The organism is Rhizobium sp. USDA 4016 (assembly GCF_056279705.1).
On record NZ_JBWCCY010000004.1, the window covers coordinates 2,723,664 to 2,834,450 of the forward strand.

At 61.7% G+C, this 110,787-nt stretch carries 106 protein-coding genes and 3 pseudogenes (2 of these 109 running past the window's edge); 44 read left to right on the forward strand and 65 right to left on the reverse strand.

Annotation, left to right across the window (positions count from 1 at the left end; all coding sequences use genetic code 11):
- On the reverse strand, positions 1 to 440 hold the start of the coding sequence (locus ACZ9DP_RS29140; RefSeq protein WP_194729292.1) for a diacylglycerol/lipid kinase family protein. 505 nt of this gene lie to the left of the window's left edge; only the first 440 of its 945 coding nucleotides appear in the window; the start codon lies at positions 438 to 440; its stop codon lies beyond the left edge, outside the window.
- 312 nt (positions 441 to 752) lie between these two features.
- On the opposite strand from ACZ9DP_RS29140, the gene ACZ9DP_RS29145 reads away from it, so the two are divergent.
- The gene (locus ACZ9DP_RS29145; RefSeq protein ID WP_074067118.1) at positions 753 to 1,970 is read left to right on the forward strand and encodes an MFS transporter; all 1,218 of its coding nucleotides are present in this window, start codon (positions 753 to 755) and stop codon (positions 1,968 to 1,970) included.
- Here the strand turns inward: ACZ9DP_RS29145 and ACZ9DP_RS29150 are convergent.
- Entirely contained in the window at positions 1,941 to 2,333 is a 393-nt protein-coding gene (locus ACZ9DP_RS29150; RefSeq protein WP_074067117.1) for a winged helix-turn-helix transcriptional regulator, read from the reverse strand. The two genes, ACZ9DP_RS29145 and ACZ9DP_RS29150, sit on opposite strands and share 30 nt — an antisense overlap.
- A 104-nt stretch (positions 2,334 to 2,437) precedes the next feature.
- On the opposite strand from ACZ9DP_RS29150, the gene ACZ9DP_RS29155 reads away from it, so the two are divergent.
- Both ACZ9DP_RS29155 and mgtE read left to right on the forward strand, forming a co-directional pair.
- Positions 2,438 to 3,451 (forward strand): zinc-binding alcohol dehydrogenase family protein, encoded by a 1,014-nt coding sequence (locus ACZ9DP_RS29155; protein ID WP_476204356.1) that lies wholly within the window; start codon positions 2,438 to 2,440, stop codon positions 3,449 to 3,451.
- Positions 3,452 to 3,720: 269 nt separating this feature from the next.
- Complete coding sequence (gene mgtE / locus ACZ9DP_RS29160) at positions 3,721 to 5,097, forward strand: magnesium transporter (protein WP_239594870.1); 1,377 nt, start codon at positions 3,721 to 3,723, stop codon at positions 5,095 to 5,097.
- 347 nt (positions 5,098 to 5,444) lie between these two features.
- Here mgtE and ACZ9DP_RS29165 read toward each other — a convergent pair whose 3' ends face one another.
- A complete protein-coding gene (locus ACZ9DP_RS29165; RefSeq protein WP_074067114.1) occupies positions 5,445 to 5,918 on the reverse strand; it encodes an Lrp/AsnC family transcriptional regulator in 474 nt (157 codons plus the stop codon).
- A 145-nt stretch (positions 5,919 to 6,063) separates the two neighbouring features.
- Here ACZ9DP_RS29165 and ACZ9DP_RS29170 point away from each other — a divergent pair, with 145 nt between their 5' ends.
- Positions 6,064 to 6,969, forward strand: a complete 906-nt coding sequence (locus ACZ9DP_RS29170) for a DMT family transporter (RefSeq protein WP_476204357.1) — start codon at positions 6,064 to 6,066, stop codon at positions 6,967 to 6,969.
- 71 nt (positions 6,970 to 7,040) lie between these two features.
- Here the strand turns inward: ACZ9DP_RS29170 and ACZ9DP_RS29175 are convergent, their stop codons facing one another.
- Entirely contained in the window at positions 7,041 to 8,705 is a 1,665-nt protein-coding gene (locus tag ACZ9DP_RS29175; protein WP_476204358.1) for an electron transfer flavoprotein-ubiquinone oxidoreductase, read from the reverse strand.
- 245 nt (positions 8,706 to 8,950) lie between these two features.
- On the opposite strand from ACZ9DP_RS29175, the gene ACZ9DP_RS29180 reads away from it, so the two are divergent.
- The 7 genes from ACZ9DP_RS29180 (at position 8,951) to ACZ9DP_RS29210 (ending at position 17,345) form a co-directional block, all read left to right on the forward strand.
- Entirely contained in the window at positions 8,951 to 9,739 is a 789-nt protein-coding gene (locus ACZ9DP_RS29180) for an SDR family oxidoreductase (protein ID WP_476204359.1), read from the forward strand.
- A gap of 162 nt (positions 9,740 to 9,901) precedes the next feature.
- Positions 9,902 to 11,167, forward strand: a complete 1,266-nt coding sequence (locus ACZ9DP_RS29185; RefSeq protein ID WP_476204360.1) for an efflux RND transporter periplasmic adaptor subunit — start codon at positions 9,902 to 9,904, stop codon at positions 11,165 to 11,167.
- Positions 11,164 to 14,277: an efflux RND transporter permease subunit gene (locus ACZ9DP_RS29190; RefSeq protein ID WP_476204361.1), complete on the forward strand. Its 3,114-nt coding sequence runs from the start codon at positions 11,164 to 11,166 to the stop codon at positions 14,275 to 14,277. Before ACZ9DP_RS29185 ends, ACZ9DP_RS29190 begins: the two co-directional genes overlap by 4 nt.
- Before the next feature lie 320 nt (positions 14,278 to 14,597).
- Entirely contained in the window at positions 14,598 to 15,890 is a 1,293-nt protein-coding gene (locus ACZ9DP_RS29195) for an Hsp70 family protein (protein WP_476204362.1), read from the forward strand.
- A 57-nt stretch (positions 15,891 to 15,947) separates the two neighbouring features.
- Entirely contained in the window at positions 15,948 to 16,823 is an 876-nt protein-coding gene (locus ACZ9DP_RS29200) for a uracil-DNA glycosylase (RefSeq protein ID WP_283071236.1), read from the forward strand.
- Positions 16,824 to 16,957: 134 nt separating this feature from the next.
- Positions 16,958 to 17,149 (forward strand): hypothetical protein, encoded by a 192-nt coding sequence (locus tag ACZ9DP_RS29205; RefSeq protein WP_074067106.1) that lies wholly within the window; start codon positions 16,958 to 16,960, stop codon positions 17,147 to 17,149.
- A gap of 46 nt (positions 17,150 to 17,195) precedes the next feature.
- On the forward strand, positions 17,196 to 17,345 hold the full coding sequence (locus tag ACZ9DP_RS29210; RefSeq protein WP_167377852.1) for a hypothetical protein: 150 nt from the start codon (positions 17,196 to 17,198) through the stop codon (positions 17,343 to 17,345).
- Here the strand turns inward: ACZ9DP_RS29210 and ACZ9DP_RS29215 are convergent.
- Both ACZ9DP_RS29215 and ACZ9DP_RS29220 read right to left on the reverse strand, forming a co-directional pair.
- Positions 17,342 to 18,232 carry a hypothetical protein gene (locus ACZ9DP_RS29215; protein WP_074067105.1) on the reverse strand — a complete coding sequence of 297 codons (891 nt, stop codon included), beginning with the start codon at positions 18,230 to 18,232 and terminating at the stop codon, positions 17,342 to 17,344. The genes ACZ9DP_RS29210 and ACZ9DP_RS29215 overlap by 4 nt on opposite strands.
- A 212-nt stretch (positions 18,233 to 18,444) precedes the next feature.
- On the reverse strand, positions 18,445 to 19,383 hold the full coding sequence (locus tag ACZ9DP_RS29220; protein ID WP_194729281.1) for a DMT family transporter: 939 nt from the start codon (positions 19,381 to 19,383) through the stop codon (positions 18,445 to 18,447).
- 305 nt (positions 19,384 to 19,688) lie between these two features.
- On the opposite strand from ACZ9DP_RS29220, the gene ACZ9DP_RS29225 reads away from it, so the two are divergent.
- From ACZ9DP_RS29225 to ACZ9DP_RS29235, 3 genes are all read left to right on the forward strand, one after another.
- Entirely contained in the window at positions 19,689 to 20,792 is a 1,104-nt protein-coding gene (locus ACZ9DP_RS29225) for a methyl-accepting chemotaxis protein (RefSeq protein ID WP_194729280.1), read from the forward strand.
- Between the two features lie 176 nt (positions 20,793 to 20,968).
- A complete protein-coding gene (gene pepN / locus ACZ9DP_RS29230) occupies positions 20,969 to 23,617 on the forward strand; it encodes an aminopeptidase N (protein ID WP_476204363.1) in 2,649 nt (882 codons plus the stop codon).
- Between the two features lie 182 nt (positions 23,618 to 23,799).
- Positions 23,800 to 26,118 carry a PAS domain-containing sensor histidine kinase gene (locus ACZ9DP_RS29235; RefSeq protein WP_239599589.1) on the forward strand — a complete coding sequence of 773 codons (2,319 nt, stop codon included), beginning with the start codon at positions 23,800 to 23,802 and terminating at the stop codon, positions 26,116 to 26,118.
- On the opposite strand, the gene ACZ9DP_RS29240 is transcribed toward ACZ9DP_RS29235, so the two are convergent.
- From ACZ9DP_RS29240 to ACZ9DP_RS29255, 4 genes are all read right to left on the reverse strand, one after another.
- Positions 26,115 to 29,069: a bifunctional [glutamine synthetase] adenylyltransferase/[glutamine synthetase]-adenylyl-L-tyrosine phosphorylase gene (locus ACZ9DP_RS29240; RefSeq protein ID WP_476205497.1), complete on the reverse strand. Its 2,955-nt coding sequence runs from the start codon at positions 29,067 to 29,069 to the stop codon at positions 26,115 to 26,117. The genes ACZ9DP_RS29235 and ACZ9DP_RS29240 overlap by 4 nt on opposite strands.
- 83 nt (positions 29,070 to 29,152) lie before the next feature.
- Complete coding sequence (locus tag ACZ9DP_RS29245; RefSeq protein ID WP_194729278.1) at positions 29,153 to 30,559, reverse strand: sensor histidine kinase; 1,407 nt, start codon at positions 30,557 to 30,559, stop codon at positions 29,153 to 29,155.
- A complete protein-coding gene (locus ACZ9DP_RS29250; protein ID WP_194730100.1) occupies positions 30,556 to 31,233 on the reverse strand; it encodes a response regulator transcription factor in 678 nt (225 codons plus the stop codon). Before ACZ9DP_RS29250 ends, ACZ9DP_RS29245 begins: the two co-directional genes overlap by 4 nt.
- A 152-nt stretch (positions 31,234 to 31,385) precedes the next feature.
- On the reverse strand, positions 31,386 to 32,948 hold the full coding sequence (locus tag ACZ9DP_RS29255) for a Do family serine endopeptidase (protein ID WP_074067098.1): 1,563 nt from the start codon (positions 32,946 to 32,948) through the stop codon (positions 31,386 to 31,388).
- Positions 32,949 to 33,210: 262 nt separating this feature from the next.
- Between ACZ9DP_RS29255 and ACZ9DP_RS29260 the strand changes: the two genes are divergently transcribed.
- Both ACZ9DP_RS29260 and ACZ9DP_RS29265 read left to right on the forward strand, forming a co-directional pair.
- Complete coding sequence (locus ACZ9DP_RS29260; RefSeq protein ID WP_476204364.1) at positions 33,211 to 33,801, forward strand: ankyrin repeat domain-containing protein; 591 nt, start codon at positions 33,211 to 33,213, stop codon at positions 33,799 to 33,801.
- Between the two features lie 41 nt (positions 33,802 to 33,842).
- Complete coding sequence (locus ACZ9DP_RS29265) at positions 33,843 to 34,364, forward strand: YHS domain-containing (seleno)protein (RefSeq protein ID WP_194729276.1); 522 nt, start codon at positions 33,843 to 33,845, stop codon at positions 34,362 to 34,364.
- 2 nt (positions 34,365 to 34,366) lie between these two features.
- Here ACZ9DP_RS29265 and ACZ9DP_RS29270 read toward each other — a convergent pair whose 3' ends face one another.
- The 9 genes from ACZ9DP_RS29270 to ACZ9DP_RS29310 form a co-directional block, all read right to left on the reverse strand.
- The gene (locus tag ACZ9DP_RS29270) at positions 34,367 to 36,583 is read right to left on the reverse strand and encodes an adenylate/guanylate cyclase domain-containing protein (RefSeq protein ID WP_476204365.1); all 2,217 of its coding nucleotides are present in this window, start codon (positions 36,581 to 36,583) and stop codon (positions 34,367 to 34,369) included.
- 93 nt (positions 36,584 to 36,676) lie between these two features.
- Positions 36,677 to 37,132, reverse strand: coding sequence for a cytochrome c-type biogenesis protein (locus ACZ9DP_RS29275; protein ID WP_074067094.1), 456 nt, complete (start codon positions 37,130 to 37,132; stop codon positions 36,677 to 36,679).
- Complete coding sequence (locus tag ACZ9DP_RS29280; RefSeq protein WP_476204366.1) at positions 37,129 to 39,117, reverse strand: heme lyase CcmF/NrfE family subunit; 1,989 nt, start codon at positions 39,115 to 39,117, stop codon at positions 37,129 to 37,131. The genes ACZ9DP_RS29275 and ACZ9DP_RS29280 overlap by 4 nt, the downstream gene beginning before the upstream one ends.
- A complete protein-coding gene (gene ccmE / locus ACZ9DP_RS29285) occupies positions 39,114 to 39,566 on the reverse strand; it encodes a cytochrome c maturation protein CcmE (RefSeq protein ID WP_074067092.1) in 453 nt (150 codons plus the stop codon). Before ccmE ends, ACZ9DP_RS29280 begins: the two co-directional genes overlap by 4 nt.
- The gene (ccmI, locus tag ACZ9DP_RS29290; RefSeq protein ID WP_476204367.1) at positions 39,563 to 40,699 is read right to left on the reverse strand and encodes a c-type cytochrome biogenesis protein CcmI; all 1,137 of its coding nucleotides are present in this window, start codon (positions 40,697 to 40,699) and stop codon (positions 39,563 to 39,565) included. Before ccmI ends, ccmE begins: the two co-directional genes overlap by 4 nt.
- 115 nt (positions 40,700 to 40,814) lie before the next feature.
- Entirely contained in the window at positions 40,815 to 41,207 is a 393-nt protein-coding gene (locus ACZ9DP_RS29295; protein WP_039844357.1) for a membrane protein, read from the reverse strand.
- Between the two features lie 118 nt (positions 41,208 to 41,325).
- Positions 41,326 to 42,729, reverse strand: a complete 1,404-nt coding sequence (locus tag ACZ9DP_RS29300; protein WP_022714561.1) for a sensor histidine kinase — start codon at positions 42,727 to 42,729, stop codon at positions 41,326 to 41,328.
- A complete protein-coding gene (locus ACZ9DP_RS29305; protein WP_074067089.1) occupies positions 42,719 to 43,390 on the reverse strand; it encodes a response regulator transcription factor in 672 nt (223 codons plus the stop codon). Before ACZ9DP_RS29305 ends, ACZ9DP_RS29300 begins: the two co-directional genes overlap by 11 nt.
- A 52-nt stretch (positions 43,391 to 43,442) precedes the next feature.
- Positions 43,443 to 43,691, reverse strand: coding sequence for a hypothetical protein (locus tag ACZ9DP_RS29310; RefSeq protein ID WP_022714559.1), 249 nt, complete (start codon positions 43,689 to 43,691; stop codon positions 43,443 to 43,445).
- A gap of 617 nt (positions 43,692 to 44,308) precedes the next feature.
- Between ACZ9DP_RS29310 and ACZ9DP_RS29315 the strand changes: the two genes are divergently transcribed.
- Positions 44,309 to 45,556: an MFS transporter gene (locus tag ACZ9DP_RS29315; protein WP_476205498.1), complete on the forward strand. Its 1,248-nt coding sequence runs from the start codon at positions 44,309 to 44,311 to the stop codon at positions 45,554 to 45,556.
- A gap of 516 nt (positions 45,557 to 46,072) precedes the next feature.
- Here ACZ9DP_RS29315 and ACZ9DP_RS29320 read toward each other — a convergent pair.
- Together ACZ9DP_RS29320 and ACZ9DP_RS29325 are read right to left on the reverse strand one after the other, a co-directional pair.
- Entirely contained in the window at positions 46,073 to 46,381 is a 309-nt protein-coding gene (locus ACZ9DP_RS29320) for a Dabb family protein (RefSeq protein ID WP_194729271.1), read from the reverse strand.
- Between the two features lie 17 nt (positions 46,382 to 46,398).
- Positions 46,399 to 47,082: a hypothetical protein gene (locus ACZ9DP_RS29325; protein ID WP_476204368.1), complete on the reverse strand. Its 684-nt coding sequence runs from the start codon at positions 47,080 to 47,082 to the stop codon at positions 46,399 to 46,401.
- Positions 47,083 to 47,211: 129 nt separating this feature from the next.
- On the opposite strand from ACZ9DP_RS29325, the gene ACZ9DP_RS29330 reads away from it, so the two are divergent.
- Positions 47,212 to 47,343, forward strand: a complete 132-nt coding sequence (locus tag ACZ9DP_RS29330; protein WP_257788097.1) for a hypothetical protein — start codon at positions 47,212 to 47,214, stop codon at positions 47,341 to 47,343.
- 134 nt (positions 47,344 to 47,477) lie between these two features.
- Here the strand turns inward: ACZ9DP_RS29330 and ACZ9DP_RS29335 are convergent.
- Positions 47,478 to 47,692: pseudogene (locus ACZ9DP_RS29335) on the reverse strand (short-chain dehydrogenase); the annotation flags it as partial.
- A gap of 43 nt (positions 47,693 to 47,735) precedes the next feature.
- Positions 47,736 to 48,209, reverse strand: a complete 474-nt coding sequence (locus ACZ9DP_RS29340) for a YcgN family cysteine cluster protein (RefSeq protein ID WP_194730098.1) — start codon at positions 48,207 to 48,209, stop codon at positions 47,736 to 47,738.
- A 186-nt stretch (positions 48,210 to 48,395) separates the two neighbouring features.
- On the opposite strand from ACZ9DP_RS29340, the gene ACZ9DP_RS29345 reads away from it, so the two are divergent.
- The 3 genes from ACZ9DP_RS29345 to ACZ9DP_RS29355 all read left to right on the forward strand — a co-directional run bounded on the left by ACZ9DP_RS29345 (position 48,396) and on the right by ACZ9DP_RS29355 (position 52,104).
- Positions 48,396 to 50,534, forward strand: coding sequence for a transglycosylase domain-containing protein (locus ACZ9DP_RS29345; protein WP_476204369.1), 2,139 nt, complete (start codon positions 48,396 to 48,398; stop codon positions 50,532 to 50,534).
- Positions 50,535 to 50,972: 438 nt separating this feature from the next.
- Complete coding sequence (locus ACZ9DP_RS29350; RefSeq protein ID WP_476204371.1) at positions 50,973 to 51,560, forward strand: DUF1214 domain-containing protein; 588 nt, start codon at positions 50,973 to 50,975, stop codon at positions 51,558 to 51,560.
- On the forward strand, positions 51,553 to 52,104 hold the full coding sequence (locus ACZ9DP_RS29355) for a DUF1254 domain-containing protein (RefSeq protein ID WP_074067082.1): 552 nt from the start codon (positions 51,553 to 51,555) through the stop codon (positions 52,102 to 52,104). Before ACZ9DP_RS29350 ends, ACZ9DP_RS29355 begins: the two co-directional genes overlap by 8 nt.
- Before the next feature lie 9 nt (positions 52,105 to 52,113).
- Here ACZ9DP_RS29355 and ACZ9DP_RS29360 read toward each other — a convergent pair whose 3' ends face one another.
- Positions 52,114 to 52,293 (reverse strand): hypothetical protein, encoded by a 180-nt coding sequence (locus tag ACZ9DP_RS29360; RefSeq protein WP_074067081.1) that lies wholly within the window; start codon positions 52,291 to 52,293, stop codon positions 52,114 to 52,116.
- Between the two features lie 522 nt (positions 52,294 to 52,815).
- On the opposite strand from ACZ9DP_RS29360, the gene ACZ9DP_RS29365 reads away from it, so the two are divergent.
- Positions 52,816 to 53,022, forward strand: a complete 207-nt coding sequence (locus ACZ9DP_RS29365) for a hypothetical protein (protein ID WP_028739550.1) — start codon at positions 52,816 to 52,818, stop codon at positions 53,020 to 53,022.
- A gap of 229 nt (positions 53,023 to 53,251) precedes the next feature.
- Positions 53,252 to 54,292 carry a DUF2336 domain-containing protein gene (locus ACZ9DP_RS29370; protein WP_476204372.1) on the forward strand — a complete coding sequence of 347 codons (1,041 nt, stop codon included), beginning with the start codon at positions 53,252 to 53,254 and terminating at the stop codon, positions 54,290 to 54,292.
- A 5-nt stretch (positions 54,293 to 54,297) separates the two neighbouring features.
- Here the strand turns inward: ACZ9DP_RS29370 and ACZ9DP_RS29375 are convergent, their stop codons facing one another.
- From ACZ9DP_RS29375 to ACZ9DP_RS29385, 3 genes are all read right to left on the reverse strand, one after another.
- Complete coding sequence (locus ACZ9DP_RS29375) at positions 54,298 to 54,654, reverse strand: DUF1491 family protein (RefSeq protein WP_476204373.1); 357 nt, start codon at positions 54,652 to 54,654, stop codon at positions 54,298 to 54,300.
- 37 nt (positions 54,655 to 54,691) lie between these two features.
- Entirely contained in the window at positions 54,692 to 56,128 is a 1,437-nt protein-coding gene (locus ACZ9DP_RS29380; RefSeq protein WP_476204374.1) for a methyl-accepting chemotaxis protein, read from the reverse strand.
- Between the two features lie 119 nt (positions 56,129 to 56,247).
- A complete protein-coding gene (locus ACZ9DP_RS29385) occupies positions 56,248 to 56,820 on the reverse strand; it encodes a TetR/AcrR family transcriptional regulator (protein ID WP_194729264.1) in 573 nt (190 codons plus the stop codon).
- A 322-nt stretch (positions 56,821 to 57,142) separates the two neighbouring features.
- On the opposite strand from ACZ9DP_RS29385, the gene ACZ9DP_RS29390 reads away from it, so the two are divergent.
- Positions 57,143 to 57,724 (forward strand): TetR/AcrR family transcriptional regulator, encoded by a 582-nt coding sequence (locus ACZ9DP_RS29390; RefSeq protein ID WP_476204375.1) that lies wholly within the window; start codon positions 57,143 to 57,145, stop codon positions 57,722 to 57,724.
- Positions 57,725 to 57,808: 84 nt separating this feature from the next.
- On the opposite strand, the gene ACZ9DP_RS29395 is transcribed toward ACZ9DP_RS29390, so the two are convergent.
- From ACZ9DP_RS29395 to ACZ9DP_RS29405, 3 genes are all read right to left on the reverse strand, one after another.
- Positions 57,809 to 58,906: a porin gene (locus ACZ9DP_RS29395; protein WP_074067075.1), complete on the reverse strand. Its 1,098-nt coding sequence runs from the start codon at positions 58,904 to 58,906 to the stop codon at positions 57,809 to 57,811.
- A 376-nt stretch (positions 58,907 to 59,282) separates the two neighbouring features.
- A complete protein-coding gene (locus ACZ9DP_RS29400) occupies positions 59,283 to 60,050 on the reverse strand; it encodes a TetR/AcrR family transcriptional regulator C-terminal domain-containing protein (protein ID WP_476204376.1) in 768 nt (255 codons plus the stop codon).
- A gap of 416 nt (positions 60,051 to 60,466) precedes the next feature.
- Complete coding sequence (locus ACZ9DP_RS29405; protein ID WP_476204378.1) at positions 60,467 to 61,105, reverse strand: class I SAM-dependent methyltransferase; 639 nt, start codon at positions 61,103 to 61,105, stop codon at positions 60,467 to 60,469.
- Positions 61,106 to 61,266: 161 nt separating this feature from the next.
- Between ACZ9DP_RS29405 and ACZ9DP_RS29410 the strand changes: the two genes are divergently transcribed.
- Positions 61,267 to 62,607 carry an Ig-like domain-containing protein gene (locus ACZ9DP_RS29410; protein WP_476204380.1) on the forward strand — a complete coding sequence of 447 codons (1,341 nt, stop codon included), beginning with the start codon at positions 61,267 to 61,269 and terminating at the stop codon, positions 62,605 to 62,607.
- Positions 62,608 to 62,850: 243 nt separating this feature from the next.
- Positions 62,851 to 63,813, forward strand: coding sequence for a phytanoyl-CoA dioxygenase family protein (locus tag ACZ9DP_RS29415; RefSeq protein WP_074067071.1), 963 nt, complete (start codon positions 62,851 to 62,853; stop codon positions 63,811 to 63,813).
- A gap of 86 nt (positions 63,814 to 63,899) precedes the next feature.
- Here the strand turns inward: ACZ9DP_RS29415 and ACZ9DP_RS29420 are convergent, their stop codons facing one another.
- The 3 genes from ACZ9DP_RS29420 to ACZ9DP_RS29430 all read right to left on the reverse strand — a co-directional run bounded on the left by ACZ9DP_RS29420 (position 63,900) and on the right by ACZ9DP_RS29430 (position 66,886).
- Positions 63,900 to 64,136 (reverse strand): hypothetical protein, encoded by a 237-nt coding sequence (locus ACZ9DP_RS29420; RefSeq protein ID WP_476205499.1) that lies wholly within the window; start codon positions 64,134 to 64,136, stop codon positions 63,900 to 63,902.
- A gap of 307 nt (positions 64,137 to 64,443) precedes the next feature.
- Positions 64,444 to 65,373, reverse strand: coding sequence for a peptidoglycan-binding protein (locus ACZ9DP_RS29425; RefSeq protein WP_476204381.1), 930 nt, complete (start codon positions 65,371 to 65,373; stop codon positions 64,444 to 64,446).
- On the reverse strand, positions 65,345 to 66,886 hold the full coding sequence (locus tag ACZ9DP_RS29430) for a sensor histidine kinase (protein WP_476204382.1): 1,542 nt from the start codon (positions 66,884 to 66,886) through the stop codon (positions 65,345 to 65,347). The genes ACZ9DP_RS29425 and ACZ9DP_RS29430 overlap by 29 nt, the downstream gene beginning before the upstream one ends.
- Before the next feature lie 453 nt (positions 66,887 to 67,339).
- Here ACZ9DP_RS29430 and ACZ9DP_RS29435 point away from each other — a divergent pair, with 453 nt between their 5' ends.
- The 3 genes from ACZ9DP_RS29435 (at position 67,340) to ACZ9DP_RS29445 (ending at position 68,805) form a co-directional block, all read left to right on the forward strand.
- Positions 67,340 to 67,825: a DUF5330 domain-containing protein gene (locus ACZ9DP_RS29435; RefSeq protein ID WP_476204383.1), complete on the forward strand. Its 486-nt coding sequence runs from the start codon at positions 67,340 to 67,342 to the stop codon at positions 67,823 to 67,825.
- A gap of 303 nt (positions 67,826 to 68,128) precedes the next feature.
- Entirely contained in the window at positions 68,129 to 68,368 is a 240-nt protein-coding gene (locus ACZ9DP_RS29440) for a hypothetical protein (protein WP_194729258.1), read from the forward strand.
- Between the two features lie 14 nt (positions 68,369 to 68,382).
- Positions 68,383 to 68,805, forward strand: a complete 423-nt coding sequence (locus ACZ9DP_RS29445; RefSeq protein WP_022714528.1) for a SufE family protein — start codon at positions 68,383 to 68,385, stop codon at positions 68,803 to 68,805.
- An 8-nt stretch (positions 68,806 to 68,813) separates the two neighbouring features.
- Here ACZ9DP_RS29445 and ACZ9DP_RS29450 read toward each other — a convergent pair whose 3' ends face one another.
- The 4 genes from ACZ9DP_RS29450 to ACZ9DP_RS29465 all read right to left on the reverse strand — a co-directional run bounded on the left by ACZ9DP_RS29450 (position 68,814) and on the right by ACZ9DP_RS29465 (position 70,549).
- Positions 68,814 to 69,170, reverse strand: coding sequence for a hypothetical protein (locus tag ACZ9DP_RS29450; protein WP_194729257.1), 357 nt, complete (start codon positions 69,168 to 69,170; stop codon positions 68,814 to 68,816).
- Positions 69,171 to 69,173: 3 nt separating this feature from the next.
- Positions 69,174 to 69,410: a hypothetical protein gene (locus ACZ9DP_RS29455; RefSeq protein WP_074067064.1), complete on the reverse strand. Its 237-nt coding sequence runs from the start codon at positions 69,408 to 69,410 to the stop codon at positions 69,174 to 69,176.
- A gap of 2 nt (positions 69,411 to 69,412) precedes the next feature.
- Positions 69,413 to 69,718 (reverse strand): hypothetical protein, encoded by a 306-nt coding sequence (locus ACZ9DP_RS29460; RefSeq protein WP_476204384.1) that lies wholly within the window; start codon positions 69,716 to 69,718, stop codon positions 69,413 to 69,415.
- A gap of 372 nt (positions 69,719 to 70,090) precedes the next feature.
- On the reverse strand, positions 70,091 to 70,549 hold the full coding sequence (locus ACZ9DP_RS29465) for an Rrf2 family transcriptional regulator (RefSeq protein ID WP_074067062.1): 459 nt from the start codon (positions 70,547 to 70,549) through the stop codon (positions 70,091 to 70,093).
- Between the two features lie 171 nt (positions 70,550 to 70,720).
- Here ACZ9DP_RS29465 and ACZ9DP_RS29470 point away from each other — a divergent pair, with 171 nt between their 5' ends.
- Positions 70,721 to 71,614 carry an NAD(P)/FAD-dependent oxidoreductase gene (locus ACZ9DP_RS29470; protein ID WP_476204385.1) on the forward strand — a complete coding sequence of 298 codons (894 nt, stop codon included), beginning with the start codon at positions 70,721 to 70,723 and terminating at the stop codon, positions 71,612 to 71,614.
- Between the two features lie 97 nt (positions 71,615 to 71,711).
- Positions 71,712 to 72,365 carry a cysteine hydrolase family protein gene (locus ACZ9DP_RS29475; protein WP_476204386.1) on the forward strand — a complete coding sequence of 218 codons (654 nt, stop codon included), beginning with the start codon at positions 71,712 to 71,714 and terminating at the stop codon, positions 72,363 to 72,365.
- Here the strand turns inward: ACZ9DP_RS29475 and ACZ9DP_RS29480 are convergent.
- The 10 genes from ACZ9DP_RS29480 to ACZ9DP_RS29525 all read right to left on the reverse strand — a co-directional run bounded on the left by ACZ9DP_RS29480 (position 72,266) and on the right by ACZ9DP_RS29525 (position 81,174).
- Positions 72,266 to 73,207 (reverse strand): ornithine cyclodeaminase family protein, encoded by a 942-nt coding sequence (locus tag ACZ9DP_RS29480; RefSeq protein ID WP_476204388.1) that lies wholly within the window; start codon positions 73,205 to 73,207, stop codon positions 72,266 to 72,268. The two genes, ACZ9DP_RS29475 and ACZ9DP_RS29480, sit on opposite strands and share 100 nt — an antisense overlap.
- Positions 73,208 to 73,466: 259 nt before the next feature.
- A complete protein-coding gene (locus ACZ9DP_RS29485) occupies positions 73,467 to 73,898 on the reverse strand; it encodes a Ros/MucR family transcriptional regulator (RefSeq protein ID WP_022714520.1) in 432 nt (143 codons plus the stop codon).
- A gap of 429 nt (positions 73,899 to 74,327) precedes the next feature.
- Positions 74,328 to 74,660, reverse strand: a complete 333-nt coding sequence (gene mnhG / locus ACZ9DP_RS29490; protein WP_074067058.1) for a monovalent cation/H(+) antiporter subunit G — start codon at positions 74,658 to 74,660, stop codon at positions 74,328 to 74,330.
- Positions 74,657 to 75,016: a cation:proton antiporter gene (locus ACZ9DP_RS29495; RefSeq protein WP_283071186.1), complete on the reverse strand. Its 360-nt coding sequence runs from the start codon at positions 75,014 to 75,016 to the stop codon at positions 74,657 to 74,659. Before ACZ9DP_RS29495 ends, mnhG begins: the two co-directional genes overlap by 4 nt.
- Positions 75,013 to 75,486 (reverse strand): Na+/H+ antiporter subunit E, encoded by a 474-nt coding sequence (locus ACZ9DP_RS29500; RefSeq protein ID WP_194729250.1) that lies wholly within the window; start codon positions 75,484 to 75,486, stop codon positions 75,013 to 75,015. Before ACZ9DP_RS29500 ends, ACZ9DP_RS29495 begins: the two co-directional genes overlap by 4 nt.
- Positions 75,483 to 77,033, reverse strand: a complete 1,551-nt coding sequence (locus ACZ9DP_RS29505) for a Na+/H+ antiporter subunit D (protein ID WP_476204389.1) — start codon at positions 77,031 to 77,033, stop codon at positions 75,483 to 75,485. The genes ACZ9DP_RS29500 and ACZ9DP_RS29505 overlap by 4 nt, the downstream gene beginning before the upstream one ends.
- Positions 77,034 to 77,307: 274 nt before the next feature.
- Positions 77,308 to 77,685 (reverse strand): Na+/H+ antiporter subunit C, encoded by a 378-nt coding sequence (locus ACZ9DP_RS29510; protein WP_239594935.1) that lies wholly within the window; start codon positions 77,683 to 77,685, stop codon positions 77,308 to 77,310.
- A complete protein-coding gene (locus ACZ9DP_RS29515) occupies positions 77,685 to 78,104 on the reverse strand; it encodes a Na+/H+ antiporter subunit B (protein ID WP_074067053.1) in 420 nt (139 codons plus the stop codon). Before ACZ9DP_RS29515 ends, ACZ9DP_RS29510 begins: the two co-directional genes overlap by 1 nt.
- Positions 78,105 to 78,492: 388 nt before the next feature.
- Entirely contained in the window at positions 78,493 to 80,859 is a 2,367-nt protein-coding gene (locus ACZ9DP_RS29520; RefSeq protein ID WP_476204390.1) for a putative monovalent cation/H+ antiporter subunit A, read from the reverse strand.
- 111 nt (positions 80,860 to 80,970) lie between these two features.
- On the reverse strand, positions 80,971 to 81,174 hold the full coding sequence (locus ACZ9DP_RS29525) for a hypothetical protein (RefSeq protein ID WP_476204391.1): 204 nt from the start codon (positions 81,172 to 81,174) through the stop codon (positions 80,971 to 80,973).
- A 309-nt stretch (positions 81,175 to 81,483) separates the two neighbouring features.
- Here ACZ9DP_RS29525 and msrB point away from each other — a divergent pair, with 309 nt between their 5' ends.
- Entirely contained in the window at positions 81,484 to 81,894 is a 411-nt protein-coding gene (gene msrB, locus ACZ9DP_RS29530) for a peptide-methionine (R)-S-oxide reductase MsrB (RefSeq protein WP_074067051.1), read from the forward strand.
- 168 nt (positions 81,895 to 82,062) lie between these two features.
- Here msrB and ACZ9DP_RS29535 read toward each other — a convergent pair whose 3' ends face one another.
- The 3 genes from ACZ9DP_RS29535 to ACZ9DP_RS29545 form a co-directional block, all read right to left on the reverse strand.
- Positions 82,063 to 82,569, reverse strand: coding sequence for an N-acetyltransferase family protein (locus ACZ9DP_RS29535; RefSeq protein WP_476204392.1), 507 nt, complete (start codon positions 82,567 to 82,569; stop codon positions 82,063 to 82,065).
- An 87-nt stretch (positions 82,570 to 82,656) separates the two neighbouring features.
- Positions 82,657 to 83,325: a PAQR family membrane homeostasis protein TrhA gene (trhA, locus tag ACZ9DP_RS29540; protein ID WP_022714509.1), complete on the reverse strand. Its 669-nt coding sequence runs from the start codon at positions 83,323 to 83,325 to the stop codon at positions 82,657 to 82,659.
- 107 nt (positions 83,326 to 83,432) lie between these two features.
- Positions 83,433 to 83,843, reverse strand: a complete 411-nt coding sequence (locus ACZ9DP_RS29545) for a universal stress protein (RefSeq protein WP_194729245.1) — start codon at positions 83,841 to 83,843, stop codon at positions 83,433 to 83,435.
- A 275-nt stretch (positions 83,844 to 84,118) separates the two neighbouring features.
- Between ACZ9DP_RS29545 and ACZ9DP_RS29550 the strand changes: the two genes are divergently transcribed.
- A complete protein-coding gene (locus ACZ9DP_RS29550) occupies positions 84,119 to 84,979 on the forward strand; it encodes a VOC family protein (protein ID WP_476204394.1) in 861 nt (286 codons plus the stop codon).
- Positions 84,980 to 85,011: 32 nt separating this feature from the next.
- Here ACZ9DP_RS29550 and ACZ9DP_RS29555 read toward each other — a convergent pair whose 3' ends face one another.
- Positions 85,012 to 86,073 carry a class I SAM-dependent methyltransferase gene (locus tag ACZ9DP_RS29555; protein WP_476204395.1) on the reverse strand — a complete coding sequence of 354 codons (1,062 nt, stop codon included), beginning with the start codon at positions 86,071 to 86,073 and terminating at the stop codon, positions 85,012 to 85,014.
- Positions 86,074 to 86,248: 175 nt separating this feature from the next.
- Between ACZ9DP_RS29555 and ACZ9DP_RS29560 the strand changes: the two genes are divergently transcribed.
- Positions 86,249 to 87,415, forward strand: coding sequence for an AI-2E family transporter (locus ACZ9DP_RS29560; protein ID WP_476204396.1), 1,167 nt, complete (start codon positions 86,249 to 86,251; stop codon positions 87,413 to 87,415).
- Between the two features lie 142 nt (positions 87,416 to 87,557).
- Here ACZ9DP_RS29560 and ACZ9DP_RS29565 read toward each other — a convergent pair whose 3' ends face one another.
- Entirely contained in the window at positions 87,558 to 87,947 is a 390-nt protein-coding gene (locus tag ACZ9DP_RS29565; protein ID WP_476204397.1) for a DUF930 domain-containing protein, read from the reverse strand.
- A gap of 245 nt (positions 87,948 to 88,192) precedes the next feature.
- Here ACZ9DP_RS29565 and ACZ9DP_RS29570 point away from each other — a divergent pair, with 245 nt between their 5' ends.
- Complete coding sequence (locus ACZ9DP_RS29570) at positions 88,193 to 90,301, forward strand: S9 family peptidase (protein ID WP_476204398.1); 2,109 nt, start codon at positions 88,193 to 88,195, stop codon at positions 90,299 to 90,301.
- Positions 90,302 to 90,507: 206 nt separating this feature from the next.
- Positions 90,508 to 91,032 (forward strand): DUF1697 domain-containing protein, encoded by a 525-nt coding sequence (locus ACZ9DP_RS29575; protein ID WP_476205500.1) that lies wholly within the window; start codon positions 90,508 to 90,510, stop codon positions 91,030 to 91,032.
- 400 nt (positions 91,033 to 91,432) lie between these two features.
- On the opposite strand, the gene ACZ9DP_RS29580 is transcribed toward ACZ9DP_RS29575, so the two are convergent.
- A complete protein-coding gene (locus tag ACZ9DP_RS29580; protein WP_194729240.1) occupies positions 91,433 to 92,062 on the reverse strand; it encodes a TetR/AcrR family transcriptional regulator in 630 nt (209 codons plus the stop codon).
- A 209-nt stretch (positions 92,063 to 92,271) separates the two neighbouring features.
- Between ACZ9DP_RS29580 and ACZ9DP_RS29585 the strand changes: the two genes are divergently transcribed.
- The 3 genes from ACZ9DP_RS29585 (at position 92,272) to ACZ9DP_RS29595 (ending at position 95,052) form a co-directional block, all read left to right on the forward strand.
- Complete coding sequence (locus ACZ9DP_RS29585; RefSeq protein ID WP_239594948.1) at positions 92,272 to 93,228, forward strand: homocysteine S-methyltransferase family protein; 957 nt, start codon at positions 92,272 to 92,274, stop codon at positions 93,226 to 93,228.
- Between the two features lie 9 nt (positions 93,229 to 93,237).
- A complete protein-coding gene (locus tag ACZ9DP_RS29590) occupies positions 93,238 to 93,480 on the forward strand; it encodes a hypothetical protein (RefSeq protein ID WP_239594950.1) in 243 nt (80 codons plus the stop codon).
- Between the two features lie 69 nt (positions 93,481 to 93,549).
- Positions 93,550 to 95,052, forward strand: coding sequence for a protein adenylyltransferase SelO (locus ACZ9DP_RS29595; RefSeq protein WP_476204400.1), 1,503 nt, complete (start codon positions 93,550 to 93,552; stop codon positions 95,050 to 95,052).
- Positions 95,053 to 95,074: 22 nt separating this feature from the next.
- Here the strand turns inward: ACZ9DP_RS29595 and ACZ9DP_RS29600 are convergent, their stop codons facing one another.
- Positions 95,075 to 95,578: a GNAT family N-acetyltransferase gene (locus tag ACZ9DP_RS29600; protein ID WP_283071168.1), complete on the reverse strand. Its 504-nt coding sequence runs from the start codon at positions 95,576 to 95,578 to the stop codon at positions 95,075 to 95,077.
- Positions 95,579 to 96,057: 479 nt separating this feature from the next.
- Here ACZ9DP_RS29600 and ACZ9DP_RS29605 point away from each other — a divergent pair, with 479 nt between their 5' ends.
- Together ACZ9DP_RS29605 and ACZ9DP_RS29610 are read left to right on the forward strand one after the other, a co-directional pair.
- A complete protein-coding gene (locus tag ACZ9DP_RS29605; RefSeq protein WP_476204401.1) occupies positions 96,058 to 98,397 on the forward strand; it encodes a glucose/quinate/shikimate family membrane-bound PQQ-dependent dehydrogenase in 2,340 nt (779 codons plus the stop codon).
- A gap of 314 nt (positions 98,398 to 98,711) precedes the next feature.
- Positions 98,712 to 98,873 (forward strand): hypothetical protein, encoded by a 162-nt coding sequence (locus tag ACZ9DP_RS29610; RefSeq protein WP_476204402.1) that lies wholly within the window; start codon positions 98,712 to 98,714, stop codon positions 98,871 to 98,873.
- A gap of 199 nt (positions 98,874 to 99,072) precedes the next feature.
- Here ACZ9DP_RS29610 and bla read toward each other — a convergent pair whose 3' ends face one another.
- The 4 genes from bla to ACZ9DP_RS29630 all read right to left on the reverse strand — a co-directional run bounded on the left by bla (position 99,073) and on the right by ACZ9DP_RS29630 (position 103,613).
- Positions 99,073 to 99,963 carry a class A beta-lactamase gene (gene bla, locus ACZ9DP_RS29615; RefSeq protein WP_476204403.1) on the reverse strand — a complete coding sequence of 297 codons (891 nt, stop codon included), beginning with the start codon at positions 99,961 to 99,963 and terminating at the stop codon, positions 99,073 to 99,075.
- 78 nt (positions 99,964 to 100,041) lie between these two features.
- Positions 100,042 to 101,004 (reverse strand): CDF family Co(II)/Ni(II) efflux transporter DmeF, encoded by a 963-nt coding sequence (gene dmeF, locus ACZ9DP_RS29620; RefSeq protein WP_476204404.1) that lies wholly within the window; start codon positions 101,002 to 101,004, stop codon positions 100,042 to 100,044.
- 20 nt (positions 101,005 to 101,024) lie between these two features.
- Positions 101,025 to 101,297 carry a Ni(II)/Co(II)-sensing transcriptional repressor DmeR gene (dmeR, locus tag ACZ9DP_RS29625; RefSeq protein ID WP_074067034.1) on the reverse strand — a complete coding sequence of 91 codons (273 nt, stop codon included), beginning with the start codon at positions 101,295 to 101,297 and terminating at the stop codon, positions 101,025 to 101,027.
- A gap of 486 nt (positions 101,298 to 101,783) precedes the next feature.
- Entirely contained in the window at positions 101,784 to 103,613 is a 1,830-nt protein-coding gene (locus ACZ9DP_RS29630) for a phospholipase D-like domain-containing protein (protein WP_476204405.1), read from the reverse strand.
- Positions 103,614 to 103,912: 299 nt separating this feature from the next.
- On the opposite strand from ACZ9DP_RS29630, the gene ACZ9DP_RS29635 reads away from it, so the two are divergent.
- Both ACZ9DP_RS29635 and ACZ9DP_RS29640 read left to right on the forward strand, forming a co-directional pair.
- Entirely contained in the window at positions 103,913 to 104,407 is a 495-nt protein-coding gene (locus tag ACZ9DP_RS29635) for an N-acetyltransferase family protein (RefSeq protein WP_476204406.1), read from the forward strand.
- Positions 104,408 to 104,441: 34 nt separating this feature from the next.
- Complete coding sequence (locus ACZ9DP_RS29640; RefSeq protein ID WP_194729230.1) at positions 104,442 to 105,020, forward strand: type 1 glutamine amidotransferase family protein; 579 nt, start codon at positions 104,442 to 104,444, stop codon at positions 105,018 to 105,020.
- Between the two features lie 35 nt (positions 105,021 to 105,055).
- Here ACZ9DP_RS29640 and ACZ9DP_RS29645 read toward each other — a convergent pair.
- From ACZ9DP_RS29645 to ACZ9DP_RS29660, 4 genes and pseudogenes are all read right to left on the reverse strand, one after another.
- Positions 105,056 to 105,220: pseudogene (locus tag ACZ9DP_RS29645) on the reverse strand (toxin-antitoxin system HicB family antitoxin); the annotation flags it as partial.
- Between the two features lie 245 nt (positions 105,221 to 105,465).
- A complete protein-coding gene (locus ACZ9DP_RS29650; protein WP_194729229.1) occupies positions 105,466 to 106,380 on the reverse strand; it encodes a cytochrome c in 915 nt (304 codons plus the stop codon).
- A 102-nt stretch (positions 106,381 to 106,482) separates the two neighbouring features.
- The gene (locus ACZ9DP_RS29655; protein ID WP_476204407.1) at positions 106,483 to 106,929 is read right to left on the reverse strand and encodes a c-type cytochrome; all 447 of its coding nucleotides are present in this window, start codon (positions 106,927 to 106,929) and stop codon (positions 106,483 to 106,485) included.
- Positions 106,930 to 107,242: 313 nt separating this feature from the next.
- Positions 107,243 to 107,881: a LysE family translocator gene (locus tag ACZ9DP_RS29660; protein WP_476204408.1), complete on the reverse strand. Its 639-nt coding sequence runs from the start codon at positions 107,879 to 107,881 to the stop codon at positions 107,243 to 107,245.
- A gap of 128 nt (positions 107,882 to 108,009) precedes the next feature.
- On the opposite strand from ACZ9DP_RS29660, the gene ACZ9DP_RS29665 reads away from it, so the two are divergent.
- Positions 108,010 to 108,711, forward strand: coding sequence for a helix-turn-helix transcriptional regulator (locus ACZ9DP_RS29665; RefSeq protein WP_074067025.1), 702 nt, complete (start codon positions 108,010 to 108,012; stop codon positions 108,709 to 108,711).
- Positions 108,712 to 108,745: 34 nt separating this feature from the next.
- On the opposite strand, the gene ACZ9DP_RS29670 is transcribed toward ACZ9DP_RS29665, so the two are convergent.
- The 3 genes and pseudogenes from ACZ9DP_RS29670 to ACZ9DP_RS29680 all read right to left on the reverse strand — a co-directional run.
- Positions 108,746 to 109,237 (reverse strand): anthrone oxygenase family protein, encoded by a 492-nt coding sequence (locus tag ACZ9DP_RS29670; protein ID WP_476204409.1) that lies wholly within the window; start codon positions 109,235 to 109,237, stop codon positions 108,746 to 108,748.
- A gap of 80 nt (positions 109,238 to 109,317) precedes the next feature.
- Positions 109,318 to 110,164 (reverse strand): annotated as a pseudogene (locus ACZ9DP_RS29675) (metallophosphoesterase).
- Between the two features lie 107 nt (positions 110,165 to 110,271).
- Positions 110,272 to 110,787 carry the 3' portion of a superoxide dismutase gene (locus tag ACZ9DP_RS29680; protein WP_074067023.1) on the reverse strand. 87 nt of this gene lie beyond the right edge of the window, so the window shows 516 of its 603 coding nt (coding positions 88–603); its start codon lies beyond the right edge, outside the window; it ends in the stop codon at positions 110,272 to 110,274.

Consider the following 110,787-nt stretch of genomic DNA (forward strand, 5'->3'; position numbering starts at 1 on the left):
TATCGCACCATGCGCGCATGAAGCCCTGCCGAGAACTGATGGATAAAGGGCCGGCCGTTGGCGCTTGCTATGTCGACATGATCGACCTCGCCGGTGGCCAACACATCCAGCGCCTGCCAGATATCGAGCGGCACTTTCAGCGAGCGGGCGAAGAGGTTCATGGTTCCGGCCGGTACGACACCGAGGGCGACGCCGTTCTTCCAGGCAATCGAGGCGGCTGCCGAAATCGTGCCGTCACCACCGCCCGCGACGATGCCGTCGATATCGTCGCGCCGGGCGGCCCGCTCCATCGCGGGAACGATCTCCTTGCCGGAAAAGACGATGGCCTCGAAGTCATGTCCCGCTTCCCGGAAGGTCGCCTCTGCCCGCTTTTCGTAGGCCTCCATATCGGTGGTGCGGAAGGTACCACCGTCTCTATTGAAAAAACCTACAAGCTTCATCAGGCGTGCCGTTCCTCGCGTCGTGGCGTCTCATCAGTGCCTCTTAAGATGGTTGGACCCTCTTCGTTTTCAAGCGCGGCATGCCTGTGACCGACGTATCTGCGAGGCGTCCAAGCGCAAATATTGCAATGCACGTATGCACATAGCAGGACGCTGCACTGCGAAAAACGCACTCGACCCTGACGGCGCGATCACCCATGATTTCAATGATGGAGACTCTTGATCTCCGTCTCCCGCCATAGAACGGCCGACATCCGCCTCAGCGCCCGCACTTCGGATGGTTTGCCCTGCAGACATGCCTCAGGAGCTCGCGTGAGCCAGATCGCCGTAGACGATTCCATCGATTCCAGTCCGGCTTGCGAAGCCCCCTCGCCGATGGCGATCGCCCTGGTGCAGCTGGCGCTCGCCTGCGGCGGTTTTGGGATCGGCACCGGCGAATTCGCCATCATGGGCCTGCTGCCGAATGTGGCGGACACGTTTTCGGTCACGACCCCGCAGGCGGGTTATGTCATCAGCGCCTATGCGCTCGGCGTCGTCATCGGCGCACCGGTGATCGCGGTCCTCGCCGCCAAGATGACACGCCGCTCACTGCTTCTGCTGTTGATGGGCATTTTCGCGGTCGGCAATATCTTGAGCGCACTGGCCCCAACCTTCGAGAGCTTCACCGTGATGCGCTTCATCACCGGCCTGCCGCACGGCGCCTATTTCGGCGTCGCCGCGATTGTCGCTGCTTCGATGGTGCCGGTGCACAAGCGAGCGCGAACCGTCGGCCGGGTGATGCTGGGTCTGACGATCGCAACCCTGCTCGGCACGCCACTTGCTACCTTCTTCGGCCAGTCGCTCGACTGGCGCGTCGCCTTCACCTCCGTCGGCGTTATCGGCCTCGTGACCGTGGCGCTCATCTGGTACTACGTGCCGCGCGACCAGGTCGCGGACGGTGCCAGCTTCCTGCGCGAGCTCGGCGCCTTCAAGCGTCCGCAGGTGCTCTTGACGCTCGGCATCGCAGCCGTCGGCTATGGCGGGATGTTCGCGATGTTCAGCTATATCGCCGGTACGACCATGAAGGTCGCGATGCTGCCGGAGAGCATGGTTGCCGTTATGATGGTCCTCTTCGGCGTCGGCATGAATGCCGGCAACATCGTCGGCTCATGGCTCGCCGACAAATCGATCATGGGAACGATCGGCGGCTCGCTGGTCTTCAACATCGTCGTGCTGACGCTGTTTTCGCTGACGGCATCAAGCCCCATTATGCTGGCGATCTGCGTGTTCCTCGTCGGCTGCGGCTTTGCGGCCGGTCCTGCGCTGCAGACGCGGCTGATGGACGTCGCCGCCGACGCGCAAACGCTTGCCGCCGCCTCAAACCACTCTGCCTTCAACATCGCCAATGCACTCGGCGCCTGGCTCGGCGGCCTTGTGATCGCCTGGGACTACGGCTTTGCGGCAACGGGTTATGTCGGCGCCGTGCTGTCCTTGTTCGGCCTCTTCGTCTACGCCGCGTCGCTACGCCTGGAGCGCAGCCGGCGCGCATGAAGGATCGCGCAGTTCGTGGCCTTCCGGGCGGCAGAAGACATATTCTTCACCCCAGGCCGCCAGTGCGCGGATGACCGGCTTCAGCGTTTCGCCAAGCGGCGTCAGCGCATATTCCACACGCGGCGGCACGACCGGATAGACCGTGCGCGAGACGAGGCCGGATTCTTCCAGTTCCCGCAGCTGCTTGGTCAGCATGCGCTGCGTCACCGCCGGCAGCTTCCGGCGCAATTCGTTGAAGCGCAACGTTCCGTCCATGAGGTGGAACAGGATGACGCCTTTCCATTTTCCATCAAGATAGCTCAGCGTCGCCTCGACCGGACAGCCGGGGAAATTCTTCGTCAGCTTGGCGCGGGGCAACGACATTATTACAGTATCCTTTTTGGTACTACGTACAGAATTTGTGCATTCTTGCAGTCTTCGAACATAAGACGCATCTAGCCTGCGTGCAACGAACATAGGAGGTTTCCATGCGCGCCGTCGCCTACAAGATCCCGCAGCCCATTTCCGCCGAGACATCGCTGATCGATGTCGACCTGCCCGTTCCGGAGGCGACCGGGCATGACCTGCTCGTCGAAATCAAGGCCGTCTCCGTCAATCCGGTCGATGTGAAAGTGCGGGCACATTCGGCACCACCGGCAGATGAAGTGAAGGTTCTCGGCTGGGACGCAGCCGGCATCGTCAAGGCCGTGGGTCCGGATGTCACGCTCTTCAAGCCCGGAGACGAGGTGTACTATGCCGGTGCGATCAATCGCCCGGGCTCGAACGCAGAATTCCATCTCGTCGACGAGCGTATCGTTGGCCGCAAGCCGAAGAGCCTCGATTTCGCGGCCGCCGCCGCACTGCCGCTGACTTCGATCACCGCCTATGAAGCACTGTTCGACCGATTGAAGGTTCAGGACGCGGTGCCGGGCGCTGCTCGCGCTCTCCTCGTCATCGGCGGTGCCGGCGGCGTCGGCTCGATCGCCATCCAGATCGCCCGGGCGCTGACCGATCTGACAGTCATCGCAACCGCCTCCCGTCCCGAAACACAGGTCTGGGTGAAGGAACTTGGCGCGCACCACGTCGTCGATCACTCGAAGCCGATCGCGCCGCAGGTTGCGGCTCTCGGCATCGGGGCTCCAGGCTTCATCTTCTCGACAACCAACACCGACAGCCACATCCCCGACATCGTCGAGGCGATCGCACCGCAGGGCCGTTTCGCGCTGATCGACGATCCGAAGTTCCTCGACGTCGTGCCCTTCAAGCGCAAGGCGGTTTCGGTGCATTGGGAGCTGATGTTCACACGGCCGCTCTTTTCGACGCCCGATATGATCGAGCAGCATAACCTCCTCAACAAGGTGTCGGAGCTTGTCGATGCCGGCAATATCCGCACGACACTCAGCGAAACCGTCGGCGCGATCAATGCTGCCAATATGAAGAAGGCGCATTCGATGGTCGAGAGCGGCAGAATGAAGGGCAAGGCAGTACTCGCCGGCTTCTGACCAGCATCGATAATCCGCGCATATTGCCGCACCCCGGGTGCGGCATTTGCTCACAAACCACCGCCGCTTGACTTTTCTCGATCGGAGGAGCAGGTCTTACGGCACGCGGATCACAGCGCTTTTCCGCGGAAAATCAACGGAGCCATCAACCCGATGCCAAGCGACAGTAGCAGTCGATTGCCCTTGCCGTACGCGGCCGCCGTGCGCTGACCGACTCCTGTCGGGCTCGCCCGCCGGACGCTGCGGCGGATCGACGGAAAGGCGAGCCAGTGAACATCAATCGCTTCCCCCTGCGGGCAGGCCATGCTGCCCGTTTCTTCACCCACGACAGCCTCGGAGCGGTCACCACCGCAGAGCGCGTCGAGCGTCTCAACATACTCGACATCCCGGAGGCAGCGGCCATCCTCGCCACGCTTCCGCAGCAGAAGGCCGTCCGCATTCTCGGCAGGCCGGAGCTGCACAACGCTGCCGCAATTCTCGCCGAGATGCCGGTCGAGCACGCCGCGCGGCTGCTCAACGCCACCGCAAACGATCGTGTCGCCGATCTCTTCCATGAATTGGACGAGGATTCCCGCGCGACCCTTTTCGCGAAGCTCGACCGCACGACGGCGCTCGCCGTCAAGCACCTGATGGGCTATCCGCCGCGCACGGCCGGCAGCATCATGACGACCGAGTTCGTCAGCGTGCCGGACGCCTGGACCGTTGCCGAGACGCTCGACCATGTTCGCCAGGTCGAGCGCTCGCGCGAGACGGTCTATGCGATCTACGTTCTCGACGCGGCAACGCAGCGGCTGACCAATGTCGTGACACTGCGCCGCCTCATCACCGGCGAACCGCAGGCATCGGTTTTCTCCGTCGCGCACAAGGGCGGCCTCGTTCGCTGCGATCCGCTGATGACGCAGGAGGACGTCGCCCGGCTGATCCGCAAGCACAATCTGCTGGCGCTGCCGGTCGTCAGCGACGACGGCCACATGCTCGGCATCGTCACCGTCGATGACGTCATCGACACGATGATCGCGGATACGACCGAGGACGCCCAGAAGTTCGGCGGTATGGAAGCCCTCGGCAAGCCGTACATGAAGATCGGTTTTTTCGGCATGATCCGCAAACGGGCCGGCTGGCTTTCGGCCCTTTTCCTCGGCGAGATGCTGACGGCAAGCGCCATGCAGTATTTCGAAGGGGAGTTGGAGAAGGCGATCGTGCTGACGCTCTTCGTCCCTCTCATCATGAGCTCGGGCGGCAATTCCGGATCGCAGGCGACGTCGCTCATCATCCGTGCCCTGGCGCTCGGCGAGCTCAAGCTTTCGGATTGGTGGCGCGTGCTCTTGCACGAGTTGCCGACCGGTATCGTGCTTGGCACCATCCTCGGGCTCGTCGGCTTCGGCCGCATCGTGCTGTGGCAGAAAATCGGCCTCTACGACTACGGCGAGCATTGGCTGCTCGTCGGCCTCACCGTCTTCGCCGCGCTGATCGGCATCGTCACCTTCGGCTCGCTCTGCGGCTCGATGCTGCCGTTCCTGCTGCAAAGGCTTCGCCTGGACCCCGCCAGCGCGTCGGCACCGTTCGTCGCGACGCTGGTCGACGTGAGCGGCCTGGTGATCTACTTCTCCGTGGCCCTGCTCATCCTTAGCGGGACGTTGCTTTAGGCAGGCTATTCCCCTTCTTCTGGCGAGAAGGGGGTCTGGGTGGCTCGTCCTCAGAGCGGGTAAGGGTTGAGCGACGAAGGAGCGAGCAAGGAGACGAGCGGCATGCACAACGTTGCTGTGTTGTTGAGTGCCTTCACCCTCCTTCCTCATCCTTGCTTGCCACAGGGATCCAGCAGCGCCATGTCCTGACCTGTTCAATGAAAAGGGTCACGGCGGACGCCCCATGGCTAGATTCCTGTCACAAGGACATGAATGAGAAAATCCAGGGTGAGCTCTCGGCACCACCAAGGCTCGCTCACATGTTGCCCTCCATCTGTTTTACCGGCTGACTTGGCGAGCGTGCAGATCTACCTCCCCTTGGGCAGCTTCAAAGGCCCGTTGGTCTTCATGCTGCGGATGGCGAAGTTCGAGCGGATGTCGCTGACGTTCGGCAGCGTCAGCAACGTATCGGTGAGAAGCCGCTCGTAGGCAGCAAGGTCCTCCACCACGACTTCTGCCAGAAAATCCGCGCTTCCAGAAATCAGGAAACAGGAAACGATCTCCGGGATCGCAAGGAGAGCCGCCTGCTGGGATTCCGAATTTTCGCGGCTGTGATGGGCCACTTTGAACTCGACTAAGACCGTCAGCCCCAGCCCCACTTCCTTTCGGTCGATATCGGCGCGGTAGCCGCGGATCACACCCGCTTTTTCCAGGTTGCGGATCCGCCGCAGGCAGGGCGACGGCGAGAGGTTTACCTTTTCGGCGATTTCGACGTTAGTGGCGCGTGCATCCTCCTGCAGGCATTCGAGGATGGCCAGATCGAATTTATCGAGATTTGGCATATTTTCTAACTTCAGCCCTCATTGTTGGCAGATCATTGCTGCTAGCATGTTTTTGGCGCTACAGATAGCAAGGACATGCCCTGACCATCGGGCCTATCTTTTTCTTGGTCGGACAGCGCACCGAATGACAAGAAAGGATAGACCGATGACCAGCTTCAGCATCGCCAACGAGAAATCCCCATCCCTCATCGCCGGTTACGCGGGCGCAACCGTCACGGTGCTCATCTGGGCGACGTGGCTTCTTGCGACCCGCCACAGCGCAGCAACGCCGCTCGGCTCGATCGATATCGGACTGATCCGCTACGGCATTCCTGCGCTTGCCCTTTCGCCCGTTTGGCTCAAGACCGGCCTGCTGCCGAAGGGCGTTCCGCTGCATCTGCTGGCATTGATGGTGACCGGCGCAGGTGCTGTCTTCTTTCTCGTCACCACACTTGCCATCCATGCGACCCCGGCAGGTTCGTCGGGCATCCTGCTCGGCGGCTCCATGCCGCTTGCGACGGCACTCATCGGCATATTCATCTTCGGGGAGCGGCCGGATATTACCCGCAAGCTCGGCCTCGCCGCGATCGTCTGCGGCGTGCTGATCCTGCTTGTGCAGAGCCTTTCGGATGCATCGCTGCCGTGGACGAGCTTCGTGCTTTTGCCGGCCGGCGCCGTTCTTTGGGCAAGCTATACGCACGCCTTCCGCCACAGCGGGCTCACCGCCATCCAGGCGAGCGCACTGATCGCCATCTGGTCGTTCCTGATCATTGCAGCGCTTGCCACCGGCTTCGGCACCTCGCCGACCCGGGCAAGTGCTGGAGATCTCGGACTACAGGTCCTGAGCCAGGGCATCCTGTCCGGCCTTGTCGCCATGGTTGCCTACGGCACCGCCGTCAAAACGCTGGGCGGCACGCAGGCGGCTGCCTTTACGGCGATCACGCCGGTGTTGGCAACGCTTGGCGGGGGCGTCCTGCTGGGCGAGGAAATCGGCCTGGCGGAAATCGCAGCCGCTGTCATCACAGGGATCGGCGTAGCATTGTCGACGGGCATCGCCGCCCGTCAGCGCTGAATGAGACTCGGACACAAAGGAGCCCAGCGTTTGCCGGGCTCCTTGTGTTTGAAAATCAAGCCTGCTCGACCTCACATATTCGGATAGACCGGCCCCTCGCCGCCCTGGGGCGGGACCCAGTTGATATTCTGATTGGGGTCCTTGATGTCGCAGGTCTTGCAGTGGACGCAGTTCTGGGCGTTGATGACGAAGGTGTCCTTGCCGTCCTTCTCCACCCATTCATAGACGGCGGCCGGACAGTAGCGCGCCGACGGTCCGGCATAGATGTCGTGCTCGGACGATTTCTGCAACGCCATGTCCTTGACTTGCAGGTGGACCGGCTGGTCTTCCTCGTGGTTGGTGTTCGACAGGAACACCGAGGAGAGACGATCGAAGGTCAAGACGCCATCCGGCTTCGGATAGTCGATCTTTGCGTGCTGGGCGGCCGGTTCCAGCGACTGGGCATCGGTCTTGCCGTGGCCGAGCGTGCCGAAGAAGGAGAAGCCGAACAGCGTGTTGGTCCACATGTCGAGGCCGCCGAGCGCCACGCCGAGCGCCGTGCCGAACTTCGACCAGAGCGGCTTGACGTTGCGGACCCTCTTCAAGTCCTTGCCGATATCACTCTTGCGCCAGTCGTTTTCGATCTCGACGACTTCATCGTTGGCGCGGCCCGAAGCGATTGCCGCGGCGATCTTGTCGGCCGCCAGCATGCCTGACAGCACGGCATTGTGGCTGCCCTTGATGCGCGGCACGTTGACGAAGCCCGCCGAACAGCCGATCAGCGCGCCGCCGGGGAAGGAAAGCTTCGGCACCGACTGGTAGCCGCCCTCGGTGATGGCGCGGGCACCGTAGGAGAGCCGCTTGCCCCCCTCGAAGGTGCCGCGGATCGCCGGGTGCGTCTTGAAGCGCTGGAACTCCTCGAACGGATGGAGATAGGGGTTCTTGTAGTTCAGGTGGACGACGAAGCCGACGGCGACGAGGTTGTCCTCCAGATGATAGAGAAACGAGCCGCCGCCGGTCTTGAAGCCGAGCGGCCAGCCGAAGGAATGCTGCACCAGGCCAGGCTTGTGGTGCTCCGGCTTGACCTGCCAGAGCTCCTTGAGGCCGATGCCGAACTTCTGCGGCTCGCGGCCCTTCGAAAGGTCGAACTTGGCGATCAGCTGCTTGGCGAGCGAGCCGCGCACGCCTTCGCCGATCAGCGTGTACTTGCCGATGAGCGCCATGCCGCGGGTATAGTTCGGCCCTGGCTCGCCGCTCTTGTCGATGCCCATGTCGCCGGTGGCGACACCGATGACCGCACCGTCGTCGTTGTAGAGCACCTCGGTTGCCGCAAAACCCGGATAGATCTCGACGCCGAGTGCCTCCGCCTTGGTGGCGAGCCAGCGACAGACGTTTCCAAGCGAGACGATGTAGTTGCCGTGGTTGTTCATCAAGGGCGGCATGGCGAAATTCGGCAGGCGGACGGAACCGGCCGGACCGAGCACCAGGAAATGATCGGCGGTCACCTCGGTCTTGAACGGATGATCGCTTTGGCTGCGCCAATCCGGCAGCAGCCGGTCGATGCCGATCGGATCGACGACGGCGCCGGAGAGGATATGCGCGCCGACTTCCGCCCCCTTTTCCAGAACGACGACGGAAAGCTCCGGATTGACCTGCTTCAGCCGGATGGCTGCCGAAAGACCCGCAGGTCCCCCGCCGACGATCACAACGTCGAATTCCATCGACTCACGTTCCGGCAGCTCAGTCGTCTCGGTCATTCATCCGTCTCCGTTCGGCCGCCCACGCGGCCATAATCCCCTTGTCGGGTCATTGTCTTGTCAAAACCGGAAAGCATTGTCGAGCCGGGAAGCGACAGCCGATCCTCCAATTCGCACAATGAATATCTCCTCCACCGCAAGGTTATATAACGCTTACGTTAACGTCAATTGTTCTTCGATAGAAGCACCCTTCCCTTTTCCGTCGGCTGCGCCTTATACAGAAGCCGAAGCATCTGGAGGACATCATGGATCTCGGAATCAACGGCAAACGCGCACTCGTTCTGGCTTCGTCGCGCGGGCTTGGCCATGGCATTGCGGTCGCACTCGCACGTGAAGGCGCAAACGTACTTCTGTGCGGCCGCAGTGGTGAGCAGTTGGAGGCCAACTGCAAGGCGATCAACGCCGAGGGCAACGGCAAGGCCGACTGGATCTGGGCTGATCTGGCTGACGAGAAATTCGTCGAGACGGTGACTGCCGCCGTCAAGGTAAAGTTCGGTGGCCTGGATATTCTAGTGAACAATACCGGCGGCCCGACGCCCGGAACGACCGAGGACATGACGCCTGAGAAGCTCGAGACTTATTTCTTCTCGATGGTGCTGCGTGTCATTTCACTGACCAACGCCCTGCTTCCGGGCATGAAGGCGCAAGGTTGGGGCCGCATCCTCACCGTCGCCTCGTCCGGCGTCATAGAGCCCATCGCCAATTTGGCGCTTTCCAATACGCTACGCCCTGCCCTTGCCGGCTGGTCGAAGACGCTCGCCTCGGAAGTCGCAAGCCACGGCGTGACGGCCAATTTGCTCTTGCCGGGCAGCATCCTCACCGGACGCCTCGACGAGCTTGACGGCGCGGCCGCCAAGCGCACCGGCAAAAGCATGGAAGACATCCGCAGCGACAAGGAAGCGCGCATTCCGGTTGGCCGCTATGGCAAGGTGGAGGAATTCGCAGCAACCGCCGCTTTCCTCTGCAGCCAGCCGGCGAGTTACATCACCGGCTCACAGATCCGTTGCGACGGCGGTGCGGCGCGTTCGGTTTGACCGCAAGCGCGAGATAGGCGCCACGCCGATCATTACGAAAATTTAAGCCATTATAACCACTTATTGATTGCGGCCGGCGGATTATGTCTTTTTCGCGCCGCAATATGGGCGGCTCAATCGGGACCGGAAACTTCGCGCAACCCGTCAAGACCGGTCTCACACATGAAGAAATTTTGGATCACCTTCGCCATTGTTGCGGTTACTGCCGTCAGCATTTGGCAATTCGGAAACAGGATTCCCTTCGTCGACCAGCTTCCCTACGTCTCGCAGTTGGTCAGGGCGCCTGCGCAACAAGGCGGCAAGGCGCAAGCGGGCCAGCAAGGCGGCGGGCAGCATAACCGGCGGGGAGGCAGCGACCCGACGCTCGTGAAAACGGTCGCCGCCGTGAAGACAGTGCTGCCGCGAGACGTCACGGCATCGGGGTGGGCGGAAGCCGAAAACACCACCACGATCGCCGCGCAGGAACAGGGCCTTGTCACTTCGATCGTCGCGACCGACGGCGCCACGGTCAAGCAGGGCGACCTGATCGTCAAGCTCGACGACCGGCCGGCGCAAGCCGCCGTCGACAAGGACAAAGCGACGATCATCCGAGACACAGCGACGCTCTTGGAAGCCGAAACCGCTCTCACACGCGCAGCCGATCTCCTGGCGCAAAAGGCCGGCACGCAGCAGAGCTACGACCAGGCCAAGGCCGCTCGCGACACGGCTGCCGCCACCGTCGAGGCCGACAAGGCCTCGCTCGCCTCCGATCAGGTTCTGCTCGAACACACGCAAATCCGCGCGCCTTTCGACGGCCGCCTTGGCGACATCGCGGTCAGCCCTGGAGCTTTCGTCGGTGCCGGAACGGCGATCGTGACGATTGCCCAGTATGATCCGATCTATGTGAAGTTCCATCTGCAGGAACGCGATCTGCGCCAGTTGAAGCAATCGCTCGCCACCGGACCCGTCGAGGTCACGACCACACCGGATTCGACGAAGGGCAGCGTGCGCCGCGGGGCGATCAGCTTCTATGACAATACGGTCGACACTGCTTCCGGCACGATCCTCGCGAAGGCGCGCTTCGAAAACGCGACCGGCGCGCTCTGGCCCGGGCAATCCGTCAATCTCGTCGTTCACTTCAACAATAAAGAACAGCAGGTCGTCGTACCGACCGTCGCCGTCAGCCCCGGCGCCAACGGGTTCTTTTCTTATGTCGTGAAGGATGAAAAGGTGCAGATGACGCCCGTCACCGTCGCCCGCGAGAACGGCGGTTTCACCGCCGTTTCCGCCGGGCTCTCGGAAGGCGATCACGTCGTCATCGAGGGACAGGCGCAGCTTGCCGACCAGCAGCATGTCAACGAGCAATTCGATGACAAGGCGCTGAACGTCGCCTCCGCCGACCAGCCGGCTCACCAGACCGAAACCCTGGCGGCGGAGGCAAAACAATGATCCCGAATTTCTGCATCCGGCGGCCGGTTGCGACGACCCTTCTCGCCATCGGCGTGATCCTTGCAGGTCTTGCAGGTTACCGGCTCGTGCCAGTCGCGGCCTTGCCGCAGGTCGACTTCCCGACGATCAACGTCTCGGCCGCGCTCACCGGCGCCTCGCCGCAGACCATGGCGACTTCGGTCGCAACGCCGCTGATCAAGCAGTTCCAGACCATCCCCGGCATCAGCGAAATCAGCGCGACCAATTCGCTCGGCAATACCAGCATCATTCTGCAGTTTGACCTCGACCGCAACATCGATGCGGCCGCGGCCGACGTGCAGGCCGCAATCTCGCATGCGACCCGGCAGTTGCCGGACAACATGACCACGCCGCCGAGCTACCGCAAGACGAACCCGGCCGACGCGCCGGTGATGCTGCTTGCGGTGCAGAGCGATACGATGCCGCGCAGCAAGCTCGACGCCATCGCCGAAGACATCATCTCGCCGTCGCTCTCCACCCTGCCCGGCGTGGCCGAAGTGACCGTGTTCGGCGCACAGACTTATGCCGTCCGCGTCGAGGTCGATCCCAACAAGCTGCTTGCCCGCAACATCGGCATCGATACCGTCAACCAGGCAATCAGCGCCGCCAATAGCCAGGTGCCGGTCGGCACGCTGCAGAACGACGCGCAGAGCATGACGATCAACGCCGACACGCAACGCACCAACGCAGCGGAATTCCGCTCGCTGGTGATCGCAAACCCGAACGGGGCGCCGATTCATCTCGGCGACATCGCCAAGGTGGAAGACAGCGTCGAGAACCAGAATACCGGCAGCTGGTACGACGGTAACCGCAGCATCATCCTCGCCATCCAGCGCCAGCCGGATGCGAACACGGTTGAGGTCGTCGATGCGATCAACGCCAAGCTGCCGACGCTGCATGCCGAGATCCCGTCGTCAGTCACCACCAAGGTCATGAACGATTCCGCCAAGCCGATCCGCGACGCGATTTCCGATGTAAAGTTCACCCTGCTGCTGACGATCGGCCTCGTTGTGCTCGTTATCTACCTCTTCACCGGCCATCTGACCGCAACGGTCATTCCGGGCCTTGCCGTTCCGCTCTCGCTGATCTCGACCTTCGGCATGATGTACGTACTCGGCTACAGCATCGATAACATCTCGCTGCTCGGATTGACGCTCGCAGTCGGCCTCGTGGTGGACGATGCGATCGTGATGCTGGAGAACATTCTTAGGCATGTCGAAGAGGGAATGCCGGTCCTCGATGCGGCGATCAAGGGCGCCGGCGAGGTCAGCTACACAATCATTTCGATGTCGGTGTCGCTGATTGCGGTCTTCATCCCGATCCTGTTGATGGGCGGGGTCGTCGGCCGCATCTTCAACGAATTCGGCATGGTCGTCGCAATGGCGATCGTCGCATCCGCCATCGTCTCGCTGACGGTAACGCCGATGCTCGGATCGCGGCTTTCAAGCGGTAAGGGCACCCCGCCCCTCTTCGTCCGCTGGTTCGATGCGGGCTTTGAACGCACGCTCAGAGGTTACGATCGGGCGGTCGGCTGGTGCCTCGGCCACCGGCCTGCGATCCTTGGCCTGTTCCTCGCTTCGGTCGGCTTGAACGCCTATCTGTTCATGACGCTGCCCTCCAGCTTCTTCCCGACCGAGGACATCGGCCGGCTGAACATCTCCACAAGGGCACGCCAGGACATCTCCTATCCGGCGATGGTAGCCTTGCAGAACCAGGCCGCAGCGATCGTGAAACAGAACCCGGCGGTCAATCACGTCATGTCGATCGTCGGCGGCAACGCGCGGAGCCCGCTCAACAATGGCACGATGTATGTCGAGCTGAAGGACAAGGAGCAGCGTCCGCCGCTTGACCAGACCTTGCGCGAATTGCGGGCCAGCATCGGCAAGGTGCCCGGCCTGCAAGCCTTCATCACGCCGCAGCAGAGCCTGCGCTTCGGCGGCCGTCAGACCGCAAGCCAGTATCAGCTGGTCGTTCAGGCACTCAGCGCCGACCAGACCAATCTCTGGGCCAATAATATCCAGCAGGCAATGCGCGGCGATCCGCGCTTCACCGACGTGACAACCGATGCGCAGAACAACGCGCTACAGGCCAATATCGTCGTCGATTCCGAAAAGGCAGCCGCCTTCGGCATCGACAACAGCCAGCTGCGCACGACCCTGCAGGAAGCGTTCAGCGGTTATACGGCAGCGCAAATCCAATCCACCGGCGACAGCTACGACGTCATCGTCGAATACGACACCAACAAGCCCTGGGACGATCAGAAGCTTCAGTATATCCGGGTCGCCTCAACCAACGGCACGCTGGTCCCGTTGTCGAATTTCGCGAGGGTCGAGCGAAACACCGGGCCGGTGACGATCAACCAGACAGGTCAGCTCGTCTCGACGACGGTTTCGTTCAACCTGCCTGCCGATGAGGCGCTGGGTGACGCAACAGCCGCGATCGACCAGATCAAGAAGGACATCAACATGCCGGCGGACGTCTTCACGTCCTATGGCGGTACGGCGCAGATCTTCGAGCAGTCGCAAGGCAACACGCCGCTTCTGATCCTCGCCGCGGTGCTGACGATCTATGTGGTCCTCGGCGTTCTCTACGAGAGCTTCATCCACCCGCTCACCATTCTGTCGGGCCTTCCGGCCGCCGCTCTGGGCGCACTGCTGGCTCTGAAGGTGATGGGTTTCGACCTCTCGATCATCGCGCTCATCGGCCTCCTGATGCTGATCGGCATCGTGAAGAAGAACGCGATCATGATGATCGACGTGGCGCTGGAGAACCTGCGCTCCACATCGATGTCGCCTATGGAGGCCATTCACGAGGCCTGCGTGCGGCGCTTCCGGCCGATCATGATGACGACCTTCTGTGCGCTTCTCGGCGCTCTTCCGATCGCACTCGGCACCGGTGCCAGCTCCGAGCTGCGCCAGCCTTTGGGTGTCGCCGTCGTCGGCGGCCTCATTGTTTCCCAGGCTCTGACGCTCTTCATCACACCCGTTATCTTCATCGAGATGGGCCGCCTGAACAGCTGGCTTCAGAGGTTTTGGCAGCGAAAGGAAGCGATGCCGGACGAAGAGGGGCCGACGGCGATCGCGGCGGAGTGATCTTTCGGTCGGGCTTTCGCGCATTGCCTCTCACCCTAACCATCTCCCCGCCGGCGGGGAGATGAGGACGCGCCTCACTCGACGTTGGAGAAGTGGGCAAGCCAGCGCGGCATATCCCCTTCGCCGCGTTTACGGGAAGAAGGTGCGGGCAGGCGGATGAGGGGCCTACCACCAGATTGGCACGACGCCCCTCGCCTTCCCTCTTGAATGTGTCGCCCCTCTATGGCATCACGCGCCCTCCTAAATTTTGGGCGCGCGCGCGTCCTTCATGCGGAGCAAGGCTCCGGTCTCAATCACAATCGGCATGAAGAGGTGCGGGCATGGCTCAGGCGCTGGGTTTCGACTTCGGCACGACGAATACGGTTCTCGCCGCGGCCCATGGCGGGACGACGCATTCTGTGGCGTTCACCAGCGCGCAAGGCACGGCCGACAGCATGCGCACGGCGCTTTCCTTCATGAAGGATCCGCAGCTCGGCACATCGGCCCTGAAGGTCGAGGCCGGGCATGCGGCGATCCGCCAGTTCATCGACAATCCCGGCGATTGCCGCTTCCTCCAGTCGATCAAGACCTTTGCGGCAAGCGCCCTCTTCCAGGGCACGCTGATCTTTGCCAAGCGCCACAGCTTCGAAGACCTGATGGAGGTCTTCATCCGGCGGCTGCGCGCCTATGCGGGCGAAAACTGGTCGACGGATGTGACGCGCATCGTCACAGGGCGGCCGGTGCACTTTGCCGGCGCCAATCCCGATCCGGCGCTTGCAACCGAACGCTACAACAAAGCGCTCTTGCGCTTCGGCTTTCGCGAAATCCACTACGTCTACGAACCGGTTGCCGCCGCCTTCTACTTCGCGCAGAACCTGAAGTCGGACGCGACGGTGCTCGTTGCCGATTTCGGTGGCGGCACGACGGACTATTCGCTGATCCGCTTCCAAACCGTTGCCGGCAAGCTGACGGCAACGCCGGTCGGCCATTCGGGCGTCGGCGTCGCGGGCGATCATTTCGACTACCGGATGATCGACAACATCGTCGCGCCGCAGATCGGCAAGGGGAGTCATTTCAAGAGCTTCGACAAGATTCTTGAGGTGCCGTCGAACTATTATTCGAGCTTCGGCCGCTGGAACCAGCTTTCGATCTTCAAGACCTCGCGCGAATTCGAGGATCTGAAGAAACTGGTCCGCACGGCGCTCGAGCCGGAGAAGCTCGAGACCTTCATCGATCTCGTCGATCACGACGAGGGCTATCCGCTCTATCAGGCGATCTCCGCCACCAAGATGGCACTGTCTTCGGCAGACGAAGCACCATTCGATTTCGGCCCGCTCGGCCGCGGCGGCCATCGCATCATTCGCCGGAAGGACTTCGAACGCTGGATCGCGGAGGATCTGGCTCGTATCGAAGGCACGCTCAACGACGTTCTGGAGAAGACAGAAACCAAGCCCGGCGACATCGACAAGGTCTTCCTGACCGGCGGCACATCCTTCGTGCCTGCCGTCCGCCGCATCTTCACCGAACGCTTCGACGCCGGCAAGATCGAGACCGGCGGCGAGCTTCTCTCCATTGCCCACGGGCTTGCCCTGATCGGCGAACGCGACGACATCGCGCAATGGACTGTGCAATAGCCGCAGAGCACGGCACCCGCCCTTTCATTGCTGCTGCCACTTCGCTAAGGTCGCCGTATGGTCTCCGTCAACGAACTTTCCCCGGCCGAGCTTGCCGCGCTTCTGCATTTCCATGCAGAAGCCGGCGTCGAATGGCTGCTGGAGGAGGAGGCAGTCGATCGCTTCGCCGAGTTCGAGGCGATGAAGGTGGCGCGGCGCAACGCCGCCGCTCCCCCGCAAAGCCCGACCCAGCCCGAGCGGCCAGCGGCGGCGCAACGTCAAGCCGCAGCGCCGGCTGAGCGCGCAGCCCCTCGGCCGCAGCCTGCCATTCCTGATGGCGAAGCCGTGCAGCACGCGCGCTTTGCGGCCGAGAGTGCGCGATCGCTCGGAGAGCTCAAGACCGCGATCGAGGCCTTCAACGGCTGCAATCTCAAGCACAGTGCGCGTTCGACGATCTTTGCGACGGGCAACGCTGCAAGCGGCATTATGGTGATCGGGTCGGCACCTGGCGCCGACGACGACCGCGAGGGCACGCCTTTTGCCGGGCGCGGGGGAGAACTTCTCAACAGGATGCTGGCGGCCATTGGGCTCGATCGCGACGGCATTCTTCTGACTCAGGTCATTCCCTGGCGCCCGCCAGGCAACCGTGTCGCCTCTGTCGCCGAGATGGAAATCTGCCGTCCCTTCATCGAACGCCAGATCGCGCTTGCCGAACCGAAGGTAATCCTGCTGTTCGGCAATTTCGCCGCCCGCTTCTTCTTCGGCGAGAACGACACCATTCACGGCCTGCGCGGGCAGTGGAAAGAGATCGGTGCCGGGCCGCTGACGATACCGGCAATCGCGACGCTACACCCGCAGGATCTCCTGACCGCGCCGATCAACAAGCGGCTGGCTTGGAGTGATCTCCTGGCGTTTCAGGCACGCCTTAAGTCGCTCGACCTGATTAGAAAATAGACAAACATTAAGTTTTTATGAAACAACCCATGCATTTCCCGCATGGCTGTATCCTATTTTGGCGCATTGCAGAATCGATGCTGCACTGCAATATATAGTCTTGTCTTGGGAGGAATCTGACAGGAACCAAGGCAATGAACGCAAGTTTTCGTCCTATACACTGCGGGTTTGAAACCCTCCGCCTGGCAAGTGATCCGGCTCGCACCACGCAAGGCTACAGCCGCTTGGGCTTTGCGACCAACGAGCAGATGATCGCCCGCGGGACCGGTATCGGCGGCCGCACGGCGCGGCCCTCAGCAATCTTCGTGGATTTCCAGGAATACTGAGATGAGCGCGCGGCCCGGCATCGGGCGCGCGATCGGAGTCTTTTTGATGTCTGCAGTTCTCGTTTCGCTTCTGAGCAATATCGACACGATCGAGCATATCCGCGCTGCCGTCTGCGCCGCGAAGGAGTATCAGCGCGAGCTTTCCACCGCCAAGCCGGATTCGCTGGTCAAAGAAATCGCGGCGATCGCGCTTTAAGCTTGCGCCAGCACTTTGGCCGGCACGCACTCCAGTTTTGCTCGGGCAACGTGAAAGGCGTCCTCGACATAGGCAAACTTGACGGCCTGCCAGCTGCAATATTCCCTGACGAAATCGCGCGACACCCATAACTGCGTCTTCCTGGGCTCGTCGTACCAGCCAACGCAGCCTTGTTGCACCGCCTTTGCAAAGAGGCGCTGGAGGTGCGTTCGCGACATCATGAAATCGCCGGCCAGATTGCGCGTTTCGACGCGGCCGACGTCGAACCTTTCGGTGTCGGCACCGTTAAGGTCAATTCGAGCCATGAGATGGTCCACTACCAGACCGCCCGCTTCCGTCCAAAGAAAGAGCGCAATGGGCTCCGGCGGCTCCCGCCAGGCCGTATCTTCGAGGCAGCGGCGGGCAACCAGCGGCTGGGCAATCCGAAGGAGCTCCGGATGCGCCTGCAGGCAGCCGGCGCGATCGCCGTGGTCCAACATGTCGAGAGCGGCGAGATTGGCGAGAAGCCAGCCGTACATTGCCTGATTGCTGACTTCGGCCGGTTCGAAATGACGCGGGCGGCGGCGCTCTTCGCCCGGCGCATGGGTGATGAAGCGATAGGTGAAGAGCTCTTCGATGAAGTTCAAAACCGTGTTGCGGCTCGCGACCTTGTGTCGTGTTATCAGCGTCGTCAGCGAAACTGCGGAAAGCCCCGAAGAGGGATCGCCAGGATCGTACTGCATGGCGAGCGCATAGGCCGTCTGGGTGAGGAGCCAGCGCTGGTGGGAGGTGAGCAGACGCGCAAGGCGCGGACCGGCTTGGAACATGCCGCGCAAAGTCCCGGCCAGATGACGGATGCTGAGCAGAAAATCAGGGTGCCGCGCCAGTTCTTCTGCCGTAAATTTCATGGGCGTCCCGCTCGCAAGCCAGCGTTCGGAGCAGCTAAGCACGGGGACCAGGATCCGGCATCAGCGGCCAATCAGACATGCAAGGCTTTGAATAAATGAAGTTTCGTCATATTTAGAAACCACATTTGGGGGCCGATTGGTATCCTTAAATTTCGCCAGTGCATTCCCGGCCGGGTTGGACGATCGGCAGGCGGATTTCTGCCTTGATCCGATCAGGGCTGCGGCGTGCCGGCTTTCCGGGCTTTGCGGCGTTCCAACCCGAGTTGATGCTCGCGGTAGATGATGAATATGCCGGCTGCGATGACGATCGCCGTTCCGACCATCATATGGACGCCCGGGACATCGCCAAACACGAAATAGGCGACAATGCCGCCAAGCAGGATCGACGTGTATTCGAACGGCGCCACTGTCGACACATCAGCGTGACGGTAGCTCTCCGTCAGAAGAATTTGCCCGACGCCGCCGCAAAATCCTGCGCAGACCAGCAGAAACATCGTGTCGAGATCGAGCGAGGCCCAGCCGAACGGCAGCGTCGCGAGCGAGAAGAGCGATGCGATCATCGAGAAATAGAGAACGATCGTCGCCGTCCTTTCCTCTTCGACGAGCTTGCGGACCTGGATCATCGCCATGCCGGCAAGCACGGCGGACATCAGGACGCACAACGCCCCGACCCCCTGTTCTGCCTCCATGCCGCCCTGCCTGAAAAGCGTAAGCTTGGGCCACGAGACGATGGCAACGCCAATGATACCGAAGAAAACCGCACTCCAACGGTATATTCTGACCGTCTCCCCAAGGAAGACTGCCGCGAAAATGACCGCGATCAATGGTGTCGCATAGCCGAGCGCAATCGCCTCCGGCAACGGCAGATGCAGTAGCCCGTAAAACCCGAAGCCCATGGAAAGGATGCCGATCGTGCCCCGCTTTAGATGGCCAATCGGATTTGCCGTACGGAAGGCCGCCCGCAACTGTCCGCGATAAGCAAGATAACCCATGATCGGGAAGAGCGCGAAGAAGGAGCGATAGAAGGTCACCTGCCCCGGCGCGACATCGGAACCGGCGAGCTTGATGAAGGTCTGCATGCCGAGAAAGACCACCACCGATGAGACCTTCATCAGGATACCTCTCATCGGGTTTTCGAAAGCCGACTGCATGTCAGAAACTCGTGCGCCAGTAATTTGAAGCGGGGAAATACGTCAGACTCGACGCAACATGACTGTGGCAGGCGCTGCGCTCGAAGAACAGGCCAAAAGTGAAAAAAAGCGCCGGCGCATTCAGTTCCCTCGCATTACGGCGCATGGCTGCACAAAAAATCAGCACAAAAGAGATGTGCCCAAAAATGTTTGGTCGAACATTTCAACTCTTAATCTTTTGAAAACCATAAACTCGCATTGATTTCAGCAGTATCGCAAGCGTCACTTTCATAACCGCCACTTCAATTGTTGCCAGGATCATCTCCATGATGCCGCTTAAGACAAGCGATCAGACACAGCAGACCGCAACGCCGCGTTCCATGCGCATTGTGACCGAAGGGATCGGTACCGATCTTGAGCATTTCAGTTTAGCCAACACGCATGTGGTGAAGCAGATCAAGCTGCTGGCGATCAACGCACTGATCGAGGCCGCTCGCGCGGGCGAGACCGGCAAGGGCTTTGCCGTCGTTGCAAACGAGGTACAGCGTCTGGCGCAGGTTGCAAGCGATATCGCGGGAAAATTCGAGAGCAACGTCCTTGGCCGCATCGGGCTGTCGCGGACGATGGCGGAATCGCTGGTGAACGAGATGGAAGGCGTGAGGTTGACGGACCTTGCGCAAACCCTCGTCCAGCTTATCGTGCGCAACCTCTTCGAACGGACGGCCGACGTGCGATGGTGGGCAACCGATACCGCATTGTGGCAGGCCCTGCAGGAGCCGGGCAGCGACAAGGCAAGCTTTGCGTTCGAGCGGCTCGGCGTGATAAACCGGTTCTACACGGTCTATCTGGACCTCGTGCTGACCGATCTTTCCGGGCGTATCGTCGCCTCGGCAAATCCCGAGTTCCAGCGCAAAGTCACCAACCGTTCGCTTGCCGGCGACGCCTGGTTCCAGGCGGCGGCGCATTGCAAGTGCGGCGACGACTACATCGTCGACGAGGTCCGCCCCAGCCCGCTGCACGACGGCCGGACCGCGCTTGTCTATGCCACCGGCGTCCGCGAAGGCGGCAAAGTCGACGGGGCGATCGTCGGGACGCTCGGCGTCTATTTCGACTGGCAGAACCAGGGACAGGCGATCGTCGACAAAGAGGCCAACCTGCCGCCGCAGGTCGCGGAAAAGACGACCGTCATGCTACTCGATGGCGCAAGCAGGATCATCGCCGCAAGCAATCCGGCGCTTCTCTTCACCCACTTCGCACTGCAAAATCAGACAGGCCAATCCCGCGGCAGCTACTACGACAACAACGGATCGATCGTCGCATTTGCCAAGACCTTGGGATACGAAGATTATGACGGTCTCGGGTGGCACGGCGTCGTCGTCCAGCGGACAGAAGACGATGCTGCCATAAGGGCCGCGCTCAATCTCAGATAGTGCACGCTCGTCCGCTTGTCATCTAAGCATCTCCGCCAATTGCGGCAATCAAACTTGCACTCCCTCCATTTCGCTTTAAGTTTAGTTCAGACTTTAATGTGATGATGCTGCAAAACCTACGGCAGAGCATTCGCGTCTGTCCCAGCCCATATCGATAAAGGTCTTCAGGGAACACTATGCGTACAGACACGGGCCAGGTCATCAATCTGGCAGACTACCGCCCCACCGATTTCGTTCTGGAACGCGTGGACCTGACCTTCGACCTTGATCCCACAGAAACAAAAGTCGAAGCGCGATTGATCTTCCATCGCCGCGAAGGTGCCGATCCGAAGGCGCCGCTTGTTCTCGACGGCGACGAGCTTTCACTTTCCGGCCTGCTCTTCGACCAGATGGAAATGCCGCCGGAGCAATATACGGCGACAGCCGATAGCCTGGCCGTCTACAACCTTCCCGCAGCCGACCCCTTCGAACTGACGATCTCAACGATCATAAATCCGCAAGCCAATACCCAGCTGATGGGCCTCTACCGCACCGGCGGTATCTACTGCACCCAATGCGAGGCCGAGGGCTTCCGCCGCATCACCTATTTCCCAGACCGTCCGGATGTTCTGGCGCCCTATACTGTCAACATCATCGCCGACAAGGCCGCCAATCCGCTTCTGCTTTCCAACGGCAACTTCCTCGGCGGCGCCGGCTATGGCGAAGGCAAGCATTTCGCGGCCTGGTTCGATCCGCATCCGAAGCCGAGCTATCTCTTCGCGCTCGTCGCCGGCGATCTCGGCGTCATCGAGGACACGTTCACGACGATGTCCGGCCGGGAGGTCGCCCTGAAGATCTACGTCGAGCACGGCAAGGAGCCGCGTGCAGCCTATGCCATGGACGCCCTGAAGCGCTCCATGAAGTGGGACGAGGAGGCCTTCGGACGCGAATACGATCTCGACATCTTCATGATCGTCGCCGTTTCCGACTTCAACATGGGGGCGATGGAGAACAAGGGCCTCAATATCTTCAACGACAAATATGTTCTCGCCGATCCGCAAACCGCAACCGATGCCGACTACGCCAATATCGAAGCGATCATCGCGCATGAATATTTCCACAACTGGACCGGCAACCGCATTACCTGCCGCGACTGGTTCCAGCTCTGCCTCAAGGAAGGCCTGACCGTCTATCGCGACCATGAATTCTCGTCCGATCAGCGCTCGCGTCCGGTCAAGCGCATTGCCGAGGTCCGGCATCTGAAGTCGGAGCAGTTTCCGGAAGACGCCGGCCCTCTCGCCCACCCGGTTCGTCCGACGAAGTATCGGGAAATCAATAACTTCTATACGACAACGGTCTACGAGAAGGGCAGCGAAGTCACCCGCATGATCGCCACCCTGCTCGGCAAGGAGACTTTCAAAAAGGGCATGGACGTCTATTTCGATCGCCATGACGGCCAGGCGGTCACGATCGAGGATTTCGTCAAGTGCTTCGAGGATGCGAGCGGCCGCGACCTTGCGCAGTTCTCGCTTTGGTACCACCAGGCCGGCACGCCGCTCGTCACCGCCTCCGGCAGCTACGATGCGACCGCCAAGACCTTCAGCCTGTCTCTGGAGCAGATGGTTCCGGCGACGCCGGGCCAAACCGACAAGAAGCCGATGCATATCCCGCTCAGCCTCGCCCTCTTCGGCGAAAACGGCGGCAAGATCGAGCCGGCCTCCGTCGAAGGAGCCGAATATACCGGAGAGGTGCTGCATCTCATCGGCAGAACGCAGACTGCTGTTCTCCACGGCATCGGATCGCGGCCGGTCGTTTCGATCAACCGCAGCTTTTCGGCGCCGATCAACCTGCATCTCGACCAAAGCCCCGCCGACCTCGCGCTGCTCGCCCGTCACGAGACGGACCATTTCGCTCGCTGGCAGGCGCTGACCGATCTGGCATTGCCGAACCTGCTGAAGGCAGCGCGCGATGCGCGTGAAGGCAAAGCGATTGCCTGCGAACAGACCTCCATCGATGCACTGCTTCATGCCGCCGCCGACGAGAGCCTTGAGCCCGCCTTCCGCGCCCAGGCGCTCGCCCTGCCGAGCGAATCCGACATCTCCCGCGAACTCGGCAGCAACAACGATCCGGATGCGATCCATGCCGGGCGCCAGGCCGTCATGAAGCAGATTGCAGATCGTGGAATCGCAATCTTTACCGGTCTCTTCGAGAAAATGACCACGCCGGGCGACTTCAGCCCTGACGCAAAGAGCGCCGGCCGCCGGGCGCTCCGTAATGCCGCGCTGACCTACCTTTCCTATGTGGAGAATGGCCCAGCACGCGCCAAGGCTGCGTTCGACGCCGCCAACAACATGACCGAGAGGCTGCACGCGCTGACGGTCCTGGCTCACCGCTTTCCCGAAAGCGGTGAAGCGATCGCCGCTCTTTCAACATTCCGGGACCACTTTGCGGAGAACGCCCTCGTCATCGACAAGTGGTTTTCCGTGCAGGCAACCATCCCTGGCCCCAGCGCGCTCGACCGGGTCCGCAAGCTGATGGAAAGTCCGCTCTTCAAGCGCACCAATCCGAACCGCGTTCGCGCGCTTGTCGGCACGTTTGCCTTCACCAATCCCACCGGCTTCGGCCGGGCCGATGGCGAAGGCTATCGCTTCCTGGCGCGCGAGATCCTCGATATCGACCAGCGTAATCCGCAGCTTGCTGCCCGCATCCTGACATCCATGCGTTCATGGCGGTCGCTGGAGCCGGTGCGCGCCGGTTTGGCCCGCGCTGCTCTGACGGAGATCGAACACGCACCCGCCCTTTCGACGGACGTTCGCGACATCGTCGAGCGCACGCTGAAGGGGTGATTTGCTCGCCACAGGCGCCGCGCGAGCCTGCGGCGCTTCGAAACGTCTCGGCAAAAAAACAGCACTTATAGATAGTTAACAGATTTTTACCTTTCCCTCTGGACACGGCGAATCAGTAATGATTCATTGAGTGAGGTTCGAGCGAGCGGCGCTGCGAATCACACGAGGGATCAAGGCTGGTGATGATGAACGTGCGGCGGGCAACTGCGGCCGGAGGGCGGCTGCGTGTTGATTTTGAGGGGCTTCGTGCCTGGCACGGCAATGCCTCCAACCGCACCGCGGCGATCTCCAAGCCGATAGCAAACCGCCTTCCGCACACCGAAATCATCCTAAAGCGCGCCATCCCGGCACTGATCGTAGCCTTCCTTGCCGTCGTCGCAGCCTCGCATCTTTTCGGGATGATGTCGGAATATACCCGCATGGGCGCAGCCGCCCGGCATGCGACCGCACTTTCGGCGGCGACCGCCGCGGCCGTATTTGCCGATTCCAGCGATCTCTTCGACAACGGCAGAGCCGCCGAAGCCCAAGCAAAACTTGCGAAATTCCTGCCACAGGACCGTCTCGGCAGCGGCTCCTTCATTCTGCTCGTGCAGACGAGCGGCAAAGTCTTCGCCGCATCCACCGCGGGCCTTGCCTATGTCGGATCGAATGCCGGCGATTTCTTTCCCGAGGTTTCCGCCATCCGCCGCTTCGGAGATCGGGCCGGCGTCATTGAAACGACGATCAGCGGCAATCCGCATTACGCCGAAATCACCCTGGTCGGCAGCACCGGCGGCTATATCATCGCAGCAACCTCGCTGGACGAGATCGGCAGGCTCTGGCGCGAAGAGCTGACACTCAACGTGACGCTGTTTGCCGGCATTTCTTCGATCTTGCTGGTAATCCTTTACGCCTACTACATGCAGGTCAAGCGCGCCCGGGACGCCGACGAGATCTTCGTCGAATCGAACCAACGCGTCGAGACAGCACTTTCGCGCGGCCGCTGCGGGCTTTGGGATTTCGATTTCGACAGCCGCGAATTCTTCTGGTCGCGTTCGATGTACGGCATGCTCGGCCTGCCGGCTTCCGACAGATCGATTTCCTTCGGCGACGCGGCGCGGCTGATGCATCCGGAAGACGGTGGGCTGCACGAGATCGCGCGCTCGATCGCCAAGGGCAGTTCCGGCCAGGTCGACCAGATCTTCCGCATGCGCCATGCCGGCGGCCACTATGTGTGGATGCGCGCCCGCGCCCAGATGATCCGCAGCAATTCCGGCCGCGTCCACATGATCGGCATCGCGATGGACGTGACCGAGCAGCATCGCCTCGCGCAGCGTTACGCCGAGGCCGACCAGCGCCTTGCGGACGCGATCGAATGCACGTCGGAAGCCTTCGTTCTCTGGGACAAGAATGACCGCCTGGTGATGTGCAACGCCCACTTCCAGCAGGCCTACGGGCTCCCAGACAGCGTCCTCGTTCCAGGCACCGAGCGCAGCGTGGTCAACGCCGCAGCCGCCCGGCCGGTCATCGAGCGCCGCATGGCGGATGCCGATGGCGCCGGCCATTCGCGCACGACCGAGGTCCAGCTTGCCGACGAGCGCTGGCTGCAGATCAACGAACGCCGCACCCGCGACGGCGGCATGGTTTCGGTCGGCACCGACATTACGCTTCTGAAGCGCAACCAGGAGCGCCTGCGCGAATCCGAGCGGCGTCTCATCGCGACCATCGGCGACCTCAAGGCATCGCGTCAGACGCTCGAAAGTCAGAAAGCTGCTCTTTCGGTCGCAAACGCCAACTACCAGGCCGAGAAGGAACGCGCGGAAGCGGCGAACAAGGCGAAGTCGGAATTCCTTGCCAACATGTCGCATGAGCTGCGCACGCCGCTCAACGCCATCCTCGGCTTCTCCGAAATTCTGCAGAACCAGATGTTCGGCCCGCTCGGTTCGCTGAAATACGACGAATATGCCCGCGACATCCATGACAGCGGCAAGCACCTGCTCAACGTCATCAACGATATCCTGGATATGTCGAAGATCGAGGCGGGGCACATGAAACTGCACCGCGAGAAGATCGATCTTGCGCCGCTGATCGAGGAAAGCCTGCGCTTCACCGCCATTCCGGCCGCCCAGAAGAACATCGTCATCGAGCAGCGCGTTTGTGATGGCATGACGCTGACGGCAGACCGCCGCGCCATGAAGCAGATCCTCCTCAACCTTCTCTCCAATGCGGTGAAGTTCACCAACGACGGCGGCCGTATCGCGCTCCGCACCCGCCGCGATGCGGCAGGCGTCATCGTCACGATCGCCGATACCGGGATCGGCATCCCGCACGAAGCGCTCACGAAGATTGGCCAACCTTTCGAGCAGGTTCAGAGTCAATATGCCAAGAGCAAGGGCGGTTCCGGTCTCGGCCTCGCCATCTCCCGCTCGCTGACGGCGCTTCACGACGGCAAGATGCGTATCCGTTCGCGTGAGGCGATCGGCACCGTCGTCTCGTTCCGCATTCCGGACGGAGCGCGTTAGGAATTCACCGTCGTCTGGAATATCTTCCGGACAGCCTTCGAAAGCCGTTTGATCTCGCCTTCAAGCGTCTTGACGTCCGGGCAGTCCCCTGCCCTGCACACCAGCTCGGTCAGCCCGGACGGCGCCTCGGCGGGATTGAAAGGCCCGTCGATGCAAAGCCGGATCAGCTGCGACAGCTCCGTATAGAGCGTGAACGCCTCCAGGCAGAGGTCGAGGTCGGCCGCCGGCAGGAGCTTCGCCCCGAGCGTCTTCAGCGCCTCGCCGGTATTCATCCCGCCGATCTTCGCCGTTACGCTCCTCGCCGGCGCGATCAGCGCCAGATATTGCGCAATGAATTCGATATCGATTACGCCGCCCGGAATAAGTTTCAGATCCCAGATGCCGTCCGGCGCTTTCTCCTTGTCGATCAGTTCGCGCATCTCAGCGACGTCGCGGCTCACTTTTGCGGCATCGCGTCTCTTTGAGAGAACATCGCGGATGATCCGTTCCGCCTCGCTCATCAGGCTCTGATCACCACAGATCAAACGGGCGCGGCTAAGCGCCATATGCTCCCATGTCCAAGCCTCGTCGCGCTGGTATTTCTCGAAAGACCTGATGCGCGTGGCGACCGGGCCCTTGTTTCCCGAGGGGCGAAGCCGCATGTCAACTTCGTAGAGAACGCCTTCGGCGGTCGGCGCCGAGAACGCCGCGATCAGACGCTGCGTCATGCGGGTAAAGTAACGCACGGCATCCAATGGCTTCCCGCCGTCGGATTCGGAAGCGGCATCGTCATAGTCGTAGAGCAGGATGAGATCGATGTCGGAGCCCGCCGTCAGCTCGAAGCTGCCAAGCTTGCCCATGCCGGCAATGGCGACCTTGCCGCCGGGAAAATCGCCGTGTGCCGCCCGCATTTCCTGCCTGACCGCATCGAGCGCGGCTTCGATCGCAAGGTCGGCCAGATGGGTGAAGGCGCGAGCTGCCATCCGCCCGTTGATCGCGCCGGTCAAGAGCCGGATGCCGATCAGGAAGCGCTGCTCGGCCGCAAAGATGCGCAGCCGGTCCAGCACCTCCTCGTAGTGGCCCGCCTGCGCCAGCGATGCCATCAAACGTTCGCCGAGATAGTCACGCGTCGGCAGCTCCGCCATCAGTCCCGGATCGAGCATGCCGTCGAAGACGTGCGGCTTGGCGGCGATCACCTCGGCAAGCTTTGGCGCCGAAGACATGATGTTGACGATCAGCGAAAGCAGCGCCGGATTGCTGCCGAGCAAGGAGAAAAGCTGAATACCGGCCGGCAGGCCGGAAATGAAGCTGTCGAAGCGCAGCAGCGCCTCGTCAGCCCGCTTACTTTCGCCGAAGACGCGAAGCAGCTCCGGCGCGAGCTCCGTCAGCCGCTCCCGCGCTTCGACGGATTGTGTCGCGCGATAGCGGCCGTAATGCCAAGTGCGGATAATGCGGGAAATATCGGACGTGCGCTTGAAGCCGAGCTTCTTCAGCGTCTCCAGCGTATCCGGATCGTCGGCCTGGCCCGTGAACACCAGATTTCCGGTATCGGTCGACAGCCTGGTCTCCTGCTCGAAGAGCCGCGCATAGCGCCGCTCCACGGTCCGCAGCACCTCCACCAACCGCTCAGCAAAACTCGGCGTATCCGTAAAGCCCATCATGAAGGCGATGCGCTTCAGATCGGCCTCTGTTTCCGGCAGCAAATGCGTCTGCTCGTCGCGCACCATCTGGATGCGGTGTTCCACATCACGGAGAAACCAGTAGGCCTCTGTCAGTTCGTCGCGGGTTTCCGCATCGATCCATTTCGCCTTGGTCAGTTCGGCAAGCGTCTCCTCCGTGCCGCGGCTGCGCAGCGCCGGCATGCGCCCGCCGGCGATCAGCTGTTGCGTCTGCACGAAGAATTCGATCTCGCGGATGCCGCCGCGGCCGAGCTTGACATTGTGCCCCTTGACCGCAATTGCGCCGTGACCCTTGTGCGCGTGGATCTGCCGCTTGATCGAATGAATGTCTGCGATCGCCGCATAGTCCAGATATTTGCGGAAGACGAAGGGCGCAAGCCCGCGCACGAACCCCTCTCCCGCCTTCATATCCCCGGCAACGGGCCGCGCCTTGATGAAGGCTGCCCTCTCCCAATTCTGGCCGCGCCCTTCATAGTAGATCATCGCGGCATCGACCGGGATCGCAAGCGGGGTCGAACCGGGATCGGGACGTAGGCGCAGATCGGTACGGAAGACATATCCGTCGGCCGTGCGCTCCTGAAGGATTCGCACCAGCCGCCGCATCATCCGCGGAAAGATGTCGATCGCATCATCCGGATCAGGCACGATGCCGGCATGCTCGTCGAAGAAAACCACAAGATCGATATCGGATGAATAGTTCAGTTCCGATGCGCCGAGCTTTCCCATCCCGAGCACGACCAGACCGGAACCTTCGCTCGGATTTTCGGCGTCCTTCAATTGCAGGTTGCCGGCCTCATGGGCAGACAGCAGCAGATAGTCGATCGCGGCCTTGACCGAGGCTTCGGCCAGGGCGCTCAGCCAGGCCGTCGTCTGCCGCCCGTCGAAGAGCCCGGCGAGATCGGCGAGAGCGACAAGAAACGCCACTTTCCGCTTGATGGTACGCAACCGGCTCATGACGGCAGATTCGGCAGGCGAAATCCCTTCTTCGGGCTTCCAGCAGTCGCGCGCCTCAGCGATCAGCATTTCGATCTGCGGCTCGACAGGCGATGAAATCGCAGCAGCGAGAACCGCATTGTCTATAGTGGCACTCTCGCGAAGATAGGGCGAAAGCGTCAGTACCGCAGCGATGAAGTCGGATAGCGGTCCACCTGCCTTCAGCAGTGCCGCGACGGCCGGTTCGTGTCTGCCGATATCCTGAAGGTCGGCGAGCGCCAGCTTGAGCTCGGATTGGTTCAGCGGTCGCAATAAACCGCCACCCACGTCCTTCAGGCTGTGTGTCGAATTCGTCAGCATTTCACCTCCCGGTGCCGCCGCGCCCGGAATAAGCGCTGCCATACGAGCCCCTAACCTAGGGTCACAATCCGGGGCGGCCAACCCTAAGCAGGCTTGACGGGGAAAATCACGCTGACGGTAAGGCCACGACCGTCTTCTTTTTCCGGATCTGTATCGGAAAGCTCCAGCGTGCCGCCATGCAGTTCCATCACTGCCTCGACCAGCGAAAGGCCAAGCCCCGTGCCGGGCTTCGACCGGCTCTCGTCAAGCCGCACGAAGCGCTTTATGACATCCTCGCGCTTGTCGGCGGGGATGCCCGGCCCGTGGTCGGCGACCGAAAGGCAAATGCCGTTGGGCCGGCGCAACAGCTTCAGGCTGATTTCACCGCCCTTGGCATCCCCGGAATATTTGATCGCGTTGTCGATCAGATTGAAGATCGCCTGTCCGATCAATTCGCGGTTGCCTTGGATGGATATGCCGGGTTCGATGCTGGATGTCAGCACCAGCCCGGCCTCATCCGCAACCGGCTCGTAAAGTTCGGCGCTGTCGGCAACAATCGTCGAAAGCTCGATTGGCGACATCTCCGCGGCGACAGAACCCGCTTCCACGCGCGAGATCATCAAAAGCGCATCGAAGGTTCGGATCAGTTGATCGGATTCCGAAATGATCCCGTCCAGAGCCAGGCGGCGCTGATCCTCATTGGCCGTGTCAATCGCATCAGCGGCCTTGTTGCGCAGGCGCGTCAGCGGCGTCTTGAGGTCGTGGGCAATGTTGTCGGAAACCTGCCGCAGGCCTTCGTTCAGCTTTTCGATGCGCTCCAGCATCGTGTTCAGCGAAACCGACAGGCGGTCGAACTCGTCGCCCGAACCGCCGACCGGCAGGCGCTGCGAGAGATCGCCCGCCATGATCTTCTTGCTTGCGGCGGACATGCGATCGATCCGCTTCAGCGCGTTGCGGCCGATACCGAACCAGATGATGATGGCGCCGAGGCCCATGATCGCAAGCGCGATCATCAGCGCCTGGCGCACCAGCACGCGGAAGCGCTCGGGCTCGCCGAGATCGCGGCCGACGAGAATGCGCAGGCCGTTGTCGAGCACAAAGATATTGGCGATCGCCATGTGGCGGCGGTCGACCCCGCTGTCGGCGTAGCGTTGATAGAAGAAGGGAACGGAGGTCCAACCGGTTTCCTCAAAGACGCCCGGCTGCACCGAGGCGACGTTGCCCGCAAGGATATCGCCCGACGGGCCGGCGATGACATAGAGATTGGCGCCCGGCTGACGCGTGCGGCGCTCCATCGCGCGCAGCAGCGCGTTCATGCCCCCCAGATCATACGCACGCCTGACCACATCGACTTCTTGCTGGACGGCCTCGCGGATCTGCCCGCTGAGCAGCCGCTGCGACATCGCCGTCACGTAGAAGACGAGCGTTGCGGCGCAGATTGCGAAAAGCAGGATATAAAGGGCCGAAAGGCGGACTGCGGTGGACTTGAAGAGAACCCAAAAACGGCTCATCCCTCGTCCTTGATCATGTATCCCGCACCGCGGATCGTCTTCAGCAGCGGCCGGCTGAAGTCCTTCTCGATCTTCGAGCGCAGGCGCGAGACATGCACGTCGATGACGTTCGTCTGCGGATCAAAATGGTAATCCCAGACATGCTCGAGCAGCATGGTGCGCGTGACGACCTGCCCGGCATTCTTCATCAGATATTCGAGAAGGCGGAATTCGCGCGGCTGCAGCGGAATTTCCTTGCCGCCGCGCCGGACTTCATGGGAAAGCCGATCGAGTTCGAGGTCGCCGACGCGGTAGACCACGTCCTGCTCCGGCGTCCCCTTGCGACGGCCGAGCACTTCGACACGGGCGAGAAGCTCGCTGAACGCATAGGGCTTCGGCAGATAGTCGTCGCCGCCGGCGCGAAGGCCGGTCACGCGGTCATCGACCTGCCCCAGGGCGGAAAGAATGAGAAGCGGCGTATGGACGCCCTTGCGCCGCAACTCGCTGATGACGGAGAGCCCGTCGCGGCGCGGCAGCATGCGGTCGATGACGATCACGTCGTAGCTGTTTTCGGACCCCATGAAGAGCCCGCTTTCGCCGTCGCTTGCATGATCGGCGATGATGCCCGCCTCGCGAAAGGCCTTCGTGAGGTAGGCCGCGGCTTCGAGATCGTCTTCGATGATGAGAATCTTCATCCGGCCGACATTACCTGCCGGTTGCGTTTGGGCAAGGCTCAAAGCGTCATCCTGTTGCAGTGGGGTCATCGCCGTCGTCCTTGAAAAGATGGAGAAGGGGAGCCGCGCGGAGGTCGGATCGCGGCTCCCCTTTTTAGGCCAAGGTGGGAGGATCAGCCTTGGCCGTTGATCGGCAGCGCAACGAAGCGGCTGCCTTCCTGGGACTGGATCTGGAAGAGAGCCCGGGTGCGGCCGTCCTTCTTCGCCTGGTTCAGAACCTTGACGACATCATCGGCGTTCGAGACCTGCTGGTTGTTCACCGAGGTGATCTTTTCGCCTTGCTTGATGCCCTTGTCGGCAGCATCCGAATCCGCGTCGATGCCGGTGATCGTCAAGCCCTTGCCGTCATCAGAGGGGCCGACCGTCAGGCCGAGATCGGCAAGCGCCTTTTCGGATGCCGGTGCCTCAGGCTGCGGTGCCGGACCACCATTGTCGTCGTTGGAAGCGTCCTTCTGGTCAATCGGCAAGGTGCCGAGTTCAACGGTGAGGGATTGAGCCTTGCCGTCGCGCCAGACCGACACTTCGACCTTGCTGCCAGGCTGCATGGCGCCGATTCGGCGGCTCAGATCGCGGGCATCCTTGACCGTTTCGCCGTTGACGGCAGTGACGACGTCGCCTGCCTTCATGCCCGCCTTCTGGCCCGGCGTTCCATCCTGAGCCGAGACGACCAGCGCGCCGTTGGCTTCCGATAGGCCGAGCGAATCGGCGATGTCCTTGGTAACCGGCTGGATCTGTACGCCGAGATAGCCGCGCGAAACGGTACCGTCCTTCATCAGGTCGGCAACGACGTCCTTGGCGGTCGAAGCCGGGATCGCGAAGGCGATGCCGACGCTGCCGCCCGACGGCGAGAAGATCGCGGTGTTGATGCCGACCACCTGACCACTGAGGTTGAAGGTCGGACCACCGGAGTTACCGCGGTTCACGGCTGCGTCCACCTGCAGGTAGTCGTCATAAGGACCGGAGCCGATATCGCGGCCACGGGCCGAAATGATGCCTGCCGTTACCGTGCCGCCGAGACCGAACGGATTGCCGACCGCCACGACCCAGTCACCGACGCGGACATTGTTGTCGTCAGCCCAGTTGACATAGGTGAACTTGCGGCCCTTTCCGTCAACCTTGAGCACTGCGAGGTCCGTGCGCGGGTCCCTTCCGATCAGCTTGGCGTCTAGCTCGGTCCCATCGGTCATGACGGCAACGAAGGCCGAGCCGTCGGAAACGACGTGATTGTTGGTGACGACATAGCCGTCCTCGGAAATGAAGAAGCCGGAGCCCTGCGCGACTGGGCGCAGGCGGCCCTTGCCATCCGGTGGGCCAAACCTTCTGTTCGGACCGCCCTGCGGACCGTTCGGGCCTTGTTCGCCGAACTGCCTGAAGAAGCGCTTCAGCGGGTGGTCGTCGGGAAGATCGTCGAAACCGCGGCCATTGAAATCGAACGCGAAGCCGTCGGTGCTGTCGGAGGCCGGATTGATGCGGGATTCGACGCGAACGGAAACGACGGCCGGGGAAACGGCGTCGACGACATTCGCAAAGCTCGGGACCGACGGAGCTTGAACATTGACAGCTTCGGCGTAGGAGCGCGTGATCTCAAGCGGCACACCGGTTGCAAACACGGCGGCAGCGAGACCTGCGACAGTGGACGCCTTCAGCATCGTTTTGAGGGAGGGAGTCTTGAACATTTTAGGCACCTTCTCTTCTTCTTGTCTTCGTCCCGGCCAATGCCGGATCGGTCGATGGATGAAGATATAGGATGCCGCACCTTACTGCGAACTGTCCGCATAATGAAAAATTCGTAATGTAGGAATAAGCGCTCTATAAATTTCAATGTCCGAGGCAGCCTCGACGGGTTGAGCGCCGTACTTCTTGCTCCCCCAGATATATTCATGATATCTTAAATATTCTTCCGATCCGGCGAGGATGCCTTGGGGCAAGGGTCATGCGATGAGGGTTGTCGGAATATCTGCGTTGGGTGTCTTGCTTGGGATCTCGCTCGCCTGGGCTGATCCTCTGCACGATGCGGCAAAGGACGGCAATCGCGAACATGCCGGCCAGCTTATCGATCAGGGCGCGAATATCACCGAGCCGGATGCGGCAGGAGAGCCGCCTCTACTGATCGCGGCACTTGCCGGAAACAAGGATATCGTCGCACTTCTGCTCGAAAAAGGCGCCGATATCGAGATCAGAAACAAGGGCGGGCTGACGGCGTTGCACGCGGCAGCCTATGGCGGGCACCTCGATGTCGTTGAACTGCTCGTATCGAAGGGTGCGCTGATCAATGATGAAAAGAACTTCTACCAAATGTCGCCGCTTCATGCTGCGGCCGAAGAAGGTCATGCCGATGTCGTCGCCTTTCTCGTCGCGCACAAGGCAAACATAGAGGCGAAGGAACGCAACGGCTACACGCCGCTGACGCAGGCCGGATGGCGATCCCACTGGGATGCCGCAGACCTGCTGTTGAAAGCGGGCGCTGTTTGCCAGCAGGCCGACCTGGTCGGCGACTGGCTGTACGGCGAGTGCACGAAGCGGAAATAGCGCTTGCTGCATCTCATCGCCCGAACTGGGAGAATGGACACATGTCATATCGCAAGCAGACAGGCGGCGCTGCCGCCTATATTATCGCTGGCGCCGCGATCCTCTTGGCGTTTGTGCAGCCGGCATCGGCGGAAGAGCCGGTGAATACCGGCTATTTCGGGGACGTGGCGATCAAGGGCTACGATCCCGTGGCCTATTTCACCGAGAACAAGGCCGTGGAAGGATCTCCGGTCTATTCGTATCGGTGGCTGGGTGCCGAATGGCATTTCACCAGTTCCGAAAACCGCGACCGCTTCATTGCCGAACCCGGCAAATATGCGCCTCAATACGGCGGCTATTGCGCTGATGGCGTTTCCTTCGGAACCGTCACGACCAATATCGACCCGAAGGCATGGCGGATCATCGATGGCAAGCTCTATCTGAGTTACGATCCCGGTGCCGCGGAAGGCTTCGAAAAGAAGCCGACCAAGGTCGTCGACTCCCAAAAGCACTGGTCGGAGGTGCAGAGCACCTTGATTTCCGACAAGGTGCGCAAGGACTGGCAGGATATGTCGGCCGAGTGAGTTCACGGGGTCAGCGAGAAGAACTTCAGCGCCTGCGGGGTTACGTGAACATACTGGGCGCCGGCTTGTCCGGCGTCCTTGTTTCTGTAAACCTGCCCGCACACCATGCGATCGAGAAAATAGCCGCCGAACCGCTCGCAGAGCCTGTTACCCTGCACCTCCACCGTGCCGGTGATGTTGGTATTGGCGCTGCGGTAGGCGGTATTGCCGGCCTTGTCGAAATACTGGACGAACGCCGTTCCGTTTTTGTGTTTTCCGCTCCACGTCTTGTCTCTGATCAGGTTGCGCAAGGCGTCTGCATCAAGCTGATCAGCTTCCGAACCGACGAACCCAAACGGCCATTCCGGAATCCCGGCCGCGCGCAATCCCGCTAGATGATGCTCCAGGTCGTCTTCGCGCCAGTAGTCGTAGAGATAGTTGTAGTAGGTAAGGTTGGCGTCCGGAAACAGTTCCAGAAGCTTGGCCTTTTCCTTCGCGCCGCGAACCCGGTCCCCTTCATACGCATAGGCTGCCGTCAGGTACTCGCGCGCAGGCTCTGCGTTGGGCAGCGCATCCCGCGCCGCCTCGATGAGCGGAATTGCGCGCCTGTTGTCCCGCGCGGTGTAAAAGACGATTCCGGCCAGCAGCCGGAAGCTCGACGGTGGAGCGGGATCGAGCCGCAAAGCATTTTCCATCTCAGCTACCGCTTCTTCGTGACTTCCCGTATGGACGAGGATCAAAGCCAGGTTGCCGAAGGCCTCCGCACTGTTGGGCTGCGCCTGTACCGCCCGGTTTGCCGAGTCCCGCGCCTCCGCGGCCCGACCGTCAACCAGCTGCAGCAGGGCGAGAACGGTGTGGGCGCGCGCATTGTCGGGGTCGAGCTTGAGCGCTTGTCCGGCCGCATCATAGGCGATCTTGCGCGCCACAGCCGCCGACCAGAGGAAGTTGTAGTCGTTGCGCCAGACGTCGACGGCAACGCGCGCAATGCCGGCATGCGCATCAGCAAAGTGAGGATCGAGATCGATCGCCTTCTGATAATAGGACAGCGTGCGCCGATAGGTTTCCACGTCGCTGTAGGCGAGGCCCTCCTGCTCTGCCCGCATGTAGTAATCGTAGGCTTCCAGATTGTCGCTCGGTATCCGCTCCAGCTGGGTGCGCTCGCCCTCGCTGAGTTCCACCGCGAGCGCGGAGATGATCTTGCCGGTGACGTCGTCCTGAATTGCGAATAGATCGGCATATTGGCGGTCGTAGCGCTCGGCCCAAACCGAAAGCCCGCTCAGCGCGTCGATCAGCTTGACGTTGATCCGCAGCCGCGGCCCCGCGCGCTGCAACGTGCCTTCGAGCACGTAGTGGACGCCGAGCTCCGCGGCGACATCCTGAATCTTTCCTGCACCGTTCTGAATGGCAAATACTGAATGCCTGGCGATGACGAAGAGTCCCGAAACCTTGGACAGCTCCGTGATCAGGTCGTCGGTCAGCCCCTGCGCCAGATGATCCTGCTCCGTATCACCGCTGACATTGATGAACGGCAACACCGCCACCGAAGGTTTGTCCGGCAGGGGATAGGCGAAGCGCTCGACCAGCGTTGGCGTCAGGCCAAGCTCCCACGGCTGCCACCAGTAGGCTGTGGCAGCGGCCAAAAGCAGGACGGCAATGGCAGCCGCTAGGCCGGCAGGCATCCTCAACAGACGCTTGAAGCTTCTCGGCAATATCCGGGCTTTATTCGGATCCAGCACGACCCGGTAGACGCGGATCGGCTCGACGATGCTCTTCACTTTTTGCCTGCCAAGCGAGGTGTAGCCGACATCAAGCTTGGTTTTTACCTGATCGTAAGTCGTGCCGGAGATCGCAATCCCGCCCGGCTCGGCCAGCCCCTGTATGCGGTCCGCGATATTGACGCCATCACCCTGAATGTCGTCGCCCTCGACAATGATGTCTCCAAGGTTGACGCCGATGCGGAAATCGAGCCGCATCGCTCCATCGTCGGATGCTTTTCGCAATGCCTTCTCGCGCTGTACGTCTATTGCGCAGTGCAAGGCATCGACAACGCTGTGAAATTCGACAAGCAGGCCGTCGCCCATGGTCTTCACCAGCCGGCCGTGATGTTCGGTGATCTTGGGCAGGATGATGTCGTCCATATCCGCCTGGAAGCAGCGGCGCGTGCTCTCTTCGTCGATCTGGCTCAAACGGCTGTAACCGGCGACGTCAGCGATCAGAATTGCTGCAAGACGGCGCTCCATGTCTTCCCCGCATGCTGCGATGGCTCCCGGGCGCGCATCTTACCGCAGGTTGATTGGCGAAGCCATTATGCTGTCAGTAAGATGGGGGCGTGATCACTTGCCAAGCAGTTCGTCGAGCTTTGCCTGCTCCTCCGCCGTCAGCGGGCTACCGGTCGGCTTTCCCGCACGCCGCCGCGCGAACACCAGCAGTGAGATGCCACCTACGATGATCAGGAGCACTGGCGCGCCCCAAAGCAGGACGGTGCGGGTACTGAGTCTTGGCTTCAGCAGCACGAATTCGCCGTAGCGCGAAACGATGTAGTTCAGCACCTCCTCGTCGGTGTCGCCATCGGTGATGCGCTCGCGCACCAGCAGCCTGAGGTCCTTGGCAAGGTCGGCATCGGAATCGTCGATCGACTGGTTCTGACAGACCATGCAGCGCAGTTCAGCCGACAACGCCCGGGCACGCGCCTCGAGCGCCGGGTCGGCCAGCACCTCGTCGGGATTGACGGCAAAGGCTGGTGCTGCAGAAAGAAACAGCGCGATGGCGAGGAGGATCGGCCGGATCATTCCGCCGCCTCCAAGACCGGTTTTACCGATTTTGCCTTACGGCGCGGGGCGCCGACGCGCAGCCGCCGGTCGGAGAGCGACACGAAGCCACCGACCGCCATCAGCAGCGTCCCGCCCCAGATCAACAGGATGAACGGCTTCCACCAGATGCGCACGACGATGCCGCCGTCCCTGGTCGGATCGCCGAGCGACACGTAGAGCTGGCTTGCCCCGAAGGTCAGGATGCCGGCTTCCGTCGTCGGCATCTGGCGGGCGGCATAGACGCGCTTTGCCGACCAGACATCCGCAACCTCGACGCCGCCGCGGCGGATACTGAAGTGTCCGCGATCTTCCTTGTAGTTTGGACCGGCCGCCGGCTGCATGCCGTCGAAATGGACGCTGTAGCCTCCCGCCTCCATGGTCTCGCCGGGCTTCATTTCAAGCACATGCTCGGTCGCAAATGTCGTAACGGTAACAATGCCGAGCACGGTGACGCCGAGCCCGGCATGCGCCAAGGCCGTGCCGAAGGCCGAGCGCGGCAGGCCTGTCAGCCGCCGCCATGCGACCTCCGCCGCCATCTTGCCGAAGCCTGCGCGATACCAGAGGTCGGCAATGGCACCGAAGACGAGGAACAGCCCGGCCGCCAGTCCAAGAACCGCCAACACCGGTCCGCCATGCTCGACATAGAAAAAGACCAGTGCCGCCACGAAAGCCAAGGCCGCAACCACATAGAGCCGCTGCAGCACGCCCAGAAGGTCGCCGCGCTTCCAGGCAAGCAGCGGCCCGAACGGCACGGCGACGAGCAACGGTGCCATCAAGAGCCCGAAGGTCATGTTGAAGAACGGCGCGCCAACGGAGATCTTGTCGCCGGTGAGCGTCTCCAGAAGCAGCGGATAGAGCGTCCCGGTCAAGACGGTGCCGCAGGCAACCGTGAGGATCAGGTTGTTCAGCACCAAGGCGCCTTCGCGCGAGACCGGCGCAAACAGGCCGCCCGCACTCAAACGCGGTGCGCGAAACGCAAACAGCGACAGCGCCCCGCCGATGAAGAGCATGAGAATGCAGAGAATGAAGACGCCGCGGCTCGGGTCGCTGGCAAAGGCATGCACCGAGGTCAAGACGCCGGAGCGCACCAGGAAGGTGCCGAGCAGCGACAGCGAGAAGGTGAGGATTGCAAGCAGCACGGTCCAGATCTTCAGCGCCTCGCGCTTTTCCATCACCAGCGCCGAATGCAGCAGTGCGGTTCCGGCAAGCCACGGCATGAAGGAGGCGTTTTCGACCGGATCCCAGAACCACCAGCCGCCCCAGCCGAGTTCGTAGTAGGCCCAGTAGGAGCCCATGGCGATGCCGAGCGTCAGGAAGGTCCAGGCGGCAAGCGTCCAGGGCCTGACCCAGCGCGCCCAGGCGGCATCGATCCGGCCTTCCATCAAGGCGGCGACGGCAAAGGAGAAGCACACCGAAAAGCCGACATAACCGAGATAAAGCAGCGGCGGATGGATGGCGAGCCCGATATCCTGCAGCACCGGATTGAGGTCGCGGCCCTCGGCCGGTGCCGGATCGAGGCGGACGAACGGGTTGGAGGTCAACAGGATGAAGAGGATGAAGGCGGCGGAGATCCAGGCCTGAACCGAAAGCACATTGGCCTTCAGCCTGTCCGGTAGATTGCGGCCGAAGAGCGCCACCAGGGCGCTGAACAGCGCAAGGATCAGCAGCCACAGCATCATCGAGCCTTCGTGATTGCCCCAGACGCCGGAATATCTGTAGATCAGCGGCACCAGCGAATGCGAGTTCTCCCAGACGTTCCTGACGGTAAAGTCGGAGACCACATGGGCATAGGTCAAAACACCGAAGGAGAAGGTCACTAGCGCAAAGAGCACGACGGAGCCAAGCGGCGCGACATCCATCATCGCCTGGTCAAGCCTGCGCGCGCCGATTGCCGGCACCAGCGAGACAACGATCGCTGCCGCCAGCGCCAGGACAAGTGCGTAGTGACCGATCTCGATGATCATTGCGTACCCTCGCCTTCCTGCCACAGACCCTGCGCCTTCAGCCGGTCGGCAACGTCCTTCGGCATGTATTTCTCGTCGTGCTTGGCAAGCACCGTGTCGGCGAGAAACTCCCGGCTGCCGGCCGCAAACTTGCCTTCCGTCACGACCCCCTGCCCTTCGCGGAACAGGTCGGGCAGGATGCCGGTATATTTGACCTTTACCACATCGCCGCTGCCGTCGGTGACGGCAAATTCCACCGTCGAGCCTGCGCCGCGCACGACGCTGCCCTCGCCGACCAGCCCGCCGAGGCGGATGCGCGTCTCCGGCGCCACCGGTGTTTTGGCAAGATCGGCCGGCATGTAGAAATAGGCGACCGACTGGCTGAAGGCGAACATGACCAGCAGCACCGCGGCGAGGATGAAGCCCATGCCGCCGCCAATCACCGCCAGGCGCTTCTGCTTGCGCGTCATTCCGTTCCTCCTTCCGCCGCAATGCCGAGTTCGCGCGCCAGCGCCATCAGCTGTCTGCCCTCTTCGCCGTCGGCAGGAAAGGCCCCCAAGGCGCGCTTCAGCGCGCTTGCGGCACGATCCTTGTCGTTCAAGACGGCATAGGAGCGGACAAGCCGCATCCAGCCCTCGAAATTGTTCGGGTCTGCAACAAGCTTCGCATCGAGGCTTTCAACCATGCCGCGGATCATCTGCTGCTGCTCACTACTGCTCATATCCTGCGCCGCTGCGACATCTTCCTCTGTTGGATTGCCCGGCGCCTTGCCGTCCGCCACCACCGGAGCGCCGCCGTTTTTGGCGATATGCTCGTTGACCAGCGGCAGCCATGGCGCATCGGCGGGCGATTCTTTCGCCAGCGCCTCGAAGGCCGCCTTCGCCTGCCCCGGTTGCCCCGCCTGCTCCAGGCTCAGCGCCACGTAGAACCTCGCACGCGGATTGTCAGGCTCGAGCGAAAGCGACTGCTCCAGCACCTTGCGCGTCTCCTCGGTGACGACACCGTTGGCGCCCGCCATCAGCGTTTCGGCCAGCCCGTCGAGACGGATCGGGTTCGGCCCGAGCAGCCGGATGGCATTGCGGTAGGCCTTCTCCGCATCGGCGATGCGCATCGCATTGTAATAGATCGGCGCCAGCACGTCCCAGCCCCTGCCGTCTTCCGGATCCTCCGCCAGATGCCGCTCCGCCTTCACAATCAGCATCGCTATGTCGTTGCCAGGATCCGCCAGCCGATCCGCCAACGGCCGCGACGGCACATCAGGACGGCCGAGCGTGATGTAAAGACAGAGCCCGAGAACTGGCAGCAGCAGGAGAACGAAAGCCTCGCTGAAACGGTGCGGGCGAACGGGCTTGCGTTCCGTCTTCGGCTCGGCAGCCGAGACGGCAATCAGCCTGCGGCCGATTTCGGCCCGCGCATAATCCGCCTCGTCGGCCGAAATCAATCCGCCAGCCAGATCGCGATCGAGTTCGCGCAGCTGATCGCGGTAGACCGCCGCTTCGCCGGCACGGTCGTCGTCAGCCGCCTTCGCGCCGCGCAAAAGCGGATAAAGCAGGAAGGCGGCAACAGCCGCGGTCATCGTGGCCACCAGAATCCAGAACATCATACCGGCCCAAATACTTGAAGCGCGGGGCCATTCCAACTGGCAAAGTCGGAATGACGAAGATTTGAGGCGTTTGGCCGCAATATCAGCAGGACGTTATCTGCAGCACCGGCCGAAGTCAGCCGAGCGGCGACCAGCTTCCGTCACTGTTGCGGCAGGCCGCGCCACGCGTGACGGTGTCCTTGCTGTCCGCAGTCAGTGTATGCGTGTATTGACGGCAGTTCTGCGAACCCACCTGATAGGGTGCGGCCGCCACAACCTTACCGCTTACATTGCGCCCGCTCCAGACGACCGGCTGGCCGACACCAGCCCCTTCGAGCGCCCGGTATTCGGCTTCGAGAGCCCGCTGCTTGTCGCTGTCGCTCAGCTGCACGCCGCTGCGGCCGGCAATTCCGCCCTGCAGCGCCGTGATGAACGCCGCCGATGCCGAAGGCCTGGAGGTCGTGCACGACGACAGCGCAACGGCAACAAGAAGCGAAGAAACGATCAAAACATTCGGTCGTAACATCATTCGGTCAAACCAGCATCGGGGTGTGAATCAGTGCCGCCAGATGCGCATCGCCCCATGTCGGCATTAAGGCAAAGCATGCTATGCAATTGCCTATGTCTTTGTGGCATCAAGCAATTGCTCATGCAACATCCTTTGTGACGCCGGGCAGGATTAGCCGCGCCTTCAGGCCGCCCCACTCCCCGCGAGAGAGCTCGAGCCGGCCCTGATACTCGTTGGAAATCTCCGTGACGATCGAAAGCCCGAGGCCCGTTCCCGGCTTGCTCTCGTCCAATCGCCGCCCGCGCTTCAGCGCCTCGCGGATCTGGTCGGGCTCCAGTCCCGGTCCGTCGTCCTCGATGACAAGCTCCACCCAGTGCCGCCGCGCGCTTGCTTCGGCACCCTTTACATCCTCGGCGGCTTCGGCTGCGCTGAGCCGCACCTTCGTCGTGGCAAAACGCGACGCATTCTCCAAAAGGTTGCCGACGGTCTCTTCCAGATCCTGCTGCTCCATGGCAACCGCGAGGTTCTGAGGCGTCACGTTGAGCTCGAATTCCTTGTCGCCATTGAGCCGCCGCATCACGCGCACCAGCCGCTCCAGCGCAGGTTCCGCATCGGTTCGCGCCAGCACCGATTCGCGCTGTGCGGCGATGCGTGCCCGGTTGAGGTAGGATTGCACCTGTCCCTGCATCGCTTCTGCCTGGCTGCGCACCAGCTCGCCGTGCGAGCGCTCAAGCACCCTCGCCTCGTTAAGCAGAACCGCGATCGGCGTCTTCAGCGAATGCGCCAGGTTGCCGACCTGCATCCGGGCGCGCTCGACGATGCGCCGGTTGCTGTCGATCAGTGCATTCACCTCGTTGGCAAGCGGTAGGATTTCCCGCGGGAAATCGCCCTTCAGCAGTTCGCTCTCTCCCGCCCGGATACGCTCCAGCGCCGCGCGCGCCTTGTCGAGCGGCTTCAGGCCGTAGAGAATGGCAAGCGCATTGACGATCAGGCTTCCGACCCCGAAGCCGGCAAGCGCCAGATAGAGACTGTGGGAGAAGTTGCTGACGTCGCTCTCGACGACCTCGACATTGCCCGACACCCTGAAGCGCGCAGCGCGACCGTCCGTGTCGAGCACCACTTCGGTTTCCGCCACCTGCACGCGGTTTCCGGTCGCGTCCGTCACCTGGTAATAGCGCTCGTAATTCTTGTCGAAGGGCGCTTCCAGCACGGAGGGAACAGGGATCGTCGCCGATCCCAGCGAAGGCGACACCAGCGGCGCCGCCGTGTAGGTTCCAAGCGGCTCCACCACCCAGTACCAGCCGGTCCTCGGCTGGGCGAATCGCAGGTCGCCGAGTTGGGGGCTGCCGCTCAGCGCGCCTTGATCGCCGATCGTCACGGAATTGATGACGTTGTAGAGCTGGGCGCGCAGCAGATCCTGGAAACCGCGCTCGGCGCTGCGGCGGTAAAGCGTGGAAATCAGCAGGCCGATCACCACAAGCGCCACGGTCGACCAGACGGTCGTTAGAAGCAGAACGCGTGCGGTGAGCGACTTAATGCGCATTGTTCGGCGCTTGGATGCGGTAGCCGAGACCGCGCACCGTTTCGATCAGGTCCACGCCCATCTTCTTGCGCAGGCGGCCGACGAATACCTCGATCGTATTGGAATCGCGATCGAAATCCTGGTCGTACATGTGCTCGACGAGCTCCGAGCGCGAAACCACCTCGCCCATATGGTGCATCAGATAGGCAAGCAGCCGGTATTCGTGCGAGGTGAGCTTCAGCGTCACGCCGTTGACCATCGCCTTGGAGGTCTTGGTGTCGAGCCGCACCGGGCCGCAGATGATCTCGGAGGAGGAATGCCCGGCCGCACGGCGGATCAGGGCGCGAATGCGCGCCAGCACTTCCTCGACATGGAAGGGCTTGGTCACGTAGTCATCGGCCCCGGCATCGATGCCTGCGACCTTGTCGCTCCAGCGGTCGCGGGCCGTCAGGATCAGAACCGGCACGCCGCGGCCCGCACCGCGCCACTTTTCGAGGACGGTGACGCCATCCATCTCCGGCAGGCCGATGTCGAGGATGATCGCGTCATAAGGCTCTGTTTCACCGAGGAAATGTCCTTCCTCGCCGTCGAAGGCCTGATCGACGACATAGCCTGCCTCCTTCAGCGTATCGGCGAGCTGCCGGTTCAGATTGACATCGTCTTCGACTACCAGAATGCGCATCGGTCCGCTTTCACCTCGAGTGTATCACTGGTGTTTCATAGGCCGATTCCGCCTACATCGGAACCCTGACGGTCACCTTGCGTGGACGCTGGCCGTTGCCCTGGACGAGAACGGTGATGATGCAGGTGTTGCCCGATGGCTGCACGGAAAGAAGCTGCCCGCCCGTCTGCTCGACGACCTGCTCAGCCGCCGCGCTGCAATCGCCTGCGACGCGCACGATCAGACCGCGCGGTTCGTCCGGTGAGGGCGCCGATACCGCCAGCCCGGCGGCCAAAACTACGACGCTCAAGGGAGAGGCCATGTGCATGCTTCCAACGTAATTCCAACTTGGTCCGACTATGTACTCACGTGACCTGAATGGCAAATGAATGCCCTGTAACGCCGGACGTTTAGAACAATTCTGGACTGTATTTTTCCAGAACTTCCACAGCCGAAAGACGAGAGGGCGGGATGCCGTGAAAACACAGATGTCCCGCCTTGAGATTTCCTCCGCGAACGACCTGCCGGGCCGCCGGATGGCAGGTCGCGAAGGGATAGGCTGCCTGGTCTGCGCCGCCGTCAAGGATCGGGCAGCGCATTTCCCTCGGTCATGTCCATCGTCACGAAGGAATAAAGGAAGACCTCAATCCCTGCGCCTTCAGATCGGCCAGCGCCAAGACCACACACGCATCGTCCGGCGTCGCGTACAGGCCGGCCCACAGTCCAATCGGCTCATAAGATAGGCTCGGCCCGCGAGACATCGCAGGGCGCAGCCTGCAAGGATGAGGGCGGGTGACGAGCATGGTTTTCCTTGCGCCCTTCATAAACGACTTGATGAAGGCCGAAGATACAAAGCCACACCTCTTACCAGTCAGGCGAGGCGCCGTTCCGCAAATGGTTGCCGCGGCTTTCGCCGCACATGCAAAACTGCTATGGGCCATGTCCTCAGCTCTCAAATCCGTTTCAGCACGAATGTTCAAATTCCCCTTGCGCTCGGCGCAGACGATCGCCGTGCTTGCCGTCAGCCAGCTCATCGGCTGGGGCACCACCTTCGATATGCTCGGCGTCATGGGCCGCGTCGTCGCGCCCGATCTCGGCCTGCCGAACGAAGTGGTCTTTGCCGGCCTCACCGTCATGATGGTCGTCAGCGCCATCGCAGGCCCCGCGACCGGCCGTTGGCTCGCGCGCTTTGGTGCAGCCCGCGTGCTTGCCGCATCGTCGGTCACCTTCGCGACGGGCCTGCTGATGCTTGCCGCCACGCATGGGGTCGTCCTCTATGCGGCTGCCTGGATCGTCATCGGTCTTGGCGGCGCGCTTGGCCTTTCAGCGCCCGCCTATACCGCCGTCGTCGAGCGAGAAGGCCTGAACGGCAAGCGGACCATCGCCATCCTCATGCTCTTCACCGGCCTGTCGGCAACGCTCTTCTGGCCGGTCCTGACGCTGGTGACGGACGCCTATGGATGGCGCATCGCCTTCATCTCCTCGGCGGCACTTCACATTTTCGTCTGCCTGCCGCTTCATCTTTTCGCCCTGCCGAAGCCCGCCGCAACGCACACGCAAGGCACTGCCGCGGATACCCCACCGATCGCGCTATCGCCGCGTGAGCGCCGCAAGGCCTTCCTGCTGCTTGCCACCTCGACGACGCTCGGCACCTTCATCAGCTTCGGCATTGCGCCCTCGCTGATCGAAATCTTCCGCCAGTCCGGTGCCTCGCCGGCGCTTGCCCTGCAGCTCGGCTCCGCCCGCGGCGTCATCGGCATTTCCGCCCGCGGGCTCGACATGCTGCTCGGAAAACGCGGCAACCCGATCCTCACCTCGGTCATGGGCATCAGCCTCATGCTGGTAAGCTTCCTCATGCTTTTGCTATGCGGCACCTCGACGCCGCTCCTTGTCGCCTTCATCGTGATGTACGGCTTCGGCTCCGGCGTGCTTGCCGTTGCCCGTGCGCTGCTGCCGCTCGCCTTCTTCTCGCCCCGCGAATACGGCCTGCAAGCCGCCCGCCTCTCGCTGCCGCAAAACCTTGCCAACGCCATCGCCCCCGTCATATTCACCGCCACCCTCGACCGCGTCGGCACCGGACTGACGCTCACCATCTGCGCAGCGCTCGCCGCCCTCGCCCTGGTCTTCGTTTTCATGCTGGCGGGAATGGTCAGATCGGCAAAGCAGCTGGTTCCGTCACAGCCCTGAACCGCGTCTCCGCTTCGTGCAGCTTGGCCTTCGCCTCCCGGTGCGCGCGCGTCAGCCGCACGCAGCGATCGCCCCCACCGGGTTCTCATGAAGCCCTCGCGCGACAGCGCCGCATAAGAGCACCCCGTCCAGTTCGCCCGCCCCTGCGCTGCCAGCTCAGGAAACCGGACGCCGCCTTCTTCTCGGCCACAATCTTTCGTCCGCCGTAAAGCCCCACGGCAGGAAAGATCGGATGTTCATGGTGTTTTCCTGAGAGTCTGCCGCTGTCCCTCATCCGTCTGCCACCACCTTCTGCCCGTGATCACGGGGAGAAGGGATATGCCGCGCCCTCTTACACGGCGCCGGCAGCCGGCGTGGGCCATGTCCCCTCGCCCCAGGCGCGCGGGGAGAGGGTGAGGGTGAGGAGTGAGGAGTGAGGGGCAAAATTCAGGTGAAGCGCGAAACTTCAAACGATCCGCAATCAAACGCTTTCATGGTGAGGAGGCCCACAGGGCCGTCGCAAACCGTCAATCGCAATCAGCCGAGCGGCTGCCTTACCGCTGTCTCAACATCGTAATCCGCCGCGATCCGCATTTCCCGAACCGGCCGCACGAGTTCGATCGAGCGCTGGTAATCAGGATGCGCCTTATAAGCCGCAAGTGCCGCCTCGTCGTCGAATTCGCCGTAGACCACCAGGTCGACATCGGTGCCGAGCTGGTCGGTCTTCACATTGGTGCCGATCTCCAACAGCCGCGCATGCGGAATCGCCGTCAGCACCGAAAGCCCGGCGCGCACCGTCTCCAGGTTTTCCGCGCTTGCGGTGAAGAAAACGATATGGCGGATCACCGGGGCACTCCTCATCTTCAACGAAGCCGCGCGATAGCACGCGCAAGCCACCCCTTCAACCGCTGCAGAATGCCCGGCGCCTCTTTGCGGCGCAGGGCCGCATGGAAGGTCCGGCCGTATTCGGCGAGCTTCTCCGCCCGGTCAGTGCCGTTGACGATGCGGCGTGCGTTCACCCAGTCTTCCTTTTCGGCGTTCAGGTGGTCGGCAAGCCTGTGCCCGGTGAAACTGCCAACCAGCATGCCCTCGATCAGGATCGTCACGGCGGCCGCCATCTCCATCGCACGGTCCGGCTCGGCGACGAGGTCGATGCCGGTGATCGCACTCATCGCCTCGTAGTTGCGCTTGTGGGTGAGCTGAACCAGCCCGCGGCCCAGCCAGCACTTTCCGTCCTCGTCCGGCTTCCAGTAAACGGTCTTCACCCAGGAAAGCTTGCCTGCCGCATAGGCGCGGTCGAGAATCTCGATCGCCCTTGCGTCGCAGCCGGCCAGGGTCTCACGCACCGGCTGCATCGTGAAGGCCGTCTCGTGGAAAGCCGTCGCCAGGATGTAGGCCAGCCACCGCCAGTCCGCCTGCGGCATGCGTTGCTCGAAGAAGTCGAGAATCGCCGTCATGCCCTCGACCTGCCCCTCGGAAAGGGTCCCTTTGAACAGGCTTTGCCGCACAGCATCGAAGAAGAATATCCGGTCGATGTGGATAACCATGAAATGTGACCTGGTCCTAATCGATTAAAATAATTTCAATCGTTTAAAGCGTTTAAGCCCCTGATTTACACCGCATTTGGCCTATGTCATGCGTTTCCTGTCGAAGCTCGCCGAAGGACAGGAGACCGAATGCAAACGCCCGCCAACAGCCAGCCCACCATTCCACAGCACCTCGTCGACCAGATGGAAAACGAGTGGCGCCAGATCCGCCCGGCGCGCGAAACGCAGCGCCCGGCGCCACAGCCGCCCAAGCAGCGATAAACCCATAAAACTCAAAAGGCGAGACGGCGGATCCTTCAAATCCCCCGCACCCTCGGCTCGCCGCCGCCGTCCAGGATCAGCGCCGTCAGCGCCAAGACGAGCACATCCAGCCTGTCCGGCGAGCAGCCGCCCGAAAGCCCGTCGACGCGCAGGGCAATGCCCTTGCCGCCGGCAGCCGTCACCAACTCCGTCGTCTCCTCGATCGTTTCCGGCCTTCCGTATTCCAATTGCCGCTCTCTGTCGTGCGACCGGTCGCGCCCGCCGCGCCGAGTTCCACGACGATCCCGCGTCCGGAGCCGCGCGTGCGTCCGGCAACGAGTGCCGCCTTTCCCTTGAGGTCTGCTGCCACTTTCCCGTCCTTCACGTTCGAAAGCTTCGCCGCCGCTTAGGATCTACTTCTTCGCCCGCTCGCCGTCGCCCACCGTCAGCGGCCAATCGACGATATAATCTTCCAGGTGGTCGGGATCGATCTCCGTCTCGCTGATCGTCCGCCCGCGGGCGGAAATGCCGGCCTGGTGCACGGTTTCCGGGTCGCCGGAAACCAGCCGATGCCACCAGTAAAGATCGCGCCCCTCGTTCACCAGTCGGTAGCCACAGGTCGGCGGCAGCCAGGCGATTTCCTGCACGTTCGCCTTCGTCAGCTGCACGCAGTCCGGCACGAAATCCCGCCGCTTCTCGTAGTTCGAGCAGCGGCAGCTTTGGCCGTCAAGGAGCTTGCAGGCAACGGAGGTGAAATAGACGTCGCCCGAATCCCACTCCTCCAGCTTGTTGAGGCAACAGAGTCCGCAGCCGTCGCAGAGGCTTTCCCATTCCTCGCGGTTCATTTCGTTCAGCGTTTTCCGCTTCCAGAAGGGTAGTTCGTTCATCATTCGTTTTCTTGCAACAGCGTCCGCAAATCCGCGTGAGACGCCTTCAATTCTCTTGTTATCGGCCGCCAAATCAATCAATTATTCAGCATGCTTCGTTTATCGAAGAGCGCAATGCCGAAGGATGGCTGTGCTCTGACGCCTGGCTCGCCAGCCGTCAAGCGCGATCGGGCGGGAATATAGAACGTGCAGGATCCGGACAATCCAGAAGAACGCCCTCGCAGGAGCCGGCACATCCTGCTGAAGATCGATTCATGGATCGATTCCACCCTCTGGAACGCCGGTTTCCGCTCCGCCGAGATCTGGGAAGACGTCACCATCTTTTTCCGCCGCTTCCGCGTGCGCGGCTGGAAGCGCTTAGTCTTCGAACTTAGCGGCGAAGCGTTGACGCTCGGCGCTGCCGGGTCGGTTCTGATGCTCCTCCTCGCCCAGCCTGCCTTCGAGGCTACCAAGGAAGATTGGCGCAATCGCGGCGATTTCGCCGTCACCTTCACCGACCGCTACGGCAATGTCATCGGCCACCGCGGCGTCATCCATCAGAATTCGGTGCCTATCGACGAATTGCCGGATTCGCTGATCAAGGCGGTGCTCGCCACCGAGGACCGCCGCTTCTTCGACCATTTCGGCATTGATTTCATCGGCCTGTTCCGCGCCATGAGCGAGAATGCCCGCGCCGGCGAAGTCGTCCAGGGCGGCTCGACGCTGACGCAGCAGCTTGCCAAGAACCTTTTCCTGTCCAACGAGCGCTCGATCGACCGCAAGATCACCGAAGCCTTCCTGGCGCTCTGGCTCGAAGCCAACCTGTCGAAGAAGGAGATCCTCTCCACCTATCTCGACCGCGCCTATATGGGCGGCGGCACCTTCGGTGCGGCGGCGGCCTCGCAGTTCTATTTCGGCAAGAACATCACCGATGTGAACCTCGCAGAATCGGCCATGCTTGCCGGCCTCTTCAAGGCGCCGGCGAAATATGCGCCCCACGTCAATTTGCCAGCGGCGCGCGCCCGTGCCAACGAAGTGCTTACCAATATCGTCCAGAGCGGATTGATGACCGAGGGCCAGGTGATTGCCGCCCGCCGCAGTCCGGCGACGATCGTCGACCGCAACGAGCAGGAATCGCCCGATTTCTTCCTCGACTGGGCCTTCGAGGAGGTCCAGCGTCTTGCCGCCCGCTTCCACCAGCATTCACTGATCGTGCGCACCACGATCGACATGGGTATCCAGAAGGCGGCAGAAGATGCAGTCGAGACGTCGCTGCGCGAATATGGCGAGTCCTTTCACGCCAAGCAGGGCGCGATGGTGATGCTTGAAAACGGCGGTGCGGTGCGCGCCATGGTCGGAGGACGGGACTACGGCGAAAGCCAGTTCAACCGCGCGACGCGGGCGCTGCGCCAGCCGGGCTCCTCCTTCAAGGTCTATACCTATGCAGTGGCGATGGAGAGCGGCATGACCCCGCAGACTACCATCGTCGATGCGCCGATCTATTGGGGCAACTGGAGCCCGCACAACTACGCGAACCGCTATGCCGGGCGCGTTACGCTCGAAACGGCGATCGCGCAATCGATCAACACGATCCCGGTGCGGCTTGCCAAGGACAAGCTTGGCATCCAGCCGATCCGCGCCATGGCCAAGGCGATGGGCATCGAATCGCCGGTGCGCGACGACGTGACAATCCCGATCGGAACGTCGGAAGTCACCGTTCTCGACCAGGCGACGGCTTATGCCGTGTTTCCGGCGGGCGGCTATCAATCACGTCGCCATGGCATCGCCCAGATCCTCGATTACGGCGGCGACGTGCTCTACGATTTCGACCGCGACGAGCCGCCGGCCAAGCGCGTGCTGTCGGAAAAAGCCGATGCCTACATGAACCAGATGCTGACCCGCATCCCCTATTTCGGCACCGCCCGCAAGGCAGCGCTCGACAACGGCATCCTCACCGGCGGCAAGACCGGCACGACGCAGGCCTATCGCGACGCCTGGTTCGTCGGCTTCACCGGCAACTACACCTGCGCCGTCTGGTTCGGCAATGACGACTACACCTCGACGAACAACATGACCGGCGGCTCGCTTCCCGCCATGACCTTCAAGCGCGCCATGGATTACGCCCACCAGGGCATCGTGCTGCGTCCCATCCCCGGCGTCGAAAACCCGGCGCCGCCGGCCAAAGACACCGCCAAGTCCGCCGCCGCCAAACCCGAAGACAGCATCCCACAGCTCATCCGTCCCCGCATGCTCTCGGTGGAATCGACCAGGATCCTCAAGGACCTCGGCGAAAAGCTGAAATCCGCCCCGCCGCTCGAAGCGCAGAAGGTGGCGAGCGCGGGGTAGGTTTCACTGCAAGACCGATGGGTGGCTGGGTGTTCACCCCCACGAACCTCATTCCTGCGCTCGTCACAGGAGCCCAGCCATGGTGCGTCCGCGCGGCGAAGAGCCTCATAGACCTTGCAGGTAATGCGAGATGTCGCCCAATTTGGATGTCATCTCGCACTTGCCGTCCACAATGTCAGCGATCCGCTCCGGTGACACTGCGACGTCTGCCGATGCATCTCCGTCGAGCTGCCGGCTTCAAGAACTCCTTTCGAAATATTTCACCCGGATGCGGATTGGGCAGCAAATCGTCGCTCGTCTTTGGCATGGCAGCTTCTCCTTCCTCCACATATCACCCCAATCCTCCACCGCGTATTCGGCCGCGCCCGCGCCCGCGCCATTCCACCCCGCCGGAATCAATGCTAACCCTTTCGCCTGATTTGTTTCCAAGGGCATGCAGTGTTTCGATTCCCGCTTTTTATCGCGATCACGCTGATTGTCGCTTTCGGCGGCGGAATCGTGGTTTCGCTCTATGCGTTGGACGCGACGCAAGGGTTTGGCGCAATCAAGCTCGGCGCCTGGGAAGCCTTTCCCGAATTGCAGACGGCCGATGCCGATCCTTATGCGAAGTCCCACCGCGCCCGAGCCGGCAAGCTGCTTTATGGCAGCGCCGAGGGGCTGACATTCACGGCGAGCGTCGACGACAGCGGCGAGCGGCTGAACGCGACCTGCAGCTACCGCATCAGCGGCCAGACGCCGCCTGCCCGGCTGTGGACGCTGTTTACTTCGGACAACAGCGGCAATCCCGCCTCTATCCGTCCCGGGCTGCCGGCGGCGCTGAATTCCTGGACGATCCTGCGCCAGGCCGACAGCAGCTTCACGATCGACATTTCCGCCAATGCAAGACCGGGCAACTGGCTGGCGCTTCCCGCCGCCGGCACGTTCCGGCTGGTGCTGACGCTGTTCGACACGCCGACTGCCGGAAGTTCGGGCGTCATCGATCTCGCTATGCCGAGGCTTACGAAGATCGGATGCGGCAATGCTTAGGCTGATATTTTCAATCCTGACCGGCCTCTTCGGCGCCGCACTGCTGCATCTCGTCATCATTCTCGCGCTGCCGCACTACACCGGCAGGGACGCCCAGACGCGGGTGCTTGCTGAGGGCGATGCGAACCATTTCTATCTGCTCTCAGCACAAAACGACGACGCGGGGCTAGCAAACAGCGATCCTTTCCTGCGCACCGCCGTCTGCGCCTTCGATCTGGAAGACAACCCCGTCCGCTTCACGGCAAAAGGCAACGTGCCGTTCTGGTCGATCGCCGTCTATGACGGCGCCTCGAACGAAGTCTTCAGCATGAATGACAGAACGTCTGTGGGGGGAGCGCTGGATGTTCTCGTCGCAACGCCGATCCAGCTTACCGGTTTGCGCAAATCGCTGCCGGCGGAACTGCAGCCGACCATTCTTGTCGAGATGAGCCACCCGCAAGGCTATGCGGTGCTCAGAACGCTTGCCCCGCAGGCAAGCTTCGATGAGGCAGCCAGAAGCTTCCTCGCGGGCGCCGGCTGTGAGGCCTATGCACCCGCCGACTGAGGCCTGGCCTCACTCGTTCTCCACGCGGTTCTCCACACGCGATGCGCGCTGCGCCGGGCGCTTCGGCATCTCCGGGAGGCGCTCGTAGCGTACGCCCGTAAACAGCAGAATCTGAGCCTTGACCGGCTCCTTTTCCTTGCGGCGTGGCACCTGTGGCCGCCGGTCCGCCAATGCGACTACTATGGCCATTCTCGTCTCCATGCACTGCCCGAGACGGATGAACGTGAGCGGATTTCACCCTGCCCGCCTGCACGGGCCAGCGCGTCCTGCGGCGCCGGATATTCCGGACCGAGGGCATTCGCGCCTTTCTCACGGCACCTATTCGAAATACCGTGAAGCGGAATCTTGACGACCGAAGCACTCAATCGCGCCGTTCCTATCCGAATTGAGACACACGATAGTTAACAGTTTACTAATATTGCAGGTTCGAGGCGTCTGCACGACACCGGTTATTAAACGCGGTTACCAGCCGTTTGGTTTCAATCCGACGAGAGCAAAAACACGAATATAATTTAACAATGATTTCAATTACTTAAAATCACGACTCGGCGAAACCCCGGGGAAAGGGCGACTGTTGCATATTTGCGCCACAGACAATATTTAATTGCAGCCGCCGCATTTGAGCGTATCGTGTTTTTGCCAGTCGAGTTTTAGGGCAACGGCCGGTTGGGAGACCATGTATGCTCTTGCCGCAAGAACGGAGGGCAGATGATGTCTTTGATGTTGAACTCGTCATATTCTCCGGAAGACCTCGATGTGCTGAGATGCGCATTGGACGCATGGTGCGCGGAAAAGCGGATCGATATCAAAAGCGCCGAAGCGCGATTTGCCGCCTCTGCCGCGCTCGATCTTTACCAGGCAGGCCATACCGATAGCGAAAAGCTGCTGACGGCCATGCGTTCGCACAAAGGTCTTTGAACTGCATCCCGAGTGTGCGTCCGGACCGCCTTGCCGCTGCAAGGCGCTTTTTCATTGCGCTGGCGATCCTTCACGATGCACTTTTTGCGTGTATCATCGTCTCGTATTTGATTAAAATCTTCAGCAACCGTTAACCGTGCCGGTGTAGGTTTTGTTCATCTTCGTATGGGTTGATGTGCGTTCCGCCAGCGCATGAGGGCCCGAGTTCCGCGTTTCCCAGGGTGTTCGTGTGCGTGACCGGTTTCGAGACCTAGAGGGGCCCCTGGCCATCCGGAAAAAGGATGTGGTATTGATGGCGACAGTCAGCAGTTTCGAAGGGTTGGCGCATCCCACCCGATCCGAGCTGCGCCAGTTCGCCGAACTGTTCATGCCGCTTTTTCAGGCCTCTTCCGACGAAGCTCGCCGCCAGGCGGTTGCCGCACTTTCCCAGTGCAAGACCATACCATCGGCCGTTGCCCTCTTCATCGGCAGCCAGCCGATCGCAATCGCCGCGCCGTTCCTGACGGCTTCGCAGGCGGTCGACGACGATACGTTGATCGTCATCGCCCGGTCGCAGGGAGCTGCCCACGCCCGGGCGATCGTCAGCCGCGACAGCCTTTCGCCGAAGGTCATCGATGCGCTTGTGGCGCTGCGTCAGGCCGAGCCGCGCCAGACTGCGCCAGCCGCCGTTGCCGAAGAGCCGGCAGGAGCGCATGCGCTCCCGCCGAGCGCTGCCTCGATGGAGGCGGCCGATTTCGTCGCGCGCCTTGCCAGCGAAGAGGCGATGCGCGAAAGGATCAAGGGGCTGGCACGACATCTCGGACGCAATGACGGCAACCGCCTCGGCCTGCGCACGCTGTCCGACATGCAGGAGGCGCTGCTCGTCCGCTTTGCTCGCGCACGGGAGGCCGGGTCCTTCGCAACGGCGCTTGCCGAGGCGCTTTCGGCCAGCCGCTGGCTCGCCGAGCGCATCATGCTGGATCTCTCCGGCCAGCAGCTCGCAACGACCCTGACCAGCCTCGGCATGGGCTTTCTCGACGCCGTTTTCGTGCTGGAGAGACTGTATCCGCATCTTTCCGAGCCGCAGCACAACGTGACTCGCGCCTGGATGGTGCTGGATGCGCTCGATCCGGACGAATGCCATCAGCGGGTCGAAGCCTGGCGTCGCGCCGACAGCTATACCTACAAGCCGGAAGACCAGGTGCCGGCCGAGCAAGCCGCCGCTTCCGCCCCGCGCGCCATGCGCCAGGAGCCGCCGGCACGCGATAGCCGCATCGTCGGCCGCCGGTAAGAACTTCAGAGGGGGGTCTGCCGCTCGTCGGCCAGCGGCACGATCTCCGCGACGTCTTCGGCTTCGAGCTCGACGATCCAGAGATCCGGATCGAACTTCCGCTCGCGGTCGAGCAGTTCGCGCACCTTCTCGGCTTCCGCTTTGTCAAGCCTGATTTCAAAAAGACGCATGCCGCTCTCCTGCTCACCGAAGACGCTTTGCGGCGCAGGCGCGTAGAGCGTTTCGAGCCCGTCGCGGAAATGCTGGCGGATGAAGATGGCACCTGCTTCCTCCGCCCCCTTCTTCTCAATAGCGGCGAAATCGCCCCTGGCGAAAACGCGGCGCAGGAGGGCGGAAACGAAGATGTCGGTGCGCAATCTCATGGGCGCGGTATAGACCGGCGGAGTGCGGGCGGCAACGCTAGACCTTTACCGCCAGCCTCAGCCCGCCCCAATGCCGCCCGCAGACGGTGATCGGCGCGGAGATGTCCTTCATCATCACGAAACTGCCGCCGCCCATGTCGCGGCGATAGGTCTGCACGAGGAAAGGTGCTGTGCTTTTTCCCGCGGCGAGGCCGACGCGGTCGTTGAAGATGCGCCGGCTGCGGCAGTTGGCGGTGTTCCACACCGTATCGCCCGGTCGCTGGGGTTCGGAGAATTTCCGGTTGTGCGTCGGCAGATAGCCGTTCTCGTCGACCGCCGCGCAAAAGGCGATGCGCTCGTCGCAGGCTGCGACGGGCTCCTGGATCGGCGGCAGCAGGCGGTCGGTGAGTTCCGTGAAAGCCGCCATGAGCTGCACCGGATCGGTTCCCGGGATCGGCCGGTACTGCCGGTTGAACAACGCCTCGAAGCCGATGCGGCCCTCGGCGACGGCATGTTCGAAGACGTCGGAAATCGCGGCGGCCACACCTTGCGCCTTGGCGATCCAGAGGCTGTCTGCCGTTTGCACACCGGCGCTTGCTGTCAACTGCACCAGTTTCTCGGAAAGGCCGACGACGCTGTCGACGCGCTTTGCGGCGTGCTGGAGCTTCACGTTGGAATGCAGCACTTCGGCCGACATCTCGCCGAGCTTGGCGACGAAACCGGCGCATTGCTGGTCGACAGCCTCGGTGGTCCTTGCCATGACCGTGGAGCTGTCGAGGATCTGGGTGATCACATGCTCCATCTTGGTGAATGCGCCGCGCATCGCCTCGGACTTGTCCTTGACGCCGGCAGCACTTTCGCGCGCACCGCTGCCTGCCGCCGAGAGACGGTCGATCCTGATGCGCAGCTCGTCCAGCGTATCCTGGATGGAGCCAGTCGCCTTGGAGGTCTGTAGCGACAGCGCGCGGATTTCCGAGGCGACGACGGCAAAGCCCTTGCCCGCTTCGCCGGCGCGTGCCGCTTCGATTGCGGCGTTGAGCGCCAAAAGGTTCGTCTGCCGCGCGATGGTGCTGATCTCTGCGGCAACCTTGTCGACATCGGCAAGCGATTTGGAGAAGGTATTGATCTCGGCGCTGATCTCCTCAGAGGACTCCACCATATGGCCGATCTCTTCGACCGAGCCCGACAGGCGGCCGGCCGATTCCTTCAGCATGTGCCGGGCCTCCGCTGCTGTCCGGTCCGTCTCGTTGAGCGACACGGCAACTGCCCGGTTCGTCTCGGCGATCGAAAGTGCTGTCCGCGTCACATCGTCGAATGCCGTCGCATGGCGCGCCGACATCGCCGCCATGTCCTGGATGGCGCCGGCGATATCGACGAGATCGATGCCGAGCGTGGACGCCTCTTCCGCGAGCCTGGAAAGGACATGCCGCAACGCCTCCGCGCTGTGCCCATCCGGCTCGTCGGCAACCTCCTCCACCGTCTTCAGCGCATACATGACCTCGACTCCCCCAAGCAAATTAGGAAAGCTTCAGGTAATATGGTTAATAAGTTGCAAACGAACGCGGCGGCTTAGACTTAGGTTGTAGGGCGCATACCCGATTCGGTGCAAGTATCCTAGTTCTTGCGCTGCGCATCCGGCTTTCTGGTGGTTGCCAAAAGCTCAGACCTCAGCGTCTCCGGATCGGTGATCTTGATCTTATAAAGATGGGCGAGCCAGATGCCGTCGGCAGCCAGGCGCGCGATCTTCAAGTGCGTATCGCCATCCGTCTCATTGTGGCGCTGCGCCCGTTCCTCGACCCAGCTTGCCATGAGTTCGCGCAGATACGGATCCGTCAGCGCCGAAATCGTCAGCGGCGCCCACTGGCCGCCCTTGGCGCAGAGATTGTTTTGGAAGACCGAGTTGATGTAGGCGCGCGTGAACGCGCCATACGGCTCGGGGTCCTTGGCCATACGGGCATCGATATCGTCATCGATCGCTTCAAGAAGTTCCCCGAAGACGGCGTCGATCAGGTCCTTCTTGCTCGGAAAATGATGGATGAAGCCGCCCTTGGTCACGCCCGCTGCGTCCGATACGGCCTGAACGGTCACGGAGGCAAGCCCTTCCCGCACGGCAAGTTTTGCCGCTTCATCTATCAGGGTCCGCTTGACCAGCTCCGGCTGTTTCCTGCGCCTGTACGAACTTTCCATCGTCTATCTCTTGCCCCCCGGCACGCAATCAAGGCACGTAATCAGAGCGTGCCGCGCGATGGCAATGTGTGTCGCACAAAATAACATCTGTATTGCTTCGGGCAAATTCTTTTGAGAAGCTTGAGATCGTAACGCAACGGTGACAATGCGTGAGCTGGGCGTGAGGGCCGCGCGTCGGATGAGCGGGTCCAGACGGCCTGTACCGGCCAGGCCGGTTCATGTATCAGTCGAAGCCGGGGTGGAAAAAAATTATAAGCGATGAGGGATCGTGAGTTCAAAAACTGGGGAAAATGTAAAAAGGCCGCGCGGGCGTCCTAAAAGCGTGGACACCGATCAGCGACGGGATGAGATAATCGGCGTGGGATGCGATGTCTTCATCGAATGCGGATACATCAATACGACGGTTGATGTGATAGCGGCCAGATGCGGCATTTCCAAACGAACCTTCTACGAGTTCTTCAACGGAAAAGCTGACCTTCTGCGGGATATACTGAAATCTCGAAGCGATTCCATTTTCTTCGTACCGGAAATTGATGACCAGCTTCCGCTGGAGGAACAGCTCGCCAGAATCTTCTTTATCGATGAAGACGGTGCGGCAGACGCGCCCGGCATGAATGACTACTTCATGATAGAGGTCGGCTGGGAAGCGGCGGAACACGTCGCGGAATTGCGGGACGATTTCAGCCTCGCGCGTGCAAAGCTCGCCGAGTGGCTCAGGCAGATGAAGCAGAAGGGCCGTATAACGGTTGCTGACGCAGACGCTGCAGCCACCATGCTGATCGGCATCGTCTTCGGAAGCTTGAGCATCGGCCGGGCGGAAATGGATTTGGAAAGACGCGCGAAGCGGACTCGAGCCTACCTTCGTTCGAGCCTTAATATTTTCGCAAAGGGGCTGACCGCCTGAATTGAAGAAGAGCCCGGCTGGGATACCGGGCTCTTCCCTCGAAACTGATCAGAGGTCAATTCAGATCAGTTTTATCGCGTTTGATTAGAAGTCGCGCTGCAGGCGGAAGAAGCCTTCGACCCAGTCCTGATCCGCCGCGTTGTCGTGATCGTCCGAAACATAGGTTGCAGTGAGCTTTGTGGAAAGGTTCTCTACGACCTTGTAATCGAGCGTAACGCCAGCACGCAGCTCGCTACCGCTGTCCCAGCTGCCACTCGCGTCGGCATCGATGTTGTCGATGTACTGAACAGCAGGGGTGACCGTGAACTTGTCGGTTGCCTTGAGCGCGTACTGAGCAGCCACGGACCATTCGCCGGCGTCGTAGTAGCCGTTGAAGCCCTGATCGCCCAGACCGGTGGAATAGATACCGGCAACCGAAAGCGTGCCCGGGCCAACGTCAACGCCGACCTTTGCGAGTACGGCGCCTTCCTGGGCGTCGGTGTCGTAAGCGCCGATAATCGCATAGGTGAAGCCGCCGACCTTGCCGCCGATGGAACCGTCGATACCGAGGTTGTTGGCATTTCCGCCCTCTGTCTGAACCAGTTCTTCGAGAGCGATACCGGCATAGAAGTCGCCAGCGTCGTACTGATAGCGGATGGAGTTCTGCTTCGTCGAACCATCGAGGGTCGTCATGACGTCGGTTTCGCCCGAGAAGTCATCATCCCACCAGTTGGCGAACTTACCAACACGGAAGCCGGCGAGATCGATGTAAGCCTCGTCGATGCCAGTGCTGTCCTGAGAACTGCCGAACGTAGAAGATGCTCCAGCCGAACGAGCGTCGCTGTCAACTTCGTTCGGACGGAAATTGGATTCAAGAATGATCGCACTCGTCAGAACGCCGTATTCCGTATCGCTCTTTGCGATGACGTTGATGTGCGCACGCGTGCGGGCATCCCAGTCCTCAGAGCCGTTGTTGTTGAATGCGTCGCCAGCACCGAAGCCAACGTCGAAACGGACGTAGCCGCCGATCTGGAGGCAGGTTTCGGTGCCCGGGATGTAGAAGTAGCCGGTGCCGTAAGCGTCGCAGACGCGGACGTACTCAACCGGTTCCGGTTCGGCAGCGACGATGGCGTCGGCGGCCTGAGCACCGGAAACTACTGCGAGGGCAGCAGCGGAGCCGAGAAGAAGGCTCTTAATGTTCATTTTTGTCTCCGTTCCAGAGGCCAACCCCAAGGTTGGCTCTTGCTAGCGCGATGGATGCGGTCCCCTGAAATTTCAGTCCGCCAGGAGTTGCCGGGGCGATTTGCTCCGGCAACGCAACCTTTAGAACAGGCGATGCGCCAGCCCGTCAATTATTTAATAAACGTGCTCGTACCAAATATAGTTTCGAACCAGCGGACGTTGTATTTTTGCCACAATCAGACCTGCCAGAGCGACCGTTTCGCGGTCAAGATTGTGCTGCCCGGCCAAGCTAAAGAGGCCGCTGAGAGAGATTCCAACAAAAGAAAGCCGAGCTCCACCGCCACGCAAAAATGGGGTGGTGAACAGCAGCCGGCAGTGCCATATCCGGCTCTTCCGGTCAGGCGGCCTCTTTGCAGCGGCAACCTCTCACGAAGAGGTGGATGCACCCTTTGAGATAGCCAATAAGGCTCGATCTGTCCGGCAAGCCGCCACCTGCGGTCATGCAGGATGCCATTCCTCCAAACATCATCGAGATCAGCATCGTTGCCGCGTGGTCCGGGTCTTCGATGTCAAGCACGCGCTTTGCATCCTGGAACGACAGCCAGTCAGCGAGCTGCGCTATTGCTCTTTGGCCGTTATAGTCGTGCGCCTCTCGCTGCAATGTCGGACCGGTGGGATAGAGCGCGCTGATGCATGCCATGATCTTACGTTCGGCTTCGACCGGATCGGCTTGATCAAGATGGAAGATCACCATCAGCACATCTTCAGGAACCCGCGTTTCATCCAGCGGACGAGGAAGCTGCAGGAGTCCGCGCGGAGGTGCCACGCGCGAAGTGCTCCACTGAAGAGCAAAGCCCGTGATGTATTTTCGTGCTCGTGAATTCAATGATCGGGTGATGGAGGCGAACCGGGAAATGTCGGAGTAGACAACCTCGAAAGTGAGGTCCTTCGACCCTCGAAGGAGCCGAAAAGTCTGATCGCCCCCTAAGTGAAATTCAGCCGCGCTCGATTTGGCTATTGCCGGATAGAGCGACGAGAAATGGTCGAAAAGAACCTTGTAAACCCGCGGGTTGTCCGCGCTGCTCAGGGAGGCGATTGATTTATACATGGCGCGATCAGAAATATGTGTTTCGGATAGAGCGCTGCCGGAATCTTCAAACAACATTCGGGCTATCCCGGCAGGCAAAAATCTTTGAGCTGGCCGGCCATGGGCCGTCGGCCAACAGTATCAGACAGGAAAAAGATACCATACGGCTGGTATCTTTCAAGCGAAGTTGACCACGGTCTCAAAACGTACCTCTTCGCCAACCAGCGGCCGATGACAATCAAAATTACATTTCGATATTGCCCTAACGAATTTCAAGGCCCTGCAGGCACATTGCCTTCGCAATTTTCCGCGGTGCGAAAGCCGGTCCGCACGGTCAAATCGCCCCAATTTCCTTCAGGTTTCGAGGCTCCGTCACGTTGGCTTCACACGCACGAAAGAACGGGACGCGACAACTCGCCGCAATTGGCGCGCACCAATAATCTGATCGATGTGGCGGCGATGGAGGAGCCGGCGTGCCGGGCGTTTCGGATCGTTCAAGCAAACGACTCCGTGCCAGCGACCTTCTCGAACGTGCTGAACTGGAATTGCTGCACCGATCCCCATGGGGTCGTGTGCTCATGGCGGCGCGTTGCGGCAAGCTTGAACCCGCTGCCGAGAACATCCTGCAGGCTTTGCGCATCGTAGCGGGCGACCGGCAGGCCGCTGCATTTTTCCGGTCCGTCGGGCGCAAAGGTACCGATCACGGCTTTGCCGCCATTCTTGAGAGCCTGCCCCAGCACCCGAACATAGGCCTTTTGGTCGGCCGCCTCCGTCAGGAAGTGAAAGGCGGCGCGATCGTGCCAGAGATCATACTGGCGGCCGGGCGTCCAGGCGGTCATGTCCGATACGATCCACTGCACACGCGTCGCATCTGTCAGTCGCGACTTTGCCGTCTCGATGGCTGCGGCAGACAGATCGAGGACGCTGATATGGGCCTGGCCGGCTGCCACAAGAGCATCGACCAGCCGCGAGGTCCCGCCGCCGATGTCGATCACCGACATGTCCGGCGTCAGCCCGGCCTGACGCAGCAGAACCATCGAGAGTTCCGGCGTATCCTCGTACCAACTGACTTCGCTCTCCGCCTTGGTCTTGTAGACAGTCTGCCAATGGGCTTGCCGGTCACTTGTGGACATACCCACTCCTTTTTGAGCAAGAAAGTTTACCAGATTTCGAGCGAGCATGCCGAAGGAAGCGTCAACCCCATCGCCAAGCTTGATCGGCCCGTATCCCAGCCTATCTTGCCTCTCCGTGAAGATGTCCGCAGTGCCGTTTCCCTGCAACGAAGGAAAATACGATGCCCACTTTGAGCAATGGCAGTGAGCTTACCGTATGGGAAGACATCAACAACGAGAGCCCCGATGCAATCCTTTTCAGCATAACGGAAACGGACGGCGACGTCCTCGGACCGGGGGCCGCGCATACAGATTATCCGTACGGCTGGGTCGATCTTGCCTCGGTCGACGTGTTCGACGGTTTCTTTACCGTCACCACCTTCACCAACGACGGCAGGACCGAGATCTTCACGACGGTGGAAACTTTCGTCTTCGACAACGAAGGCCGCTATATCCGCACGCTCTCCGACCAGGCGGCCTATCTTTCGACTGAGATTATCTCCGTCACTGCCGAAAGCCCCGACGACATGGTGGTGACATGGCAAGGCGCCAACGAATATTTCGGCGGCGAAAACACCCAGTACGGCCCGCATCAGATCATCCTGGAAGGCGGCGCGCTGCAGCCCGACACCTTCGTCAACCATGCGCCCACCGCCGCCGACATGAGCTTCACGCTTTCTCCTGGCCAATCGCTCGACGACATCAAGTTCAGCGCGTCGGATGCCGATTTCGACCTGTTGAGCTTCGTCATCGTGGACGGGCCGGACCATGGCACGCTGCAGCAGGAGACGCGATATGAAGCAGGCTACTATCCGTTTCATCAGGGCCAATATGTGGGCAGCCTGCACTATCACCAAGACTACCTGAACGGTAACCTCTTCGACTATTCTCCGGCGGCCGGCTTCGCCGGCACCGACAGTTTCACGGTTTACGCCACCGACGGCCAGGGCAACAGCAATCTGGCGACGATCACCATCATGATCGTGCCGCCGGCCGAAGAGATCACGCTCACCGATGCGAAAGACGTCACCACCTATGAGGCGTACGATCACCCGGTTCTCGTCGCCGCGATGGGCGGCAATGACCGGATCACCGGCAGCCGGTTCGACGATACCGTTGATGGCGGCGCTGGCAAAGACCGCCTGCGCGGCGGCGGCGGCGACGACACTCTCAACGGCGGAACCGGCCGCGACACACTCTCCGGCGGAGCGGGCGGCGACATCTTCGTCTTCGACACCGAGCCCGGCCGGGCGAATTGCGACAAAATCCTCGACTTCAGCTCCGCTGACGACCTCTTCCGGCTGGACAGCTCCGTGTTCGCCGGCGTTGTGGCGGGCGCGCTCGACCCTGGGGCCTTCGCGAAGGGCACAGCCGCGCTTCATGAGGACGACCACATCATCTACAACACATGCTCTGGCCGCCTGCTCTTCGATTCCGACGGGAGCGGCGATGCGGCCGCGGTGGCGTTTGCGGCCGTGAGCCACGGCACATCGCTTGCCGCCGACGACTTCCATTTCTTCTAGGCGCCGCCTCAACCGGCTTTAGAACCGGCGCGCCGCCCGTTTGTTGCCACATACATACGGGCGCAGCCTCGTTGCCCGGTGGGACTCAGTGTCCGAAATTCTTTAATTTATTCAATTGGTTATTAACCATATAGCAGGCTGCAATCCCCATGCTGCATTGCATCATGATCCAAAACCACCTACCGTGGGCCCGGCGCCACGGGGAAAACGCCATGGGAAACCATGTTCGAATAAGGATGTCAGATGCTTGATGCGCCAAAATCTAAGCCGAAAGACCTCGAAGCCATTGCCCGCACAGGCGGGCCCCTTCGCCGCATGGCAGCGCGCGTACCAACCTATTTAACCGATCTCAAGGAAAATCCCGCCTGGCTGCCGATGTTCCTGCTGGCGCGCACGATGCCTTTCCGTCGCGCCCATTGGCTGACCGCCAGACCCATTCCGTCTTCGGCAACTGCACCGTCAATGTTTGGTGCGATCAAGGCGGAGAAAGCCGCTGCGGAATTGCGAAGAAATGGCATCTTCACCGGCCTCACTTTGCCGCCAGCCATCCATGAGGAAATCGCCCGTTTTGCACGCGAGACGCCGTGTTTCGGCAATTTCGAGCGCAAGGTCGAGTTTCTCGCCGGAGAGCATGCCGAAGCCGAACGCCGCTTCGAGCGCACGATATTGAGCGGCCATCATTTCGAGCGGGTTCTGCAATGCAAGGCAGCGGTCGCCGTGCAGCAAGATCCGCTGCTCCTCAATATCGCGCGGCATTATCTCGGCGGCGAGGCGAAACTGATCACCACGCGGACATGGTGGAGTTTCCCCACGACGTCTGCCTCGGAAGCCGATCTAAGCCGCGCCTCGTTCAAGTTCCACTTCGATCTCGACGACTGGCGGATGCTGAAATTCTTCTTCTATCTGTCCGACGTCGATGCGGATGCCGGTCCGCATGTCTATGTTCAAGGCAGCCACAACCGCCGCCGGATGAAGCACCAGTTGACACTGCTTGTCGGACATTCGGCCGAGGACGTGCTGGGCTTCTACGGCAAGGAGAGCGCAGTCACGCTGACAGGAAAGGCGGGCACCGGCTTTGTCGAAGATCCCTTCGGCTTCCATATGGGAACGCTCGCCAAACATACGCCGCGCCTGATGATGGAAGTCGGATTTGGCGTATCGAAGCCGTCAAAGCGCCGGTATCACGGCGAGCCGGTGATCAGATAGCCGTCCCCCGGATTTTCGAAGCCGGCCCGGCTGGACCGGCTTCGGTGATTGGATGTGCTCTTGGCAGAGCGGCCCGCCGTTGCGGTTCAGGCCTCCGGGCAACCGTCCCGCAATTTACGCCATGTCGTGACGTTCAACTCCATCTCGCAGCGTGCGAGATACGACGCCCCGCCCACCCTGATGCAGGCAGTCTGGCCAAGCTCGTACTTCGTGCCATCCCGATTGCGGCAGGTGCAGCGCAAATCCGGGTGCGCCGCAGCGACGCTCGCTGCGGCCACGGCCAACGATAGCGTTGCAATCCATTTGGCGTGCCGGCGTTCCATCGGCTGAGCATAGCGCAAATGTTCGCAGTTGGCACGAAGCAAGGTGGCTTCCTACCCGATCACTTGCCGCAAGATTTCCTCCCGGCTCAGCCTTGCCGTTCAAGCTCTCCCAGCGAAGGGAGGCGCTGGCAGAGCTCCGCGATTGCCCGGCATCGGTCAGCGTATTGCGCCCGGATCGCCTCGTCGAGCCGCACGCGGAACGACGTCGTGAAACGGTGCTGAAAGCGCCTCAAACGGCGCCAGGAACCAGAGTCGTCGGAGTGAAGATGCACATTGGACGAGCTTTGATGCCAGCTCTCACCCAGCCTCAAATCGCACCGATTTCCTTCAACTTCTTCAGTACCGCCTCGTTGGGCTCGCCGGTTTCCGGCAGGTTGTAGTGCTTTTGGAAGCGGCGGATGGCGGTGCGGGTTTGTTCGCCGGCGACACCGTCGACGCCGACATTGGCGTAGGCCATGTTGGAAAGGCCCTTCTGGATTTTCAGTACCAGATCGACATTGGTGAGCTCGGATGATGGGACCTGCTTCGGGCCGGCGGGCGCGGTCTTGATCTGCTTTTCGGCGCTGCGGATGGCGGCGGCGACCGGATCCTCGGCCGAGGCTTTCGAGGTCACATCCTCGCGCGGCTTCTCGGCGGGAACGGCCGAGGGGCCGATGGAATCGGTCCTGAGGGCGGCAAGCACATCCGGCGTCGCATCGCCACTCGGCAGCATGTCGACGGTTTCCTCGAAGAAGAGGATCGCGGCGCTGGTGCGCGGGCCGATGATACCGTCGGCCGTGCCGTTATAGAGGCCGCGGCGGATGAGCTCCTTCTGGATGTCCATGACCAGCTGACTGGGCTCTTGGCCGGGTGCTGCAGCCCGCGGCGTCGCATTGGTGGTCGAGGCAGCGCCCTCCTCGCCCGGACGTTCGATCTTGAAGGTCGTGACGTCGCCTGGGTGCGGCTCTTCCACGGTCGGACGGCCGATCGAGAAGGGCGCTAGCACATCGCGGGTGCGAAAGAAGGGATGCGGATGCGTACCCGGCTGATACCAGAGCGCATTGGCGGCGACGAAGCTGAAGATGACGACAAAGGCGGTGGTCCCGCCTGCGACCGACGGATTGCGCGCAATGACGCCGCCGAGCGCAGATGCGCCCGTCATGCCCACGCCGCCGAGGGCGGCAGCCCCTGTGAGAAGCAGGCTCGGCTGCTGCCGGCCTCTCCTTCCCTTAGGCGATTTTCGCTTGCGCGCGGCCATCGAAAAGCCCCTCTTCCCGTCCAGCGACATTCGTCGCCGCAATTTTCAGGCGCGGCGGGAAATCGACCGCCCCGTCCTTTTCCGCATGCGCGGCACCGGCGCCGGAACCATCCGCCGCGATCGAAATGGTGATGATCGTGCCTTCGCCGGGAACGCTGGCAATCGCGAAGTGACCGCCATGCAGTGCCACGAGGCCCTTCACCAGCGACAGGCCGAGGCCCGTGCCCTCGTAATGGCGTGTATAATCGTTCTGCACCTGCATGAAGGGCTGGCCGAGCGATTCGAGCCTGTCGGCCGGAATGCCGATGCCGGTGTCGCTGACGCTGATCTGCAGGATGCCGTCGCGCACCGCCGCATCGACGGTGACGGCGCCGCCGGCATCGGTGAACTTCACGGCGTTGCCGACGAGATTGATGAGGATCTGCTGGATGGCGCGCTGGTCGGCGACAACCTCGTCGAGACCGCGCTGGATGCGGCTCGTCAGCGTCACACCCTTGCCCTTCGCCTGCAGCGCAAGCATCGCCTCGCAGGAGCGGACCGAGGCGCCGACATCGAACGGTTCGAGCAGCAGCTCATAGCGGCCGGCCTCGATCTTGCTCATGTCGAGCATGGTGTTGACGACGGAAAGCAGGTGCGCGCCGGACTCGCGTACCAGGGTCACGTATTCGCGCTGGCGCTCATTGTCGAACTTGCCGAAATATTCGCCGAGCAGGATATCCGAGAAGCCGAGGATGGCGTTCAGCGGCGTGCGCAGCTCATGGCTGACGGCGGCGAGGAAGCGCGACTTGGCATCGTTGGCGGATTCGGCATCGGCCGCCCGGCTTTGGGCTTCCATGCGCAGCTGCTGTTCGACCGAGACGTCGCGGAGCTGGGCGACGACGGCCAGGAGCTCGCCGTCCTCATCGCGCCGCGCCGTCATGTCCATTCTGAGATGCGCGAACTGGCGAAGATCAAGGGAAACGCAGGGGCGGTCGAGGCGAAGGTCGACGCTGGCGCACTCCTCGCCCTGGCGCAGCCGGTCGAGCGCCTGCAGGACGAAGATGCGGTCGGAGACATGCACCTGCTCGATGAAGCCCCTGCCCTTCGGATCGCGCATCCAGGCGAGGAACTCGCGGCAGTCACGGCCACCGGCGGTGGTGACGTTGCCTTGCGGATCGAGGAAGAGAACGAGGCCGGCACTGTTTTCCAGGAAGAAGTCTTCCGCGGGCGCCGCGGCGACGGCCGACAGAGCAGCGCTCTGGCGGGCAAGCGCGATGCTGCCCACGGCTGAAAAGAGGAAGGCAGCGCAGACGGTCGCGACACCTGCAGGCAGTGCCACGGCGGGGCTGGTGACGAAGGAGAGGCCGAAAGGCGCAGCGATCAAGGCCGCGGAAGAGAGGAAGACAAGGCGGCGCAGGATCGCAAGCTCGCGCTCGGCAACAGCTTCGCCGCTTCCCGTGCGGGAAAGCCAGCCTGCCGCTGCCCGGTCCACGAGGGCTGCCGCCCGTCCGCCAATGTCACTCAATACGCGCACGCAATACCCGCCGAAAAGGCTCTTTACACAGTGCGGACAATAGGCCCCGGCGGCTTAAGGAAAGGATAAGGCAAAGCGGCGCTCCACAGCCCAAAAGCTGTAAAAATCCCATTTTGAGCCATCCGCAGGGCCCTTTGGTTTTTGTGGTTAATAGGGGGTAAGCGATGGATTTCGCTCGCATTTCGGCATTGTGTTAACCTTTGCGGCACGCTGCCCTTAGGGAATCCCTGCAATTCCAGGCAGCCCACTGCGCTATGCTTAACCCCGATGGCTACAATTTGACTGAAATGCGCTCAGAATGCCTTTATTTAAAATTCGAATTAAATTTGCCGCAAATGCCGTCGAGTTTCGAAAAGTGGCATTCGCATTTCCCCGCTAGGGTGAAAGCACACCGGAAAACCGGGCCTGATTCGGCGAGAAGACCGGACGGGATAAACAGGATGGGCAACGACAATGTGGCTTCTGATCAAAGGATCGTTCTGGTTCGGCCTTGTGCTGGTCCTCTTGCCGCTCTTCAGCTCGGAGAGCTCGACGCGGCTTGCCAACGACCCGCAAATCCAATTCTTCGACGCCTTCACCGCCGCAAGCGGCGCCTATGAATATCTCACCGGCATGTGCAACGAGAAGCCGGAGGTCTGCGCCAAGGGCGCGGAAACGCTCACCGCCCTCGGCTACCGGGCCCGCGAAGGCGCCCGCGTCGCTTATGAGCTGCTGGACAGCCAGTTCTCGGACGAGACGGCACCGGCTCTTGCGGAGGCGACGCCGGCCGCACCGCTTAGCGATTCTCCCGTCGCAGCCGATGCTCCTTCCGCAAAAGAGCACAGGGCTGCCGCACTGAACCAGCCGATGCCCTACCGCCCGCCGGTGGAGGACGAATCGGTTTCCGACAAGGTCGTAACCGGCGCCATTCCCTTGCCGACACCGAAGCCGGTCCTTTAAGAATTCCGCGGAGTTCTCCGCCCCAAGCTTGCACCGGCGATCCGCATGATACGGAGATTCCCGTGCCTGACGTGCCTGCCCTGTTTGATTTCAGCATTGTGCTGCGCCGTGAGGGTGCCCATCCCTCACGGCGTTTTTTCTATGCGTTCGAGGGATAGGCGGGCTGGCGACGAAGGCCGCCTTTGATCTTGAGGCGAGGAACAGGGCGCAAGGAAAGAGGATCAGGATGCCGTTGGCGTCGTCATTCTCGGCATGGCCGCCAGCGGCATCGGCATGATATCGTGAGCGGCGCGGCCCCCCGCAATGCTGCCGAACTTCGCCGACTATCCTTCGCGCCTGCCTCACGGCCTTGGCGCCCGCCTGCTTGTCGCGCTGCTGGTGTGCCATGGCGAAGCTGCCCTCTATCACCAGTTCATTCGCAGCAATGGGCTGCTGCGGCAGATGTGGTGCGGCGGCCGACCCCATGGCGTTTGCCGCCTGGCAGACGTTTTTCTTTTTAATGGTTCAAAAGCGGCGGCAGTTCACCTATATCACTCACAATAGTGAAAGGCCCACTTATGGCATCTCTCGACGAGATCATCGACGACTTCTCCTTCCTTGACGACTGGGAGGACCGCTACCGCTATGTCATCGAACTCGGCAAGGGACTGCCGGACCTGCCGGACGACAAGAAGACGTCCGCGAACAAGGTGATGGGCTGCGCCAGCCAGGTCTGGCTGGTGACGCATCCCGAGGGGGATCCTGAAAATCCGGTGCTGATCTTCGAGGGCGATTCCGACGCGCATATCGTGCGTGGCCTCGTCGCTATCGTGCTTGCCACCTATTCCGGCAAGAGGGCCTCGGAGATCGCGGGCCTCGATGCTTTCGATATCTTCTCGAAGATCGGCCTTGTCGAGAACCTGTCGTCCCAGCGCTCCAACGGGCTGAGGTCCATGGTGAACCGGATCCGGGAAGAAGCGCGGGTGAGGGTCGCGGCTTAAGCGCGCCGTCATTCGTTTGGCAATACGCTCGTCTCGCGTGGAAACAGCCTGATCAAGTGCGTCCGCTCCATCTGCAGCCGTGAACGGCCGGACATGATATTCTCTTCGAGACATAACGTGATGTCGCTCGCCAGAGCCTCAGGGATCTCGATGCCTCCGGCCTTGAGGAGCCGATGCTCCATCGCCGAAAGGGAGCCAACGGCCCCATTGCAGCCGTCTGCGGAAAGTTCCGCCAGTCGTGTTCGGCGCTCGGCGGCATCGGCGGTTTGAATGCGCTCCCGCTCCTGATAGGCAGCGATCTGTCCCCACGCCAGATAAAGAGCCGCGGATGCGCAAAAGAACGCGATGAGAAGGCCGCTCCGCATGCGTCAGGCCTCCCGAACGGCGTTGCAGTTGGCCGCAATCGGCATCTCGTGGGTGCAGGCTGCGACACGCATGACGTAGCGCTCGGCGGCGTCAGCGAGGGCCAATGCAACCTCGCTCTGCAGCCACCCCGCGTTTGCGGCTTCAATCGCAATCTGCGTCGCCAGATGGTCGAAGACGCAGGCGCACTCGTTCGCGCGCCGGGCATCGTCGACGTCGAAGGTGGGTGGCCTTATGTTCATGTTCAGTGGACGATCGCGGAAAGCGAGGACGGAAGGCCCTGAATGGCAAAACGGTGAAACGGCGGAACGGCAGGAGGCATGGCGACGACACGCTTTGCCTTGCCGAAGTGGCGGTCGAGTTCACTTGCAAGCTCGGCGGGCGAGGTCGTGCCTGCCTGGAACAACTGGATGAGCAGCAGTGCCGCAGCATTAAAAGTCCGAGGCTGATCGAAACGAATGTCGCCGGTATAGCCTGCATCGCTCAGCACCTGCTGCAGTACGCCAAGGTCCTCGCTGTTCAGGTATTTCATGGTGACTTCGGAAGACATGCAGTCCTCCTTTCGGTCGGGGCTAGGGCATGACCGCCCTCAGACAGCAGCGCCCGTGAAAATGGCTGCTGGAGGCTGGACAGTGCGCTTTCAGGGAATACAAAGCAAACGATATCTTTCGCATTCTCTTATATATGTGAGGCGGTTGGCGGCGTCGGAACGGACCGCTGCGCGATGCCTTCAGTCGCTTCAGACAATTGACCACGGATGTACTTGCACTGGTGTGAAAAGCGATGACGAGGAAGGTCCGTGCGATTTCGCCCGGCCTTGTTTATTGCCTGCATTCTTCGGCGCGAGTGTCCCGACGGCCTTTCGAGCGGCCTTAAGCGCGAAAACATGTTTGGTCCAGAAAATAGCCTCGAAGGGGCAATTCTAGGAATGCTCCATTGCTAAAGAGCAGTGCGCAGGCCTTGCCCATCGCTTGGAGGATTCTTCGGCAAGCGCGGCCAAGGTGACCTTGCCAAATTTCGCCAGCAAAATGGCTTCCGCCTCATGCATCGCCCCGGCAAGCGAGGCATTGACGGCCTGTTCGATGACGCAGTTCGGATTGTCGCCCGCCAGTCCGATCGAGAAGAGTTGCGGCGCGCCCAAGGCATTGTGGATGTCGAGCAGGGTGATCTCCCGCAAAGGACGCGCCAGGATCCAGCCGCCGCCGTGCCCCTTCTCGGACCGGACATACCCCTGATCCCGCAGGCCGGCCATGGTTCGGCGCACGACAACGGCATTGGTGCCCAGCATCGCTGCAATGGTTTCGGATGTTGCGACGCCTTCGTGGCGATCCATGTGAACAAGCACATGCAGCATGCGGGATAAGCGGGTGTCGTGTCTCATGGCCTGGTTCAGCTCGTTTGCGGATCACAGATGTAACAGATACATGATCATGCAACAATATTAGTTGCATGATCATTGACAAGCTATTTCACGTAACTTAACAAGTTTCATGACTCAACGTTCGGCTGTCCCGCCGGGCGATGAACCGGAACGAACGTAAGAGGATTATTTATGAGTTTCGACGTCATCATCATCGGCGGAAGCTTTGCAGGCATTTCAGCGGCGCTGCCGCTCGCCCGTGCCCGACGGAAGATCCTGGTGATCGATGCCGGTGAGCGCCGCAATCGCTTTGCCGCTGTCTCGCACGGTTTTCTAGGGCAGGACGGCCGTGAACCCGGCCTGATCGTATCCGAGGCCCGCCAACAGCTCGAACGCTATCCGACTGTCCACTGGCTGAATGCCAAGGCACAAGCCGCAGAGAGGACCAGCAATGGATTTGCTATCGAAATCGATGGCAAGCCTATGAAGGAAGGCAGGCGTCTGATCCTGGCAGCAGGGGTTGCCGATCGACTGCCCGCCATTCCAGGCCTGCAGGAACGCTGGGGAATATCTGTCTTCCATTGCCCCTATTGCCATGGTTACGAACTGAATCAGGGGCGGATCGGCGTCATCGCATCCGGGGAGCATTCCATGCATCATGCCCTCATGCTTCCTGACTGGGGCGAGACGACTTTTTTCACCAACGGTATCGTCGTCCCGAATGCCGATCAGGCAGCGCAATTGCGTGCGCGCGCAGTCAAGGTCGAGACGACACCAGTGCGCGAGATCGCAGGAGACCGTGCGGATGTTTGTCTGGACGATGGCAGGATTGTCGCAATGGACGGTTTGTTCACCCTGACGCGGACTTCAGTGCAAATTCCTTGGGCTGAGCAACTGGGCTGCGTGCTCGAAGAGGGGCCGCTCGGCCAGTTCATCAGGACGGATGCCGTAAAGCAGACGAGCGCGAAGGGCATCTTCGCCTGCGGCGATCTAGCAAGGGCCGCAGGCTCCGTGGCTCTCGCCGTTGGTGATGGGGCGCTGGCCGGAACGGCAGCGCATCAGTCGCTGATGTTCGGGAGTGATTGACGGCATTTTCATGTCCGCGGCATGAACGAGAAACGTTCCAAACCGGCATGCCGCGTGGCGTCACAACACTGCAACTTTTGTGACGTTTAATCGCTTAATGACCAAACGCGCCCTTGTTATCATCGACCTCATCAATGACTACCTCGACCATTGGAGCGCAGATAAAGCTGCTCGGCTGATCGGTGAAACCAACACGCTGGCTGTGGCCTTTAGACAGGCCGCGTTGCCCGTCGTATGGGTGCGGCCGGAATTTCGGCCTGACCTTAGCGACGCCTTTCTCGAGATGCGGGACAAGAACCTGAAGATCGCGATCGAGGGAACTTCAGGCGCCCATCTTCATGCTGGCCTCAATTGGGAGCCAAGCGACACGACCATCGTAAAGAAGCGCTATAGTGCGTTTTACCGGACCGAACTTGAAGACATTCTATCGGCGATGGGCGTGGGCGAGCTGGTATTGTGCGGCATCAACACGCACGCTTGTATTCGCATGACCGCTATCGACGCTTACCAACGCGACCTTCGCTTGGTGCTGGCGGAGGAATGCATCGATTCCTATGATGCCGAGCATGGAAGGGTCTCGCTTGTCTACATGAATGGAAAGATTGCCAAGGTGGCTACTGTTCCCGAGATAATCCAGGCTCTCCGCCCACTTCAGGCCGCAGGAGCCTTGCCGCCGGAAGCCGCAAGCAGCTTCGATGCCACCAGGACTTCGGTGCCTGCGAGGCCCGCCGAGCAAAACAACGTCGTTTGATCGTGCGCCTGGCGAACAGGCAGCCTGCCGCTGACGATCGCTGCCAAATCCACCAGGCGCACGGCATCGGGCGACCCATGCAGGAAGAATGGAGCCTTATAGGCGTCTGTCTGCTCCAGAGAGTCGGTCGCGATAACATGGGCGGCCGCGGCGATATCCAAGCCCAACTCATGCTCATCCACGGTCTTCGGACCGATGGTGTTGATGTGAACTCCGGGCTTCAGCCAAGCTGCCTCCATCACCGGTGTTCGGCTGGTCGTTGCACAAATGACGATATCGGCCTCGCTTACAGCGCGCCGTGGCGAATCCACGGGCTCCACGGGGATGCCTAAGCGCTGCTCCATCTCCGCTGAAAATATGCGGCGGTTCTGTTCGTGGCGGCTATAGACGCGGACATGATCCAGGCTGCGGACAAGTGCCGCGGCCTCCAACTGTGTCCGCGCCTGTTGCCCGCTTCCAATGACGCCGACCGTCCTGACGCCAGGCGATGACATATGACGAATGGCGATGCCGCCAATCGCGCCGGTTCGGATATTTCCCAACCGGCTGCCGACGACAAGGCCTTGAAGCTCTGCCGTTTCAGTCGACCAGACCGCGACGACCTGTTCGTGGCGCAGCCCTTTGAATGTTTCATAAACCCTGAAGCCCGCAATGGAATCCTCGCCGATCGTGCCGCCGATGGTGAAGACAAGGTCGCCTTTGCCGCCAACGGACACGCTATGCCTGGGCGGCGAAATCAATACCCCTGCTGATCGCGCCGCCATTGCTTCCTCGATCGCCTCGATGGCGATCGGCATAGCCGTGCTTCGGTCCAGGTCACTGTCGCTTAAAATGATGGCCACCGGCGCCTCCTTGGCTGACAGACTGCATCAAGTTCGCATCTCAACTTAGATCGAGGTCAACAGGGATTTACCGGTTCCGGCAATAATGCAGGCGCCAAATTCGATCCGGACGACCGGAAAGCACCAGGTGCAATTCCTTTTTGTTTCAATTCGCCTTTTTCGCCACTGGCTGAATATACTGGGATTATTTTCCTCCATGTCCGCACAAAGAAAAAGCCGGGCTTGGGGCCCGGCTTTCGCGCTTAAGAGCGTGCGAGGCTCAGCCGCGGCCGCGTTTGCGGCGCTGGCCGAGGCCCATTTCCTTGGCGAGGCGCGAGCGCGCCTCGGCATAGGCGGGAGCGACCATCGGATAATCGGCGGGAAGATCCCACTTCTCGCGGTACTCTTCCGGCGAGAGACTGTGATGGGTCATCAGATGGCGCTTGAGAGATTTGAAGTTGCCGCCGCATTCCAGGCAGGTGATCTGATCATCCTGTACTGACTTGCGTACCGAAACGGCGGGCTTCTGCTTTTCGATGGTGGCTGCGGCGGGTTGCGGTGCAGACGTGTTGCTCAGTGCGGAATGCACGTCGGAAATCAAATTGGCCAGGTCACTGACCGGGACCACATGATTGCTGACATAAGCCGCTACGATATCGGCCGTCAGTTCTACCAGCAATTCCGGCCCGTTGCCGGTCGCGGTATCCGTCATATTCTGTTTCTCCTGTTCGCATGCGTGGATGACCCTCTTTCAGAGGATCGCCTTCGTAGAGGCAAACAATAAAAGGCCAGACAGCGGCATCATGTCCTAAAACGCGAATCCACCCCTAGATTCTTGAGACCGAAACCTGTTCTAATACTGCCCGAATACGAATCACAATCGCCGCACTCTTCGACCACAGCCTTCATTAGACATTCGAAATCAAAGCTAGAGATGGAATAGGCGAAACGATTCTAATTCGAATCAGAACTCTACTTACACTTCAATTATCACTGTTTTACCGAAAGTCCAATTCTTATTTGCAGTTTTTCTACTTAAAAAGTTCAAAACACTAAGATTTTGCAAGCAAGGCTGCGGCTTTAGTTCACAATCGCGTGCATAACTTGCGTAAAACGAGCTAAATCGCTGAAAATTATACTCTCATCGGCCTTCCATGTCGTCGCGAACCGAGAGTTCCCACAATTTATGCCCCGTTTCATGCGCCGCCTTGGCCAAGAGGTGCGCTGCGACCGGGGCAGTCAGCAGCAGAAAGACGACGCCCGCGGCAGCGCGCGCGAAGATTGCAAGTTCGCCGGAATAAAGGCCGGCAGCAAGCAGCAGCAGGCCGGAGCCGACGGAACCCGCCTTGGAGGCTGCATGCATACGCGAGTAAAGGTCCGGCAAACGGACGACGCCGATCGCCGCCGAGAGCGCAAAAAATGCACCGGCAAGCATCGTGAGGGCGGTTGCCGTGGCGATAACGTATTCCATCATCCTGCCTTTCCTTCCGTATCGCCCGGCGCCGGCGTCACTGCCTGTTCTTGCCCGGCCGGCGACGGCCCGGCTCCCGGCCCACGGCGCGACAGGACGAAGCGGGCGAAGGCAACCGTCGCGAGGAAGCCGACCAGGCTCAGTGCGATCGCGATATCGATGTAAAGCGCAAAGCGCGTCTTGACGGCGATCACCGCGATGAAGCCGATGGCAATGCCGGTCAGCGTATCGAGAGCGAGAATGCGGTCCGGCAGCGTCGGTCCGATGATCACGCGATAGGCGGTGAGCACGAAGGCGATCCCGAGGATCGCAAGCGTGACCGCGGCGGCGGCCGAAACAAGCGTAAACGGCGCGATCATCGGAAAGCCTCCATGATCTTGCGTTCGAAGCCGCTCGCAATGGCGCGCTTCGTCGCTTCCGGGTCAGCGCAGTCGAGCGCGTGGACATAAAGCGTCCTGCGGTCCTCCGAAACATCGACAGAGAGCGTGCCGGGCGTCAGCGTGATGAGATTGGCAAGCAGCGTGATCTCGAGATCACGATCGACGGTCAGCGGAAAGGCAAAGATGCCGGGCAAGATCTCCATCCTCGGCCGCAGCACCGTCCGCGCGACGGTCCAAGCCGAAAGCGCCAGTTCCTTCAGGAAAAGCAGCGCGAGTGACAGGACGAGGCGCGTGCGGTGAAGATAGCCCTTGCTGCCGAAAGGCTCGCGCACGATCGCCAAAGCGACGGCCCCGAGAACGAAGCCGAAGACGAGATTGTGCAGCGAGGCGCTGCCGGAAACGGCGACCCAGGCAATGGCAAGCAGCAGATTGACGAGGAAGGCGATCATTGCGCCGCTCCTTCCGGGAAGACAGAATGGATGTAGGCGCCCGGATCGGCGAGGCTTCCGGCGGCTGCCTGCGCCAGCGACAGCAACGGCTCCGGCAGGATGCCGAAACCGGTGACGAGTGCGGTCAGCGCCAGAAGCGGCAGCGCCGATTGCCAGCCGATCGCGACCGCCTCGACAGGCGCCGGCGCCGGGCGCCAGTAGGCGAGCAGGAAGACGCGGCCGAAACAGATGGTCGTCAGGAACCCGCCGGCCAAAAGGGCGGCGGCAAGCCACCATGCGCCGATATCGAGCGAGGCCTTGACGAGGATGACCTTCGGCCAGAAGCCGGAAAACGGCGGCAGGCCGCAGGCGGCGAGGAAGAGGATGAGCGAGACGGCGGCAAACCAGCCGCACTCGCAATAGAGCCCGCCAAGCGCGCTGAGCTGGAAGCTGCCGCCGAGGCGGGCCGCCTGCCCCGCCAAGAGATAGAGCGCCATCATCAGCATGACGGAATGCAGCGCGTAAAAAACCGAGCCGCTGACGCCACCCGGCGTGCCGATCGCGATACCGGCAAGCATGTTGCCGATGCCGGAGATGACGACATAGCCGAGCATGCGGCGGATATCGGTCTGCGCCAGCGCGCCGAGTGCGCCTATGAGGACGGTTGCGGCGCCGACAAGCGCGATCATCAGGCTCAGCGCCTCGCGCTCCAGCGGCAGCAGCATCACCACCACCCGGATCAACGCGTAGATGCCGACCTTGGTAAGCAGACCGGCAAAGAGCGCGGAGACGACGATGCGTGGCGTATGATAGGAGGCCGGCAGCCAGAAGTTTACCGGGAAAGCGGCGGCCTTCATGGCGAAGGCAAAAAGGAAGAGGGCCGCCAGCGTCATCAGCGGCGCGCTATCGCGCAGGCCGGCGGCCTTCAGGGCGATGTCGGCCATGTTGAGCGTGCCGAAGATCGCGTAGAGGTAGCCGACCGCAATCAAAAAGAGCGTCGTACCGATCAGGTTCAGCACCGCATATTTCATCGCACCGTCGATCTGCTCGCGCTCGGATCCGAGGATCAGCAGGCCGAAGGACGAGATCAGCAACACCTCGAACCAGACATAGAGATTGAAAATGTCGCCGGTGAGCAACGCCCCGGACACGCCTGCCATCAGGAGCATCAGGAAGGGGAAGAAGCCGAAGCGCCGCCCGCCCGCGTCGATGTCGGTGAGCGCATAGAGGCTGCCCGCAAGCGCCGCGATCGCGGCTGCAAGCGCCATCAGCGCGCCGAAGAGGTCGACGGTGAAGGCAATGCCGAAAGGCGGCAGCCAGCGCCCCATCACCATCGTGACTGGGCCATCGTCGATCACCCGTTTCAACAACACCGCGTCGACCACCACCAGGGCCGCAAGGCCGAGAACGGCGATCAACGCATGCAGGCGGACATGGGCGCGAAGCATCAGCATCAGCGCGCCGAGCACGATGCAATGCACAACCGGCAAGATCACCAGCCAATTGCCTGGGGGGACGGGTGCGGTGAGGAGCGCGGCGGAAAGGTCGGTGCCGATGGGGGCGGCCATTTAAAGTTTCCTCCTCTTCTCCCCGGCGGGGAGAAGTGCCGCACCGAGCGAGGCGATGAGCGGGGCGAGCGGCGCAGGCCGCGAGCGTCGGGAGCGCAAGCGACGGATACCATATGCCGAGCCTACCCCCTCATCCGACCCTTCCGGGCCCCTTCCGCCCGCTGGGGAGAAGGGGCCCCCCATGGAAAGAGCCAGCGCCACCAGCCGATCTCCCTCCCTGTGGGGGCGATGCCCGGCAGGACGGAGGGAGGTTATCATCCGCACCATCCTCATCTCAATACCCCACTGGCGGAAGCGGCGGATCGTCGGGCTCGGCGACGCGCATCTCGTCGGTGTTGTCCGTGCCGATGTCCTGATAGGCACGGTAGGTCAGCACCAGCAGGAAGGCGAGGAAAGAGAAGGAGATCACGATCGCCGTCAAGATGAGGGCCTGCGGCAGCGGGTTGGCTGCACCGGCGGGCAGCGCGTCGAAGCCCGCCGGAATGATCGGCGGCACCTCGCGCGTCAGGCGGCCTGCGGTAAAGAGCAAGAGGTTCACGGCGTTTCCAAGGATCGCGATACCGAGCATGATGCGGATCGAGAATTTCGACAACAGCAGGTAGATGGCGGCGGAAAAGAACAGGCCGACGAGGATCGCAAAAAGCGGTTCCATCACTCCACCTCCCTTTCCTCAAGGGCGAGCGCAATGGCGGTGATCGCGCCGACGACGACGAAATAGACGCCGATATCGAAGAGCATGACCGTCGAGAGCGGCACCTCGACGCCGAAGATTGAAGGATAGACCCACAGGCCGGTCATGAAGGGCACGGCAGCGGCGATCGAGACCAGGCCGGCGACCGCCGACATCATCAGCCCGGCACCGGCGATCGACAGCGGATGAAAGAGGATTGCCCGGCGCACAGCCGGCACGCCGGCCGCGATGCCGTAGATCGCCAGTGCCGAAGCGGCGATAAGCCCGCCGATGAAGCCGCCGCCCGGCTCGTTGTGGCCGCGCAGCAGGATGAAGACCGAAAAGAGCAGCATGAGCGCGACGAGGAAGGGGGCGATGGTGCGGAAGATGAGGGTGTTCATCGGGTGGGTGCTCCGCTTGGCGGCGAGCGGCGGACGAGGCTACCTTCTTCGCCCATCAAGTCAGTCGATGTGGCAGGCAAGGACAACCGTACCTCATCACCCGCCCTCATCCTCGAAGGATCACCTCCTCGTGCGCCACCCTGGCGATATGAATCGCGCTGAATGCGTGCGCTTTGCCACCAGCCCTCATCCCATAGTCCCCTCATTCCTGTGCTCGTCGCAGGAATGAGGCCACGGCGCGTCTGCGCCGTGAATGAACCGCCTTTTGAATGATTCCTATGACAGGCACGGGAATGAGGGCGGTTGAGGCAATGCCGTCTCCAGACAACAGCACCGGGCGCTGCAAACCTGCCGGAATGGAAACATCCGAGATGGAAACATACGCGTTTCACTCCGCCGCCTCCACTCGATCCGGATCAGGCGCGACCAGCTTCCGCTCTCCCCCTGCCCGCATGCGGATCAGTGCGATGATGGCGAGGCCGGTGATGGCGACGACGGCGATCTCGCCGAGGGTGTCGGTGCCGCGGAAATCGACGATGATGACGTTCACGACATTGGCGCCGTGGGCAATGGTTTTCGAATGGGTGTTGAAGAAATCCGTCAGCGCCGCATTGAACGGCCCCTGCGTCGCCCGCATCAGAAGCAGCGCAAAGCCGAGGCCGCAGGCAAGCGCGATCGAGCCGTCGCCAAGCCGCTGACGCAGCGGACGCGGGTCGGTCGGCGAGAGGCGAAGCCTCGTCATGACGAGCGCCAGGATGACGACGGACAGCGTCTCGACCATGAACTGGGTGAAGGAAAGATCGGGCGCCCCGAAGAGCAGGAAGATCAACGCCACGGAAAAGCCCTGGATGCCAAGCGAGATGATTGCCGTCAGCCGGTCGCGGGCGCAAAGCACGGCCGCAAGGCCGATCACGGCGAGCAGGAAGATCGCCCATTCATGGAGCTGGACGCCGCGCGGCCAGACGGGAAACGACGGCAGTTCGCCGTAAAGCAGCGGCGGCACGAGGAGAATCAAGGCGAGGCAGACAAAGGTGCAGGTCACGTAGATTTCGAGCCGTCCCGGCTGGACGGTGCGGGTGACGCGCCAGGCAAGGCGGACGAGCCCGGCGATGAAGCTATCGAAGCCGCGGTCCGGCCCCGGCCCTGCCGCCTGCAGGAAGGACACCATCAGCGCCCGGGCCAGCTCAATCTTCCAATAGACCGCAACGCCAAGGATCACGGTCAATACGGAAAGCGCGAGCGGAAGGCCGAGATGCGGCATCGGCGAGATCGCAACGTCGATTGCATCGCCCTGAACGGCCGAAGCCATCGGCGACGAGACGTAGTGATGCGTGATGCCGGAAAAGAGCGCGCCAGCAAGGCCCAGCACTGCCAGAATGCCGGGACCGAGCCAGAGCAGGACGGGCGCCTCGTTGGGATGTTTCGGGGTTTCTGCCGCCTGACCGACGAAGGGCTTCAGGCCGACCGAAAAGGCAATTGCAAACATCAGCGCATTGCCGAAGATCGCGACTGCGGTGAACACCAGCGAGCGCAGGTTGCCACCGGCGAGCGCAGCGTAGATCTCCTCCTTGGCGAGGAAGCCGAAGAAGGGCGGAAGGCCGCCCATCGAGATCGCGGCGAGTATCGCAATCGCAAAGGTCAGCGGCATGGCGCTCAGCAAACCACCGAGCTTCGTGATGTCGCGGGTGCCCGTCTCGTGGTCGAGGACGCCCGCGATCATGAAGAGTGCGCCCTTGAAGAGCGAGTGCGCCACCAGGTAAAGCACCGCGGCTTCGATGGCGTATTCCGAACCGAAACCGGTAAGCAGGACGAGAAGGCCGAGCGAAGAAACCGTCGTATAGGCGAGCTTCAGCTTCAGGTCGGCATGGGCAATGGCGAGCGCCGAACCGGCAACCAGGGTCATGCCGCCGAAGAACGGCAGCAGGATTTCCCAAGCCGGTGTGCCGCCCATCACCGGGTTCAGCCGCATCAGGAGATACACGCCGGCCTTCACCATGGTTGCGGAATGCAGGTAGGCCGATACCGGCGTCGGCGCCTCCATGGCGTTCGGCAGCCAGAAGTGAAATGGAAACTGCGCCGATTTGGTAAAGGCGCCGCACAGCACGAGACCGAGCGTTGCCAGGTAAAACGGGCTGCCGCGGACGACATCGCCGAACGGCGAAAGCAGCGACATCTGCGTGACGCCGGTGATGTTCCAGAGAAAGAGCAGGCCGGCCAGCAGGCAAAGCCCGCCACCGCCGGTCACCACCAGCGCTTGAAGTGCCGCCCGTCGTGCCGCCTCCCGCTCATGGTCGAAGCCGATCAGCAGGAAGGAGGTGATGGAGGTCAGTTCCCAGAAGATGAAGAACATCAGGAAACTGTCCGAGACGACGACGCCGAGCATCGCGCCCATGAACAGGAAGATAAAGGAGAAGAAACGCCCCTGCTGCGGATGCCCCTTCAGGTAGCCGCCGGCATAAAGCACGATCAGCGTGCCGATGCCGGAAATCAGCAGCGCAAAGGTGAGCGACAGCCCGTCGAAAAACCAAGAGAAGCTCAGATTGTAGCTCGGCACCCAGGAATATCCGCCGGTCACCACCTCGCCGCGGGCGACGCCAGGTATGAAGCGAAGGAAGTGCAGGAACGACAGGAACGGCACGGCCGCCAGCAGCCAGACGCCGCTTGCACCGAGCCGGCGAATGACGAAAGGGGAAAGCAAGGCGCCGAGAAGCGGCAGGCACAAGGCCAAAAATGTCAGACCAGTGACACCGGCCATGTCCCCTCCTCATTGCCAGAAAGTGATGCGTTGGCGCGAACTTAGGGTAATCGGCAAGCGCCCTCAAGCAATTTCGGAGGAGGTTTGGTGAATGATCGGAGGCGGGACCGTTCAGGCCTTGCGGAGCGTAGCGGCAGAAGCAAACATGTGAAACAGCAGGACAACCACGGTCAGCGGCCAGAGGATGCATGCCACCGCGCCTGCGAGGCGGGCCAACGTCCAACCATCGTGGTTGGCCCAGCCTTCCAGCAAAGTCATCGTCAGAAAGAGCACAGCCACAAGGCAATAGGCCCACGGCAGAACAACGATGAACACGTCCAAATCCCCCGCCTGGCATCAGCCGCCATGGCTAAAAGTACGTTAACGGCGCGGTCGGGATCAAACCATCAATTCGGATTAGCTATAGGCTAGGCATTTCGCCGATTGCCCCTTACCCTGCAGCTACGCCGCAGCCTTTCCGGGAAATCGCGGATGCACACTGCATGAGCCTTGTGTAGGTATTTCGACGGCCCGCGATAGAACATGATTGCCGGGCTAATCCGTCCTGTCTTGATCCCGCTTGTCTTGCGCCCCACATTCTGGCCAAGACGGAACCGCCCCTCCGGCGCGAAAGGAGCATGCCTGATGTCCGACACCACGACCGCCAAAGTCCGCAAGACCGACGCAGAATGGAAAGAGCAGCTAACGCCGGAGCAATATCGCATCACGCGCCAGCACGGCACGGAACGCGCCTTTACCGGCCCCTACTGGGACAGCTTCGAGACCGGCCTCTACCGCTGCGTCGGCTGTAACGCGCCGCTCTTCCGCTCCGATACCAAATTCGATGCCGGCTGCGGCTGGCCGAGCTATTTCGAACCGGTCTCGCCGGATGCGGTGACAGAGCATCGCGACAGCTCCTACGGCATGGTCCGTACGGAGATCTGCTGCAGCAGATGCGATGCACATCTCGGCCACGTCTTCCCCGATGGCCCGCCGCCGACGGGCCTGCGCTACTGCATCAACGGACATTCGATGGTGTTCGAGCCGGGGAAATAGGCAACGCACGGGCGCTCATCACCACCGCCAGCTATTTTCCGGTAAGGGAAACGATCGACCGCCTGTGCCCGTCACAGGGATGAGGGCAGCGCAAGACAGCAATGCCTCGTTTGCCGCTCCCTCGCCTGCGATTGAAGTGCCAAGAATGCCCGCTTGAACGACGAGGGGTCACTTCGAAAGCTTGAGTTCCATGCAGGTGAGATCGAGCCAGCGGCCGAACTTGGTGCCGACCTCGGAGAAGGTGCCGGCGATGCGGAAGCCGAGCTTTTCGTGCAGGCGGATCGAGGCGACGTTTTCCGACTCGATGCCGGCGATCATGACGTGGACGCCGTTCTCTTTGGCCTTCTCGATAAGCGCCTGCATCAAAAGCTTGCCAATGCCGCCGCCGCGGCAGTCCTTGTCGACATAGACGGAGTGCTCGGCCGTATGGCGATAGCCGTCGAAGGCCCGCCAGTCGCCGTAGGTGGCGTAGCCCGCGACCTGCCCCGCCTTTTCCGCGACCAGAACCGGAAAGCCCCTCGCCTTGCGCGCCCGGAACCATTCGGCGCGGTTTTCGAGATCGACAAGGGTTTCGTTCCAGATCGCCGTCGTGTATTCGACGGCGTGGTTGTAGATGTCGCGGATCGCCGCAAGATCGGCTTCGGTGGCGTCGCGCACGAGGACGGCGTCGGTCATGTCATGTCCATTCCGGTTCGTTCGGCCCAAGCGCATACGCCTGGCCTTCGGCGATGTAAACCGCGAATTTGCGCGAAGAAAGAACGATCAGAGCCTGGCAGCGCCCATGCTGAAGCAGGTGAGTACCGCCGAATAATGTACCGCTGCGGCGGCAACCACGAAGCCATGCCAGATGGCGTTCTGGAAGCGCAGCTTTTCCCAGACGTGGAAAATCACACCTGCCGAATAGATGATGCCGCCGATGACGATCAAAAGCATCGAAGCGAAGGGAATGCGCGAGGCGACCGGCCCGGCAACCAGAATGCCACTCCAGCCCATGGCGAGATAGAGCAGGATCGTCAGCTTGTCGTAGCGCCCAGGAAAGGCGCATTTCAGGAAGATGCCGGCGGCCGCCATCGCCCAGATGGCAATCAGCATGGCGAAGAGCAGCGGGTCGTCGGCACCGCGTTCAAGGAAGGGCGTATAGGTCGCGGCGATCAGGATGAAGATCGCCGAATGATCGAGCCTGCGCAGGTACCATTTGGTGGGCGACACCGGCCAGGCATTGTAGGAAAAGGAAATGCCGAGTGTCAGCACAAGGCCGACGCCGTAAATCCAGGCGGCCGCGATCTCGCCGTAGGAGCTCCAAACCGTCGCATAGAAGATCAGCACGGTCGCACCGACGAGCGCAAGCGCCAGGCCGACGCCGTGCACGATGCCGTCGGCGATCAGCTCATATCTGTCGTAAGCCCAGCGAATGCCGTTGAACTCGCCCATTAATGCGCACCCATTCCTCGACCCTTACCGATGCTCTCACTGAACGGCCGGCGGCGCAACAGCCGGCAGCACCGTGCGCGGTAAAACTTCATGAAACGCTTTAATCCTTACCGATCCACCAGCACCGAGCATTTGGCGTGGCGTACCACCCGGTCAGCGGTCGCACCGATGAAATAGTTCGAGAAATCCGGAACATGCGAGGCGATGATGATGAGGTCGGCGTGGTGCGCCTCGGCGGCGGCGAGTATGCCGTGCGCCGGCGGGCCGCGGCCGATCTCCACCTTCGCCGCAATTCCGGTCTTCAGCCGCATCTGCTCCAGCTGCGCGCGTCCATCATCGATCGCATTGTCGATCAGTTCAGCCGGTAGGTCGACGGCGATATAGGTCGGCACGTCCTGCACGACATTGAGCAGGATGATCTCCCCGCCGGCATCAAGCAGCGTCGCAGCCTTGCGGAATGCCCTTTCCCCCCTCTCGACCGTACCCATCTCGATAGGGACGATGATCTTCTTGTACATGGTTTCCTCCACATCGGGCTTACCTACAAAAGAAGATAACGCGCGATGGACAGGTTCAAGTGGGCACAAGCGATCGTCAACATTCGCTCAACGCTTTATCCTCAAAAACTGATCTTCTGTGAACAATCGGAATCCGCCATATAAACTACAAGTACAGCGGCTCGAGAGGACTTGAAGGCGAAATGGACCGGCGAACATTCCTCGAGCTCGCTACGGGCAGCGCTTTCGCTGCCGCCGCCGGTGCGCCTTTCCCTTCCATGGCAGGAGATAGACATATGACGACCGAAACCTCTTATGCGCTGACGCGGCCTGCCTATGTCGGCCAGTCGCATCTGGTCGTCACCGACCTGCCGCTGGTCTCGAGCTTCTATCAGTCGATGCTCGGCCTCGAGGTGATCGAGAAGGCGCCGAGCGGCGAGGTGCTCGGCGTGAACGGGCTGCCGCTCCTGACGCTGACGACGGCCAGCAAGGCGCAGATCGCGCCGCGCAATGCGGCCGGCCTCTTTCACACCGCCTTCCTGATGCCGAACCGCACGGAACTTGCCCGCTGGCTGCGCCATGCGGCCCATAACGATGTCGTGCTCGACGGCGCCTCCGATCATCTCGTCAGCGAAGCCATCTATCTCTCCGATCCCGAAGGCAATGGCATCGAGATTTACGCCGACCGGGCGCACGAAGCCTGGAAATTCCACCAGGACGGCCAGGTCGAAATGGCAACGATCCGCCTCGATCTGCAGGCGCTCTACGACAGTGCGCCCGAGGATGCCTGGGGCGGCATGGCCGACGGCACGGCGATCGGGCATATCCATCTGCAGGTCGGCGACATTCCGCAAGCCGATGCCTTCTATCGCGACGTCCTCGGCCTGAAGCTGATGGCGCGCTATCCCGGCGCGAGCTTCTTTGCAACTGGCGGCTACCACCATCACATCGCCGCCAACATCTGGAACAGCCGCGGCGCCGGCACTCGCGCCGACGGTATGACCGGCCTTTCCGACTACACGCTGCGCTTCAACGACAAGGCGGCGCTCGACAATGCGGTGGCGGCACTCGACCGGCTGGAGATCGACAGCACAAAGCGCGACGGCGGCGTGTTCCTCAAGGATCCGTGGGGCATCGGGCTGACGCTTTCGGCTTGAGGCAACGGTCCGTCCCCCATTCCTTCGAGCCGCTACGCCCGCGCCTCGAACACCATGTTGAACGGCGTTTCCGTCGCCCGGCGGAAATGCGAGAAGCCGGCGTCGAGCGCCACTTTCCTGAGCCTCATCTCGCCCGCCTGGGCGCCAAGGCCGAGGCCGACCTCCTGCGACAGCGACGCCGGGGTGCAAATCATCGTCGAAGCGCCGTAATAGACGCGTCCGACCGGATTGAGGTTGTCCTTCAGATTGTCGTGGGCAAATGGCTCGACGATCAGCCAGGTGCCGCCGGGGCCCAGCGTTTCCTTGACATGACGGCCGGCACCGACCGGATCTCCCATGTCGTGCAGGCAATCGAACATTGCGACCATGTCATATCCCTGCGGGGGGAATTCGGCCGCAGTGGCCTGCCGGAAGGTGACGCGGTCGCCGACGCCTGCCTCCTCAGCCGCGGCCCTGGCTTTCTCGATCGAGGGAGCATGATAATCGAAGCCGAAGAATCGCGAGGCGGGATAGGCCTGCGCCATCAGGATTGTCGACGCACCATGGCCGCAGCCGACATCCGCGACCTTGGCACCAAGCTTGAGCTTTGCCTCCACGCCATTCAGCGCCGGTATCCAGCTTGAAACCAGATGCGTGTTGTAGCCGGGCCGGAAGAAGCGTTCGGTGCCGCGGAAGAGGCAGACACTATGTTCGTGCCAGCCGACGCCCCGTCCGCTGCGGAAGGCTTCGGCGATCTTCGGCTCGTCCATCCACATGGACTGCGTCACCTGAAAGGCGCCGGCGAAGAAGGCGGGGCTGTCTTCTTGTGCAAACACCATCGCCTGCTCGGGCGTGAGATGGAAGCGGTCCGTCCCGTCGTCATAGGTTATGTAATCGGCCGCGGCCATCGCCGAGAGCCATTCGCGGAGATAGCGCTCCTTCAGCCCGGTCTCCTTCGCAAGCCGCGCCGCATCCCGCGGCTCGCCGTCCGCCAGAGCCTTGAACAGACCGAGATCATCGCCGAGCACGACGAGCGCGCCGGAGACCGCAGCTCCGACATCGCCGACCAGCCGTTCGACCAGTTTATCGAGTTTCTGCATATCGGGTTCGCGCATGTCACCCTCCATTTCCACCGAGGAAAGACCAGCCCGCAAAACTATTCCGAGTAGGCCGCGCGATTGTCAATTTGCCCAAACTGAGTATCCGTCGGCACGCCAGCCTGCCGGGAACCAACACGCATTCCGTGCGTTTCCGTTTCGAGCCAATGAGGCTTTCGGGGACATTCCATAGATGGGCTTCGCCAACGGCATCCGGAAACAAGCAAAGAAGATCGCATCCGGTGAGCGGCGGACGAGCGCATGGGAAGACACGCTGACCACCGCGACGGAAGAGATGCCGCAGGCGCCGGCGCACCGCGTCCAGAAGGATGCGCTCGACGTCAGCATGGCCTGGGCGATGATCGGGATTTTCGCGATCCTTGGCCTTGCGGTCCTCTACCAGATGTCGCTGATCCTGATCCCCATCACGCTCGCCGTAGTGGTAGGCATGATCCTCGGCATGGCGGCGGAAAAATTGAGCAAGCTCGGCGTGCCGCGCGTCACCGTTGCCATCATCCTTTCAAGCGCCGTTGCGCTGGTCATCTTCTTCGTCGTCAGCTCGCTTTCCGGGCCTTTGACGACGCTGACCAACGAAGCTCCGGCGTTCATCGAAAGGACGATCAACCGGATCATGCCCTATCTGGAGCAGATACGCTGGCTGCGCATTACCCCCGCAAGCCTCCAGAGCGGGCCGATCTCGATCAATGCGCTGCTCGAAAACACCGGAAACGTGCTGCATGTGGTGACGACAAACCTGACGCCGGCGCTCGTGCAGGCGCTGATTTTCTTTGCCGCCCTGCTGCTTTTCCTCTCCGGGCGCGTCAACCTGCGCAAGACGATCATCCTGACCTTCCGCACCCGCCAGCAGCGGCTCACGGCCATCCGCGTCATCAGCTCCGTCGAGCGGGTGCTGGGCTTTTATTTCGCAACCGCCTCGGTCATCTATGCGGCGCTCGGCGTCGTCATGGCGATGATTGCCTGGGCGGGCGGGCTCTCAGCGCCGGCGCTCTGGGGCTTCTTCGCCTTCCTTTCGAGCTTCATTCCCTATCTCGGCATCACCATGATGACGTTTTCCATCGCGGTCGCGGGCATCCTCACCCATAACGGCATCATCATCGGCCTCCTGCCGGCGGCCGCCTTCTTCATCGTGCACCTCGTCATGGAAAATCTGGTGTTCCCCGCCGTCATGGGCCGTCGGCTGGAAATCAATCCCTTCATCGTCTTCGTCGCCATCATCTTCTGGACATGGATGTGGGGTGCCGTCGGCGCCATGCTCGCTCTGCCGCTCTCGCTGATCGTCATGACGATCGTCGATGAACTCTTCATCGAGGAGAAAGTGCTGCCGCAATTGCCGAAGTGATGAGGGTGAGGCTGGCCGCTCAACGCCTCATCCTCCCAAATATCCTTTCAGCATCGGAGCCTTCCTTGCGCACTCATTCCTGTGCCTGGCACTGGAATGAGAAAGCAAGGGGCGAAGACCGCGGCAAGGGCCGCGCCACATCTCAATCATACAAATAATATGTGCTCCACTTTTCCCGCGGCACTTTCTCGCCGATCTCGTATTGCAGTTCGCGCACGTTGATGTGCTGGGGGCCGGTGATGCAGGTGTAGGAGAGGTGGTACCAGTCGCCCTGGCTGCGGAAGACGGCGCCGGGGGCTTCGAGCTTGTCGTCGCTGGGGATCGGGTCCTTGAAGGTGTAGGCGATCACCTTGTCGGGTTTGAAGCCTGTCTTGTCCTTGTTGATGCGGCTCATCGCTTCGGTGTCGCAGCTCTGTTCGAGGCGGGTGGCGGGATCGAGTTTTTCCAGCTGCTTCTTGATGGCGGGATCGACGGCGAAGGCGCAGGAGGCAAAGCTGACGAGACACGCGGACAGGACCAGACATTTCGGCATTACGGGCAAATTCCTCTTTATGCTCATGGCAGAATCCGCCCGGTCTATGGCCCTCAGCCTAAGCCAAAACGAAGCGTACATTCCGCGCGACGGTAGCGGACTTTGTTAAACAATGTGGTGACATCAAGGCAACGTGAGGAAGGCTCCGATTTGCCGCAGGGGTTCGCGCCTGCCTTGGCGCTTGATCCAGCCCGCCTCCACCTCTATCTCTTCTCCACCCCGCAATTCCGATCCGGAGCCCTTCCTTGTCTGTTTTCAAGAACCTGCCGACCCCGCCCTCAGCCGCCAAGAAGCCCGTTTCCGATACCCGCCACGGCATTACCCGGTCGGACGATTATGCCTGGCTGCGCGCCGATAACTGGCAGGCGATGTTCAAGGATCCGTCGATCCTCGACCCCGAAATCCGCAGGCACCTGGAGGCGGAAAACACCTATATGAACGCGGCAACGGAAGATACCAAGCCGCTGCAGAAGACGCTTTTTGCCGAGATGCGCGGCCGCATCAAGGAGGACGACAGCTCGGTGCCGATGAAGGACGGCGCTCACGCTTATGGCACCTTCTTCGTGACCGGCGGCGAGCAGCCGCGCTATTTCCGGATCCCGCGCGACGGCGACGTCAAGGACGAGACGATCCGCACCGTTCTGCTCAACGGCGACAAAGAGGCGGTCGGCAGATCCTATTTTCGGCTCGCCGGCCTCGACCACTCGACCGATCACAGCCGCGCCATCTGGGGCTATGACGACAGGGGATCGGAATTCTTCACGCTGAGGGTGCGCGATCTTGCGACCGGAGAAGACATGCCCGACGTGATCGAGAACACCGGCGGCGGCGGGGTCTGGGCGCCGGACGGCAAGAGCTTCTTCTATTCGGCGCTCGACGAGAACCACCGCCCCTCCAAGGTGTTCCACCACATCATCGGCACGCCGCCGAGCGAGGACCGGCTCGTCTACGAGGAAAAGGATGCCGGCTTCTTCATGAGCGTCGGCGGCTCGCTGCTCGACGATTTCATCTTCATCGACATTCACGACCATGAGACCAGCGAATACCGGCTGCTCTCGACCAAGGATCTGACGGCCGAGCCGAAGCTCGTCGCCAAGCGCCAGGAAGGCATCGAATATACGCTGACGGAAGGCGGCGACGTCTTCTACATCCTCACCAATGACGGCGGCGCCAAGGATTTCAAGATCATGGAAGCGCCGGTTGACAATCCCGCCAAGGAGAGCTGGCGCGAGGTCGTACCGCACAAGCCCGGAACGCTGATCATCAACCACATGGCCTATGCCCGCCACCTGCTGTGGCTGGAGCGCAAGGACGGTCTGCCGCAGATTATCATCCGCGATCGCAAGACCGGCGAGGAACATGCGATCGCCTTTGCCGAGGAAGCCTATTCGCTCGGGTTGCAAGGCGCTGCGGAATACGACACCGACGTTATCCGCTTCTCCTATTCGTCTATGACGACGCCCTCGCAGCTCTACGACTACAACATGACGACGCGCGAGCGGACGCTGTTGAAGACACAGGAGGTGCCCTCGGGCCACAATCCGGACGACTACGTCACGCGGCGCGTCTTCGCGCCGGCATGGGACGGTGAGCAGGTGCCGGTCACCCTGCTCTACCGCAAGGATACGCCGCTCGACGGCTCGGCGCCCTGCCTGCTCTATGGCTACGGCGCCTACGGCATCAGCATTCCGGCCGGTTTCAACACCAACTGCCTGTCGCTCGCAGACCGCGGTTTCGTCTATGCCATCGCCCATATCCGCGGCGGCAAGGACAAGGGCTTTGCCTGGTACGAGAACGGCAAGATGGCCTTCAAGACCAATACGTTCAAGGACTTCATCGCCGCCGCTGACTATCTGAATCAACAGAAGTTCACGTCCTACGCGAAGATCGTCGCCGAGGGCGGATCGGCAGGCGGCATGCTGGTGGGCGCCGTCGCCAACATGGCGCCGGAGAAGTTCGCAGGCATCATCGCTGCCGTTCCTTTCGTCGATGTGCTGAACACCATGCTCGACGACAGCCTGCCGCTGACGCCGCCGGAATGGCCGGAATGGGGCAACCCGATCGAGAGCCGCGAGGATTATGAGCAGATCGCGTCCTATTCGCCCTACGACAACATCAGCGAGAAGGCCTATCCGCCGATCCTGGCGCTCGGCGGCCTGACCGACCCGCGCGTCACCTATTGGGAGCCGGCAAAGTGGGTCGCCAAGCTCCGTGACAAGACCACAAGCGCAGCGCCGATACTGCTCAAGACCAACATGGACGCCGGCCACGGCGGCGCCGCCGGCCGCTTCCAGCGGCTGGAGGAGATCGCGTTTGAGTATGCATTTGCAATCAAGGTGGTTGGGAAGGTGTGAGCGGGAGACGGCACGGGAATTGGCTTTCCTCATTCCTGTCCTTGTGACAGGAACCCAGCGGCGGCGCGTCCGCGCAGTGAACTATTCTCATGGAGTTCCTGCGCCCAAGGACTTGGGTGCGCTGGACTCCTGTGACGAGCACAGGAATGAGCGTCGCTGGGGTTGGCGCCTGTCCCGGATACCAGAATCGTGAAAGGAGCAAACCCATACCGGTCTATGTCGCGCTGCTTCGAGCCGTGAATGTCGGCGGAACGGGCGCTCTGCCGATGGCGGAGCTCAAGGCGATCTGCGAGCGGCTGAGCTTTACGAACGTCGAGACCTACATTCAGAGCGGCAATGTGCTTTTCCGCTCGGACGAGACCGAGGCGACGGTCGAGAGGCGGCTGGACGAGGCCCTGGCCCAGAAATTCGGCAAGAAGCCGGGCGTGATGATCCGCAGCCGCAAGGAACTGCAGAAGATCGTCGACGAGGCGCCCTTTCCCGATGCCAAGCCGAATTTCCTGCTGGTGACCTTCCTGCCCGAGGCTGCCCCCAAGAGTGCCCTTGACAATATGGTGGCGCCGGACGGCGAGGAGGCGAAGGTCGCCGGGCGCGAGATCTACGTGCATTATCCGATCGGCTCCGGAAAATCGAAGCTCAAGCTTCCGGCGCTGAAGGCAGGAACGTCGCGCAACCTCAACACCGTGCGCAAGCTCGCCGAGATGGCGGCGGCAATGGAGGAGAGCGGGTAAGACGCACCGCCCTCGTCTTTCGAGGCTGCGCCCTGCGGTCTTGCATCTCAGGATAATGGCTGATCGCTGGCGCCCGCGGCACGGCCCTCATCCTGAGGTGCCCGAGGGCGAAGCTGCAGGGCCGCCGTCTTGGCGGCATGGATCCGCTGAATGCGTGCCTTTTGCCACCAGCGCCCATCCCATACTCTCCTCATTCCTCTGCCTGTCACAGGAATCCAGCGCGCCCAAGTCCTTCAGCGCGGGAGACACACATTCAAACAAGACGTCATTCACGGCGCGGAAGCGCCGTGGCTGGATCTCTGTGACAAGCACACAGATGAGGGAGAGAGTGGAGACGCCGAGACTTTCTGCGCCGCATAGCCCCACGCCATGGCCGCATCCGCCGCCTCTCGCGCTAAGCCTACGCCCTCGAGACCTCCACGGAAGGCTGGAACAGCAGCTTGACGAAGGTCCTGAGCATCAGGATCTGCTCGGCAAGCATGTTCGGTTCCTTGAGGGCCCTCGACAGCACGATGCCGCCTTCCAGGACGGAGGAGACCATGTCGGCGAGGTGGTCGATATGCACCGGCTCGCGCGGCGTGTAGACGGCCATGATCTCTTCGAACATGCCGCGGAAGCGGTGGCGCCAGGCGAGTACCGCGTTCCTGTTCATCTCCCGTATCTCGCGGTCGAAGAGCCGTTCGTAGTAGCAGACGGTGGCGACGAGGCAGCCGGGATGGCCGTTCGGCAGATCGGAGAGCAGTTCGGACAGAAGCTTGAGGCCGAGCAGGAAGGATTGCAGCGGATCGTCCACTAGGTCGCGGGCGCGGCTGAAGATCTCGTCGTAGATCCGCTCGTCGTTTTCGATGTAGCGGTTGAGCAGTGCTTTCGCGAGTTCGTTCTTATCCTTGAAATGATAGAAAAATCCGCTCTTGGTGATGCCGGTCTCGGCAATCAGCTCCTCGATGGAGGTGCCGCCGAAACCCTTCTGGAGTACGGCCGCCTCCGCCACATCGAGAATGCGGGTTCTCGTTTCCTCGCCCTTGCGCATCAGCCCCTCCTGTACCGCCGGTACAGTTTTTCATCGCGGCCCAACGCATCACCCATGCCGCCTCATCCTCCCAACCGATTGATTTCAAACGGCAACTTTGGAAATCGCCACCAGTATACCGCAAGCCGGCTAGTTTAGCAGGCTCTAAAGGGGGAGAAATCTCACATGGCCGATCGATCCGACCGGTCAAACGAGGGGCGGAGCTACCGATGAGCAGATACAGAGACAGACTGCCGCAGTTAAGCGGCGGCACATTCATCACCGACGGCGGCATGGAAACCACGCTGATCTTCCACGAGGGCATGGAGCTTCCGCATTTCGCTTCCTTCGTCCTTCTCGCCTCGCCGGAAGGACGGCGAAAGCTGAAGGAATACTACCGGCGCTATCTCGATATCGCGCGGCAGCACGGCACCGGCTTCGTGCTCGACACGGCGACCTGGCGCGCCAACGCCGACTGGGGCAACAAGCTTGGCTATTCGCCGCAAGCGCTGAAGGCTGCAAACGAGGATGCCGTCGAATTGCTCGCCGGGCTGAGGGGCGAATACGAGCGGCCGCAGATGCCGATCGTCATCAGCGGCGCAATCGGCCCGCGCGGCGACGGCTACAAAGCGGGCGCGATGAACGCTTCGGAAGCCGAGGACTACCACGGCGAGCAGATCGCAGCTTTCGCCGGGACGGAGGCGGACATGGTGACGGCCTTCACGCTCACCAATATCGACGAGGCGATCGGGGTTGCCCGCGCCGCCAAGGCCCATGGCATGCCGTCGGCGATCTCCTTTACCGTGGAAACGGACGGCAGGCTCGTGACCGGGCGCAGCATCCAGGATGCGATCGAAACGACGGATACGGCGACCGGCGGCGCGCCAGCCTATTACATGATCAACTGCGCGCACCCGACGCATTTCGAGGCCGCACTCGATGATGATAGCGGCTGGGTGAAGCGTATTTGCGGCATCCGCGCCAATGCCTCGATGATGAGCCATGCCGAGCTCGACGATAGCGAGACGCTGGACGCCGGCGATCCGATCGATTTCGGCAACCGCTACCGGAGGCTATTGTCCAGCATGCCGCAGCTGCGCGTGCTGGGCGGCTGCTGCGGCACCGATCACCGGCATGTCACGGCAATCTGCGAAGCCTGCCTACCGCCGCAGGCAGTGAGTGCATGAGGTGTAATGATGGTTACGATCCAACAATGGCGGCCGAGCCACCTGATCCAACAAGCAGTGCGCTATGCTTTCAGCCACAAACACAAGCATCAGCACGAAGTTTTCGAGCTGTTCGATGCTGGGCTGATACCCTTTGAGGGCCTCGACGGTCACCTGTTGCGGGACATCGGCATCGGTCCGAACGGGTATCATGCGCATGTCGCCGATCAGCCAACCGGAACCGACAAACCAGGGCCGGTGCATGCTCAGTGACCGATGGTGGCAGATGTGTCCGCTGCCGTGCGGCTTGCATGCGCAGCGGCGCGGCCCTACCTATGGCCTATGACCTCTGTTCTTGAAAAAGCTGCGCCTGTGTGCGCCTTTCCGTTCGACAACAGCTATGCCCGGTTGCCGCAGCACTTCTTTGCGCGGCAGGAGCCGTCGCAGGCGGCGGAGCCCTGGCTGATCAAGCTGAACGAGGAACTCGCCGCCCAACTCGGCCTCGATGTGGATTTGCTGAGGCGCGAGGGTGCCGCGATCTTTTCCGGCAATCTCCTGCCGGAAGGCGCCGAACCGCTGGCCATGGCCTATGCCGGGCACCAGTTCGGCGGCTTCGTGCCGCTGCTCGGCGACGGCCGCGCGATCCTGCTCGGCGAGGTGATCGACCGGAACGGCAAGCGGCAGGACATCCAGTTGAAGGGCGCGGGACAGACACCGTTCTCACGCCGCGGCGACGGGCGTGCAGCACTCGGGCCGGTGCTTCGCGAATATATCGTCAGCGAGGCGATGTATGCCCTCGGTATCCCGGCGACACGGGCGCTCGCCGCAGTTTCCACCGGCCAGCCCGTCTATCGCGAAGAGGTGCTGCCGGGTGCGGTCTTCACCCGCGTTGCGGGAAGCCATATCCGCGTCGGCACCTTCCAGTTCTTCGCGGCCCGCGGCGATGCCGAAGGCATCAAGGCGCTCGCCGACTATGTGATCGAACGACACTATCCAGAGCTGAAGGCCGCCGAAAACCCATATCTTGCGCTCTACCAAGCGGTCTGCGAGCGGCAGGCGGCGCTGATCGCCCGCTGGTTGCATGTCGGCTTCATCCACGGCGTGATGAATACCGACAACATGTCGGTCTCCGGCGAGACGATCGACTTCGGGCCGTGCGCCTTTATGGATGCATATGATCCGGCAACCGTCTTCTCCTCGATCGACCATCACGGTCGCTATGCCTATGCCAACCAGCCCGGCATCGGCCAGTGGAACCTTGCGCGCCTCGGCGAGACGCTGCTGCCGCTGATCGATTCGGATCAGGACAAGGCCGTCGAGCGCGCCAACGACGTCATTACGGACTATGGCAAGCGGTTCCAGGCACATTGGCTTTCCGGCATGCGCCGCAAGATTGGGCTCGTCTCGGAAGAGGACGGCGATCTGGACCTGATCCAGTCGCTGCTGGCGCTGATGCAGGACGGAAAGGCGGATTTCACGCTGGCCTTCCGGCGGCTTTGCGCGCCTGCCGGCGACGATGCGGCGGTGGCAGCCTTTACCGCGAGCTTCCGCGAGCCGGAGGCCTGCGGCGAATGGCTGGCACGCTGGCGCGAGCGGCTGTCGCGCGATCTGCAATCACCGGCCGAACGCGCCGAGGCGATGCGCAAGGTCAACCCGGCCTTCATCCCGCGCAATCACCGCATCGAGCAGGCGATCGTTGCCGCGACCGAGGACGGCGACTTCTCGCTCTTCGAGGCGCTGCTGACGGTTCTTTCCAAGCCCTACGACGACCAGCCGATGTTTGCAGCCTACATGGAGCCGCCGAAGCCGGAAGAGCGGGTGCTAAAGACGTTTTGCGGGACGTGAAATGTCTCTGCGCGGCGCCTGTTCAGATCGGCCGCGACATGAAGACTTCGGTATGCGCGATGCTGTCCGGCATCTGGCGGAACGGCGGGCAGCGCGTGAAGTCGAAGGCTTCGTAGACCGAGATCGCGTTCTCCATATAAACCGTCGTGTGAGCCACGATTGCGCGGCGATCGCCTTTTTCGACTTCAGCCAGGACCACTCGCATCAGCGCACTGCCGACGCCCTTGCCGCGGAATTCGGGATCGACGTAGAACTTGCGAATCTCCATGGTTACGTCATCGAATGGAGCAAAGGCCAGGCATCCCGCGGGCGAGCCCTCCCATCTGGCGATGAACATCATGGCGTCCGCCGAACTGTATTTGGCGGCCAGGCTGCTGCTCGTTTCGCCGTGGTAAATGGCCAGCACTTCTTCCGCAGCGACGCCATAGGCCTGCACCTCGGCCGCATCCCAGGCCGCGAGCGCATCGCAGAATCCCGCGGCGATCTCAAAATCCGCCGCACCAATCGCCCTGGAAACAGAAATCATCGCATAATCCCCTGTATCCGATGATGCGGTTGCATACCACGGCTGCGTGTTTCTTGCGAGCGGGAAGCCGGGGTTTTGCGATTGCTTCAGCTTCACAGAGGCCAAGGAGCGGGTACTACAGGCGCTTTTCGAAAAACGTGAGTGTTCCTCACTTTTTCTCATTTCTATGCTTGTCACAAGAATCCAGCCACAGCGCGTCTGCGCCGTGACATGACCAGCTCACAAGAAGGAGTCTCAGGCGCCAGGGACATGGCGCTGCTGGATCTCTTAGATCTTCCTGACAAGCAAAGGGATGATGGAGGACGAAGGGAATCGGGGACTACGAGGAGCGTTGCATGCGAGGCGATACCGCCGTCCATCCATGCCTCCCTGCGCCAAATGTGACCATTGAACGACAGCCCCTTCGCCCTAAGTCGCTGATTCGGCGGAATTGTCCCCATCCCACCATGCCCAGCTCACCTTAGCGGGAGACCGGCTTTATGGCGATCGTCATTACTTCCATCCTTTTTCTTGTCATCGGACTGGTTCTTAGCGGCGGCGGACTGTGGCTCGTGACGCTCGGCGGCAGCGTCTTCTATTTGTTTGCAGGGTTGATGTTTCTCATCACCGCAGCGCTGCTTTTCATGCGCAAGGCCATGGCGCTCTGGGTCTATGCGGTGCTGGTTGCCGTGGCGCTCATCTGGGCGGTGTGGGAAGCCGGGTTCGACTGGTGGCAGCTCGGGCCGCGCGGCGGCTTGATCATTCTGCTCGGGCTTTGGCTATTGACGCCGTGGATCCGAAGGCCGCTCGGGTTTTCGAGCCCAAGCGGCCTTCCCTACCCTGCCAATCCCTGGCCGCTCGCCGTGCCGGTGATCATCGCCATTCTCGTTGCCGGTTATTCGATGACGACCGATCCGCATGATCTTGCCGGCGATCTTCCCAACGAGGTCGTGGCGGCCGCGCCGCCCTTCGGCGGCAATGTGCCGGACGGCGAGTGGCATCAATATGGCCGCACGCCTTTCGGCCAGCGGTATTCGCCGCTCGACCAGATCAACAAGGACAATGTGAAGGAATTGAAGGTCGCCTGGGAGTACCAGACCGGCGACGTAAAGCGGCCTGACGATATCGGCGAGACGACCTATCAGGTGACGCCGCTCAAAGTCGCCGACACGCTCTATCTCTGCACACCGCACAACTGGGCGATCGCGCTCGACGCCAAGACCGGGAAGGAGAAATGGAAATACGACGCCAATTCCGGCATGAACCCGGACCGGCAGCACCAGACCTGCCGCGGCGTGACATACTATGCCGATCCGGCCGTCGCGGCCGGCCAGCCCTGCGCCGCACGGGTCTATCTTCCGACGTCCGATGCGCGGCTGATCGCGCTCGATGCAGCCGACGGCAAAATCTGCGAAAGCTTTGCCGACAAGGGCGTGCTGCATCTGGAGACCGGCATGAAATACAACCCGGCCGGCTATTATTACTCCACCTCGCCGCCGGTCGCGGTCGCCGGCAAGCTTATCATCGGCGGGGCCGTCAACGACAACTATTCGACCCAGGAGCAATCCGGCGTCATCCGCGCCTTCGACATCAACACCGGCGCGCTTCTCTGGAACTGGGATTCCGGCAATCCGGATCAGACCGCACCCCTGCCCGAAGGCCAGACCTACGTCACCAACTCGCCGAACAGCTGGTCCGTCTTCAGTGTCGATGAAGGGCTTGGCTCCGTCTATATCCCGCTCGGCAACCAGGTGCCGGACCAGCTCGGCATGAACCGTAGCGCCAATGTCGAAAAGTTCTCCTCCTCCGTCGTGGCGCTCGACATCAATACGGGCCAGCTGAAATGGGTGCAGCAGTTCGTCCACCACGACCTCTGGGATATGGACGTGCCGGCGCAGCCCGTGCTCTTCGACATGACGAAGCCGGACGGCAGCGTCGTTCCGGCTCTCGTCGCCCCGACGAAGCAGGGCGACATCTACGTGCTCGACCGGCGCAACGGCGAGGCGATCATTCCCTTCAAGGAAATCCCGGCGCCGGGCGGCGCGATCCCCGAGGACCATACGGCGCCCACGCAGCCGATCTCCGACCTCAGCTTCTCGCCCGATCCGCTGAAGGAAAAGGACATGTGGGGGATCACGCTCATCGATCAGCTCGCCTGTCGCATCGCCTTTCACCGCTACAAATACGAGGGCCGCTATACGCCACCTTCGGTGGAGGGAACGATCGTCTATCCGGGCAATTTCGGCACCTTCAACTGGGGCAGCGTCGCGGTCGATCCGGAGCGGCAGATCATGTTCGGCATGCCGACTTATCTCGCCTTCACCTCGAGGCTCGTTCCGGCCGCCGAGATTCCCCCGCGCGGACAGGACGAAAAGGGCAGCGAGCAGGGCCTGAACCGCAATGACGGGGCGCCCTACGGCGTGTTCATGGGACCGCTCCTCGGCCCGCTCCAAATCCCCTGCCAGGCGCCGCCATGGGGCTATGTCGCGGGCGTCGATCTCCGGACCGGCAAGATCGCCTATATGCACAAGAACGGCACCGTGCATGACATGACGCCGCTGCCGCTACCCTTCAAGATCGGCGTGCCGGGTATCGGCGGGCCGATACTCACCAAGGGCGGCCTCGCCTTCCTCGGCGCTGCCGTCGACAACTACCTGCGCGCCTACGACGCCACCAACGGCAACCAGCTCTGGCAAGCGCGTCTCCCAGCCGGCGGTCAGGCAACGCCGATGACCTATACGGCCAGCGACAACAAGCAATATGTCGTCATGGTTGCCGGCGGGCATGGGTCGGTGGGGACGAAGCCCGGCGATTACGTGATCGCTTATACGCTGCCGTAGGCGTTACCGGGGTTGGGCGCCGCTATAATGCGGCCTCCACTTCAAGCCGCAAGTTTTAAACGCCGCCTCCTCAAGTACGACCTGAAATGGAAGCAAAAGCCTTGCGCATGTATTGCCGCCCATGGTCTGCCTGCAATCTTTAAGTGAGTCTTTTCATGGAGATCGCGGGAAACATTTGAAGCCTTTTCAGTCCCAATAACCTCGCCGGAGAGCAGCGCGCCAAGCGAGAGCGGCGGTTGACTGCAGCTGAGCTATACAGGGCCTTCCATTTCCAGCGCCATGTGGGCGATGCAGCCCGCCGGGAGACACGACGATTGCCGAGGAAACCGAAGCCGATCTCGCCGCCCAAGAAACACCATGCCGAGTTGGTGGACGGGTTGAACGACTATGCCAGCAAGACGCCGGACGCGATTATCCGCAAGCGCGTTTTCAAGGAACCCGGTATACGCGAGGATGACCTTGCCGCCACACAATGAGGAACGCGACGCAAGCGAAAAGCAGATTGCCGAGGCAATCAAACGAGCTTCCCGGCATCACCGAGACGATACCGAGGGCACCGCTTCCGGGTCTCAGGCGGCCGACACCCAAGGCGAACAGACCGCCTAAGTTCGCAAAATGATTCAAGACGATGCGGGGGAGATTCATATCTCCGCCGCATGCTTTTGAATTTGCTGATTATCGCGCCATGCCCGCGACGATCTTCGCGACTTCGGCAAAGACGAGGTTCAACTCCTTCACCGGCGCCGTCGCCTCGGCGATATAGGCCGTCACGAGGATCGGGCCGCGGCCCTTCGGCCAGATGATGGCGATGTCTGCAGCGGTGCCATTGTCGCCAGTGCCGGTCTTGTCGCCCACCTTCCAGGCTCCCGGCAGACCGGCGCGAAGACGTGCATCGCCGGTGGTGTTCGCCAGCATCCATTCGATCAGCTTTTCGCGTGAGGGCTCGGACAGCACCGAGCCGAGCGCGAGGTTGCCGAGCGTGTCGAGCATCGCGTCCGGGGTCGTCGTGTCGCGCGGATCGCCTTTCTTGCCTTCGTTCAGCGCCGTCTCCCAGCGATCGAGGCGGGTCGCGCGGTCGCCGATCGAGCGAAGCCATTTGGTGAGCGCCTTCGGGCCCCCGACGCTTTCAAGCAACAGGTTGCCGGCGGTATTGTCGCTCAGCGTAATTGCCGCCTTGCAAAGGTCGCCGACGCTCATCCCCTCCCCGCCGACGTGTTTTTCCGTTTCCGGCGAATAGGAGACGAGCTTGTCCTGGTCATAGATCACGCGGCGCTCGAGATTCTCCTCGCCCTTGTCGACGCGCGAAAGCACCATGGCCGAGGCGAGCACCTTGAAGGTGCTGCACATGGGGAAGCGTTCGGTTTCGCGATAGCCGAGCGTGACCTTTGTTTCGGTGTCGATGACGGAAACGCCCAGCCTGCCGCCGGTGCGGTTTTCAAGCTCCGCCAACCGGCGCTCAATGTCGTCATCGGTTTCGGAGGCGCGGGCGAACGAGGCAAGGGAAAGTGCGGGAAAGAGCATCGCGGTCTTCAAGATCGTGCGGCGATGGATTGAAAAGTCATTCATGAAATCACTCCGGCTGAATCAACAAGCCAAAGAGCTAGGCCGCGATTGTGGCGCCTTGTCGTCGCCTTTGCGGCATCGTCAGGCCGCCTGCAATTGCGTGACCTCGACGGTCACGTGCGAGAGCTCGTCCAGGCTTTCGAGCTTCGCCTTGTAGAAAGCAGGCTCGCGCGGCTCGGACGTCGCGACGGCGACGATCGCGGCGTGATGGCCGGGGCCGAGCTGCCAGACATGCAGGTCCGTGATGCGGTCGCTGCCGGTTTCGATCACCTTGCGGATTTCGCCTGGCAGCTCCTCGCCGTCCGCGATCGCATCGAGCAGCACGCGGCCGGAGGACTTCATCAGGCCCCAGGACCATTGCGCGATGATGAGGCCGCCGACGATGCCCATCAGCGGATCGAGCCAGAGCCAGCCGTAAAGGCTGCCGAAGGAAAGGGCCGCAATCGCGAGCACCGAGGTCAGCGCATCGGCGAGAACATGGGTGTAGGCGGCGCGCATGTTGTTGTCGATGGTCCCGCCGTGGTGGGGACGGTCGCCGTGATCGTGATGCGCATGATCGCCGTGGTGATGATGGGGACCGTGCCCGTGGTGATGGCCGCTATCCTTCAACAGCCAGGCGCTGACGAGATTGACGGCAAGGCCGATGACGGCAACGCCGATCGCCTGGGTGAAGCTGATGGGTACCGGATTGGCGATGCGCAAGACGCTCTCCCAGGCCATCAGCAGCGCGATCATGGCAAGAATGATGGCGCTTGCGAAACCCGCCAGATCGCCTAGCTTGCCGGTGCCGAAGGTAAAGCGCGGATTGCGGGCCTGCTTGCGGGCATAGAGATAGGCAACGGCTGAGATCAGAAGCGCACTGGCATGCGTCGACATGTGCCAGCCGTCGGCGACGAGCGCCATGGAGCCGAATATTTTGCCGGCGCCGATTTCCACGACCATCATCACCGCCGTCAGCGCGATCACGAACCAGACGCGGCGCTCGTTGCGCTCGTGGCCAGCACCCAGGAAGACATGGTCGTGTTCTAGCGTTTGTGTGCTCATCGCGCGCTCCTTCGATCTCTTCAGCGGATGTAGGTCCGCAGCACTTGCGAAATTTCCTCGACCGCCTCGGCGCGGGCCTTCTCGTCGGCCGCATGCAGCACGTGCTCGTGTAGCTGATCCTCCAGCACCTCGCCGGTCAGCCCGTTCAGCGCGCCGCGGATCGAGGCCAGCAGCTGCAGGATGTCACCACAGGGGCGCTCGGCCTCCAGAGCGCGCTCGACGGCTTCCAGCTGGCCCTTGAGGCGGCTGACGCGGGCGATGAGCTTTTTCTTCTGACGGGTGGTGTGCGACAAGGGGTGCTACCATTTTAGTATAGGGGTCTATAGTATATGCGGCAACCGCGAAAGGGAAGCGTATCTTTGGCTTTCCATGTGATGTTCGACGGGCGGAACGGCAAAGACCGCGTTGCTGACTGGCGCTTCCCCATCCTTCCCGCCCTCATTCCTGTCCTTGCTGCAGGAACAGGAATGAGGAGAGTATGGGATGGGCGCTGGTGGCAAAAGGCACGCATTCAGCGGATCCATACCGCCAAGGCGGCGTGCGAGGAGGTGATCCTCCGAGGCCCTGCGGCTTCGCCTTCGGGCACCTCAGGATGAGGGCCGTGCCGCGGGCGCCGGCGATCAGCCCTTATCCTGAGATGCAAGCCCGCAGGGCGCAGCCTCGAAAGACGAGGGCGGTCATGGGGTGCGGTTTTCCTTGCGTCCCCCATCCACCGGCTTGATGAGCCCGCCGCTTGGGCTGCAAAGCATCGCATAGAATGTTTTGTCCGTTCCGGAACGCTACAACGTCTTTGCACCCGCCATCTTGGTGAACACCTGCACGCGCTTCCAGCGCAGCGTGCCGGGCTTGTATTTCTTCAGCCACTCCTGGGTCTCGCTCTCGTCCAGGAAGAGGCTTGCACTGGTATCGGCCGAGGCATTCGCTTGGCCATCGCTCCGGCCGGCCATGACCTCCTGGATCGAGCGGAAATAATAGTGGTTGAAGAGCCGGTTGAACTCGGTGAAGTAGATGTCGGCCACGCGTTCGCTGCCGCGGATCAGCAGCATATTCTCGTCGTTGTCGTTGGTCGAAGCTTCTGAAAAATTTGCCGAACCGGACACGACGATCGGGTCGGCGCCGAGCGGGTCCTTCAGCAGAAATTTCGAGTGGACGTAAGCCACATGCTGGTTGAGCCCGAGCGCCCTGGCATTGGTTTCCCGCGTCCACTGGTAGACCGGATCGCGCAGGAACGATCCCCAGGCCTGGTAGACGTTGTGTTTCGCATTCAGCGGCACGAAGGGATCGCTGGCACGGGGATTGGGCTTGTCCTGCTTTTCCAAGAGCAGGAAGATCACGGGGCGCTGCGGCATCTCGGCTTCCGTGTTGTCGACCAGCGCCGTCTTGAATTTCTTGCCGATGCCGAACGCAAGTGTGATGCCGCCGTAATCGGTGGAGGAATCGAGCGCGTCGACATACATGTCGAGCACCTTGCTTCCTGACCGCGGACTGAAGACGCTCGATACGCCTTTCGCAATATTCTCCCAGTCCGCCGGAATCGGCGCCAGCCCCATCACGGCGTCGCGATAGGCCTTTCGCTTGGCATCGGATACGGCTCTCGTTTCTCCCTCAACTGCGCCCGGATCGTTTTCAAGCGTCTTCCAGTAAGCCTCAAAGGCCGCAGCAACATCCGCATTGCGCACCCAATGGCCGACATTCGTCTGCCCGTGGATGCCGCCCGGCGACATGTTGGTCGATCCTGTCCAGACTTCCGCCGGCTTCTGCGCAGCACCTTTCAGCAGGACCAGGAACTTGTTGTGCTGGATATTGTTCGGATTGTTTTCCCGCCAGCGGGCAATCGCCGTCACCGGAAGCCCGGCGTCTTTGACCATAGCCTTGTTGTCCTCGCGCGGAAAGCTCGGATGGAATTTGCCCTTGCCGTCGGTGTGTTCGTTGATCTTCGCGTCGAGGATGAGCTTTACCCTGACGCCGCGATCGATGGCGGCCTTCAGGCGCTCGGCGACCGGCAGATAGCGGAATTCGTAGAAGCATCCGAGGAGCGTGTCGCCGGCCTGCGCCTGATCGATGAACCTGAAAAGCGCCTCGTCGAGGTCGCGGCTCAGCCATTGCAACGCTTCAAGACGCTTCTCTGCCGGCTGCAGATCGTCAGGCTTTTCGTTGCCGAAGCGGCGTTGATAGGCCTGGCTGCTGGCAACGCCGCGGTTGAAGAAGATATCGTGCTCAAGCTCCGTAAAGAGCGGCTCAGTCCTGACCACGATCTTCACCGGCGGCGCGCTGCGGTCGATGTTCTTCGGCTTGCCTTTCAGCGGATAGAAGAAATATTCGTATCGGCGGTCCGGCTTTGCCGTGAAGTCGTCCCAGACGAAACTTTGCACCGGGTGATCGTAGGTCGTAACGACCGTTTTCTCGTCCGGCTGCGGGATGACGCTTGCGAAGACCTTCATGCCATAGACGAAATAGCGCTGGTTTTCCGTGGGGTCGTAACGCTCGACCGCGAAACCGAGCAGGCCTTTCGTATCGGCATTTTGGTAGTCGACGGCAAACGAGACGGTGTTGACACCCGTGACCGCGAAAATGCGATATCCTTCAACTTCCTTGGAAACGAAACGCATGATGCCCCTCCGTAAAAGCGTTCGTCTGGAATTATGGGATTTTCTACATAAGGCTGCAGCGCCACACTACGCAACTTAACAGATAGTATCCACGGATGATGACGCCCCATTGACAAATCGCGCGTTCTGGAGAATCTATCGCGCATGATCAACAACGCGCACATCACCAGCACGTATTTTTGGCTGTACCTGTAAAGGGCGGCCGGACAGATCATATTGTCAACAATGCCGCCGTCAGGCGGCTTTGTTGTAATCGGCAGCGTCCTGACGGCAGAATACCAAACAAGGACGCGAAGGCCATGATTGCAATCGAAGACAGCGAAATTTCATTGATCCGCCCCCCAGTGGTGACGATCCGCACGGCAAAACCGCGGGACCTGCCGGCACTCAACGAGATGATCGCCCTGCTTGCCGCCCATCACGGCGATGCGGCGATCGCCACGCCCGAGCAGTTGGAACGCGACCTTTTCGGCCCGGTTCCATGGATCACGGCGCTAGTGGCCGAAACCGGCGACGGGCTGATCGGTTACGCCATCCTGGTGCCGCTCTACAGGGCGCAGGAAGGCAAGCGTGGCATGGACCTGCACCACCTTTTCGTGCGCGACGGCCATCGCGGCCACGGCATCGGCCAGCACCTCGTCAACCGCGCCCGCGAAACCGCGAGGAATGCCGGCTGCGATTACCTTTCGGTGAGTGCGGCGACCGGAAACATCCAGGCACACCGTTTCTATCAGCATATGGACTTCACCCCTCGCCCGGTCACCGGCATGCGCTATATGCAGGCGCTGGCTTGAGCGCCTGCCGCTCCAACGGACGAGGGAGAGACAAATGACACGGCTTGCTGTGGTTCTGACGGAGGCTTTCGCGGACTGGGAGGTCGGGCAGCTGACGGCTTCCGCCCGCACCGAATTCGGCTTCGACGTGGTGACGGCGGCGCCCGGTGGCGCTGAGGTGCGGTCCATGGGCGGCCTGCGCGTCACGCCCGATACGGCGGCCGAAGCACTGCGGGCGGAGGCGTTCGACGGTCTGGTGCTTTGCGGCGGCATGATCTGGGAGACCGAGAAGGCGCCGGATCTAAAGCCCGTCATCGCCGATTTCATGGCCCGCGGCAAACTGGTTGCGGGGATCTGCGGCGCAACGCTGGCGCTTGCCAAGGCGGGCGCGCTGAACAATGCGGCGCATACCAGCAATGCCTTGCGTTTCATCGCCGACCTGCCCGGCTATTCCGGGCATGCGCATTACAAGGACGCGCCGGCGGCGGTGCGCGACGGGATGCTGGTCACCGCCCCCGGTTCCGCCCCGACCACCTTTGCCGCCGAAATCTACCGGGCGCTCGACTTCCGCAACGAGGATCTCGACCAGTATCTTTTGATGTTTGGCGCAGAGCACCAGCCGAAGGCTGCGTGAGGCTCAGGCGGCCGGCTTTCCGGCCGCTCTCTCGACAGTATCACTTCCGCCCATTGGTTGAGGCTCTTGCCGGCAAGCTCCGCGGCCGTGGCCGCGCGGGCATGGATCTCGGGATCGACGCGGAACATCGTTTTGCCGGAATATGACTTATGCGGTTTCCTGCCCAGCTTGCGGCAGGTTTCGATAGAGTCGTTGACGGCCGGCGTGCGTCCTTGATCTGATCGCGCTTCGCCTCCTTCGCCGGATCAACTGACCGTCTTTCTCGAAGCGGACGCGCGCGAACCGTTGCCTTCGATGACCACGCATCCGACTGCGATAGGCAGGCTCTCGGCATCGGCCAAGGCGCGATCGTGCCAGGTACCAGGTCACGAAAGATCGCTTCCACGGTCTTGCGCTGCCGATCGTTCATACTGGCATGACGAGATGCTATCACATTTTACAAGCATCATCGGCTCGGCACCGCCTTCAAATACGCGGCGATCGCCTCGAGATCGCTTTTCGGCAGATGCGCGAGACTCCTCTGGACCTCGGCCATCGAGCCGCCGGCGGTGTCGAAGTCCGGGGTAAAGCCGGTTTCGAGGTAGTTGGTGATATCGGCCTCGCTCCAGGAACTGATGTCCTTGGAGCCCGGGGTGATGTTCGGGATACGACCACGGCCTTCCGGATTCGGAGCGCCTGCGAGCCACATATCGGGCTCGAAGCCGCCGAGCGCGTCACGCGGCGTATGGCATTCGCCGCAATGGCCCGGGCCCTCGACGAGATACCGGCCGCGCTTCAGCTTGTCGTCGGCGTTGGCGAGCACGATACGGGGCGCGTCGTTGAAATAGAGGAGCTTCCAGCCGCCAAGTGCGAGCCGGATATCATAGGGGAACGGCAGTTGGTGCGGCGGCGCGACATTGCCGCTCTTGGGCAACGTCTTGATGTAGCCGAAAAGATCGTTGACGTCCTTGTCGCTCATGCGCGCATAGGAGCCATAGGGGAAGGACGGGTAGAGGTGCTGGCCGCCGGGGGTGATGCCGCGCTTCATGGCATTGCCGAATTCGGCGAGCGTCCAGGAGCCGATGCCCGCCTTCTCGTCCGGCGAGATATTCGGAACATGGAAAGTGCCGAAGGGGCTCTTCAGCGCAAGACCGCCGGATAGCGTGAGCTTGGCATCGCCTTCGGAACCGGGAGCGGCATGACAGCCGACGCAGCCGCCCGCCCAGAACACCGTTTCGCCGTTCGTCACATCCGGCGTGCCGAGATTGGCCCAATGGCTTTCCGGCAGCGGGTTCGGCGCGGTGACGAAATAAAAGGCCGCACCGCCGAGGGCGACAATGCCGACAAGACAGAGCACAAACCGGATGAACCTGCGGACCATGCCGCTCCCCTTTTCAGCGACTGCAACGGTCTAAGATAAACCGGTCCACACCTCCGGCAAGGCAGGCGCGAACCGATGGATTCGGATGGGGACGGCGAGCGCTTAATCCGTCTTTATGCGGTAATTCTCATGACAGCCGCCGCAATTGGCACCGAGCGTTTTCAACGCGCCGCCGACACCGGCAGCGTCGGCCGGAAGCTGCGCGAGGATCTTCTCGGCGTCGCTACTCAGCTTTGCGGCGCGCGCCTTGAAGTCATCCATGTTTTCCCAGATCTTCGGGCTCGCCGCCTTGTCGCCGGTTTCCGTGCCCGGCTTGAACTGGTCGGGGAAGACCTTGGCGGTTTGAGAGATCGTCGTCAGCGCTGCCTTCACCACCTCGGCATCATAGGGCTTCTCGCCCTTGGCGATTGCCGTCATGGCGCCGGCCGAGCCGCCGACCTTCTTCATCAGCGCTTCGCGCGCTTCATGCGTGCCCTCCTGCTGCGCGAAGACCGCCGTCACCCCCATGCCGGCAACGAGCACAGCCGCCGCAACTGTTTTGAAATTCATATGTCCACTCCTCTCGATACCGAGGTCTCTCCGAGCCCGGCGCCTGATATTCGCGGCCGCATGATGGCAAATTTATACGGGGCGCGAAGTAACAAGTGGGTGATATGACAAGGAATTCAAAATGGTAATGCACCCGCAATCCTCATCCCTGTGCCTGTCGCAGGGTTCCAGCAGCACCATGTCCATGGCGCGGGAGACTCGTTTTAAGAAGGAGGGGTCATTCACGGCGCGTCCGCGCCGTGGCTGGATTTCCGTGACAGGCACAAGAATAAGATGCGCTCGGCAAAGTCTCGCTACCTATCTGCTCCTCGCACTATGCCACCGCCTTCCAGCCATGCCAGGCAGTCAGCAGCGAGACGGCGATCAGCAGTGCTCCGGCGGCGCGGCCGACGATGATGGTAGCGCCGGGATTGGAGATCAGCAGCGTTCGGCTTCGCGAGGCGGTGAGCGCCACTGCGCCGTAGATCGCGAATTGGGTCGCGAGCGTCATGGCGCCCATGATAAGGCCCTGCAGCCAGATCGGCCCGTAGACGGGTTTGAGGAACTGCGGATAGACGGCGAGCATGAAGAGGTAGGCCTTCGGATTGATGAGGCAGGTGATCGCGCCCTGCCGGAAGGCGCGCCAGCCGGAGCGCAGGCTCCCCTCGCCGACCGTATCCACCGTGATCGAGCTGCGGACCAGCGTGAAGCCGATCCAGATCATGTAGGCAGCGCCCAGGAAAAGCAGCGGGTTGAAGAGCGAAGGAAGCAGGCTCGCGAGGATGCCAACGCCGATTGCGCCATAGAGCGAATGCACCGCGCCGCCCGCCATGATGCCTGCCGTTGCCGCCATACCGCGGCTCCTGCCGCCGGTCAGGGAATTGGCGAGCACGAAGAGCATGTCCATGCCCGGCACGATGATGATGCCGAAGAGAAGGGTGAAGTAGAGCCAGAGGTTTTCCGTATAAGTCATGTCAGTTGTCTGCCTTCGAGCCGGGCGGCCATTTTGGCGGACCGCCTTTGATTTCAATTCGATAGGCAGTGCTATACCAAAGCCCAACTGACAGTGTATTGTCAGGAGCCTTGGAGGAAACCGGCAAAATGCGCAAGGCGTCACGCCTTTTCGAGATCATCCAGATCCTGCGGTTGGCAAAGAAACCGGTGACGGCGCAGGCGATGGCGGACGCGCTGGAAGTGACGGTGCGCTCCATCTATCGCGATATCGCCGCACTGCAGGCGATGCACGTACCGATCGAGGGCGGGCGCGGCATCGGCTATATCATGCGCCCCGGCTTCGACCTGCCGCCGCTGATGTTTTCTATCGAGGAGTTGGAGGCGATCGTGTTGTCGCTGGCGCTTTTGGAGCGCACCGGCGACGCGGAGCTGAAGCAGGCGGCAAAGCGGGTGAACCAGAAGATCGCAGGCGCGGTGCCGGTACCGCTGCGCCAGGCGATGGAGAACAAGGCGCTCTTTGCCTGGGGCACCGTCGCGCAGCCGCCTGCGGGCTTTGATCTCGGCATGGTGCGCCGGGCGATCCGCGACGAGCAGAAGCTGGCGCTTAACTACCGCGACGAACTGGGACGCGCCACCGAGCGCACCATCCGCCCGATCGCGCTGATCTACTATTCACACTACGCCAATATCGTCGGCTGGTGCGAACTGCGCCAGGCCATCCGCAATTTCCGCAGCGACCGCGTCGAGCATTGCGAAGCGGCCGGCGCCTTCTTCCGGGGCGAAGGCGACGGGTTGCGCGAAGAATGGATGAACGGCTGGGCGGAAAGACCGCTTGCCGTCTCATCCTAACGCTGAACACGGCAGGGCTCTGCCCGGCGATGTGTCAGGCGGCGACGGCGGCGACGAGCAGGATCAGGCTGACCAGGCCGAAGACGGCGCGCAGAAGGTGGGAGCGCTCCCAGCGGTCGCGCAGGACGGTCCAGTCCGGCGCTTCGGCGTCCCCATGGGACCTGAAGCTGAAAAAGCGTTTCCCGGCTCCTTCCGGCTGATTTTCCTTAAGCCAGAAATTGTTTACCGGATGCGTCACGATCCAATAGATCGCATGCATGGCGAGCAGCGCTACGAAAGCGCCGGCGGTCAGCCAATAGGTGCCGCTGAAGGGCGGCGTCAGCACGATCAGCGCCAGGATCATGATCAGGCCGAGCGGCTCGGCGACGCCGCCGAAGGTAAAGCCGGGATAATAGATGGGCTGCACGGCAAGGTACTGCTCCTTCGACAGCCGCATCTTGCCCGGCAGCTCAAGCGCATGGGCAAGGGCCAGTGCCATCGCGACGGCGACGATGAGAACAGTCAGTATTTCAAGAGCCTGGAACATCTGTATGGCCTCCTGAAGGGTCTCATACCTAACTTTTCAGGAGCAGCATCGGTTCCATCCGGGGGATAACGATGGCGGCTCTACAGCGCCAGCGTGCGGCTTTCCCTCGCGGCCGAAACCGCGGATTTCGAGGCGGCCTTCGAAGACCTCGACGATGGCGAAGGTGTTTTCCGTTTCGGTGTCGACCATGCCCTTGAAATTGACGAAGTGGCAGCCGCCGGTCTTGCCGTAGTTGCCGACGTGGTTGTGGCCGCAGAAATAGGCAACGGCGGTGTCATGGCCGGAGATGAGATCGATGATGCGTTCCCGATCCCACATGTCGTGCTCGTTCGGCGGATAGACGGGATAGTGGTTCATCACGATCACACGCTCGCGGGCGGCTTCTGCCGCATCCAGTTGGGCCGCAAGCCATGCGAACTGCTCGTCGCTCAGTGATGCATTCCAGCGATGGGCGTTGATCGCGCCCGTTGCCGCCAGCGCCGCCAGACGCTCGGCTGCGAGTTCGCGGTATGGATGTCCTTCCGGCGGCGCGGACGTGCTGACTTCGTTGCCGTTCAAAACGACGAAACGCCAGCCACGGCACGAGAAGGCGTAATAGGGCGACGGCAGACCGACGCGCGCGGAAACAGAGGCAAGATGCTCCGCCGGGACCGCGAAATCGTGATTGCCGAGCAGGAAGAGGTTTTCGTGGCGGAGCTTTTCGTAGACCGGCAGGATATCGTCGAAGCTCTCCCAAATCCCGTCGATGAGATCGCCGAGCGTCATCACGAAGCTCAGCTCCTCGCCGTTGAAAACCTCGATCGCTTCGGCGAGCTTCGCGAGGCTGTTGGCATAATAGCGGTCCATCGCGGCATTCGGCGCGATCGCTGCATATTGCGGGTCGGCAATGATGCCGAAGCGGAATAGGAGAGTGTCCGAGGAAGGCATGGCGGTTGCTTTAGGAGCGTCGGATGACAGGGCCGTGACAGGGCGCGGAAACGAAAACACCCGGCGTTTCAAGGCGCCGGGTGCTGGATTTCAACGCAATAGACCGCTTACTTAGTGGCGGCTTCGTAGCGCTCCAGGACGTAGTCCCAGTTGATCAGGCTGTCGATGAAGGCTTCCAGGTACTTCGGGCGGGCGTTGCGGTAGTCGATGTAGTAGGAATGCTCCCAGACATCGACGCCGAGGATCGGGGTGGCGCCGTGCACGAGCGGGTTTTCACCGTTCGGGGTCTTGGAGATTTCGAGCTTGCCGTTCTTGACGGAAACCCAGGCCCAGCCCGAGCCGAACTGCGTGGCGCCGGCATTGGCGAAATCGGCCTTGAACTTGTCATAGCCGCCTAGGTCGGAGCTGAACGCCGCTTCCAGCTTGCCCGGCAGCTTGTTGCCGCCGCCGCCCTTCTTCATCCACTTCCAGAAATGGACGTGGTTGTAGTGCTGGGCCGCGTTGTTGAAGAGGCCGGCATTGGTGCCGAAGGACTTCTTCACGACCTCTTCGAGCGAGAGATCGGCCAGGCCCGCTTCAGCCGCCAGCTTGTTGCCGTTGTCGACGTAAGCCTTGTGGTGCTT

Bases quoted from the DNA above. Each gene is read 5' to 3' on its own strand.
- ACZ9DP_RS29330 (WP_257788097.1), top strand. From the start codon at position 47,212: ATGCAAACGCCCGCCAACAGCCAGCCCACCATTCCACAGCACCTCGTC.
- ACZ9DP_RS29180 (WP_476204359.1), top strand. From the start codon at position 8,951: ATGGATCTCGGAATCAACGGCAAACGCGCACTCGTTCTGGCTTCGTCG.
- ACZ9DP_RS29520 (WP_476204390.1), bottom strand. From the start codon at position 80,859: ATGGCCGGTGTCACTGGTCTGACATTTTTGGCCTTGTGCCTGCCGCTT.
- ACZ9DP_RS29385 (WP_194729264.1), bottom strand. From the start codon at position 56,820: ATGGAAAGTTCGTACAGGCGCAGGAAACAGCCGGAGCTGGTCAAGCGG.
- ACZ9DP_RS29400 (WP_476204376.1), bottom strand. From the start codon at position 60,050: ATGTTGTTTGAAGATTCCGGCAGCGCTCTATCCGAAACACATATTTCT.
- ACZ9DP_RS29275 (WP_074067094.1), bottom strand. From the start codon at position 37,132: ATGATCCGGCCGATCCTCCTCGCCATCGCGCTGTTTCTTTCTGCAGCA.
- ACZ9DP_RS29495 (WP_283071186.1), bottom strand. From the start codon at position 75,016: ATGATCGCGCCGTTTACGCTTGTTTCGGCCGCCGCCGCGGTCACGCTT.
- ACZ9DP_RS29500 (WP_194729250.1), bottom strand. From the start codon at position 75,486: ATGATCGCCTTCCTCGTCAATCTGCTGCTTGCCATTGCCTGGGTCGCC.
- ACZ9DP_RS29545 (WP_194729245.1), bottom strand. From the start codon at position 83,843: ATGTACAAGAAGATCATCGTCCCTATCGAGATGGGTACGGTCGAGAGG.
- ACZ9DP_RS29205 (WP_074067106.1), top strand. From the start codon at position 16,958: ATGAACGCAAGTTTTCGTCCTATACACTGCGGGTTTGAAACCCTCCGC.
- ACZ9DP_RS29395 (WP_074067075.1), bottom strand. From the start codon at position 58,906: ATGAACATTAAGAGCCTTCTTCTCGGCTCCGCTGCTGCCCTCGCAGTA.
- ACZ9DP_RS29325 (WP_476204368.1), bottom strand. From the start codon at position 47,082: ATGGTTATCCACATCGACCGGATATTCTTCTTCGATGCTGTGCGGCAA.
- ACZ9DP_RS29435 (WP_476204383.1), top strand. From the start codon at position 67,340: ATGTGGCTTCTGATCAAAGGATCGTTCTGGTTCGGCCTTGTGCTGGTC.
- ACZ9DP_RS29170 (WP_476204357.1), top strand. From the start codon at position 6,064: ATGACCAGCTTCAGCATCGCCAACGAGAAATCCCCATCCCTCATCGCC.
- ACZ9DP_RS29485 (WP_022714520.1), bottom strand. From the start codon at position 73,898: ATGACGGATACCGCGACCGGCAACGGGCCGGAATTGCTGGTAGAACTG.
- ACZ9DP_RS29340 (WP_194730098.1), bottom strand. From the start codon at position 48,209: ATGAACGAACTACCCTTCTGGAAGCGGAAAACGCTGAACGAAATGAAC.
- ACZ9DP_RS29665 (WP_074067025.1), top strand. From the start codon at position 108,010: ATGCGCAAGGCGTCACGCCTTTTCGAGATCATCCAGATCCTGCGGTTG.
- ccmE (WP_074067092.1), bottom strand. From the start codon at position 39,566: ATGACGCGCAAGCAGAAGCGCCTGGCGGTGATTGGCGGCGGCATGGGC.
- ACZ9DP_RS29250 (WP_194730100.1), bottom strand. From the start codon at position 31,233: ATGAAGATTCTCATCATCGAAGACGATCTCGAAGCCGCGGCCTACCTC.
- ACZ9DP_RS29310 (WP_022714559.1), bottom strand. From the start codon at position 43,691: ATGGCCTCTCCCTTGAGCGTCGTAGTTTTGGCCGCCGGGCTGGCGGTA.
- ACZ9DP_RS29580 (WP_194729240.1), bottom strand. From the start codon at position 92,062: ATGCGCAAGGGCGAGGAAACGAGAACCCGCATTCTCGATGTGGCGGAG.
- ACZ9DP_RS29660 (WP_476204408.1), bottom strand. From the start codon at position 107,881: ATGACTTATACGGAAAACCTCTGGCTCTACTTCACCCTTCTCTTCGGC.
- ACZ9DP_RS29455 (WP_074067064.1), bottom strand. From the start codon at position 69,410: ATGAACATAAGGCCACCCACCTTCGACGTCGACGATGCCCGGCGCGCG.
- ACZ9DP_RS29595 (WP_476204400.1), top strand. From the start codon at position 93,550: ATGACCTCTGTTCTTGAAAAAGCTGCGCCTGTGTGCGCCTTTCCGTTC.
- ACZ9DP_RS29200 (WP_283071236.1), top strand. From the start codon at position 15,948: ATGGTCTCCGTCAACGAACTTTCCCCGGCCGAGCTTGCCGCGCTTCTG.
- ACZ9DP_RS29155 (WP_476204356.1), top strand. From the start codon at position 2,438: ATGCGCGCCGTCGCCTACAAGATCCCGCAGCCCATTTCCGCCGAGACA.
- ACZ9DP_RS29605 (WP_476204401.1), top strand. From the start codon at position 96,058: ATGGCGATCGTCATTACTTCCATCCTTTTTCTTGTCATCGGACTGGTT.
- ACZ9DP_RS29535 (WP_476204392.1), bottom strand. From the start codon at position 82,569: ATGACCGACGCCGTCCTCGTGCGCGACGCCACCGAAGCCGATCTTGCG.
- ccmI (WP_476204367.1), bottom strand. From the start codon at position 40,699: ATGATGTTCTGGATTCTGGTGGCCACGATGACCGCGGCTGTTGCCGCC.
- ACZ9DP_RS29565 (WP_476204397.1), bottom strand. From the start codon at position 87,947: ATGCCGAAATGTCTGGTCCTGTCCGCGTGTCTCGTCAGCTTTGCCTCC.
- dmeF (WP_476204404.1), bottom strand. From the start codon at position 101,004: ATGAGCACACAAACGCTAGAACACGACCATGTCTTCCTGGGTGCTGGC.
- ACZ9DP_RS29245 (WP_194729278.1), bottom strand. From the start codon at position 30,559: ATGAGCCGTTTTTGGGTTCTCTTCAAGTCCACCGCAGTCCGCCTTTCG.
- trhA (WP_022714509.1), bottom strand. From the start codon at position 83,325: ATGGGCGAGTTCAACGGCATTCGCTGGGCTTACGACAGATATGAGCTG.
- pepN (WP_476204363.1), top strand. From the start codon at position 20,969: ATGCGTACAGACACGGGCCAGGTCATCAATCTGGCAGACTACCGCCCC.
- ACZ9DP_RS29315 (WP_476205498.1), top strand. From the start codon at position 44,309: ATGTCCTCAGCTCTCAAATCCGTTTCAGCACGAATGTTCAAATTCCCC.
- ACZ9DP_RS29550 (WP_476204394.1), top strand. From the start codon at position 84,119: ATGACGACCGAAACCTCTTATGCGCTGACGCGGCCTGCCTATGTCGGC.
- ACZ9DP_RS29600 (WP_283071168.1), bottom strand. From the start codon at position 95,578: ATGATTTCTGTTTCCAGGGCGATTGGTGCGGCGGATTTTGAGATCGCC.
- ACZ9DP_RS29510 (WP_239594935.1), bottom strand. From the start codon at position 77,685: ATGGAACCGCTTTTTGCGATCCTCGTCGGCCTGTTCTTTTCCGCCGCC.
- ACZ9DP_RS29210 (WP_167377852.1), top strand. From the start codon at position 17,196: ATGTCTGCAGTTCTCGTTTCGCTTCTGAGCAATATCGACACGATCGAG.
- ACZ9DP_RS29150 (WP_074067117.1), bottom strand. From the start codon at position 2,333: ATGTCGTTGCCCCGCGCCAAGCTGACGAAGAATTTCCCCGGCTGTCCG.
- ACZ9DP_RS29640 (WP_194729230.1), top strand. From the start codon at position 104,442: ATGACACGGCTTGCTGTGGTTCTGACGGAGGCTTTCGCGGACTGGGAG.
- ACZ9DP_RS29630 (WP_476204405.1), bottom strand. From the start codon at position 103,613: ATGCGTTTCGTTTCCAAGGAAGTTGAAGGATATCGCATTTTCGCGGTC.
- ACZ9DP_RS29360 (WP_074067081.1), bottom strand. From the start codon at position 52,293: ATGGCCATAGTAGTCGCATTGGCGGACCGGCGGCCACAGGTGCCACGC.
- ACZ9DP_RS29280 (WP_476204366.1), bottom strand. From the start codon at position 39,117: ATGATCATCGAGATCGGTCACTACGCACTTGTCCTGGCGCTGGCGGCA.
- ACZ9DP_RS29460 (WP_476204384.1), bottom strand. From the start codon at position 69,718: ATGTCTTCCGAAGTCACCATGAAATACCTGAACAGCGAGGACCTTGGC.
- ACZ9DP_RS29465 (WP_074067062.1), bottom strand. From the start codon at position 70,549: ATGAGACACGACACCCGCTTATCCCGCATGCTGCATGTGCTTGTTCAC.
- ACZ9DP_RS29670 (WP_476204409.1), bottom strand. From the start codon at position 109,237: ATGTTCCAGGCTCTTGAAATACTGACTGTTCTCATCGTCGCCGTCGCG.
- ACZ9DP_RS29560 (WP_476204396.1), top strand. From the start codon at position 86,249: ATGGGCTTCGCCAACGGCATCCGGAAACAAGCAAAGAAGATCGCATCC.
- ACZ9DP_RS29225 (WP_194729280.1), top strand. From the start codon at position 19,689: ATGATGCCGCTTAAGACAAGCGATCAGACACAGCAGACCGCAACGCCG.
- ACZ9DP_RS29215 (WP_074067105.1), bottom strand. From the start codon at position 18,232: ATGAAATTTACGGCAGAAGAACTGGCGCGGCACCCTGATTTTCTGCTC.
- ACZ9DP_RS29295 (WP_039844357.1), bottom strand. From the start codon at position 41,207: ATGATGTTACGACCGAATGTTTTGATCGTTTCTTCGCTTCTTGTTGCC.
- ACZ9DP_RS29165 (WP_074067114.1), bottom strand. From the start codon at position 5,918: ATGCCAAATCTCGATAAATTCGATCTGGCCATCCTCGAATGCCTGCAG.
- mnhG (WP_074067058.1), bottom strand. From the start codon at position 74,660: ATGATGGAATACGTTATCGCCACGGCAACCGCCCTCACGATGCTTGCC.
- ACZ9DP_RS29655 (WP_476204407.1), bottom strand. From the start codon at position 106,929: ATGAATTTCAAAACAGTTGCGGCGGCTGTGCTCGTTGCCGGCATGGGG.
- ACZ9DP_RS29590 (WP_239594950.1), top strand. From the start codon at position 93,238: ATGGTTACGATCCAACAATGGCGGCCGAGCCACCTGATCCAACAAGCA.
- ACZ9DP_RS29425 (WP_476204381.1), bottom strand. From the start codon at position 65,373: ATGGCCGCGCGCAAGCGAAAATCGCCTAAGGGAAGGAGAGGCCGGCAG.
- ACZ9DP_RS29415 (WP_074067071.1), top strand. From the start codon at position 62,851: ATGCTTGATGCGCCAAAATCTAAGCCGAAAGACCTCGAAGCCATTGCC.
- ACZ9DP_RS29260 (WP_476204364.1), top strand. From the start codon at position 33,211: ATGAGGGTTGTCGGAATATCTGCGTTGGGTGTCTTGCTTGGGATCTCG.
- ACZ9DP_RS29650 (WP_194729229.1), bottom strand. From the start codon at position 106,380: ATGGTCCGCAGGTTCATCCGGTTTGTGCTCTGTCTTGTCGGCATTGTC.
- msrB (WP_074067051.1), top strand. From the start codon at position 81,484: ATGTCCGACACCACGACCGCCAAAGTCCGCAAGACCGACGCAGAATGG.
- ACZ9DP_RS29555 (WP_476204395.1), bottom strand. From the start codon at position 86,073: ATGCGCGAACCCGATATGCAGAAACTCGATAAACTGGTCGAACGGCTG.
- ACZ9DP_RS29185 (WP_476204360.1), top strand. From the start codon at position 9,902: ATGAAGAAATTTTGGATCACCTTCGCCATTGTTGCGGTTACTGCCGTC.
- ACZ9DP_RS29240 (WP_476205497.1), bottom strand. From the start codon at position 29,069: ATGCTGACGAATTCGACACACAGCCTGAAGGACGTGGGTGGCGGTTTA.
- ACZ9DP_RS29410 (WP_476204380.1), top strand. From the start codon at position 61,267: ATGCCCACTTTGAGCAATGGCAGTGAGCTTACCGTATGGGAAGACATC.
- ACZ9DP_RS29515 (WP_074067053.1), bottom strand. From the start codon at position 78,104: ATGAACACCCTCATCTTCCGCACCATCGCCCCCTTCCTCGTCGCGCTC.
- ACZ9DP_RS29445 (WP_022714528.1), top strand. From the start codon at position 68,383: ATGGCATCTCTCGACGAGATCATCGACGACTTCTCCTTCCTTGACGAC.
- ACZ9DP_RS29475 (WP_476204386.1), top strand. From the start codon at position 71,712: ATGACCAAACGCGCCCTTGTTATCATCGACCTCATCAATGACTACCTC.
- ACZ9DP_RS29190 (WP_476204361.1), top strand. From the start codon at position 11,164: ATGATCCCGAATTTCTGCATCCGGCGGCCGGTTGCGACGACCCTTCTC.
- bla (WP_476204403.1), bottom strand. From the start codon at position 99,963: ATGAATGACTTTTCAATCCATCGCCGCACGATCTTGAAGACCGCGATG.
- ACZ9DP_RS29175 (WP_476204358.1), bottom strand. From the start codon at position 8,705: ATGACCGAGACGACTGAGCTGCCGGAACGTGAGTCGATGGAATTCGAC.
- ACZ9DP_RS29220 (WP_194729281.1), bottom strand. From the start codon at position 19,383: ATGCAGTCGGCTTTCGAAAACCCGATGAGAGGTATCCTGATGAAGGTC.
- ACZ9DP_RS29470 (WP_476204385.1), top strand. From the start codon at position 70,721: ATGAGTTTCGACGTCATCATCATCGGCGGAAGCTTTGCAGGCATTTCA.
- ACZ9DP_RS29235 (WP_239599589.1), top strand. From the start codon at position 23,800: ATGATGAACGTGCGGCGGGCAACTGCGGCCGGAGGGCGGCTGCGTGTT.
- ACZ9DP_RS29265 (WP_194729276.1), top strand. From the start codon at position 33,843: ATGTCATATCGCAAGCAGACAGGCGGCGCTGCCGCCTATATTATCGCT.
- ACZ9DP_RS29420 (WP_476205499.1), bottom strand. From the start codon at position 64,136: ATGGAACGCCGGCACGCCAAATGGATTGCAACGCTATCGTTGGCCGTG.
- ACZ9DP_RS29270 (WP_476204365.1), bottom strand. From the start codon at position 36,583: ATGGAGCGCCGTCTTGCAGCAATTCTGATCGCTGACGTCGCCGGTTAC.
- ACZ9DP_RS29375 (WP_476204373.1), bottom strand. From the start codon at position 54,654: ATGAGATTGCGCACCGACATCTTCGTTTCCGCCCTCCTGCGCCGCGTT.
- ACZ9DP_RS29450 (WP_194729257.1), bottom strand. From the start codon at position 69,170: ATGCGGAGCGGCCTTCTCATCGCGTTCTTTTGCGCATCCGCGGCTCTT.
- ACZ9DP_RS29305 (WP_074067089.1), bottom strand. From the start codon at position 43,390: ATGCGCATTCTGGTAGTCGAAGACGATGTCAATCTGAACCGGCAGCTC.
- ACZ9DP_RS29505 (WP_476204389.1), bottom strand. From the start codon at position 77,033: ATGGCCGCCCCCATCGGCACCGACCTTTCCGCCGCGCTCCTCACCGCA.
- ACZ9DP_RS29365 (WP_028739550.1), top strand. From the start codon at position 52,816: ATGTCTTTGATGTTGAACTCGTCATATTCTCCGGAAGACCTCGATGTG.
- ACZ9DP_RS29380 (WP_476204374.1), bottom strand. From the start codon at position 56,128: ATGTATGCGCTGAAGACGGTGGAGGAGGTTGCCGACGAGCCGGATGGG.
- ACZ9DP_RS29195 (WP_476204362.1), top strand. From the start codon at position 14,598: ATGGCTCAGGCGCTGGGTTTCGACTTCGGCACGACGAATACGGTTCTC.
- ACZ9DP_RS29635 (WP_476204406.1), top strand. From the start codon at position 103,913: ATGATTGCAATCGAAGACAGCGAAATTTCATTGATCCGCCCCCCAGTG.
- ACZ9DP_RS29300 (WP_022714561.1), bottom strand. From the start codon at position 42,729: ATGCGCATTAAGTCGCTCACCGCACGCGTTCTGCTTCTAACGACCGTC.
- ACZ9DP_RS29405 (WP_476204378.1), bottom strand. From the start codon at position 61,105: ATGTCCACAAGTGACCGGCAAGCCCATTGGCAGACTGTCTACAAGACC.
- ACZ9DP_RS29255 (WP_074067098.1), bottom strand. From the start codon at position 32,948: ATGTTCAAGACTCCCTCCCTCAAAACGATGCTGAAGGCGTCCACTGTC.
- ACZ9DP_RS29440 (WP_194729258.1), top strand. From the start codon at position 68,129: ATGCTGCCGAACTTCGCCGACTATCCTTCGCGCCTGCCTCACGGCCTT.
- ACZ9DP_RS29355 (WP_074067082.1), top strand. From the start codon at position 51,553: ATGCTTAGGCTGATATTTTCAATCCTGACCGGCCTCTTCGGCGCCGCA.
- ACZ9DP_RS29585 (WP_239594948.1), top strand. From the start codon at position 92,272: ATGAGCAGATACAGAGACAGACTGCCGCAGTTAAGCGGCGGCACATTC.